This is a genomic window from Variovorax sp. H27-G14 (assembly GCF_046156345.1).
Taxonomy (GTDB): domain Bacteria; phylum Pseudomonadota; class Gammaproteobacteria; order Burkholderiales; family Burkholderiaceae_C; genus Variovorax.
This window is the reverse complement of sequence record NZ_JAYLVN010000003.1, coordinates 507424-621179: the sequence shown is the minus strand read 5'-3', so window position 1 is coordinate 621179 and position 113756 is coordinate 507424. Positions and strand designations below refer to the sequence as shown.

The 113756-nt window shown below is 65.9% G+C and carries 103 protein-coding genes, 2 tRNA genes and 1 pseudogene (2 of these 106 only partly in view); 46 read left to right on the top strand and 60 right to left on the bottom strand.

Going from position 1 to position 113756, the window contains the following annotated elements:
• The 3 genes from VLK31_RS11910 to VLK31_RS11900 all read left to right on the top strand — a co-directional run.
• Nucleotides 1-394: the final stretch of an anti-sigma factor family protein gene (locus VLK31_RS11910; protein WP_409168596.1), read on the top strand. The gene continues 434 nt to the left of window position 1, outside the view; the window shows 394 of its 828 coding nt (coding positions 435-828); its start codon lies off the left edge, out of view; the stop codon is at nt 392-394.
• Between the two features lie 90 nt (nt 395-484).
• On the top strand, nt 485-877 hold the full coding sequence (locus tag VLK31_RS11905) for an ATP-binding protein (protein ID WP_409168595.1): 393 nt from the start codon (nt 485-487) through the stop codon (nt 875-877).
• Between the two features lie 116 nt (nt 878-993).
• Complete coding sequence (locus tag VLK31_RS11900) at nt 994-2430, top strand: hypothetical protein (protein WP_409168594.1); 1437 nt, start codon at nt 994-996, stop codon at nt 2428-2430.
• A 136-nt stretch (nt 2431-2566) separates the two neighbouring features.
• Here VLK31_RS11900 and typA read toward each other — a convergent pair whose 3' ends face one another.
• From typA to VLK31_RS11845, 11 genes are all read right to left on the bottom strand, one after another.
• Nucleotides 2567-4405 carry a translational GTPase TypA gene (gene typA, locus VLK31_RS11895; RefSeq protein WP_409168593.1) on the bottom strand — a complete coding sequence of 613 codons (1839 nt, stop codon included), beginning with the start codon at nt 4403-4405 and terminating at the stop codon, nt 2567-2569.
• Entirely contained in the window at nt 4402-5370 is a 969-nt protein-coding gene (truB, locus tag VLK31_RS11890) for a tRNA pseudouridine(55) synthase TruB (protein ID WP_409168592.1), read from the bottom strand. The genes typA and truB overlap by 4 nt, the downstream gene beginning before the upstream one ends.
• A 2-nt stretch (nt 5371-5372) precedes the next feature.
• The gene (gene rbfA / locus VLK31_RS11885; RefSeq protein WP_409168591.1) at nt 5373-5744 is read right to left on the bottom strand and encodes a 30S ribosome-binding factor RbfA; all 372 of its coding nucleotides are present in this window, start codon (nt 5742-5744) and stop codon (nt 5373-5375) included.
• 21 nt (nt 5745-5765) lie between these two features.
• Nucleotides 5766-8756: a translation initiation factor IF-2 gene (gene infB, locus VLK31_RS11880; protein WP_409168590.1), complete on the bottom strand. Its 2991-nt coding sequence runs from the start codon at nt 8754-8756 to the stop codon at nt 5766-5768.
• Nucleotides 8757-8780: 24 nt separating this feature from the next.
• Nucleotides 8781-10274, bottom strand: coding sequence for a transcription termination factor NusA (gene nusA / locus VLK31_RS11875; protein WP_409168589.1), 1494 nt, complete (start codon nt 10272-10274; stop codon nt 8781-8783).
• 16 nt (nt 10275-10290) lie between these two features.
• The gene (rimP, locus tag VLK31_RS11870; RefSeq protein ID WP_409168588.1) at nt 10291-10938 is read right to left on the bottom strand and encodes a ribosome maturation factor RimP; all 648 of its coding nucleotides are present in this window, start codon (nt 10936-10938) and stop codon (nt 10291-10293) included.
• A gap of 176 nt (nt 10939-11114) precedes the next feature.
• Nucleotides 11115-12314 (bottom strand): YbfB/YjiJ family MFS transporter, encoded by a 1200-nt coding sequence (locus tag VLK31_RS11865; protein ID WP_409168587.1) that lies wholly within the window; start codon nt 12312-12314, stop codon nt 11115-11117.
• Nucleotides 12315-12330: 16 nt separating this feature from the next.
• Nucleotides 12331-13947 (bottom strand): ABC transporter ATP-binding protein, encoded by a 1617-nt coding sequence (locus VLK31_RS11860; RefSeq protein ID WP_409168586.1) that lies wholly within the window; start codon nt 13945-13947, stop codon nt 12331-12333.
• A 14-nt stretch (nt 13948-13961) separates the two neighbouring features.
• Nucleotides 13962-15032, bottom strand: a complete 1071-nt coding sequence (locus VLK31_RS11855; protein WP_409168585.1) for an ABC transporter permease — start codon at nt 15030-15032, stop codon at nt 13962-13964.
• The gene (locus tag VLK31_RS11850) at nt 14998-16032 is read right to left on the bottom strand and encodes a microcin C ABC transporter permease YejB (protein WP_409168584.1); all 1035 of its coding nucleotides are present in this window, start codon (nt 16030-16032) and stop codon (nt 14998-15000) included. The genes VLK31_RS11855 and VLK31_RS11850 overlap by 35 nt, the downstream gene beginning before the upstream one ends.
• Nucleotides 16033-16059: 27 nt before the next feature.
• Nucleotides 16060-17898: an extracellular solute-binding protein gene (locus tag VLK31_RS11845; protein WP_409168583.1), complete on the bottom strand. Its 1839-nt coding sequence runs from the start codon at nt 17896-17898 to the stop codon at nt 16060-16062.
• Between VLK31_RS11845 and fabI the strand changes: the two genes are divergently transcribed.
• Both fabI and VLK31_RS11835 read left to right on the top strand, forming a co-directional pair.
• Nucleotides 17897-18679, top strand: a complete 783-nt coding sequence (gene fabI / locus VLK31_RS11840) for an enoyl-ACP reductase FabI (RefSeq protein WP_409168582.1) — start codon at nt 17897-17899, stop codon at nt 18677-18679. The two genes, VLK31_RS11845 and fabI, sit on opposite strands and share 2 nt — an antisense overlap.
• A gap of 64 nt (nt 18680-18743) precedes the next feature.
• Nucleotides 18744-19586, top strand: coding sequence for a DNA ligase (locus tag VLK31_RS11835; RefSeq protein WP_409168581.1), 843 nt, complete (start codon nt 18744-18746; stop codon nt 19584-19586).
• 58 nt (nt 19587-19644) lie between these two features.
• On the opposite strand, the gene VLK31_RS11830 is transcribed toward VLK31_RS11835, so the two are convergent.
• Nucleotides 19645-21945, bottom strand: a complete 2301-nt coding sequence (locus tag VLK31_RS11830; protein ID WP_409168580.1) for an Orn/Lys/Arg decarboxylase N-terminal domain-containing protein — start codon at nt 21943-21945, stop codon at nt 19645-19647.
• A gap of 210 nt (nt 21946-22155) precedes the next feature.
• Here VLK31_RS11830 and VLK31_RS11825 point away from each other — a divergent pair, with 210 nt between their 5' ends.
• The 5 genes from VLK31_RS11825 (at nt 22156) to VLK31_RS11805 (ending at nt 24723) form a co-directional block, all read left to right on the top strand.
• The gene (locus VLK31_RS11825; RefSeq protein ID WP_409168579.1) at nt 22156-22581 is read left to right on the top strand and encodes an NfeD family protein; all 426 of its coding nucleotides are present in this window, start codon (nt 22156-22158) and stop codon (nt 22579-22581) included.
• A 51-nt stretch (nt 22582-22632) separates the two neighbouring features.
• Nucleotides 22633-23562: an SPFH domain-containing protein gene (locus VLK31_RS11820; protein ID WP_409168578.1), complete on the top strand. Its 930-nt coding sequence runs from the start codon at nt 22633-22635 to the stop codon at nt 23560-23562.
• Nucleotides 23563-23587: 25 nt separating this feature from the next.
• Nucleotides 23588-23678 (top strand) — tRNA-Ser (locus tag VLK31_RS11815).
• A gap of 198 nt (nt 23679-23876) precedes the next feature.
• Nucleotides 23877-24233 carry a hypothetical protein gene (locus VLK31_RS11810; RefSeq protein ID WP_409168577.1) on the top strand — a complete coding sequence of 119 codons (357 nt, stop codon included), beginning with the start codon at nt 23877-23879 and terminating at the stop codon, nt 24231-24233.
• Between the two features lie 100 nt (nt 24234-24333).
• The gene (locus VLK31_RS11805; protein ID WP_409168576.1) at nt 24334-24723 is read left to right on the top strand and encodes a response regulator; all 390 of its coding nucleotides are present in this window, start codon (nt 24334-24336) and stop codon (nt 24721-24723) included.
• Nucleotides 24724-24814: 91 nt separating this feature from the next.
• On the opposite strand, the gene VLK31_RS11800 is transcribed toward VLK31_RS11805, so the two are convergent.
• The 4 genes from VLK31_RS11800 to VLK31_RS11785 all read right to left on the bottom strand — a co-directional run bounded on the left by VLK31_RS11800 (nt 24815) and on the right by VLK31_RS11785 (nt 28506).
• Entirely contained in the window at nt 24815-26029 is a 1215-nt protein-coding gene (locus VLK31_RS11800) for a branched-chain amino acid ABC transporter substrate-binding protein (RefSeq protein ID WP_409168575.1), read from the bottom strand.
• Nucleotides 26030-26151: 122 nt separating this feature from the next.
• Complete coding sequence (locus VLK31_RS11795; protein WP_409168574.1) at nt 26152-26562, bottom strand: hypothetical protein; 411 nt, start codon at nt 26560-26562, stop codon at nt 26152-26154.
• Nucleotide 26563: 1 nt separating this feature from the next.
• Nucleotides 26564-27004 (bottom strand): DNA polymerase III subunit chi, encoded by a 441-nt coding sequence (locus tag VLK31_RS11790; protein WP_409168573.1) that lies wholly within the window; start codon nt 27002-27004, stop codon nt 26564-26566.
• Nucleotides 27001-28506, bottom strand: a complete 1506-nt coding sequence (locus tag VLK31_RS11785; protein ID WP_409168572.1) for a leucyl aminopeptidase — start codon at nt 28504-28506, stop codon at nt 27001-27003. Before VLK31_RS11785 ends, VLK31_RS11790 begins: the two co-directional genes overlap by 4 nt.
• Nucleotides 28507-28527: 21 nt before the next feature.
• Here VLK31_RS11785 and lptF point away from each other — a divergent pair, with 21 nt between their 5' ends.
• From lptF to VLK31_RS11755, 6 genes are all read left to right on the top strand, one after another.
• Nucleotides 28528-29649, top strand: a complete 1122-nt coding sequence (lptF, locus tag VLK31_RS11780; protein WP_409168571.1) for an LPS export ABC transporter permease LptF — start codon at nt 28528-28530, stop codon at nt 29647-29649.
• Nucleotides 29646-30758: an LPS export ABC transporter permease LptG gene (gene lptG / locus VLK31_RS11775; RefSeq protein WP_409168570.1), complete on the top strand. Its 1113-nt coding sequence runs from the start codon at nt 29646-29648 to the stop codon at nt 30756-30758. The genes lptF and lptG overlap by 4 nt, the downstream gene beginning before the upstream one ends.
• Nucleotides 30759-30760: 2 nt before the next feature.
• Complete coding sequence (locus tag VLK31_RS11770) at nt 30761-31138, top strand: sirohydrochlorin chelatase (protein ID WP_409168569.1); 378 nt, start codon at nt 30761-30763, stop codon at nt 31136-31138.
• Nucleotides 31139-31201: 63 nt separating this feature from the next.
• Nucleotides 31202-32143 carry a CysB family HTH-type transcriptional regulator gene (locus VLK31_RS11765; protein WP_409168568.1) on the top strand — a complete coding sequence of 314 codons (942 nt, stop codon included), beginning with the start codon at nt 31202-31204 and terminating at the stop codon, nt 32141-32143.
• On the top strand, nt 32140-33330 hold the full coding sequence (locus VLK31_RS11760) for a pyridoxal phosphate-dependent aminotransferase (RefSeq protein WP_409168567.1): 1191 nt from the start codon (nt 32140-32142) through the stop codon (nt 33328-33330). Before VLK31_RS11765 ends, VLK31_RS11760 begins: the two co-directional genes overlap by 4 nt.
• Nucleotides 33331-33497: 167 nt before the next feature.
• On the top strand, nt 33498-33656 hold the full coding sequence (locus VLK31_RS11755) for a DUF3309 family protein (RefSeq protein ID WP_409168566.1): 159 nt from the start codon (nt 33498-33500) through the stop codon (nt 33654-33656).
• Between the two features lie 93 nt (nt 33657-33749).
• On the opposite strand, the gene hrpA is transcribed toward VLK31_RS11755, so the two are convergent.
• The gene (hrpA, locus tag VLK31_RS11750; protein ID WP_409168565.1) at nt 33750-37613 is read right to left on the bottom strand and encodes an ATP-dependent RNA helicase HrpA; all 3864 of its coding nucleotides are present in this window, start codon (nt 37611-37613) and stop codon (nt 33750-33752) included.
• A 179-nt stretch (nt 37614-37792) separates the two neighbouring features.
• Between hrpA and argA the strand changes: the two genes are divergently transcribed.
• The 3 genes from argA (at nt 37793) to VLK31_RS11735 (ending at nt 40945) form a co-directional block, all read left to right on the top strand.
• Nucleotides 37793-39139 (top strand): amino-acid N-acetyltransferase, encoded by a 1347-nt coding sequence (argA, locus tag VLK31_RS11745; protein WP_409168564.1) that lies wholly within the window; start codon nt 37793-37795, stop codon nt 39137-39139.
• An 18-nt stretch (nt 39140-39157) separates the two neighbouring features.
• Nucleotides 39158-39796, top strand: coding sequence for a LysE family translocator (locus VLK31_RS11740; protein WP_409168563.1), 639 nt, complete (start codon nt 39158-39160; stop codon nt 39794-39796).
• A gap of 156 nt (nt 39797-39952) precedes the next feature.
• Nucleotides 39953-40945 carry a DUF3829 domain-containing protein gene (locus tag VLK31_RS11735; protein WP_409168562.1) on the top strand — a complete coding sequence of 331 codons (993 nt, stop codon included), beginning with the start codon at nt 39953-39955 and terminating at the stop codon, nt 40943-40945.
• A gap of 24 nt (nt 40946-40969) precedes the next feature.
• Here VLK31_RS11735 and VLK31_RS11730 read toward each other — a convergent pair whose 3' ends face one another.
• Nucleotides 40970-41977, bottom strand: coding sequence for a zinc-dependent alcohol dehydrogenase family protein (locus VLK31_RS11730; protein WP_409168561.1), 1008 nt, complete (start codon nt 41975-41977; stop codon nt 40970-40972).
• 94 nt (nt 41978-42071) lie between these two features.
• Between VLK31_RS11730 and VLK31_RS11725 the strand changes: the two genes are divergently transcribed.
• The 8 genes from VLK31_RS11725 to VLK31_RS11690 all read left to right on the top strand — a co-directional run bounded on the left by VLK31_RS11725 (nt 42072) and on the right by VLK31_RS11690 (nt 51075).
• Nucleotides 42072-42953, top strand: a complete 882-nt coding sequence (locus VLK31_RS11725) for a LysR family transcriptional regulator (RefSeq protein WP_409168560.1) — start codon at nt 42072-42074, stop codon at nt 42951-42953.
• A gap of 47 nt (nt 42954-43000) precedes the next feature.
• Nucleotides 43001-44209, top strand: coding sequence for a succinyldiaminopimelate transaminase (gene dapC, locus VLK31_RS11720; protein ID WP_409168559.1), 1209 nt, complete (start codon nt 43001-43003; stop codon nt 44207-44209).
• Nucleotides 44210-44269: 60 nt separating this feature from the next.
• Nucleotides 44270-45103, top strand: coding sequence for a 2,3,4,5-tetrahydropyridine-2,6-dicarboxylate N-succinyltransferase (gene dapD, locus VLK31_RS11715; protein ID WP_409168558.1), 834 nt, complete (start codon nt 44270-44272; stop codon nt 45101-45103).
• Between the two features lie 63 nt (nt 45104-45166).
• Nucleotides 45167-46315, top strand: coding sequence for a PilT/PilU family type 4a pilus ATPase (locus tag VLK31_RS11710; protein WP_409168557.1), 1149 nt, complete (start codon nt 45167-45169; stop codon nt 46313-46315).
• 26 nt (nt 46316-46341) lie between these two features.
• Nucleotides 46342-47517, top strand: coding sequence for a succinyl-diaminopimelate desuccinylase (gene dapE, locus VLK31_RS11705; RefSeq protein ID WP_409168556.1), 1176 nt, complete (start codon nt 46342-46344; stop codon nt 47515-47517).
• The gene (gene prmB, locus VLK31_RS11700; protein WP_409168555.1) at nt 47514-48419 is read left to right on the top strand and encodes a 50S ribosomal protein L3 N(5)-glutamine methyltransferase; all 906 of its coding nucleotides are present in this window, start codon (nt 47514-47516) and stop codon (nt 48417-48419) included. The genes dapE and prmB overlap by 4 nt, the downstream gene beginning before the upstream one ends.
• 153 nt (nt 48420-48572) lie before the next feature.
• Entirely contained in the window at nt 48573-50552 is a 1980-nt protein-coding gene (locus VLK31_RS11695) for an ABC-F family ATP-binding cassette domain-containing protein (RefSeq protein WP_409168554.1), read from the top strand.
• Nucleotides 50553-50571: 19 nt separating this feature from the next.
• Nucleotides 50572-51075 carry a hypothetical protein gene (locus VLK31_RS11690; RefSeq protein WP_409168553.1) on the top strand — a complete coding sequence of 168 codons (504 nt, stop codon included), beginning with the start codon at nt 50572-50574 and terminating at the stop codon, nt 51073-51075.
• Between the two features lie 187 nt (nt 51076-51262).
• On the opposite strand, the gene VLK31_RS11685 is transcribed toward VLK31_RS11690, so the two are convergent.
• The gene (locus VLK31_RS11685) at nt 51263-51493 is read right to left on the bottom strand and encodes a helix-turn-helix domain-containing protein (RefSeq protein WP_409168552.1); all 231 of its coding nucleotides are present in this window, start codon (nt 51491-51493) and stop codon (nt 51263-51265) included.
• Between the two features lie 70 nt (nt 51494-51563).
• On the opposite strand from VLK31_RS11685, the gene VLK31_RS11680 reads away from it, so the two are divergent.
• Complete coding sequence (locus VLK31_RS11680; RefSeq protein WP_409168551.1) at nt 51564-52280, top strand: LexA family protein; 717 nt, start codon at nt 51564-51566, stop codon at nt 52278-52280.
• A gap of 342 nt (nt 52281-52622) precedes the next feature.
• On the opposite strand, the pseudogene VLK31_RS11675 reads toward VLK31_RS11680, so the two are convergent.
• A pseudogene (locus VLK31_RS11675) lies at nt 52623-53182 on the bottom strand (fasciclin domain-containing protein).
• Nucleotides 53183-53557: 375 nt separating this feature from the next.
• On the opposite strand from VLK31_RS11675, the gene VLK31_RS11670 reads away from it, so the two are divergent.
• The 3 genes from VLK31_RS11670 (at nt 53558) to VLK31_RS11660 (ending at nt 59436) form a co-directional block, all read left to right on the top strand.
• Complete coding sequence (locus tag VLK31_RS11670) at nt 53558-55063, top strand: efflux transporter outer membrane subunit (protein WP_409168550.1); 1506 nt, start codon at nt 53558-53560, stop codon at nt 55061-55063.
• 88 nt (nt 55064-55151) lie between these two features.
• Nucleotides 55152-56327: an efflux RND transporter periplasmic adaptor subunit gene (locus tag VLK31_RS11665; RefSeq protein ID WP_409168729.1), complete on the top strand. Its 1176-nt coding sequence runs from the start codon at nt 55152-55154 to the stop codon at nt 56325-56327.
• 10 nt (nt 56328-56337) lie between these two features.
• Nucleotides 56338-59436 carry an efflux RND transporter permease subunit gene (locus VLK31_RS11660; RefSeq protein WP_409168549.1) on the top strand — a complete coding sequence of 1033 codons (3099 nt, stop codon included), beginning with the start codon at nt 56338-56340 and terminating at the stop codon, nt 59434-59436.
• Between the two features lie 48 nt (nt 59437-59484).
• Here VLK31_RS11660 and VLK31_RS11655 read toward each other — a convergent pair whose 3' ends face one another.
• The 6 genes from VLK31_RS11655 to tolB all read right to left on the bottom strand — a co-directional run bounded on the left by VLK31_RS11655 (nt 59485) and on the right by tolB (nt 65251).
• Nucleotides 59485-61641 carry a putative bifunctional diguanylate cyclase/phosphodiesterase gene (locus tag VLK31_RS11655; protein ID WP_409168548.1) on the bottom strand — a complete coding sequence of 719 codons (2157 nt, stop codon included), beginning with the start codon at nt 61639-61641 and terminating at the stop codon, nt 59485-59487.
• Nucleotides 61642-61747: 106 nt separating this feature from the next.
• Nucleotides 61748-61823 (bottom strand) — tRNA-Lys (locus VLK31_RS11650).
• 50 nt (nt 61824-61873) lie between these two features.
• A complete protein-coding gene (locus VLK31_RS11645; protein ID WP_409168547.1) occupies nt 61874-62716 on the bottom strand; it encodes a ThiF family adenylyltransferase in 843 nt (280 codons plus the stop codon).
• A 19-nt stretch (nt 62717-62735) separates the two neighbouring features.
• Nucleotides 62736-63485, bottom strand: coding sequence for a tol-pal system protein YbgF (gene ybgF, locus VLK31_RS11640; RefSeq protein WP_409168728.1), 750 nt, complete (start codon nt 63483-63485; stop codon nt 62736-62738).
• Entirely contained in the window at nt 63485-64000 is a 516-nt protein-coding gene (pal, locus tag VLK31_RS11635; protein ID WP_409168546.1) for a peptidoglycan-associated lipoprotein Pal, read from the bottom strand. Before pal ends, ybgF begins: the two co-directional genes overlap by 1 nt.
• Nucleotides 64001-64024: 24 nt before the next feature.
• Nucleotides 64025-65251, bottom strand: coding sequence for a Tol-Pal system beta propeller repeat protein TolB (tolB, locus tag VLK31_RS11630; RefSeq protein WP_409168545.1), 1227 nt, complete (start codon nt 65249-65251; stop codon nt 64025-64027).
• A gap of 265 nt (nt 65252-65516) precedes the next feature.
• Between tolB and msbA the strand changes: the two genes are divergently transcribed.
• Entirely contained in the window at nt 65517-67301 is a 1785-nt protein-coding gene (msbA, locus tag VLK31_RS11625) for a lipid A export permease/ATP-binding protein MsbA (RefSeq protein ID WP_409168544.1), read from the top strand.
• An 18-nt stretch (nt 67302-67319) separates the two neighbouring features.
• Here msbA and rng read toward each other — a convergent pair whose 3' ends face one another.
• The 9 genes from rng to VLK31_RS11580 are packed head-to-tail and all read right to left on the bottom strand — an operon-like array spanning nt 67320 to nt 75002.
• Complete coding sequence (gene rng / locus VLK31_RS11620) at nt 67320-68846, bottom strand: ribonuclease G (RefSeq protein ID WP_409168543.1); 1527 nt, start codon at nt 68844-68846, stop codon at nt 67320-67322.
• A 7-nt stretch (nt 68847-68853) separates the two neighbouring features.
• On the bottom strand, nt 68854-69456 hold the full coding sequence (locus VLK31_RS11615; protein WP_409168542.1) for a Maf family protein: 603 nt from the start codon (nt 69454-69456) through the stop codon (nt 68854-68856).
• A 3-nt stretch (nt 69457-69459) separates the two neighbouring features.
• Nucleotides 69460-70164 (bottom strand): phytanoyl-CoA dioxygenase family protein, encoded by a 705-nt coding sequence (locus VLK31_RS11610; protein ID WP_409168541.1) that lies wholly within the window; start codon nt 70162-70164, stop codon nt 69460-69462.
• Nucleotides 70161-70628, bottom strand: a complete 468-nt coding sequence (gene rlmH / locus VLK31_RS11605) for a 23S rRNA (pseudouridine(1915)-N(3))-methyltransferase RlmH (RefSeq protein ID WP_409168540.1) — start codon at nt 70626-70628, stop codon at nt 70161-70163. The genes VLK31_RS11610 and rlmH overlap by 4 nt, the downstream gene beginning before the upstream one ends.
• Complete coding sequence (gene rsfS / locus VLK31_RS11600; protein ID WP_409168539.1) at nt 70625-71389, bottom strand: ribosome silencing factor; 765 nt, start codon at nt 71387-71389, stop codon at nt 70625-70627. The genes rlmH and rsfS overlap by 4 nt, the downstream gene beginning before the upstream one ends.
• Nucleotides 71389-72018, bottom strand: coding sequence for a nicotinate (nicotinamide) nucleotide adenylyltransferase (nadD, locus tag VLK31_RS11595; RefSeq protein WP_409168538.1), 630 nt, complete (start codon nt 72016-72018; stop codon nt 71389-71391). Before nadD ends, rsfS begins: the two co-directional genes overlap by 1 nt.
• Entirely contained in the window at nt 72015-72932 is a 918-nt protein-coding gene (gene hemF / locus VLK31_RS11590) for an oxygen-dependent coproporphyrinogen oxidase (protein WP_409168537.1), read from the bottom strand. The genes nadD and hemF overlap by 4 nt, the downstream gene beginning before the upstream one ends.
• Entirely contained in the window at nt 72932-74230 is a 1299-nt protein-coding gene (gene purD, locus VLK31_RS11585) for a phosphoribosylamine--glycine ligase (RefSeq protein ID WP_409168536.1), read from the bottom strand. The genes hemF and purD overlap by 1 nt, the downstream gene beginning before the upstream one ends.
• A 46-nt stretch (nt 74231-74276) precedes the next feature.
• Nucleotides 74277-75002 carry a YebC/PmpR family DNA-binding transcriptional regulator gene (locus tag VLK31_RS11580; protein WP_409168535.1) on the bottom strand — a complete coding sequence of 242 codons (726 nt, stop codon included), beginning with the start codon at nt 75000-75002 and terminating at the stop codon, nt 74277-74279.
• Nucleotides 75003-75120: 118 nt separating this feature from the next.
• On the opposite strand from VLK31_RS11580, the gene VLK31_RS11575 reads away from it, so the two are divergent.
• From VLK31_RS11575 to VLK31_RS11560, 4 genes are all read left to right on the top strand, one after another.
• Complete coding sequence (locus VLK31_RS11575) at nt 75121-75909, top strand: class I SAM-dependent methyltransferase (RefSeq protein WP_409168534.1); 789 nt, start codon at nt 75121-75123, stop codon at nt 75907-75909.
• 65 nt (nt 75910-75974) lie between these two features.
• Nucleotides 75975-76955: a hypothetical protein gene (locus VLK31_RS11570; RefSeq protein ID WP_409168533.1), complete on the top strand. Its 981-nt coding sequence runs from the start codon at nt 75975-75977 to the stop codon at nt 76953-76955.
• 42 nt (nt 76956-76997) lie between these two features.
• The gene (locus VLK31_RS11565; RefSeq protein WP_409168532.1) at nt 76998-77795 is read left to right on the top strand and encodes a lysophospholipid acyltransferase family protein; all 798 of its coding nucleotides are present in this window, start codon (nt 76998-77000) and stop codon (nt 77793-77795) included.
• On the top strand, nt 77762-78538 hold the full coding sequence (locus tag VLK31_RS11560) for a glycosyltransferase family 2 protein (RefSeq protein ID WP_409168531.1): 777 nt from the start codon (nt 77762-77764) through the stop codon (nt 78536-78538). The genes VLK31_RS11565 and VLK31_RS11560 overlap by 34 nt, the downstream gene beginning before the upstream one ends.
• Before the next feature lie 37 nt (nt 78539-78575).
• Here VLK31_RS11560 and VLK31_RS11555 read toward each other — a convergent pair whose 3' ends face one another.
• The 3 genes from VLK31_RS11555 to macA all read right to left on the bottom strand — a co-directional run bounded on the left by VLK31_RS11555 (nt 78576) and on the right by macA (nt 83237).
• Entirely contained in the window at nt 78576-79994 is a 1419-nt protein-coding gene (locus VLK31_RS11555) for an efflux transporter outer membrane subunit (RefSeq protein ID WP_409168530.1), read from the bottom strand.
• Nucleotides 79987-81987, bottom strand: coding sequence for a macrolide ABC transporter ATP-binding protein/permease MacB (macB, locus tag VLK31_RS11550; RefSeq protein WP_409168529.1), 2001 nt, complete (start codon nt 81985-81987; stop codon nt 79987-79989). The genes VLK31_RS11555 and macB overlap by 8 nt, the downstream gene beginning before the upstream one ends.
• 86 nt (nt 81988-82073) lie before the next feature.
• Complete coding sequence (macA, locus tag VLK31_RS11545) at nt 82074-83237, bottom strand: macrolide transporter subunit MacA (protein ID WP_409168528.1); 1164 nt, start codon at nt 83235-83237, stop codon at nt 82074-82076.
• A gap of 253 nt (nt 83238-83490) precedes the next feature.
• On the opposite strand from macA, the gene VLK31_RS11540 reads away from it, so the two are divergent.
• The gene (locus tag VLK31_RS11540) at nt 83491-85152 is read left to right on the top strand and encodes an ATP-binding cassette domain-containing protein (protein ID WP_409168527.1); all 1662 of its coding nucleotides are present in this window, start codon (nt 83491-83493) and stop codon (nt 85150-85152) included.
• A gap of 46 nt (nt 85153-85198) precedes the next feature.
• Here the strand turns inward: VLK31_RS11540 and VLK31_RS11535 are convergent, their stop codons facing one another.
• From VLK31_RS11535 to VLK31_RS11500, 8 genes are all read right to left on the bottom strand, one after another.
• Nucleotides 85199-85702: a disulfide bond formation protein B gene (locus VLK31_RS11535; protein ID WP_409168526.1), complete on the bottom strand. Its 504-nt coding sequence runs from the start codon at nt 85700-85702 to the stop codon at nt 85199-85201.
• Complete coding sequence (locus VLK31_RS11530; protein ID WP_409168525.1) at nt 85699-86796, bottom strand: sulfate/molybdate ABC transporter ATP-binding protein; 1098 nt, start codon at nt 86794-86796, stop codon at nt 85699-85701. The genes VLK31_RS11535 and VLK31_RS11530 overlap by 4 nt, the downstream gene beginning before the upstream one ends.
• A gap of 88 nt (nt 86797-86884) precedes the next feature.
• Nucleotides 86885-87787, bottom strand: a complete 903-nt coding sequence (gene cysW / locus VLK31_RS11525; RefSeq protein WP_409168524.1) for a sulfate ABC transporter permease subunit CysW — start codon at nt 87785-87787, stop codon at nt 86885-86887.
• A gap of 360 nt (nt 87788-88147) precedes the next feature.
• The gene (cysT, locus tag VLK31_RS11520; RefSeq protein ID WP_409168523.1) at nt 88148-89035 is read right to left on the bottom strand and encodes a sulfate ABC transporter permease subunit CysT; all 888 of its coding nucleotides are present in this window, start codon (nt 89033-89035) and stop codon (nt 88148-88150) included.
• Nucleotides 89036-90052, bottom strand: a complete 1017-nt coding sequence (locus tag VLK31_RS11515; RefSeq protein ID WP_409168522.1) for a sulfate ABC transporter substrate-binding protein — start codon at nt 90050-90052, stop codon at nt 89036-89038.
• Nucleotides 90049-90624, bottom strand: coding sequence for an RBBP9/YdeN family alpha/beta hydrolase (locus VLK31_RS11510; RefSeq protein ID WP_409168521.1), 576 nt, complete (start codon nt 90622-90624; stop codon nt 90049-90051). Before VLK31_RS11510 ends, VLK31_RS11515 begins: the two co-directional genes overlap by 4 nt.
• Nucleotides 90625-90642: 18 nt before the next feature.
• Nucleotides 90643-91284 carry a peroxiredoxin gene (locus VLK31_RS11505; RefSeq protein WP_409168520.1) on the bottom strand — a complete coding sequence of 214 codons (642 nt, stop codon included), beginning with the start codon at nt 91282-91284 and terminating at the stop codon, nt 90643-90645.
• 106 nt (nt 91285-91390) lie between these two features.
• Nucleotides 91391-92296: a LysR family transcriptional regulator gene (locus VLK31_RS11500; RefSeq protein ID WP_409168519.1), complete on the bottom strand. Its 906-nt coding sequence runs from the start codon at nt 92294-92296 to the stop codon at nt 91391-91393.
• A gap of 104 nt (nt 92297-92400) precedes the next feature.
• Here VLK31_RS11500 and VLK31_RS11495 point away from each other — a divergent pair, with 104 nt between their 5' ends.
• Entirely contained in the window at nt 92401-93246 is an 846-nt protein-coding gene (locus VLK31_RS11495) for an SDR family oxidoreductase (RefSeq protein ID WP_409168518.1), read from the top strand.
• A 17-nt stretch (nt 93247-93263) separates the two neighbouring features.
• Here VLK31_RS11495 and VLK31_RS11490 read toward each other — a convergent pair whose 3' ends face one another.
• Nucleotides 93264-94178 carry a LysR family transcriptional regulator gene (locus VLK31_RS11490; protein ID WP_409168517.1) on the bottom strand — a complete coding sequence of 305 codons (915 nt, stop codon included), beginning with the start codon at nt 94176-94178 and terminating at the stop codon, nt 93264-93266.
• A gap of 134 nt (nt 94179-94312) precedes the next feature.
• Between VLK31_RS11490 and VLK31_RS11485 the strand changes: the two genes are divergently transcribed.
• A complete protein-coding gene (locus tag VLK31_RS11485) occupies nt 94313-94960 on the top strand; it encodes an FMN-dependent NADH-azoreductase (RefSeq protein ID WP_409168516.1) in 648 nt (215 codons plus the stop codon).
• Nucleotides 94961-95386: 426 nt separating this feature from the next.
• Here VLK31_RS11485 and VLK31_RS11480 read toward each other — a convergent pair whose 3' ends face one another.
• Entirely contained in the window at nt 95387-95941 is a 555-nt protein-coding gene (locus VLK31_RS11480) for an NADPH-dependent FMN reductase (protein WP_409168515.1), read from the bottom strand.
• Between the two features lie 199 nt (nt 95942-96140).
• On the opposite strand from VLK31_RS11480, the gene VLK31_RS11475 reads away from it, so the two are divergent.
• The 5 genes from VLK31_RS11475 (at nt 96141) to yjjJ (ending at nt 101448) form a co-directional block, all read left to right on the top strand.
• Complete coding sequence (locus VLK31_RS11475; protein ID WP_409168514.1) at nt 96141-97109, top strand: aliphatic sulfonate ABC transporter substrate-binding protein; 969 nt, start codon at nt 96141-96143, stop codon at nt 97107-97109.
• 13 nt (nt 97110-97122) lie between these two features.
• On the top strand, nt 97123-98337 hold the full coding sequence (gene solA, locus VLK31_RS11470; RefSeq protein ID WP_409168513.1) for an N-methyl-L-tryptophan oxidase: 1215 nt from the start codon (nt 97123-97125) through the stop codon (nt 98335-98337).
• 77 nt (nt 98338-98414) lie between these two features.
• A complete protein-coding gene (gene panE, locus VLK31_RS11465; RefSeq protein WP_409168727.1) occupies nt 98415-99347 on the top strand; it encodes a 2-dehydropantoate 2-reductase in 933 nt (310 codons plus the stop codon).
• Nucleotides 99348-99352: 5 nt separating this feature from the next.
• Nucleotides 99353-100042, top strand: coding sequence for an Asp/Glu/hydantoin racemase (locus tag VLK31_RS11460; protein ID WP_409168726.1), 690 nt, complete (start codon nt 99353-99355; stop codon nt 100040-100042).
• An 80-nt stretch (nt 100043-100122) separates the two neighbouring features.
• Entirely contained in the window at nt 100123-101448 is a 1326-nt protein-coding gene (gene yjjJ / locus VLK31_RS11455; RefSeq protein ID WP_409168512.1) for a type II toxin-antitoxin system HipA family toxin YjjJ, read from the top strand.
• Between the two features lie 16 nt (nt 101449-101464).
• Here the strand turns inward: yjjJ and VLK31_RS11450 are convergent, their stop codons facing one another.
• Nucleotides 101465-102796, bottom strand: a complete 1332-nt coding sequence (locus VLK31_RS11450) for an NAD(P)/FAD-dependent oxidoreductase (RefSeq protein ID WP_409168725.1) — start codon at nt 102794-102796, stop codon at nt 101465-101467.
• A gap of 143 nt (nt 102797-102939) precedes the next feature.
• Here VLK31_RS11450 and VLK31_RS11445 point away from each other — a divergent pair, with 143 nt between their 5' ends.
• Both VLK31_RS11445 and VLK31_RS11440 read left to right on the top strand, forming a co-directional pair.
• Entirely contained in the window at nt 102940-103818 is an 879-nt protein-coding gene (locus tag VLK31_RS11445; RefSeq protein ID WP_409168511.1) for a GyrI-like domain-containing protein, read from the top strand.
• Nucleotides 103815-104777 (top strand): alpha/beta hydrolase family protein, encoded by a 963-nt coding sequence (locus tag VLK31_RS11440; RefSeq protein ID WP_409168510.1) that lies wholly within the window; start codon nt 103815-103817, stop codon nt 104775-104777. The genes VLK31_RS11445 and VLK31_RS11440 overlap by 4 nt, the downstream gene beginning before the upstream one ends.
• A 93-nt stretch (nt 104778-104870) precedes the next feature.
• Here VLK31_RS11440 and epsC read toward each other — a convergent pair whose 3' ends face one another.
• From epsC to VLK31_RS11385, 11 genes are all read right to left on the bottom strand, one after another.
• Nucleotides 104871-105785 (bottom strand): serine O-acetyltransferase EpsC, encoded by a 915-nt coding sequence (gene epsC / locus VLK31_RS11435; protein ID WP_409168509.1) that lies wholly within the window; start codon nt 105783-105785, stop codon nt 104871-104873.
• 160 nt (nt 105786-105945) lie between these two features.
• On the bottom strand, nt 105946-106161 hold the full coding sequence (locus VLK31_RS11430; protein ID WP_354353221.1) for a molybdopterin-binding protein: 216 nt from the start codon (nt 106159-106161) through the stop codon (nt 105946-105948).
• A 61-nt stretch (nt 106162-106222) separates the two neighbouring features.
• On the bottom strand, nt 106223-107512 hold the full coding sequence (locus VLK31_RS11425; RefSeq protein ID WP_409168508.1) for an O-acetylhomoserine aminocarboxypropyltransferase/cysteine synthase family protein: 1290 nt from the start codon (nt 107510-107512) through the stop codon (nt 106223-106225).
• A 72-nt stretch (nt 107513-107584) separates the two neighbouring features.
• A complete protein-coding gene (locus VLK31_RS11420; RefSeq protein WP_409168507.1) occupies nt 107585-108457 on the bottom strand; it encodes an ATP-binding cassette domain-containing protein in 873 nt (290 codons plus the stop codon).
• 3 nt (nt 108458-108460) lie between these two features.
• Nucleotides 108461-109438 (bottom strand): aliphatic sulfonate ABC transporter substrate-binding protein, encoded by a 978-nt coding sequence (locus VLK31_RS11415; RefSeq protein WP_409168506.1) that lies wholly within the window; start codon nt 109436-109438, stop codon nt 108461-108463.
• 8 nt (nt 109439-109446) lie between these two features.
• On the bottom strand, nt 109447-110301 hold the full coding sequence (gene ssuC / locus VLK31_RS11410; protein ID WP_409168505.1) for an aliphatic sulfonate ABC transporter permease SsuC: 855 nt from the start codon (nt 110299-110301) through the stop codon (nt 109447-109449).
• A gap of 9 nt (nt 110302-110310) precedes the next feature.
• Nucleotides 110311-111480, bottom strand: coding sequence for an FMNH2-dependent alkanesulfonate monooxygenase (gene ssuD / locus VLK31_RS11405; RefSeq protein ID WP_409168504.1), 1170 nt, complete (start codon nt 111478-111480; stop codon nt 110311-110313).
• Nucleotides 111480-112439, bottom strand: a complete 960-nt coding sequence (locus tag VLK31_RS11400) for a sulfonate ABC transporter substrate-binding protein (protein WP_409168503.1) — start codon at nt 112437-112439, stop codon at nt 111480-111482. Before VLK31_RS11400 ends, ssuD begins: the two co-directional genes overlap by 1 nt.
• A gap of 29 nt (nt 112440-112468) precedes the next feature.
• Nucleotides 112469-112606: a hypothetical protein gene (locus tag VLK31_RS11395; RefSeq protein WP_409168502.1), complete on the bottom strand. Its 138-nt coding sequence runs from the start codon at nt 112604-112606 to the stop codon at nt 112469-112471.
• Between the two features lie 133 nt (nt 112607-112739).
• Entirely contained in the window at nt 112740-113324 is a 585-nt protein-coding gene (ssuE, locus tag VLK31_RS11390; RefSeq protein WP_409168501.1) for an NADPH-dependent FMN reductase, read from the bottom strand.
• 133 nt (nt 113325-113457) lie between these two features.
• Nucleotides 113458-113756 carry the 3' end of a sulfate ABC transporter substrate-binding protein gene (locus VLK31_RS11385; RefSeq protein WP_409168500.1) on the bottom strand. It continues 766 nt past the right edge of the window, so the window shows 299 of its 1065 coding nt (coding positions 767-1065); its start codon lies beyond the right edge, outside the window; its stop codon occupies nt 113458-113460.

Below are 113756 nucleotides of genomic sequence, written 5' to 3'. Positions count from 1 at the left end.
GAAGCGGCACCCGGTCGAAGTCGCGGCGTCCGAGCAGCAGCACCTGGTGCAGTGGCTCTCCAAGCGGCTGGATCGGCCGCTGAAGGTGCCCGATCTCTCCACCCAGGGGTACACCCTGGTCGGCGGCCGGTTGCTGCCTGGCGAGACTGGTGCGCGCGCGCAGTTCATGTTCGAGAACGCCACCGGCGAGCGCGTGACGCTCTACATCGGCACGCTCGACGCCAATGCCCCTGGCGCTGTCGCTGCGCGCGAAACCGCCTTCCGCTTCGCCCCCGAAGGCCCCGTGCCCAGCTTCTACTGGGTCGACCAGGGCTTCGGGTATGCCCTCGCGGGCAAGCTGCCGCGAGACGTTCTGCTCAAACTTGCGACGCTGGCCTACCGCGATCTGTCTTGATGACCGCATAAACTGCCGGCTCGCGCACTCATCCATCCCGGCCCGTCACCGGGCTTGTTTTCGCGATTTTTCAACTGAAGGAGAAACTGCATGAAATTGCTCAGCGCCTCGATCCTCGCGGCGGCCCTGCTTGCCGGCTGCGGCAGCATGTCCCCGACTGCCAGCGCGCCCGATGCGCCCACCCGCACCGCCGATGGCGTACTGGTCGGCCCCAACGGCATGACGCTGTACACCTTCGCCAAGGACACGGCCGGCGCCGGCACCTCCGCCTGCCTCGCGCAGTGCGCCGCCAACTGGCCCGCCCTTGGCGTGTCGGAAACGGCCAAGCCCATGGGCGGCTACACCATCATCATTCGCGAAGACGGCAAGCGCCAATGGGCCTACAAGGGCTGGCCGCTGTACTACTGGTCGAAGGACGCCAAGGCTGGCGACAAGACCGGTGACGGCGTGGCCAACGGCGCCTGGAAAGTCGCCCGCCCCTGAGGCACCCCCATGCCCTGACCGCCAGGGCATTGCGCAAGAAACGCCGGCAGCCGCCGGCGTTTTTTTGTCCGCTTCGGCCGACGCGAGGCCCGGCGGCCCCACGGCAGAATCCCGACATGACTTCCGACACCGCGCTCGACGCCCATCCCGACGCGTTTGTCGCGTTGCTGACCCAGGGCCTGATCACCAACGCGCAGCACCACGCGGCGCTGGCACACCCCGAAACACCCAGCCTTGCGCCCCTTCCCGGGCCGGCCCACGCCCTCGCATGGATGCGCGTGCGCGGGCTGATTACCGAAGCCGAGCAAAACGCCGCACTCGACAAGGTCGAGGCCGCGGTGCCCGAGCATCCCCACGCTGACGACGCGTCACTGAGCGCCATGCACGCCGACGACATGCTCGAGCTGGTCGAACGCGGCATCACGCACGAAGCGCTGCAAACGCTCCACGCCCAGGGCCTCATCGATACCGACACGCGCGACCTGGCGATGGAAGAAACGCCCGTCGTCGGCAGCGTGCCCGCTGCGGTGCCCGCTACGCTGGCCTGGCTGGTGACCGACGAACTGCTCGAAAAAGAACGCTTCGAAGCCACCCGCGCCCAGGTCGCCGCGGAGCCGCCCTTTGCAATGGCCGCCGAGCGCGCGCGCACCGTGCGCGACGCGCAGGCCCTGATCGATGCCGATGCCAAGGCCATGAAGGCCTGGCAGTCCCGCACCGTGCGCACGCGCCGCGTCGGCGCGCTGAAATTGATGCTGGGCGTGCTGGTGATCGGTGGTGGCCTCGGCTGGTACTTGTTCTCGCCCACCGGTGTGCCAGCCTGCGACGCGGCCTCCACCCGCAAGACGCTCGACAGCCTCATGTTTCGCGTGGCAATGGACGTGCGCATGCGCACCCTCAACCCCACCCAGCGCGCCGAACTGCGCACGCCGTCGGTCAGCAGCATGCGCGAGATCGGCTTTCGCAAGCCCGACCGCGTGCGCGGCTGCGCGGCCGTGATGACGCAAGGCGACAGCAAGGACGAGATGGCCTACACCATCGGCCCCGTCTCGCCGGACAGCAACGACATGGTGGTGCGCGGCGCTGACATCGCCATCGTGCAGGCGCGCTTCGGCAACCTCGACGCCAGCGGCAAGCCGCGCTACAACGCCGAGCCCATCGGCCGCGCGGCGCTGGAAAAAGCCTTCCGCGAAGGCGCCGCGCCGCTCGGTGCGTCTTTGGCGGCGTTTCCCCAGCGTGCGCGCAAAGACCTTCACTTGATAGAAAAAGACCCGGAGCGCTCGCGCGAAATCGCGGACATCGAAGTCACCGGGCCGTGCCGCGCGCTGGAGAACCAAGCCGCCCAGGCTTGCCCGCTGGTCGTCGAATACAACGACCGCCTGCTGAGCGCCATCGGCGGCGACAGCAGCACGCTCACGCTGGCGGGCGACTTTCAATTCGTGCAGGACGGCGGCGCCTGGCGCGTGAGCGACGATTTTGCGAAAACCTTCGCGCGCAAGGTGGCGCAGGCACGGCTGAAAAGCATGGGGCTGGCCGACTCTGCTTTGCCGCAGTAGCGCCGAGCACGCCGGGCTTCGGCGCGCCCTGCCCCCAAACGAAAAAATCACCTGCGAAGCCAGCTTCGAAAAGAAACCGCACCGGAGGTGATCTTGAAGTTGCACACCCCGCATTTAGCGGGGTGAAGCGTGGCTATCAGCCCATCGACATGTCGCGACCTGCGCGCTTGCGGTCGCTTTCCTTCAGGAAACGCTTGCGCAGGCGAACGCTCTTGGGCGTGATTTCGACCAGCTCGTCGTCCTCGATGAATTCCACGCCGTACTCGAGCGTGAGGTCGATCGGCGGCGTGACCTTGATCGCATCTTCCTTGCCGCTCACGCGGAAGTTGGTCAGCTGCTTGGTGCGCGTGGCGTTCACCACCAGGTCGTTGTCGCGGCTGTGGATGCCGACGATCATGCCTTCGTACACCGGGTCGTTCGCCTTCACGAACATGCGGCCGCGGTCGTCCAGCTTGCCCAGGGCGTAGGTGAAGATTTCACCGTCGTCCATGGAGATCAGCACGCCGTTCTTGCGCCCGCCGATGTCGCCCTTGTGGGCTTCGTAGCTGTCGAAGATGTTGCTGATGAGGCCCGAGCCGCGCGTCAGGTTCAGGAATTCGTTCGTGAAACCGATCAGGCCGCGGGCCGGAATGCGGTACTCGAGGCGAACGCGGCCACGGCCGTCCGGTTCCATGTTGACCAGCTCGCCCTTGCGCTCACCCAGCGCCTGCATCACGCCGCCCTGATGGCCTTCTTCGATGTCGGCCGTAACCAATTCAATGGGCTCGTGCTTCTCGCCGTTCACGGTGCGGAACACCACGCGCGGCTTGGACACGGCCATTTCGTAGCCCTCGCGGCGCATGTTTTCCAGCAGGATGGTCAGGTGGAGTTCGCCGCGACCCATGACTTCGAAGATGCCTTCTTCGTCCGTCTCGCTCACGCGCAGGGCCACGTTGTGCTGCAGCTCCTTTTGCAGGCGGTCCCAGATCTGGCGGCTGGTGATGTACTTGCCTTCGCGGCCAGCCAGCGGGCTGGTGTTCACGCAGAAGTTCATGGTCAGCGTCGGTTCGTCGACCTTGAGCATGGGCAGCGGCGCTGGGTTGTCCTTGTCGGTCACGGTAACGCCAATGCCGATGTCGGTGATGCCGTTGATCAGCACGATTTCACCCGGGCCGGCTTCGGTCGACTGCACGCGGTCCAGGCCCTGGAAAGTCAGCACCTGGTTGATGCGGCCCTTGATGGCCTTGCCGTCCGGGCCTTCCATGACCACCACGTCGGTCATGGGGCGCAGCGTGCCCTGGCTGATGCGGCCCACGCCGATGCGGCCGACGAAGGTCGAGAAGTCGAGCGCCGAGATCTGCAGCTGCAGCGGCGCGGCGGGGTCGCCCTTTTGCGATGGCACGTGGTTCAGGATGGTGTTGAACAGGGCCGACATGTCGGGGCCCCACTGTTCGCCCGCAGCGCCTTCTTCGAGCGAAGACCAGCCGTTGATGCCCGAGGCATACACCACGGGGAAGTCGAGCTGTTCGTCGGTCGCGCCGAGCTTGTCGAACAGGTCGAAAGCCTGGTTCACGACCTTGTCGGGGTTGGCACCCGGCTTGTCGACCTTGTTCACGACCAGAATCGGCTTCAGGCCCAGGGCCAGTGCCTTCTTGGTCACGAAGCGCGTCTGCGGCATCGGGCCTTCCTGCGCATCGATCAGCAGCACCACGCCGTCGACCATCGACAGCGCGCGTTCCACTTCACCACCAAAGTCCGCGTGGCCGGGGGTGTCGACGATGTTGATGTGCGTGCCTTCCCAGGTCACGGCGCAGTTCTTGGCCAGGATCGTGATGCCACGTTCTTTTTCGATGGCGTTGTTGTCCATCACCGTGTCGACGACCTTCTCGTGTTCGGCGAAGGTGCCCGACTGGCGCAGCAGCTGGTCGACCATGGTGGTCTTGCCATGGTCCACGTGGGCAATGATGGCGATATTGCGGATTTGCTTGATGCTCATGGTGTCGCTTCGGTCTGTTGTGCGTTCAAAAGAATTTGCTGAATTTCGATGGGGTTCAGCAAGCGCCCCGGGATCAGTTCGCCGGCCACTGCGTGGGCGGTGCCCAAAAAGGCCGCCGGCTCGGTGCCGAACACGGCCACCTCGCCTGCATCGGCCCAGTCGCCACGGCGGCGCAGGCCCGAGAGAAAACGTGCCGCATCTTCCGCGCCGAGCGTGACGCGGCTGTGGCCGTCCACCAGCACTTCGGCAGGCAAGAGCTGCGCCAGGCGCTCCTGTTCGTCCATGGCCTCGAGCGCTTCGAGCGTGATGCACTGCGCCTCGACGAACCCGCCGGTGGCGGTGCGCCGCAGCGAACTCAGGTGCGCGCCGCAACCCAGCGCTTCACCGATGTCTTCGCCGAGCGTGCGGATGTAGGTGCCCTTGCTGACTTTTGCTTCTATCTTGATAGCAAACTGCTCTCGCGGGGCAACGGCGTCCGTCACTTTCAACTCATAAATCATGACGTCGCGAGGTGCGCGTTCAATTTCGATGCCCTCGCGTGCGTACTCGTACAGCGCCTTGCCGTCCTTCTTGAGCGCGCTGTGCATCGGAGGCACCTGGCGGATCGGACCGGTGAACTGCGCCTCGACGCGTGCCAGGTCTTGTGGCGTCACATGCACGGGCCGCTCTGAAATGACATCGCCCTCGGCATCGCCGGTGGCCGTCTTCACGCCCAGGCGGGCCGTGGCCACATACGTCTTGTCCGCGTCCAGGTGCAACTGGCTGAATTTGGTGGCAGCGCCAAAGCACAGCGGCAAGACCCCTGTTGCGAGCGGATCCAGCGTGCCGGTATGGCCCGCTTTTTCCGCGCGCAGCAACCACTTGGCCCTTTGCAGGGCCTGGTTGCTGGAGAGTCCCAGCGGCTTGTCGAGCAACAACACCCCATGCACAGGGCGCCGCTGCACCCTTGTGCGTGGCGAGTTCATGGCTACTCGTCTTTCGAACGCGATGCGACGGCTTGCGCGATGAGCGCGTTCATGTCGGCCGCACGCTCGGTGGTGCGGTCGAACAGAAAGTGCAGCGTGGGCACGGTGTGGATGTGCAGGCGCTTGAACAGACCGTTGCGCAAAAAGCCTGCGGCCTGGTTGAGCGCGGCCGTGGTTTCTTCGACATCGCCCGTGAGCATGCTGAAGAAGATCTTCGCGTGCGCATAGTCGGGCGTGACCTCGACGGCCTGCACCGTGACCATGCCCACGCGCGGGTCCTTCAACTCGCGCGCGATCAGTTCCGTCAGATCGCGCTGGATCTGGTCGGCAACCTTGAACGCGCGGTTGGGGGTGGCAGCTTTTCTTTTCGGCATGGACTCTCTCGCTTCGAACGCTTACAGCGTCCGGGCGATTTCCTTGATTTCGAAGAATTCGAGCTGATCGCCTTCTTTGATGTCGTTGTAGTTCTTGAGCTTGATACCGCACTCAAAACCTTCGCGGACTTCGCGGACATCGTCCTTCATGCGCTTGATCGAGTCGACTTCGCCGGTGTAGATCACCACGTTGTCGCGCAGCAGGCGGAAATGCGCGCTGCGGTTGACCGAGCCCGAAGTGACGTACGAACCTGCAACCGTACCGATCTTCGAAGCCACGAACACCGTGCGGATCTCGGCCGAGCCGATGATCTCTTCGCGGCGCTCCGGTGCCAGCATGCCCGACATGGCGACCTTGATCTCGTCCACAGCGTCGTAAATGATGCTGTAGTAGTTCAGTTGCACGCCATTGCCTTCGGCCAGCTTGCGCGCACCGGAGTCGGCACGCACGTTGAAGCCGATCACAACCGCCTTGGAAGCGATGGCGAGGTTGATGTCGTTCTCGCTGATGCCGCCCACGCCTGCGTAGACGATCTGCACCTTGACTTCTTCGGTCGCCAGCTTGAGCAGCGACTGCGCCAGTGCTTCCTGCGAACCCTGCACATCGGCCTTGATGATCAGGCGCAGCGTTTGAACTTCGCCCGCCGACAGGTCGGTGAACATGTTCTGCAGGTTGGCGGCTTGCAGCTTGGCCAGCTTGGTGTTGCGGAACTTGCCGGCACGGTAGGTGGCAATTTCGCGCGCACGGCGCTCGTCGCTCATCACCATGAACTCGTCGCCCGCTTGCGGCACTTCGGTCAGGCCTTGAATTTCGACCGGAATCGAAGGACCCGCGCTCTTGATGGTCTTGCCGTCTTCGTCGAGCATGGCGCGCACGCGGCCAAAGGTCGAACCCGCCAGCACAACGTCGCCAGCCTTCAGCGTGCCCGACTGGATCAGCACCGTGGCCACGGGGCCGCGGCCCTTGTCCAGCTTGGCTTCGATGACCAGGCCCTTGGCAGCGGCATCGACCGGCGCCTTGAGTTCCAGCACTTCAGCTTGCAGCAGCACCTGTTCGAGCAGGTTGTCGATGCCCTGGCCGGTCTTGGCCGACACCTGCACGAACGGCACGTCGCCGCCGTACTCTTCGGGCACGACCTCTTCGGCCACCAGTTCCTGCTTCACGCGGTCCAGGTTGGCGTCGGGCTTGTCCACCTTGTTGATGGCAACCACGATCGGCACACCAGCCGCTTTCGCGTGCTTGATGGCTTCCTTGGTCTGGGGCATGACACCGTCGTCGGCCGCCACCACCAGGATCACGATGTCGGTAGCCTGCGCACCGCGGGCACGCATGGCCGTGAAGGCCTCGTGACCCGGGGTGTCAAGGAACGACACCATGCCGCGTTCGGTTTCCACGTGGTACGCACCGATGTGCTGCGTGATGCCGCCGGCTTCGCCCGCGGCAACCTTGGCGCGGCGGATGTAGTCCAGCAGCGAGGTCTTGCCGTGGTCGACGTGACCCATCACGGTCACGACAGGTGCGCGCGGCAGCGACTCGGCCGTTTGCGCCGACACGTCGTCGTCGGTGAAGGCTTCCGGATCGTCCAGCGCGGCAACCACTGCGTTGTGACCCATGTCCTCCACGATGATCATCGCGGTGTCCTGGTCGAGCGACTGGTTGATGGTGGCCATCATGCCGAGCTTCATGAGCTGCTTGATGACTTCCTGCGCCTTGACGGCCATCTTGTGGGCGAGTTCGGCCACGGTGATGGTTTCAGGCACGTGCACTTCGAGCACGCGTGCTTCCACCGGAGCGGCCTGCACATGCTCTTCGTGACCGCCACGGTCATTGCTGCCACGGCGACCGCGTGGGCCTCCGCGCCAGTTGCCGCGACCGACACCGCCGCTGGCATCGCCGCGGGTCTTGATTTCCTTCTTCTTGGCAGGGTCCCCCGCCCAGCTCGACGAGAGCTTGGCGGACTTGACTTCCTTGCCGGCACCGGCGGCGCCGGGTGCTGCTGCAGCGCCAGGCACGGCAGGCGCACCAGGGCGCGGCGTTGGCGTGGCTGGCTTGTGCAGCGTGCCCTTGACCGCGGCCTTTTCGGGCTGCGGCTTCTCGGGCGCCTTGTGCGGCACCAGCACGCGGGCCGGTGCATTCATCATGGCGCGGATAGCTTCGGCTTCGGCGAGGGCCTTGCGGCGACGCTCGTCGAGGTCCTTGGCGCGCGCGGCTTCTTCGTCGGCACGGGCCTTCGATTCGGCGGCGACCTTGGCTTTGGCGTCTTCCTTGGCTTGCGCGGCGGCATTCTGCGCGGCGAGCTTGGTGTCGGCAGCCTGTTGCTCGGCGGCAGCGGTTGCAGCAGCGGCAGCGGCCACAGCGGCGGCCGACGGCTTGTTGCTTGCGTCGCGGCTGGCGGCATTCACCGCGGCAGTTTCAGCGAAGGCGGCAGCCTTCTTCTCGGCGGTGATGCGCACAGCTTCCTGCTGGGCCATCTCGGCCTGCTCGGCGCGCTCGACCTTTTCAGCCTTTTCGCGTTCGCGGGCTTCGGCTTCTTCGCGCAAACGACGCTTCTCGACCAGTTCTTCTTCCTGGCGGCGAATCAGCTCGGCCTGGCGGCGCGCTTCTTCCTCGCGGCGAGCCAGTTCGGCCTCGTCGACCTGGGGCGCGGCGGGTGGTGCGGCTGGCGCTTCGGCCTCGTGCTGAGCCGATTCAGGCGTGGCCGGGTGACCGTCTTCGCGCTGAATGAAGGTGCGCTTCTTGCGCACCTCGACCTGGATCGTGCGCGCTCGACCGGTGGCATCGGCCTGCTTGATCTCGCTGGTCGACTTTTTCGTCAACGTGATCTTCTTGCGTTCGGGCTCCACGGTGCCGTGGCTGGCCTTGAGGTGGCCGAGCAGGCGCTGCTTGTCAGCCTCGGTGAGGGCGTCGGTGGCAGCCGCTTTGGGCACACCTGCACTCTTGAGCTGGTCAAGCAAGGTTTCGGGAGTCTTCTTGAGCTCGTTCGCGAACTCGGCGACAGTGGTACTGGACATATTGGTTTCGTGCCTCCATGACCGTCACTCTTGGCCGGCGAACCAATGTTCGCGGGCTTTCAAGATGAGGGCTTTGGCGTCATCGGCGCTGTGGCCGGTGATCTCGGTGAGTTCATCGACCGCGAGGTCGGCGAGGTCGTCACGGGTGTTCACACCCGCTTCGGCCAGCTTGGGAATCAGCTCGGGGTCGAGGCCCTCGAGGTCGTTCAGGTCTTGGGAGACCTGCGGCTGAACCTCGATACCTTCTTCCTTGGCGATTTCCATGGTCAACAGCGCATCCTTGGCGCGCGTACGCAGCTCACTGATGGTGTCTTCGTCAAACGCTTCGATCTCGAGCATTTCGGAGATCGGCACGTACGCGACTTCTTCGAGGCTGTTGAAGCCCTCGGCAATCAGGATGTCGGCGATTTCCTCGTCGACGTCGAGCTTTTCCATGAAAAGCTTGCGGCTGGCATCGGTCTCCACGGCCTGCTTCTGCGCAGACTCGTTGGCGTCCATGATGTTGATCTTCCAGCCGGTTAGGTCGGCGGCCAGGCGCACGTTCTGACCGCCGCGGCCGATGGCGATGGCGAGGTTTTCCTCGTCGACCACCACGTCCATGGCGTGCTTTTCTTCGTCCACCACGATGGACGACACATTGGCCGGCGCCAGGGCGCCAATCACGAACTGGGCCGGGTCTTCGCTCCACAGCACGATGTCCACGCGCTCGCCGGCGAGCTCGTTGGTCACGGCATTGACGCGGGTGCCACGCACGCCGACGCAGGTGCCGATCGGGTCGACACGCTTGTCGTGCGAAAGCACGGCGATCTTGGCGCGCGAACCGGGGTCACGGGCGCAACTCTTGATTTCGAGCAGGCCCTGTTCGATTTCGGGCACTTCCTGGCGGAACAGCTCGATCATGAATTCAGGAGCCGAGCGCGACAGAATGATTGGCGCGCCGCGCAGGGTCAGGTCGACCTCCATGATCATGGCGCGCACACGGTCGCCATTGCGCAGGTTTTCCTTGGCGATCATCTCGCTGCGGCGCAGGCGGCCTTCGACACGACCGGCCTCGACAATGATGTCGCCCTTGTCCAGTCGCTTGACGGTGCCCACGAAGATCTTGTCGCCGCGCGACATGAAGTCGTTGAGCAGCATCTCGCGCTCTGCGTCGCGGATCTTCTGCAGGATGACCTGCTTGGCGGCCATCGCGCCGATACGCCCGATAGGCACCGAGTCCACCGCTTCTTCGATGTACTCGCCGACTTCGATGTCCGACATTTCTTCCTTGGCTTCGAACAGGAGAATTTCCTGGTCGGGCAGCTGCAGGCCGGCTTCGTCGGGAACAACGTGCCAGCGGCGGAAAGTTTCGTAGTCACCGCTGTCGCGATCGACCGACACGCGGATGTCCACATCGCCCTGGTGGAGCTTCTTGGTGGCCTGCGCCAGTGCGGATTCGACCGCGCCGAAGACCACGTCGCGTTCGACGTTCTTCTCGCGCGAGATCGCATCCACCAACATCAACATTTCGCGATTCATGCCACCACTCCTCTGGTCAGTCCGGAACCTGCGTTCCGTCGTCAATATCCGAAAAACCCGGTTGGGTTTTGGCCTTGCGGCCCTTGAAATCCACAATTGGCGCGAGCCGCGCGTCGCGCAGCTCGTCCAAAACGAAGCCCAGCGCATGCAACGGTGCAGGCGCGCGCTTCTTGCTCACTTTTTGTCCTGGCTTGGCTTGCGGCGCATCGCTCCAGACGATTTGCCAACTCTGGGCGCCAGTTGCGCCCTCTGCCCGCTCGACACGCTCCAGCGTGCCGCGAAATTTCTTGCGGGTGGCAGACACTTGGCCGCCGGCCGCCGCACCCATTGGCGCCTTGAGCGTGAGGTCGATCACCGAACCCACGAAACGCCCGAAATCCTGCTCATTGCGCAGCGGACGGTCGATACCCGGCGAGGACACCTCGAGCCGCTTGTATTCGACACCATCCACCTCTAGCGCAAACTGCAACTGACGCGTCACCTTCTCGCAGTCTTCGACTGTCACGAAGGGTTCCGGCACACCGGCCGCTTCAGCCTCCGATGTGGGGGCCGTCCAGGGCAAATCAATCGTCACGCGCAGCGTTCCACCGACCGAGCGTTCGATCTCGACCAGGTCATAGCCGAGACCGGCCACGATTTGTTCAACTATTTGCTGCAATGCCACGTGTTCGAAAGTGCCTTTTAATTACCGGACCCGTATCACCCGCCCGCCACGGATGCCAGATCGCTGGAATGCTCAGAATGCATAGACCAAAAAAAACGGGCGGTTGGTACCCGCCCGTTTGGTCGTGAGCCTCGAATTATATGCTATTCGTGTAATAAATGAAGGGGCTTCGGTGTTCAAACAGCCATTGAAGGGCGAGATTTGAACCAAACCCATGCAAATAAGACCGCGCCAAGCGCCAATGCGGCCGCCGCAACGAGCAACGGCACCTGAAACGACCCCGTTCGCTGCGCCAGTGGCGCCGCAAACAGCGGGCCGATGATCTGCCCCACCCCGTAAGACGCCGTCGCATAGCCGATCAACCCGGCCGCCGCATTGCCGCGCAGCCGGCGCGCGTCACGCAGCGCAAACAGCGTGATGGCGGTGAACGGCATGCCCAGCAGCAGGCTGCCGAGCGCAAAGCCGGTGATGGTCGGCCACGCCACCGACAGCACCACACCCAGAGCCTGCAGCGCATACGCCCCAGCCAACAGCAGCCGGTTGTCCCAATGCGTGGGCGCCCTCGCCCCGATCAACGCACCCGGAATGATGGCCAGCCCGAACAGCGGCCAGAAAAAGTCGGGCCACGACGATCCAGGCAGCGCCTGGCGCGCGATCACGGGCAAAAAGGTTGCGGTGATGATGTAACCGAACCCCGCCAGCCCATAAAGCGCCACGAGCCAGATGGCGTCGCTGCGGTCGGCGGCCGACGTGGCCGGGCGCACGGCCGCTGCCGCCGTTGCGCCCGCGCCACCCACCGATGAACGCTCGCCGTCGTCAAACACGCGCCAGATCAGCGCGATCAGCACGATCGCCAATATGCCCAGGCCAATCCACCCCGCCTCCGACCCCCAGCGCCCGATGGCGCCGCCCAGCAGGCCGGTCATCGCGATACCGATGCCAGGCCCCGTGTAGATCACCCCCGCCAGCGCGGGCGAATTGGTTTCGGCCAGCCTGCGCAACCCCCAGCCCGATGCAAACACGAACACCCAGGCGCTCATCACGCCGGCCGCCGTGCGCAGCACGCCCCAGCTCGTGAAGCTGTGCAACAGCCCCATGCCGACCAGCAATGCCGCAGTTGCCAGCAACCCGCCGCGCACCATGCTCGACGCCTTGATGCCGATGGCTGCGCAGCTGACCGCGCCCAGAAAGTAGCCCAGGTAATTGAGCGACGCCAGCAAGCCGCCGGCCGCCAGCTCCAGCTTGCCCTCGTGCAGCATGATGGGCAGCATGGGCGTGAACGCGAAGCGCCCCAGCCCCATCGCCACCGAAAGGGTGACCATGCAAGCGAGCGCCGCGCGCCAGGCCCCGCGCCGGTCGCGTCCGATTTCCGACATTGCTTGAAAACTCCGTTTATTCCAGCAGCGCGGCGGCCACCAGCTTTTTTGTATAGGGATGCGCGGGGGCATCGAGCACGCGCTCGACCGGCCCGGTTTCGAGGATGGCGCCGTCCTTCATCACGATGACCTGGTGCGCCATGGCGCGGATCACCTCGACGTCGTGCGTGATCAGCAAATAACTCAGCCCGCGCTCACGCTGCAGGCGCTGCAACAGGCCCAGCACCTGTTTCTGAATGGTCACATCCAGCGCGCTGGTGGGCTCGTCAAGCACCAGCAGCTGCGGATCGACGATCAGCGCGCGGGCAATTGCCAGCCGCTGGCGCTGGCCGCCTGAAAACTCATGCGGGTAGCGGTCCAGCAGCGAAGGAAACTGCGCCTCGGTCAGCCCGACATCGGCCAGCGCGGTGAGCGAGCGGGCCCGCCGTGCGTCGGCGTCCAGCTTTGGCGCATGCACGCGCAAGCCCTCCCCCACGATCTGCTCGACCGTCATGCGCGGCGACAGCGAAGAGAACGGGTCCTGAAACACCACCTGCATCACCCGGCGCAGGCCCAGGTCGGACGCGCGGTCGACCGCCCAGTCCTTGCCCGTGACCTTCAGCGCGCCCTGGTAGCGCAGCAGCCCCAACGCGGCCAGCGCGAGCGTCGATTTGCCCGAGCCCGACTCGCCGACCACGCCCAGCGTCTCACCTGGCGCAATACAAAAGTCGGCGCCCTGCACCGCCACGAACTCGCCCTTGCGAAACCAGCCACCGATGCCGGGCTTGGGCACCGGATAGATCACGCGCAGGGCCTTGGCTTCGAGCACCGGCGCGGCGCCCACTGCCGTCACGGGCGCCACGTTGCGCTCTGGATGGCTGTCGATCAGCTTGCGCGTGTAGGGATGCTGCGGCGCCTCGAACACCGGCGCCACCGCGCCTTGCTCGACGATGTGGCCGTTCTCCATGACCGCCACGCGGTCGGCGAAGCGGCGCACCAGGTTCAGGTCGTGCGTGATCAGCAACACCGCCATGCCGTGCTTGCGCTGCAGGTCGGCCAGCAGGTCGAGGATCTGTGCGCGCACTGTCACGTCGAGCGCCGTGGTCGGCTCGTCGGCCAGCAACAGGCGCGGCTTGCAGGCCAGGGCCATGGCGATCATGGCGCGCTGTCGCTGCCCCCCCGACAGCTGGTGCGGAAACGCCTGCGCACGCCGTGCCGGCTCCGGAATGCCCGTGTCGGCCAGCAGTTGCACAGCCGCTGCCTGCGCGGCGCGGGCCGACAGCCCTTCGTGCAGCTCGAGCACCTCGGCGATCTGGTCGCCCACTGAATAGAGCGCGTTCAGCGCGGTCATGGGCTCCTGGAAGATCATCGCGATTTCCTTGCCGCGGATGCCACGCAGTTGGCGCTCGGGAATCGACAGCAGGTCACGCGCCTCCTGCGCGCGCTCCCCGCCGGCAAGGCGTGCAACACCCGTCACCTCGGCGTTCTGCACCAGCCGCAGCAAAGACAAGGCCGTGACCGTCTTGCCCGAGCCCGACTCTCCCACCAGCGCCAGCTTTTCGCCCGCGGCAATCTGGAAGTCGATGCCGTGCACCACCTCCTTGCCGCCGAACGCGACGCGCAGGCCCTTCACATCGATCAACGGAGTGCTCATGGGTGCGACGCTCATCATTTGTCCGCCTTGCGCGGGTCGAGCGCATCGCGCAGCGCGTCCCCCATGAAGGTGAGCAGCATCAGCGTGATGACCAGCACGCCGAAAGTGGAAATGGAAATCCACCAGGCGTCGATGTTGGCCTTGCCCTGGCTCAGCAATTCGCCGAGCGACGGCGTGCCCGGCGGCACCCCCAGGCCCAGGAAGTCGAGCGAGGTCAACGCCAGAATGGCCGCGCTCATTCGAAACGGCAGGAAGGTAACGACCGGCACCATGCTGTTGGGCAGGATGTGGCGCCACATGATCTGCAGGTTGCTCACGCCCAGGGCACGCGCGGCACGCACGTAGTCCATCTGGCGGTTGCGCAGGAACTCCGCGCGCACGTAGTCGGCCAGGCCCATCCAGCCGAACAGGCTCAGCAGAATGAGCAGCAGCGAGACGCTGGGCGCGAAGATGGCACTGAAGATGATCAGCAGATATAGCTCCGGCATGGAGCCCCAGATTTCGATGAAGCGCTGGAACGCGAGGTCGATCTTCCCCGCGAAGTAGCCCTGCACAGCGCCCGCCGCGATGCCGAGTACCGTGCCGATGGCGGTGAGCGCCAGGCCGAACAGCACGCTCACGCGAAAGCCGTAGATCAGCTGCGCGAGCAGGTCGCGGCCGCGGTCGTCGGTGCCGAAGAAGTTGTCGGCCGATGGCGCCGCCGGGTTGGGCTGCGATGCAAAGTAGTTCAGTGTGCGTGGACCGTAGCGGTTCGGCGCGTAAACCGCCCAGTTGGCGCCATCGGTGATGCGCTTGCGAATGAAGGGATCGAGGTAGTCGGCAGGCGTTTCGAAGTCACCGCCAAAGGTCTTCTCGGAATAGTCGCGCAGCACAGGGAAATAGGTCTGGCCCTCGTAGCGAACAACCAACGGCTTGTCGGTCGACAGAAATTCGGCGAACAGACTCAGCACGACCAAGATCGAGAAAACTATCAGGCTCCAGAACCCCAGCGGGTTGCGGCGAAAGCGGCGCCAGGCGCGGCGGCCCGGGCTCACGGAAACAACGGTGGCGCTAGTCAAACTTGACCCTCGGATCGACCCAGACATAGCAGAGATCGGAAATCAGCTTGGTGAACAGACCGATCAGCGTGAACAGATAAAGCGTGCCCAGCACAACCGGATAGTCGCGACGGATCACGCTCTCGTAGCTCAGCAGGCCCAACCCGTCGAGCGTGAACAGCGTCTCGATCAACAGGGAGCCCGTGAAGAATGCGCCGATGAAGGCCGACGGAAAGCCCGTGATGATCGGTAGCAGCGCATTGCGAAACACGTGCTTCCAGAGCACTTGGCGCTCAGACAGCCCCTTGGCGCGCGCTGTCAGCACATATTGCTTGCGAATTTCTTCGAGAAAGGAATTCTTCGTCAACATGGCTGTGACCGCGAAGCTGCCGAGCACCATCGAGGTCACGGGCAATGCGATGTGCCAGAGGTAGTCGACGATGCGTGCGCCCCAGTTCATGCTCTCCCAGTTGGGCGAAGTCAGCCCACGCAGGGGAAACCATTGCAGTTGCCCGCCGAAGATGACAAGCAACGCCACGCCGAGCACAAAACCCGGGATGGCGTAACCGATCAGCACAATCAGCGTGGTGACGAAGTCAAAGCGCGATCCGGCGCGCACCGCCTTGGCCACGCCCAGCGGCACCGCAATCAGGTAGCTGATGAAGAAGGTCCAGAGGCCGAGGCTGATCGACACCGGCATCTTCTCCTTCACGAGCTGCCACACGTCCTTGCGCTGATAGAAGCTGGTGCCCAGGTCGAAGCGTGCAAACGACTTCAGCATGGTCCACAGACGCTCGTGCGCGGGCTTGTCGAAGCCGTAGAGCTTCTTGATCTCTTCGATGCGCTGCGCATCGAGGCCCTGCCGGCCGCGGTATCCGGCACCGCCCGAAGCAGCGCGCTCACCGCCCGAGTCTCGCCCCTGCAACTGCGCCACCATCTGCTCGACCGGACCACCCGGCACGAACTGGATCACGCCGAAGGTGATGATGAGCACGCCCAGCAGCGTCGGAATCATCAGCAACAGGCGCTTGAGGATGTAGCTGAACATTCGTCTTTTGGCTTCTGTGTGGCGGGGCTACTTGTTGGCGGGCGATGCCCACCAAGTGGAGAGCGCCCAGTCGCCGACATCGTAGTACGGCGGAATGGTAGGTGGCAGCCCGAACGGTGCCGGTCGGTAGCCGACCAGGAAAGCGTTGCCGTAGTACTGGGGAATCGAGTAATAGCCGTTGGACAAAACACGGTCGAGCACGCGCATGGCCGTGGCCAGCTCGGGTCGCGTGGTAGCGGCCAGCACCCTGCCGATCACTGCGTCCACGGCAGGATCTGCAATGCCCCAGACATTGGATGAACCCGGCGTTTGCGCAGATTTCGCTCCGAACAGTTCGAGCAGCTCACCTCCCGGCGCAGTATTGCCGGGCAAGCGCGACGAAGTCATCTCGAAGTCGAAGGTTTGCATGCGCTGCTGCGCCAATGAAAAGTCGACCGTGCGAAACGTCATCTCGACGCCGAGCTTGCGCAGCGTGGCTTGCAGCGGCGTCACCACCCGGATCAGGCCCGGCTGGTCGTTGAGGAACTCGATGGTGAAGGCCTCGCCCTTCGCGTTGCGCAACGCGCCATCGCGATAGGTCCATCCGGCCTGCTCCAGCAGCGCGCGAGCCTGACGCAGGTTTTCGCGCAGGCTGCCCGGGGGCGCGGTACTCGGCGGGATCGGAGCCGCTCCAAACACTTCCGGCTTGAGCTTGTCGCGCAGCGGCTCCATCAACGCCAGTTCATCCGGCTTGGGCAGTCCTTCCGCGTGGAATTCACTGTTGGGGAAGTAGCCCTGCACGCGGGTGTAGATGCCGTAGAACAGCTGGTTGTTGAGCCATTCGAAGTCGAACGCGAGACCGATGGCCTGACGCACGCGCGGGTCCTTGAACTTGTCCTTGCGGATGTTGAAGACGTAGCCCTGGAAGTCGCCGGGATTATGGTTCTCGAAGGCGCGCTTGACGATCTCGCCGCGGTCGAACTGCTTGCCCTTGTACTGACGCGCCCAGTTGCGCGAAATGAATTCGCGCATGAAATCGAACTCGCCCGCCTTCAGGCCCTCGAAGCGCGCGGTCTCGTCGAGGTAGACCTTGTAGGTCACGCGATCGAAGTTGTAGAAGCCCTTGCGCACTGGCAGGTCGGCGCCCCAGTAGTCGGCGCGGCGCACGTAGGTGATATCGCGACCCATGCGATCACTGGCCGGTTTGTAGGGGCCCGAGCCAATGGGGATGTCGGTGATGATCTGGTCGAAGGGCTTCCCGCCGCCCCAATTGCGACTGAACACAGCCATGCCGCCGACGACCAGTGGCAATTCGCGGTTGGGGGTCGCGAAATCGAATCGCACCGTGCGATCGCCAATGGCCGTGGCCTTTTTTACCTCTGCGTAGATGGTTCGGTATTGCGGCGAGGCGAGCGGGCCATTCAACGTATTGAACGAATACACCACGTCGGCCGCCAGCACCGGGGAGCCGTCGTTGAAGCGTGCCTTGGGATTGATGCGGAATGTGGCCGAGAGACGGTCCGACGCCACATCGACGTCTTCTGCGAGAAGGCCGTACGCGGTGGTCGGCTCTTCGGAATTGCCAGTCAGCAGACTTTCCATCATCAGCGAGCCGACGCCCGAGGGCGAGGTGCCACGCAGCGTAAAGGGATTGAACTTGTCGAAGTTGGTAGGCCGCGTCGGCGGCACCAGCCGCATTTCGCCCCCCTTGGGAGCGCTGGGGTTCACGTAGTCGAAGTGAGTGAAACCCGGGGAATATTTGATGTCGCCAAACTGGGCATACGCATGCGCGGCCAACGAAGGAGCCGCCGAGAAAGCCAGCGCAACCGAAAGCAACATACCTCGCATGCGAGAATTCTGCCCAAGATTTTCACAAGGCAACTTCATGGGCTTTCTTTCCGGCAAAAAACTGTTGATCACCGGTGTGTTGAGCAATCGCTCCATTGCATATGGCATTGCCAAGGCCTGTCATGAACAGGGCGCGGAGCTCGCCTTCAGCTATGTCGGCGAGCGATTCAAGGACCGTATCACCGAATATGCCGCAGACTTCGGCTCCAAGCTGATTTTCGACTGCGACGTGGGCGACGACGCGCAGATCGACAAGCTCTTTGCCGACCTCGCTCAAACCTGGCCCAGCTTCGACGGCTTCGTGCACAGCATCGGCTTTGCAACGCGTGAGTCGATCGCAGGCGACTTTCTCGACGGGCTCTCGCGCGAAGGCTTCAAGATTGCGCACGACATCAGCGCCTACAGCTTCCCGGCCATGGCCAAGGCGGCCCTGCCCTACCTCAACAACAAGTCGGCCCTGCTCACGCTGACCTACCTGGGCGCTGAGCGCGCGCTGCCCAACTACAACACCATGGGCCTGGCCAAGGCCTCGCTCGAAGCGTCGGTGCGCTACACGGCGGCGTCGCTCGGCCCGAAGGGCATGCGCGTGAACGGCATCAGCGCCGGCCCCATCAAGACGCTGGCCGCCAGCGGCATCAAGGGCTTCGGCAAGATGCTGGCCGCCGTGGCCGACGCCTCGCCGATCCGCCGCAACGTGACCATCGAAGAAGTCGGCAACGTGGCCGCGTTCCTGCTGAGCGACCTGGCCAGCGGCGTCACCGCCGAGATCACCTACGTCGACGGCGGCTTCAGCAACGTCGTCGGCGGGATGGCCGAGTAACGCTGCCAAAAATGCCCCACACGGTCGTATGACGAGCGTGTGGGGCCAATCATTCAATCGCACCGTGCTGAGCCGACGTTCCCTCCTGCTTGCCGCTTTCGGCGCCATCGCGGTGCCCGCCGCGTTCGCACGCGAGCCGGCACCTTCGCTCATGCTGGCTGACGTCTACCGCCAGGGCATGTCGCTGAACGACTATTGGGTCAGCGAAAAATACGACGGCGTGCGCGGCTACTGGGACGGCAAGCAGCTCTGGACGCGCGGCGGTGAGCGCGTCATGGCGCCCGCCTGGTTCACCGCCCCGCTGCCGAAGCAACCGCTCGACGGCGAGCTGTGGGCCGGCCGCGGCAGGTTCCCGCATGCGATGTCTACCGTGCGCAGCCAGACGCCCAGCGACACCGCGTGGCACGAAATGCGCTTCATGGTGTTCGACCTGCCGGCCCAGGCCGGTGATTTCAGCACCCGCCTGGCCGCCTTGCGCAAGCTGCTGCCCATCACCGACGCACCCTGGGTGGTGCCGGTGCCGCAGGAGCGCGCCACCACGCACGAAGCGCTGCAGGCGCTGCTCGACAAAACCGTGAAGATGGGCGGCGAAGGCCTGATGCTCCACCGCGGCAGCGCCCCATACCGTGGCGAGCGCAACAGCGACCTGCTCAAGGTCAAGCCCTACGACGACGCCGAGGCCCGCGTCATCGAACACGTGCCCGGCAAGGGCAAGCACAGCGCCCGGCTCGGCGCGCTGGTGGTCGAGACGGCGGACGGCAAGCGCTTCAAGCTCGGCACCGGCCTGACTGATGCCGAACGCGAGCACCCGCCCGCCATCGGCAGCTGGGTGACCTACCGCTACAACGGCACCACCGCCAAGGGCCTGCCCCGCTTCGCGCGCTTCATGCGCATTCGCGAGGGCTAGAAAGCGCGGCCGGCCCGTCGGAGCCGCCCTCGCCCAGTTGCTTGCCTTGGTGCTTGCCTTACGCCGGCTGCCGCACGCAGTCCGCGTAGTAACGCTTCTTGCCCGTCTCGTCGATGCGCGCCACAAGGCCGTGGATGTCGGTTTCGAAGCCCGGGCACTGCGTGTTGAACTCGCGCGAGAACCGCAGGTAGTCGACGATCTTCTTGTTGAACACTTCGCCCGGAATGAGCAGCGGAATGCCCGGTGGGTACGGCGTGATCAGGCTGGTGGTGATGCGGCCTTCGAGCTCGTCGATCTCCACGCGCTCGGTCTTGCGGTGCGCGATGTGGGCGAAGGCGTCGCTGGGCTTCATGGCCGGCGTCAGGTCGCTCAGGTACATCTCGGTCGTGAGGCGTGCCACGTCGTAGCGCGCATACAGCTTGTGGATGTGCTGGCACAGGTCGCGCAGGCCGAGCTTCTCGTAGCCCGGGTGCTGCTGGCAGAACTCGGGAAGGATGCGCCACATCGGCTGGTTGCGCGCGTAGTCGTCCTTGAACTGCTGCAGCGCCGTGAGCAGCGTGTTCCAGCGGCCCTTGGTGATGCCGATGGTGAACATGATGAAGAAGCTGTACAGGCCCGTCTTCTCGACGATCACGCCGTGCTCGGCCAGGAACTTGGTCACCACGCTGGCCGGAATGCCGGTCTCGGAGAAGTTGCCTTCGAGGTCAAGGCCGGGCGTGACGATGGTCGACTTGATCGGGTCGAGCATGTTGAAGCCGTCGGCCAGGTCGCCAAAGCCGTGCCAGTTGCGCGGCGAGCTCTTGGTTTTGCGCTTGGTCGCTTCCTTCTCGCCCTTCATGATCCAGTCTTCGGCACGGCCGATGCCTTCGTCGACCAGCTTCTCGGGGCCCCACACCTTGAACCACCACTCGTCCTTGCCGAACTCTTCTTCCACCTTGCGCATGGCGCGGCGGAAGTCGAGCGCTTCAAGAATGCTTTCTTCCACCAGCGCGGTGCCGCCGGGCGGCTCCATCATGGCGGCAGCCACGTCGCAGCTGGCAATGATGGCGTACTGCGGGCTGGTTGACGAGTGCATCAGGTAGGCCTCGTTGAACAGGTCGCGGTCGAGCGCGCGGTTCTGCGAGTCCTGCACCAGCACATGGCTGGCCTGGCTGATACCGGCCAGCAGCTTGTGGGTGGACTGCGTGGCAAACACCAGCGAATCCTTCGGGCGCACGCGGCGCTTGCCCATCGCGTGGTAGGCGCCGTAGAACGGATGGAAGGCCGCGTGCGGCAACCAGGCCTCGTCGAAGTGCAGCGTGTCGACGTAGCCGTCGAGCATGCTCTTGATGGTCTCGGTGTTGTAGATCACGCCGTCGTAGGTCGACTGCGTGAGCGTCATCACGCGCGGCTTCACCGTCTCGGGATTCACATGCGAAAGCAAGGGGTTGGCCTTGATCTTGGCCTTGATCGCATCGATCTCGAACTCGCTCTTCGGAATCGGGCCGATGATGCCGAAGTGGTTGCGCGTAGGCTTCATGAACACCGGAATCGCGCCCGTCATGATGATCGCGTGCAGGATCGACTTGTGGCAGTTGCGGTCGACCACCACCACGTCGTCGGGCGCCACCGTGTGGTGCCACACCATCTTGTTGCTGGTGCTAGTGCCGTTGGTCACGAAGAAGCAATGGTCGGCATTGAAGATGCGCGCCGCGTTGCGCTCGCTGGCCGCCACCGGGCCGGTGTGGTCGAGCAGCTGGCCCAGTTCTTCCACCGCGTTGCAGACGTCGGCACGCAGCATGTTCTCGCCGAAGAACTGATGGAACATGCGGCCCACCGGGCTCTTGAGGAACGCCACGCCGCCCGAGTGGCCCGGGCAGTGCCAGGAATAGGAGCCGTCTTCGGCGTAGTCGATCAGCGCCTTGAAGAACGGCGGCTGCACGCCTTCCAGGTAGCTCTTGGCCTCGCGAATGATGTGGCGCGCCACAAATTCGGGGGTGTCCTCGAACATGTGGATGAAGCCATGCAGCTCGCGCAGGATGTCGTTCGGAATGTGGCGCGCGGTCTTGGTCTCGCCGTAGATGTAGATCGGCACGTCCGCGTTCTTGCGCCGCACTTCGCCGATGAAGGTGCGCAGGTTCAGCACGGCCGGGTCGAGGTCGGGGCCGACGGTGAACTCTTCGTCGTCGATCGACAGGATGAAGGCGCTGGCGCGGCTTTGTTGCTGCGCGAACTGGCTCAAGTCGCCGTAGCTCGTGACGCCCAGCACCTCGAAGCCCTCGCTCTCGAAGGCCTGCGCGAGCGCGCGAATGCCAAGGCCCGAAGTGTTTTCGGAGCGGAAGTCCTCGTCGATGATGACGATGGGAAAGCGAAATTTCATGAGCGGGGCTCCGGACGGGCAGGCAGACAGACAGGAATACGAGGCGCGAAGTGTACGGAATTCGAATGACGAATTCGGTCAGCTTCGCGCAAGACATTCGGGCCTGTCGGGCAAGGCCCCTTCCCTGGCGCCAGTACCCCTACGCAGGACAAGCGCTTGGGCTTCATGCAGCAGAATGACGCGCATCAAACAAGCAAAAGAGGAGTCGACATGGCGAATTCCACCTTATGGTGGCTGATTGCGGGAGCCGCCATCGTGATCGAGTTGCTCTCGGGCACGGTCTACCTGCTGTTGCTCGCCGCCGGCTTCGCGGCCGCCGCGATCTCGGCGCACCTGGGCTTTGGCACCGTCACGCAGTTGATCGTGGCGGCGGTGATCGGCGTGGGCGCGGTGCTGATCTGGTATTCGGTGCAGCGCAAGCGCCCGCCCGCGGCACGCACCGGCACCAACCGCGACGTGAACCTCGACATCGGCGAAAGCGTGCATGTGGATGCCTGGAACGCCGACGGCACTGGCACCGTGCGCTACCGTGGCGCGCAGTGGACAGTCGTTCACCGCGCGGGCCAAACGCCTGCCACCGGCGAGCACCGCGTGGTCGAGGTGATCGGCAGCCGCCTGGTCGTCGACAAGGTCTAGTCAGTCCATCGAATTCAAAGCAGTCAGAGCATTCAGAAAAGGAAGCGCACCATGGAATTTTCGGTCCCCATCATCATCCTGGTCATTGCGATCATCTTCATCAGCCAGTCGGTGAAGTTCGTGCCGCAGCAGAACGCCTGGGTGCGCGAGCGCCTGGGCAAGTACCACAGCACCATGACGCCCGGCCCCAACTTCCTGATTCCGTTCATCGACCGGGTGGCCTACAAGCACAGCCTGAAGGAAATTCCGCTCGACGTGCCGAGCCAGATCTGCATCACGCGCGACAACACCCAGCTGCAGGTAGACGGCATCCTGTACTTCCAGGTGACCGACCCGATGCGCGCGAGCTACGGCTCGTCGAACTACATCGTGGCAGTGACGCAGCTCGCACAGACCTCGCTGCGCAGCGTGATCGGCAAGCTCGAGCTGGACAAGACCTTTGAGGAGCGCGACGTGATCAACGCGCAGGTGGTGGCCGCCATCGACGAAGCGGCGCTGAACTGGGGCGTGAAGGTGCTGCGCTACGAAATCAAGGACCTGACGCCGCCGAAGGAAATCTTGCTGGCCATGCAGGCGCAGATCACCGCCGAGCGCGGCAAGCGCGCGCTGATTGCAGCATCTGAAGGCCGCCGCCAGGAGCAGATCAACATCGCCACCGGTGAGCGCGAGGCTTTCATCGCCCGCTCCGAAGGCGAGAAGCAGGCGCAGATCAATAACGCGCAAGGTGAAGCCGCCGCAATCACCGCGGTGGCCACCGCCACGGCGGACGCCATCGAGCGCGTGGCTGCGGCCATTCGCCAGCCCGGTGGCGAGCAGGCCGTGCAACTGAAGGTGGCCGAGCGCGCCGTCGATGCTTATGGCAAGGTCGCGGCCGATTCCAAGACCACGTTGATCGTGCCAAGCAACATGAGCGAGACCGCCGCGCTCATCGCATCGGCAATGCGCATGATCCAGGTCGGCAAGCCGACGAATCCGAGCTGATCTCACTGCTATAATCTGAGGCTCAGGAGCGGTGGATGAGCGGTTTAAGTCGCACGCCTGGAAAGCGTGTGAGGGTTAATAGCCCTCCGCGGGTTCGAATCCCGCCTGCTCCGCCAGAGATTGATTGTTCGTAACCGTTCGCGAACATGCAGACAGCACAAGAAGCCCAAGTTGCCACAAGCACCTTGGGCTTTTTTGTCATCTGATCGGCAGCGCCATGCGTTGCTTTGCAACAACTTGGCCGTGCATGCCGGACCCTTTGGTCCGGCGGTACCATCCAAAGGTTTTAGTTTCAAGCCCGCAAAGGAGCCTCGATGGCTGGACAACCCCAAATCTCGCCGCGTGGCACGACATCGCTGGACCGCACCCTCGCAAAGAGCGAGCAGGTCGCCGCAGACGTGAAGCGGGCCTCTGACAATCTGGCCGTCGTGAGCACGGTGCTCGAGCAAGAATTGCCCGAGGAAGTGCAGGTGGGCGAGGTGGCACAGGCCATCGAGCACACCAGCCAGATCGAGGAGAAACTGGCCAAGTCCGCCGAAAAGCTCGCCGAGGTCAACGCCGCATTGAGCGAGGAAATCGAGAAACGCCTCGAGGTCACCGCAGAGCGCGACGAGAGCCTCGCGCTTACCGAAAAGCTCAAGGCAAAGATCCTCGCCCAGGGCTCGGACTGAACGGGTTGGCGTCGGCGACTCGCTGCGTCCGTATCCTTTCTCCTACGCTGCAACAGCATCAGGCACGCTACGCTATTGGTTCTCAAAGCGAAACCACGGCATGGCCCTCATCACGTTCCTCGTCGAGGACAACAAGACCATCAGGGACAACCTGGTCCCGGCACTCGAGGACCTCGTCAACGGCCGCGTGGTCGGCTTCGCTGAAACCGAAACCGATGCACTTGCATGGCTCGACGCCCATCCCGACGACTGGGAGCTGCTCATCGTCGACCTGTTCCTGAAGGAAGGCTCGGGCTTGGGCGTTCTCGCGGGCTGCAAGACCCGCAAGGCAGTGCAACGCGTGGCTGTGCTCAGCAACTACGTGACCGCGGACATCCGGGCTCGCTGCGCCGCATTGGGCGCTGACGCCGTGTTCGACAAGTCCCGCGACCTCGATGCTTTCATCGAGTATTGCAACACCGACCGTCCTTCGGGCCTCGCACCGCTCTGAATCGCCGCGCAAACCAAAGCACTGAACTGCCTGCAACGCAGACATGAAAAAAGGGCCCGAAGGCCCTTTTCTCTTTTGGCGAATGCCAGTCTCAGCGAACAACCGCGATCTGCGTACGCACGCCACCCTTGTAGGTGTACAGCGTGAGCGCGCCGTTCTTGATGTCGCCCTTTTCGTCAAAGGCGATCGGGCCGGTCACGCCCTTGTATTGCACCTTGCCGACTTCAGGCAGGTACTTTTCAGGGTCGGACGAACCGGCCTTGACCATGGCTTCGGCCAGCACGTTGACCGCGTCATACACGTACGGTGCGTAGATCTGCACTTCGACGCCGTTCTTGGCCTTGAACTTGGCCTTGAAGTCTTCCAGCGGTTGCTTGAAGTCGCCGTCCACGCCGCCGGCTTCAGCGCACACCACCATGTCTTCACCGATGGCGTCGCCAGCCAGCTTGGGCAGCTCGCCGGTGCACAGGCCGTCGCCGCCCATGAACTTGACGTTCAGGCCGAGTTGCTTGACCTGCTTGAGCATCGGGCCGCCCACGGCGTCCATGCCGCCAAAGAACAGCACGTCGGGCTTGGTGGCCTTCAGCTTGGTCAGGATGGCGTTGAAGTCGGTCGACTTGTCGGTGGTGAACTCGTGGCCCACGATGGTGGCGCCAGCAGCCTTGGCCGCCTTTTCGAACTCTTCGGCAACGCCTTGGCCGTAAGCGGTACGGTCGTCGATCACGGCAATGTTCTTGCCCTTGAGCGTGTCGACAGCGTACTTGCCCAGCGTGCCGCCGAGTTGCGTGTCGTCAGCCACCACGCGGAACGTGGTCTTGAAGCCTTGACGCGTGTACTTCGGGTTGGTGGCCGACGGCGAGATCTGCGGAATGCCAGCGTCGCTGTACAGCTTGGAAGCGGGAATGGTGGTGCCCGAGTTCAGGTGACCGACCACGCCGTTGACCTTTTCGTCCACGAGCTTCTGGGCCACTGCCGTGCCTTGCTTCGGATCGCCAGCGTCGTCTTCTGCAATCAGTTCGAACTTGGCGGTCTTGTCGCCAATCTTGAGGCCCTTGGCGTTCAGGTCCTCGATGGCCATCTTCGCGCCCATTTCGTTGTCCTTGCCCAGGTGGGCAATGGGACCGCTGGTAGGTGCAACGTGACCGATCTTGACGACCAGTGTTTCGCCGGCAGGTGCCGGTGCAGGTGCAGCGGGGGCCGCAGCCGTCGGCGCTGGTGCCATGGCGGGCGCAGCAGCTTCTTCCTTCTTGCCGCAAGCCACGAGCGTGAGCGCAGCCAGTGCGACCGCAGTCCATTTCAATTGCATGAGAACCTCCAGAACTTGGATAAAGAATAAAAAACCGGTCGTGTGATCCGGGCGCGCAAACCTCGCAAGTTTCGCGCCGCAGACCAGCGGCACCCTCACGCCTTTGCGACCTGCGGCGCAGTTTAGCTGAGGATGTGCGCGCCGGAAGCTGGCGTAGACCCTGGGTTTTCAGAGAGTTCGGCGGCCATTGCCTCGATGACCAGCGCACGCAAAACAGCCTCTATTTCATTGCGCAAACGCGGCACCATGGCATCGAGTTGATGCTGAATTGCAGCTGACACGGTGTCGCTCAAGCGCTCTTCCAAAGACAGGTCGACACGCTGCAGCACGCGGTGCAAAAGCTGCTCTTCGAGACTGACGATTTCGGCTTGCGACAACTGCGCCGCAGGCGGCAATGCCATGGCGCTCTCGGGCTGTGCCGGGGGCACCGGCTCCACGACCGCAGGCTCCGGCGGCGCGGGCTCCGCGGGCATCTCCAGCACCGTGGTCAGCGTGGGAACGAACCGGGGCGGTGTACGCAGCGTGCTGGCCATGTCAGGAACTCTTTGCGAAGTCGTGCGGCTGGATGGTGTAGCCGCGGTCGGCGTAGTGGCGCCAGCGCGAACGGCCGACCTGGCGGTCCTGCGTCTCGTCGCTCACGATGTCGATCATGCGTTCGTAGCGCTCGAAGCCCGCGGGCACTTCGAGCCCGAGGTTCACGAGCATCTCGCGGTGCGGCAGCGACGCCGCGTCGGCGCCTTCCACCGACAGCACGACCGGCGAGCGCGCAACCACATGGGCCGGCGCATCGCTGCGGCAATGCGCGACGAAGTCCACCGGCGACAGCTGCCAGAGCGCGGCATCCACCACGTCGAGCATGTGCGCGTCGCCCACCACCACCACGCGCAGGCCGCGCGCATTCACAGCCTTGCGAACCAGCCGACAGGCGTAGTTCAGCTTGTCGGGCGCGTTGTAGTAAAAGCCGATTTCCGTCACTTCGCGGACCGGGCCTTTCGCGCCGGGGTCTTCACCGCCTTGGCCTGCGGCACCGCTTCGGCGCTGGCCGCGCGGGTCGTCAGGTACGACACCAGCAGGCCCACCGGACGTCCTGTCGAGCCCTTGGCCGCCCCGCTCTTCCAGGCCGTGCCCGCAATGTCCAGGTGCGCCCAGGCAAAGTCGCCGGCAAAGCGCTGCAGAAACTTGGCCGCGGTGATGGCGCCGCCGGCACGCCCAGCAATGTTTGCCACGTCGGCAAAGTTGGTCTTCAGGCCTTCGGCGTACTCGTCGTCCAGCGGCAGGCGCCAGCAACGGTCTTGCGACGCCTCGCCGGCCTTTTCCAGCGCGGCGGCCAGCGGCTCGTCGCTCGAGAACAGGCCGCTGCGCACGCCACCCAGCGCAACCACACAGGCACCGGTCAGCGTGGCGATGTCGATCACCGCCGCAGGGTCGAAGCGCTTGGCGTAAGTCAGTGCGTCGCACAGAACCAGGCGGCCTTCGGCGTCGGTGTTGAGCACCTCGATGGTCTGCCCGCTCATGCTGGTGACCACGTCGCCCGGCTTCAGCGCGCGGCCGTCGTTCATGTTCTCGCAGGCCGGAATGAGGCCTACGACATTGATGGCGGGCTGGATGTCGCCCAGCGCGCGGAACGTGCCCAGCACGCTGGCCGCGCCGCACATGTCGAACTTCATCTCGTCCATTTCGGCGGCCGGCTTCAGCGAGACGCCACCGGTGTCGAAGGTGATGCCCTTGCCGACCAGCACCACGGGCGCCTGGTCCTTGGGGGCGCCGTGGTAGCGCAGCACGATGAAGCGCAGCGGCTCGGCCGAGCCCTGGGCAACGGCGGCGAACGAGCCCATGCCGAGCTTTTCGACTTCCTTCGGCCCCAGCACTTCGCACTTGATGTTCGGCAGCTTCGCCAGTCCCTTGGCGGCTTCACCCAGCAAAGTGGGCGTGGCGTGGTTGGCGGGCCGGTTGCCCCATTCCTTGGCCAGTTCGATGCCCTGGACCGTGGCGCAGGCCTCCTTGAAGGCAGCGGTCAGGGCCGCGGCATCGGCCACGCCCAGCGTCACGTTGCGGATGCTGCGCGGCTCGGCCTTCGACTTGGTGGTGGTGTAGACATAGCTGGCGTCGGCGGTGGCCGCCACGGCGCAGGCCACGGCAGCGGCATCGGCGGGCTGGGCGAACACCACGACCACGCGCTTGGGCGCCTGTGCCTTGGCGGCGGTGATCGCGGCAATCACGCCGCTGCGCACGGCCGCGGGCTTGCCGTCGCCGATGGCGGCGAGCACCACGCGCGACGCCACGACGTCTTCGGGGTGGTACAGGGGGAGCAGCTTGCCGGCCTTGTCGGGCAGGTCGCCGGCCTTGCGGGCACTGGCGGCAAGCACGGAAAGCGGGTCTTTTCCGGTGAGGGCAGCGCTGCCGACGAGCACGATCAGGACATCGGATTTCTCGGCTGCAGCCTGGGCGACGGTGAGGGTCTTGAGTTGAAAGTCCATAATCCTTTTTTTCCTCGAACGATGTTATTCCATTCTTCCCTACGCAAGGAGCTGTCCCGCAGCTTCGGAGCAACCCTCGTGGTACTGGTCACCATCGTGATGACCATGATGCTCATCCGTACCCTGGGGCTTGCCTCCAAGGGCAGTGTGAACCCGCAGGAAGTGTTCCTGGTGATGGCCTACACGGTGCTCGGCTACATGCCGACCATTCTGAGCCTGAGCCTGTTCATCGCCATCGTGGGCACCCTCTCGCGCATGTACCGCGACAGCGAAATGGTGATCTGGTTTTCCAGCGGCCGCGGCCTCATGGATTTCGTGAAGCCGATGTTTCGCTTCGCTTGGCCGGTGCTGATCCTCATCGCGGTGATGGCGCTGGTGGGCTGGCCGTGGGCCAATTCGCAGACCATCGGCATGCGCCAGCAGTACGAGCAGCGCAGCGACATCGAGCGTGTGTCGCCGGGTGAGTTCCGCGAATCCGCCGGGCGCGTGCGGGTGTTCTTCATCGACAAGGACACGCCGGACAACTCCAAGGCCACCAACGTGTTCATCTGGTCGATCGAGCGCAACCTGCAGATCACCACCTCGGCGCGCAGCGGCAGCATCGAGAACATCGGCAACTCGCGCTACCTGCTGCTCAACAGCGGCCAGCGACTGGAGCAGCCGATGGCCAACACAGGCCTGAAAATCAGCGAATTCAAGACCTACGGCACGCGTGCCGGTGGCAACAACGGTTTGGTGAACAACGCGACGCCGCCGCGCGCGCTCAGCACGGTGGCGCTGCTCGCCGACGCCAGCCCGCCCAGCCGCGGTGAGCTGGCCTGGCGCATCGGCATGCTGCTGACCGCCATCAATTTCGTGCTGCTGGCGCTCAACGTGTCCAGCGCAAACCCGCGCGTGGGCCGCAGCGGCAACCTGCTGCTGGCGCTGTTTGCCTTCGTCGTCTACTACAACATGCTCAACCTGGGCCAGAGCTGGATCAGCTCCGGGCGCTACAGCATGGTCGGCTTCATGGTCGTGCTGCACGGCGGCGTGCTGCTGCTCAACCTGGCCTGGCTGGGTGCCCGCCAGAACAACTGGGGCAACCGCGTCCGGCGAAACCGCGCCAGCCCGGTGGCCCTGCCCAAGATCGAACCCACCACGTGAAAACAATAAGACGCCTGATCTACGTGGAGGTGCTGAAGTCCGTTGCGTTTGTCACGCTCGGCTTTCTGAGCCTCTTCTTCTTCTTCGACTTCGTCGATGAACTGCAGTCCATCGGCAAGCCGGACAGCCTCAACTACGGGCCCATGCAGGCGCTCGTCTACGTGATGCTGCTGATTCCTAGCCACCTGTACGAGCTGCTCCCCATCACCGTGCTGATCGGCTCCATCTTCGTGATGGCGCGGCTGGCGCAAAGCTCGGAATACACCATTCTTCGCACCAGCGGACTGGGCCCGTGGCGCGCGCTGCGCACCCTGCTGCTGCTGGGCATCGGCTTCGTGGTGCTGACATTCGCCATTGGCGACTACGTGGCCCCGGCCTCCGAGCGCACCGGCCAGTTGCTCAAGGCCAAGTACCAGGGCGTGTATTCGCTGGCCGGCAACACCGGTGCCTGGCTCAAGGAAAAGCGCGGCAACACGTCGTTTGCCGTGAACGTGCTGGCCATCGACCGCAAGGGTGCGCTGAAGAACCCGCGCATCTTCGAGTTCGACAACAACGGCTACATCAGCAACCAGATCACCGCCGGCTCGGCCACCATCGGCAACGACGGCCACTGGATGCTTACCGACGTCGAACAGCAGCAGTACGACACGCGCAGTTCCGCCGAGCAGGCCCACATCGTCACCACCAAGATGCCTCAGCTGAACTGGCCTACCTCGCTGACCGGGGAGATGGTGTCGGTGGCGCTGCTGCGACCGGACCGCATGAGCACGTTCGACCTGTTCGACTACATCCGCCACCTGGACGCCAACGGCCAGACCGCGCAGCGCTACGAAATCGAGTTCTGGCGCAAGGTGTTCTACCCGCTCTCTTGCCTGGTGATGGTGGTGCTCGCCCTGCCCTTCGCCTACCTGCACTTTCGCCAATCGGGCATTACCACGTACGTATTCGGCGGCGTGATGATCGGCATCAGCTTCTTTTTGCTGAACAACGTGTTCGGCTATTTGGGCAACCTGAGCAACTGGTCACCCTGGCTCACTGCGGCGGCGCCGGGGCTGATCTATTCGGTGATGTCGCTCACCGCCTTCAGTTGGCTCGTATTGCGAAGATGACGATGACATTCGGAAAAAACGCACAGGGCATCGTGCTGCTGGCGCACGGTTCGCGCGACACGCGCTGGCGTGAACCCATCGAAGCGGTGGCCGCACGCGTGACGGCGCGCGCGCCCGACGCGCTTGTGGCATGTGCCTACATGGAAATGGCGGCGCCCGACCTGGCCACTGCCACCGCGGCTTTGATCAACGCCGGCGCCCGCGCCATTCGCGTCGTGCCGCTGTTTCTGGGCGTGGGCAAGCATGCGCGGGAAGACCTGCCGCACCAGCTTGAAGCATTGCAGCAAGCCTGGCCGAACATCGACATTTCAATGACCCGCATCGTGGGTGAAGAGCCGGAACTGGTCGACCTGCTGGCCAAAATCGCCATCAAATCCTGAACATTCGGCAATTTCGATAGATTCCGAAGGCATAATGAATTCCGTAATAAGACGGAATTTGATATGAATCTGCATCAGTTCAAGTTTGTTCAGGAAGCCGTTCGGCGCAACCTGAACCTCACCGAGGCTGCCAAGGCGCTCCATACCTCGCAGCCCGGTGTTTCCAAGGCGATCATCGAGCTCGAGGAAGAACTGGGCGTTGAAATCTTCGCGCGCCACGGCAAGCGCCTGAAGCGCGTCACCGAGCCGGGCCAGCACGTCATTGCAAGCATCGAGCTGATCATGCGCGAGGTGGGCAACCTGAAGCGCATCGGCGAGCAGTTCAGCGCGCAAGACAGCGGCACCCTTTCCATTGCCACCACCCACACCCAGGCGCGCTACGTGCTGCCGGTGCCCGTGGCCAACCTGCGCGAGGCTTACCCCAAGGTCAATGTGAGCCTGCACCAGGGCTCGCCCGACCAGGTGGCGCGCATGGTGATCGACGAAATTGCCGAGATCGGCATCGCTACCGAATCGCTCGACGGCTACGCCGAGCTGGTGACGCTGCCCTGCTACGAATGGCAGCACGTGCTGGTGCTGCCCAAGGACCATCCGCTGACCGCCAAGGAGCGCATTTCGCTCGAAGACCTGGCGCTGGAACCGATCATCACGTACCACCCGTCGTTCACCGGCCGCACGCGCATCGACCATGCGTTCGCCCAGAAGAAGCTTTCGCCGCGCATTGCGCTCGAAGCGATCGACTCCGACGTGATCAAGACCTATGTGCGCCTGGGGCTGGGCGTGGGCATCGTGGCCGAGATGGCGGTGCGCGACGAGTCGAATGCCGACCTCGTGGTACGCCCCATGGGCCATGTGTTCGGCCAGAACATTGCGCGGGTCGCGTTCAAGCGCAGCGCCTACCTGCGCAACTTCGTCTTCAAGTTCGCCGAGCTGCTGAGCGACCGCCTGGACCGCAACCTGATCGCCAAGGCCCTGAGCGGCCACCAACAAGACTACGAGCTATGAGCACAGTTCACGCCCAACTCACGCCCCTCACGCCCCGCACGCCCGAAGTCGGCACCAAGCTGCCCTCCGTGGGCACCACCATCTTCACGGTCATGTCGACCTTGGCCGCCGAGAAGAACGCGGTCAACCTGGGTCAGGGCTTTCCGGATTTCAACTGCGACCCGAAGCTGCTGGAAGACGTCACGGCTGCCATGGCCGCCGGCCACAACCAGTACCCGCCAATGCCCGGCATTCCGGCGCTGCGCGAAGCCATTGCCGCCAAGATCTCCGCGCTGTACGGCCACGGCTACAGCCCGGCGACCGAAATCACCGTCACGGCCGGCGCCACCCAGGCCATCATCACGGCCATCCTGGCGGTGGTGCGCCCGGGCGACGAAGTGATCGTGCTGGAGCCGTGCTACGACAGCTACGTGCCCAACATCGAGCTGGCCGGCGGCAGCGTGGTGCGCGTGCCGCTGGTGCCCGGCACCTTCCGCCCCGACTTCGACAAGATCGCCGCCGCGCTCACGCCGCGCACGCGCGCCATCATTGTCAACTCGCCGCACAACCCGAGCGCCACGGTCTGGACCGAGGCAGAAATGCGCCAGCTCGAAGACCTGCTCGCGCCTACCGACGTGTTCGTCATCAGCGACGAGGTCTACGAGCACATGGTGTTCGACAGCGCCCGCCATGAAAGCGTGGCGCGCTTCCCCGGCCTGGCTGCGCGCAGCTTCATCGTGAGCAGCTTCGGCAAGACCTACCACGTCACCGGCTGGAAGGTCGGCTTCGTGGCCGCGCCGGCCCCGCTGATGGCCGAGTTCCGCAAGGTGCATCAGTTCAACGTGTTCACCGTGAACACGCCCATGCAGCACGCGCTCGCGCAGTACATGGCCGAGCCCAAGCCCTACCTGGAGCTGCCGGCCTTCTATCAGCGCAAGCGCGACCTGTTCGCCGCGGGCCTGGCCGAAAAAACGCGCTTCAAGCTGCTGCGCAGCGAAGGCAGCTACTTTCAGTGCGTGGACATTTCGGCGGTAAGCGACCTGTCGGAAGCCGACTTCTGCCTGTGGCTCACCCGCGAAATTGGCGTGGCCGCCATTCCGCTGTCGGCCTTCTACGGCAATGGGTTCGACCAGCGCGTGGTGCGCTTCTGCTTCGCCAAGAAAGACGAGACCCTGAACGCGGCGCTGGAGCGGCTGGCACGGCTCTGAAGCGCTTCTGAAACGCCTCTGAAGGCGGTCGCTGACGGCGCATTGCCCGGCCATTGATGTCTTCGGTAGGACGTTCACTGACCACCAAAGGGGCGACTCTCCGGCGATCCAAACGCCGGCAAACAACGAGCATCAGGGCTCATCACAACAACTGCCCTGGAGAAACCATGTCGCTCTCGTTCATTCTGCTGATCATTCTGATCCTGATACTGGTCGGCGCACTGCCGAGCTGGGGCTACAGCCGCTCCTGGGGCTACGGGCCCAGCGGCGGCGTTGGCCTGATCGTCGTCATCGTCCTGATCCTTGTGCTGATGGGACGGATATAGGCCCTTACCGGCCGATACGGCACCGCCGATCTACGGTGCCGATAAAAAAACCCGCATGCGCGGGTTTTTTTTCGCCTGTAGCGCCCGAGCCACTCAGGTCTGCAGCTGCGCCCAGGCCTTGTCGAGCCGCTTCACGCTCACCGGCTGCGGCGTGCGCAGCTCCTGCGCAAAGAAGCTCACCCGCAGCTCTTCGAGCAGCCAGCGGAATTCGAGCATGCGGTCATCCACCACGCCCTTGCGCTCGGCCACCAGGCGCCAGTAGCGCTGGTCCTGCGGCTTCAGCTCGGCCAGCTTGGCGGCGTCGCGTGCCGGGTCGCTGCGCAGCTTGTCCAGCCGCAGCACGATCGCCTTCAGGTAGCGCGCAAAGTGCTGCAGCTGCGTCCAAGGCGCGTCGGCGATGAAGCGTTTGCCGACCAGGCGCTGCAACTGCTGCGCGGCATCCTGCACCGCCTCGGGCTGGATTCTGGTGTCCTTGATCTTGCGCGCCGCACCCGCGTACTCCACGAGGATGGTCGACGCGAGCCGCGCCACCTCGTTGGCAATCAGCGTGAGGCGGCCACGGCCTTCTTCCAGCCGCTTCTTGAACGCGAACTCGTCGGTCGGCAGCGGCTCCTGCAGAAAAGCGCGGTCGATCGCCACGTCGATGACCTGCGTGCGCAACTCTTCGGACGTGCCCAGCGGCATGTAGGCGACAGACATCTTCTGCAGGTCGGGAATGTTCTTCTCGAGGTACTTGAGCGCGTCCTTCAGCTGCAGCGCGAACAGGCGCCGCAGCCCGGCGCGGTGCTTGGCGGTCGCCACGGCGGGCTCGTCGAACACCTCGATGGTCACCGCGTCGCCCTCGTCGCGTAGCGCCGGAAAGCCGATGAGCGACTGCGCGCCGCGGCGCACTTCCATCAGCTCGGGCAGCTCGCCGAAGGTCCAGGCGGTGTAGCGCTGGCCGGCTGGCAAGGCGGGCGTGGCCTTCTCGGGCGCGGCATTCTTCGCGGGCCGTTGCCCTTCGTCGGCGGCCGGCGCCTGGGACGCGGGCGACGCCTTCACGTTGAGCCCCGCCAATGCCTGGAACGCTCCGCGCGCCTGCGCGCCCAGCTCGGCTTTCAGCGCCCCCAGGTTGCGCCCCATGCCCAGCTGGCGGCCGTGCTCGTCGACCACGCGCAGGTTCATGAACAGGTGCGGCGCCAGCATGTCGAGCTTGAAGTCGGCGCGCTTCACGTCGATGCTGGTCATGTCGCGCACGCGCTTGAGCAGCACGTCGGTCAGCGAGCCGCTGCCGAACAGCTCGGGCACCGACAGCGCCTCGGCCAGCTTGCTCGCCGACTCGGGCAGCGGCACCAGCCGCGAGCGCGGGCGCTGCGGCAGGCTCTTGAGCAGCGCCTGGATCTTGTCCTTCAGCATGCCCGTCACCAGCCACTCGCAGCGCTCTTCGCTCACCTGGTTGAGCACGAACAGCGGCACGCTGACCGTGAGGCCGTCCTTCGCGTCGCCGGGCTCGTGCAGGTAGGTGGCCACGCAATCGACGCCGCCCAGCCGCAGCGTGGCCGGAAACGACTGCGTCGTGATGCCGGCGGCTTGGTGGCGCATCAGCTCGTCGCGCGTCAGGAACAGCAGGCGCGGCTGGTCGCGCGAGGTCTGGCGATACCAGTTCTCGAAGGTGATGCCGCTGGCCACGTCGGCGGGCAATTGCGCGTCGTAGAAGGCGAAGATCAGCTCGTCGTCGACCAGCACGTCCTGCCGGCGCGACTTGTGCTCCAGCCCTTCAACTTCGCGCACCAGCTTGCGGTTGGCCTGCAGGAACGCGAATTTGGTTTCCCACTGGCCGGCCACCAGCGCCTCGCGAATGAAGATCTCGCGCGCCGCCACCGGGTCCACCTTGGTGAAATCGACCCGCCTGCCGCTGTACACCACCAGCCCGTAGAGCGTGGCGCGCTCCAGCGCCGAGACCTGCGCGCCCTTCTTCTCCCAGTGCGGGTCGAGCAGTTGCTTCTTCAGCAGATGCCCCGCCACCTGTTCGAGCCACTGCGGCTCGATGTTGGCCACGCCGCGCCCGAAGAGCCGCGTGGTCTCGACCAGTTCGGCCGCCACGATCCAGCGGCCGGGCTTTTTCTTCAGATGCGCGCCGGGGTGCTTGTAGAACTTGATGCCGCGCGCGCCCAGGTAGGCCTCATCGTCTTCCAGCTTCCAGCCGACGTTGCCCAGCAGGCCGGCCAGCATCGACAGGTGCAGCGGCTCATAGCCCGCGGGCTCGGTGTTGATGCGCCACTTGTGCTCGGCAACGACCGTGAGCAGCTGCGAGTGAATGTCGCGCCATTCGCGCACCCGGCGAATGTTGATGAAGTTCTGCCGCAGCAGCTGTTCGTACTGCCGGTTGCTGAGCTTGTGCGCGTCGCCGTGGCCGCCGCGCGCGTCGGCAATCCACTTCCACAGCCGCAGGTAGCCGCTGAACTCGCTCTTGTCGTCGTCGAATTTCGAATGCGCCTGGTCGGCCTGCTGCTGCGCTTCCATCGGGCGGTCGCGCACGTCCTGCACGCTGAGCGCCGAGGCAATGACCAGCACCTCCTCCAGCGCGCCACGCGTGCGCGCCTCCAGAATCATGCGGCCCACGCGCGGGTCGAGCGGCAGGCGCGACAGCTCCGCGCCGGTGTGCGTGAGCTCGTTGGCGTCGTCGACCGCGCCCAGCTCGTTGAGCAGCTGGTAGCCGTCGGCAATCGCGCGCGGCGACGGCGCCTCCAGGAACGGGAATTGCGCCACGTCGCCCAGGCGCAGCGACTTCATCCGCAAGATCACGCCGGCCAGCGACGACCGCAGGATTTCCGGATCGGTAAAGCGCGGACGGCCGTCGAAATCTTTCTCGTCGTACAGCCGGATGCAGATGCCGTTCGCCACCCGACCGCACCGGCCGGCGCGCTGGTTGGCCGCGGCCTGGCTGATCGGCTCGACCAGCAGTTGCTCGACCTTGCTGCGAAAGCTGTAGCGCTTGACGCGTGCAGTGCCGGTGTCGATCACATAGCGGATGCCCGGCACGGTGAGCGAGGTTTCGGCCACGTTGGTGGCCAGCACGATGCGCCGGCCGTTGTGGCTTTCGAAGATGCGGTCCTGCTCGGGGCCCGACAGCCGCGCGAACAGCGGCAGCACCTCGGCGCTGCGAAACAGCGGCTGGTGGCTGACGTGACGGCGCAGGTGGTCGGCAGCTTCGCGGATCTCGCGCTCGCCGGGCAGAAAGATCAGGATGTCGCCCGCGTTGTGCGGGTCGCGCCAGAGCTCGTCGACCGCGTCGGCAATGGCGTCGTTCAGGTCGTACTCGCGCGACTCCTCGAACGGCCGGTAGCGCTGCTCCACCGGAAAGGTGCGCCCCGACACCATGATGGTGGGCGCGGGCCCCTTGGCCGATGCAAAGTGCTGAGCGAAGCGGTCGGCGTCGATGGTGGCCGAGGTGACGATCACCTTCAGGTCGGGCCGGCGCGGCAAGATTTCGCGCAGGTAGCCCAGCAGGAAGTCGATGTTCAGCGAACGCTCGTGCGCCTCGTCGATGATGATCGTGTCGTAGGCCTTCAGCAGCGGGTCGGTCTGCGTTTCCGCCAGCAGAATGCCGTCGGTCATCAGCTTGACCGAGGCGTCGCGGCTCAGCCGGTCCTGAAAGCGCACCTTGAAGCCGACCACGTCGCCCAGCGGCGTCTTCAGCTCCTCGGCAATGCGCTTGGCCACCGAACTCGCGGCAATGCGGCGCGGCTGCGTGTGGCCGATGAGGCGGCCCTTGCCAGGCTCGGCATTGAGCTTGCCGCGGCCGAGCGCCAGGGCGATCTTCGGCAACTGCGTGGTCTTGCCCGAGCCGGTTTCGCCGCAGACGATCACCACCTGGTTCGCCTGGATGGCGGCCATGATTTCGTCGCGCCGGCCCGAGACGGGAAGCGATTCGGGGAATTCGATGCGCAAGGGAGCGGAGGGGGTCGTGGTCGTCAAGGGAAGGCAGTCGTCGGGCTGGCGCGGCGGGCAAACCGTCGATTATCGGTGCCTGCGGCCAAAGCCTGCACCGCCACGGCCAGAGCCCCGCCGCCCCCCTGCGGTGCGCGCTGACCTCACGCGGCGCGTGCTTGGCCAAGTCAGACAAATGACGCTTCATGAATGCACAATCACGCCCCATGTCCACCGTCTTCAATTTCACCTTCGTGCCGTGGTTCCGCTCGGTCGCGCCCTACATTCACACGCACCGCGGCAAGACTTTCGTGGTCGGCCTTGCGGGCGAGGCGATCGCTGCGGGCAAGCTGCAGAACATTGCGCAAGACCTGGCGCTGATCCAGAGCATGGGCGTGAAGATCGTGCTGGTGCACGGCTTTCGCCCGCAGGTCAACGAGCAGCTCGCGGCCAAGGGCCATGAGGCGCGCTACTCGCACGGCATTCGCATCACCGACGAAGTGGCGCTCGACTCCGCGCAAGAAGCCGCCGGCCAGCTGCGCTACGAAATTGAGGCCGCCTTCAGCCAGGGCCTGCCCAACACGCCCATGGCGGGTTCCACGGTGCGCGTGATCTCCGGCAACTTCATCACCGCGCGCCCCGTGGGCGTGGTCGACGGGGTCGACTTCAAACATTCGGGCCTGGTGCGCAAGGTCGACTCGTCGGGCATTCGTCGCACGCTGGACTTTGGCGCGATGGTGCTGATGTCGCCGTTCGGCTTTTCGCCCACCGGAGAGGCCTTCAACCTGACGATGGAAGAAGTGGCGACCAGCGTGGCCATTTCCATCCAGGCCGACAAGCTCATCTTTCTGACGGAAGTGCCAGGCATCCGCATGGACAGCGAGCTGCCCGAAAGCGAAGACAACCCCATCGACACCGAGCTGCCGCTGGACGCCGCCGAAAAGCTGCTCGCCTCGCTGCCGCCCGCGCAAAAACCGACCGACACGGCCTTCTACCTGCAGCACTGCGTGAAGGCCTGCAAAGGCGGCGTGGAGCGCAACCACATCCTGCCGTTTGCGCTGGACGGCTCGCTGCTGCTGGAGGTGTACGTGCACGACGGCGTGGGCACCATGGTGATCGACGAGAAGCTCGAAAGCCTGCGCGAAGCCTCGGTGGACGACATCGGCGGCATCCTGCAGCTCATCGAGCCGTTCGAGCGCGACGGCACGCTGGTCAAGCGCGACCGCACCGAGATCGAGCGAGACGTGGGCCACTACACGGTGATAGAGCACGACGGCGTGATCTTCGGCTGCGCGGCGCTGTACCCCTACCCCGAGGAAAAAACCGCCGAGATGGCCGCGCTGACGGTGTCCCCGCTGTCGCAGTCGCAGGGCGACGGCGAGCGAATATTGAAGCGCATCGAGCACCGCGCCAAGTCGATGGGGCTGGACAGCATCTTCGTGCTCACCACGCGCACGATGCACTGGTTTCTCAAGCGCGGCTTCCAGCAGGTCAACCCCGACTGGCTGCCCGAAGCGCGCAAGCGCAAGTACAACTGGGACCGCAAGAGCCAGGTGCTGGTCAAGAAGATCTGACAAACCGGGGAACCCACGATGACGCTAGCGACCGCCCTGCTCTTCACCATCGTGGCCCTTGCGGCCATCGCCACGCCCGGTCCCACGGTGCTGCTGGCGCTCAGCAACGGCTCGCGCCATGGCGTGCGCCGGGCGCTGCCGGGCATGCTTGGCGCGGTGCTGTCGGACTTTGTGCTGGTCGGCGCCGTGGCGCTCGGGCTGGGCGCGCTGCTGGCGGCCTCGGAGTTCTGGTTCTCGATGCTGAAGTGGGTGGGCGCGGTCTACCTGGCCTGGCTGGGGCTGCGCATGCTGCGCTCCAAGGGCGGGTTCCAGCTGCCCACGGCCGAGTCGGCGCTGACGGAGACGGCGGGCGAAAGCCGGCGCATCTTCTTCAAGTCGTTCCTGGTGGCGGTGACCAACCCCAAGGGCTACATCTTCTGCTCGGCGCTGCTGCCGCAGTTCATTGACCCGACGGCCGCCCAAGCGCCGCAGTACCTGATCATTGCGTTGATCTTCGCGGGCCTGGACACGTTGGTGATGCTGGCCTACGCCTTCGTCGGTGCCCGTGCGATCCGCCTGCTGACGGTGTCGGCCACGCGCTGGATCGACCGGGCCTGCGGCGGCATGCTGCTGGCGCTGGCGGGCTCGCTCGCCTTCTACCGGCGCAGCGCTGCCTGACGCTTGCGGCTGTCCTCGGGCAGCGCAGGCAGCGCAGGCAACGGCGACAAACCCCACGACGTTCCCCCGAAGCCCCAGCGGGCTCCGATGATTTTTTTTCGCAAGCCGCAGGACCACGGCTTGCCCGCGCCATTTTTCAACGGAGGAAGAGAAAGAATGAAGTACCGGACCCTTTTGGCAACCACCCTCATCGCCGCTTCGGCGTTCTTGGCCGGCTGCGGCGACAAGGCGGACAAGGTGAATGCGGCCTCGCAAGGCCAGGCACCTGCCAAGGCCGAGCAGGCCGACAACGAGCAGAAGCAGGTAGAGAAATACAACATCTACGTCGACGTGTCGAACAACCTGCGCACCTCGTTCCAGCAGGCACGCGCGGAGTACGTGGCCCAGCAGGTGCCGCTGCTCCAGGCCAAGGCGCCGCTGACGAGCATGCGCATTCAGAACGACATTTTCGTGGACCGCTCGGCCAACAAGCTGGACAGCGCCGTGGCCATCAGCGCGCCGCTGCCCGAAATCGACGAGTCGGCCAAGGCGTTTTCCGCCGCGCTCAAGGTGCTGTCGCCGCTGAGCCGCGAGCTGAACAACTATGCCAATTCCAAGGGCTACCTGGCCGACAACGGTGAAAAGGCGCGCCAGTTGAACAAGGACTACCTGGCCGCGCTCACCGCCGTCGCGCAGGCTGAGGCCGCGTTCGACAACGGCCTGAGCGCGCGCGACCGGGCCCTGACCAAAGAGGCCTTCGAGAAGGCCCCGAAGGACACGGCCGCCTACTACCGCGCCGGGCTCATCTACCACGGCAAGCTCAACCACAACGACGCCAACGCGCTGTTCGAGTCGCCCAACGACCCGAAGGCGCTGGCCGCCTTCGAGGCCTCGCTGGCGCTGGTGGCCGACTCGGCCGCCGGCTGGAGCAAGAAGGTCAGCGAGCAGCCGCCCAGGAACGGCCGCAGCTGCGACGGCGGCATGCTGCACATTAACGCGTTCATCGGCCAGTCGCGCTCGATCGTCAAGGACGTGAAGGACGGCGTGTTCAAGCGCAAGGAAACCGGGCTGGTGGCACGCATGGGCAACGCCGGCATCGTCAACGCGGCCAACCGCTACAACCAGAACTTCGCGAACATGATCGGCCAGTTCAACCACCCGATGTGCTGAAGCGGGGCGGCGCCTGCCGCAGGCTCAGGCCGTCACGTCGACCACGATGCGGCCTTTCGCCTTGCCCGCCTCGACTGCCTCATGGGCCGACGTGGCCTCGTCGAGCGTGAAGCGGCGTGCGTCCATCAGCGGCAGGAGCCGCCCGGCTTCCACCAGCCGGGTGGCCGCTTCAAGGATCTCGCCGTGGTGCGCACGCCCACGGCCGGTGATCATCGGCAGCAGCGTGAACACGCCCGAGTAGGTCGCCGCGCGAAACGACAGCGGCGCCAGCGCGTGGGTGCCCCAGCCCAGGCAACTGACCACATGGCCGCCGTAGCGGCGCGCGGCCGTGAACGAGGCGTCGAGCACCGCGCCGCCGACCGTGTCGTACACCACGTCGAAGCCCTCGCCGCCCGTGTGCTGCGCCACATAGGCGTCGACCGAACTGGCCGCGTGGTCGATGGGCGTCGCGCCCAAGCGCCGGATGGTTTCCGCCTGCGACAGGGAGCCGGTCGCAAAAACCTTCGCGCCCAGCGAATGCGCCAGTTGCACCGCCATGTGTCCGACCCCGCCCGCACCGCCGTGCACCAGCACCGTCTGGCCGGCCTGCGTGTTCGCGCGGTCCACCAGCCCCTCCCACGCGGTGATGAACACCAGCGGCAGGCCCGCGGCCTCGCGCATGCCCAGGTTGTGCGGTTTCAGCGCGAGCAGGTCGGCGTCCACGGCGGTGTACTCGGCCAATGTGCCCTGCAGCCCGCCGATGCCGCCGGCCAGGCCGTAGACCTCGTCGCCGCGCTTGAACTTCGTCACGCCCGGGCCCACCGCCTCGACCACGCCGGCCAGGTCCATGCCAAGCACCGAAGGCAGCGGCTGCCGCGCATGGGCCGCCTGGCCGGCGCGGATCTTGGTGTCCAGCGGGTTCACGCCGCTGGCGTGGATGCGCACCAGCACCTGACCTTGGGCCGGCACGGGGCGGTCGAGACGGGCGATGCGAAAGGGCTGGCCGGCCGCGTCGAGCACGGCAGCACGCATGGTGGGAGAAGACGTCGTCATGGCGGAATTCCTTGAAGTGGTGGATCGGTGAAGCGATTGTTCGATCAACACAACTGCAAGTAAATTGACAGAACTGCAGTCTTATCATTCACAAATGAATGAACCTGCCACGCCCCCGATGGAATGGAGCGACATCCGCGTATTCCTAGCGATCGCCCGCAGCGGCACGCTGATGGGCGCCGCCCGCCAGACCGGCCTCTCGCAGCCGACCATGGGCCGCCGGCTGAAGGCGCTGGAGGCCAGCCTGTCGCTCACGTTGTTCCAGCGCACAAGCGACGGGTTCGTGCTCACGGCCGAGGGCGAGTCGGTGCTGGGCCATGCACAACGCATGGAGGAACAAGCGCTGGCCTTCCAGCGCGAACTTGCCGGCAACCAGCAGCAGCTGGAGGGCGCGCTGCGCGTGTCTTCTTCAGACTGGTTCGGCGTGCATGTTTTGTCGCCGGTGCTCGCGGGCTTCCTGCGCGCGCATCCGGGCGTCAGCATCGAGCTGCTGACCGACGCGCGGCTGCTGAACCTGGCGCGGCGCGAGGCCGACCTGGTCTTTCGCATCCAGCCCTTCGAGGAGCCGTACATCCTGCAGCGCAAGCTCATGCACATGCGCTATGCGCTCTACACGGCAGCCGGCCAGTCGCACCCCGCTGCCGGCGATGGTGAGGGCAGCGCGCTGGTCACGCTAGACCACGCCTACCGCGACTTCCCCGATGCCGTGTGGCTGCGGCGCATGCTGCCCAAGGCCCGCACCGCCTTCGGCAGCAACAACCGCGAGGCCCAGGCACTGCTGTGCGCGGCCGGCGTGGGCCTGGCCGTGCTGCCAGTGGCGCTGGGCGACGCCACGCCCGGCGTCGAGCGCGTGGACCTGGGTGAACCGCCACCAGGGCGCGACGTGTGGCTCGGCTACCACCGCGACCTGCGGCGACTGGCGCGGCTGCGGGCGCTGGTTGAACGCACGATCGAGGCGCTCACGCCGGTGCCATGAGCCCCTGTCGTCATGAAGCCGCCACCCCGTCGCCGATAATCCCGCGCATGAATCCCTTGCTTTCCAGGTTGCAGCCCTATCCCTTCGAGCGGCTGAAGCAACTGTTTGCGGGCGTCACGCCCAACCACGAATTCCGCGCCATCAGCCTGGGCATCGGCGAGCCCAAACATGCGACGCCAGCGTTCATCAAGGACGCGCTGAGTGCCGGCCTTGGCGCACTGGCGGCGTACCCGGCCACCGCCGGCGACTTGAAATTGCGCACCGCCTTCACCGATTGGCTGAAGACCCGCTACAGCCTCGCGCTGGACCCGGCCACGCAGGTGCTGCCCGTCAACGGCTCGCGCGAGGCGCTGTTCTCGCTGGCGCAAACGGTGGTCGACCCGACCGCCTCGCCCCCGCCGGTGGTGATTTCGCCCAACCCGTTCTATCAAATCTACGAGGGCGCGGCCCTGCTCTCTGGCGCCGAGCCGTACTACGTGCCGAGCGTGCCCGCGCGCAATTTCGCGGTCGACTGGGACAGCGTGCCCGAAGCCGTCTGGGCACGCACGCAGCTGGTGTTCGTGTGCTCGCCGGGCAACCCCACGGGCGCGGTGATGTCGCTGGCTGAGTGGCGCAAGCTCTTCGCGCTGTCCGATCTGCACGGCTTCGTGATTGCGGCCGACGAGTGCTACAGCGAAATCTATTTCCGTGAGGAGCCGCCACTCAGCGGCATGGAAGCCTCGGAGAAGCTCGGGCGGCCCGACTTCAAAAACCTGATCGCGCTGACCTCGCTCTCCAAGCGCAGCAACGTGCCCGGCCTGCGCAGCGGCTTCGTGGCGGGCGATGCGGCCCTCATCAAGAAGTTCTTGCTGTACCGCACCTACCACGGCAGCGCCATGAGCGGCACCGTGGGCGCAGCGAGCATCGCGGCCTGGGGCGACGAGACCCACGTGGTGGAGAACCGCGCCATGTACCGCGCCAAGTTCGCGGCCGTCACGCCGCTGCTGGAGCAGGTGCTCGACGTGCGCCTGCCCGACGCCGCCTTCTACCTGTGGGCCGGCGTGCCAGAAGTGTGGGCCGGCGACGACGAAGCCTTCGCCCGCGCGCTCTACGCTCAATACAATGTCACGGTTTTGCCGGGGAGCTACCTGGCGCGCGACACCGACCACAGCGCCAACCCAGGCCGGGGCCGCATCCGCATGGCGCTGGTGGCCGAAACGGCCGAATGCGTCGAGGCCGCCGAACGCATCGTCCGGTTCGTCAAGGGCGGCCGCTGATCTTTGGCCGATTGGCCAACACGCTTTCCCCGCACCCATTTTTCACCCGAGACTTTCTCCATGACCCAGCAACTGCAACAAATCATCGACGCCGCGTGGGAAGACCGCGCCAACATCTCGCCCACCGCCGCGTCCGCCGAAGTGCGCGATGCCGTGGACCACGTCATCACCGAGCTGAACAACGGCAAGCTGCGCGTGGCCACCCGTGAAAGCGTGGGCAAGTGGACGGTGCACCAGTGGATCAAGAAGGCCGTGCTGCTGTCGTTCCGCCTGAAGGACAACGAGCAGATTCAAGCCGGCTCGCTGGGCTTCTACGACAAGGTGCCGACCAAGTTCTCGCACCTGTCGGCCGCCGAGCTGAAGGAATCGGGCGTGCGCATCGTGCCGCCGGCCGTGGCCCGCCGCGGCAGCTTCATCGCCAAGGGCGCGATCCTGATGCCCTCTTACGTGAACATCGGCGCCTATGTGGGCGAAGGCACCATGGTCGACACCTGGGCCACCGTGGGTTCTTGCGCGCAGATCGGTGCCCATGTGCATCTGTCGGGCGGCGTGGGCATTGGCGGCGTGCTGGAGCCGCTGCAAGCCGGCCCCACCATCATCGAAGACAACTGCTTCATCGGCGCGCGCTCCGAAGTGGTCGAAGGCGTGGTGGTCGAAGAAAACTCCGTGCTCGGCATGGGCGTGTACCTCGGCCAGAGCACCCCCATCTTCAACCGCGACACCGGCGAAACCTTCTACGGCCGCGTGCCGGCCGGCAGCGTGGTCATCAGCGGCAACCTGCCCAAGAAGACCAAGTCGGGCCAGGACTACAGCACCTACGCCGCAATCATCGTGAAGACGGTCGACGCGCAAACCCGCTCCAAGACCAGCCTGAACGACCTGCTGCGCGACTGATCGTCTCCTGCCAGAGCGACAGCGTTTCCCTTAGAGAACAACAGCACCCGAGGAGAGAGACCGATGAACATGATGGAGCGAATTCTTCGTCTGATGGCCGAGCGCAAGGCCTCCGACATCTATCTGTCGGCCCACTCCCCGGTGCTGATCCGCATCAACGGCAACTGCGTGCCCATCAACGCGCAGGTGCTGCCGCCCTCCGCGCCGCTGGCGCTGCTTGCCGAAGTGGTGCCGGCGGAGCGCATTCAGGAGCTGGAGCACACGGGCGAACTGAACATGGCCGTCGCCCTGGAAGGCGCCGGCAACTACCGCGTGAGCGCCATGCGCCAGCGCGGCAGCTACGCGGTGGTGGTGCGCCACATCAGCGCCACCATTCCGAGCTTTGCAGAGCTGAACCTGCCCGACATTCTGAAGACGCTCATCATGGAAAAGCGCGGGCTGATCCTGATGGTGGGCGCCACCGGCGCCGGCAAGACGACCACGCTGGCCTCGATGCTGGACTACCGCAACGAGCACGCCAGCGGCCACATCCTCACGGTGGAAGAGCCGATCGAGTTCACCTTCACCAACAAGAAGTCGGTGGTGAACCAGCGCGACGTGGGCAGCGACACAGAGTCGCTGCAAACGGCGCTGAAGAACGCGCTGCGCCAGGCGCCCGACGTGATTCAGATCGGCGAAATTCGCGACCGCGACACCATGACCGCCGCCATCGCGTATGCGCAGTCGGGCCACCTGTGCGTGGCCACGCTGCACGCCAACAACAGCTACCGCGCGCTGAACCGCATCCTGAGCTTCTACCCGGTCGAGGTGCGCGCCACGCTGCTGGGCGACCTGGGCGGCGCGCTGCGCGCCATCGTGTCGCAGCGCCTGCTGCGCACGCCCGCCAGCGGCCGCGTGCCGGCGCTGGAGGTCATGCTCAACACCGCGCTGGTGGCCGAGCTGATTGAAAAAGGCGACTTCTCCGGCGTCAAGGAGGCCATGGAAAAGTCGATGGCCGAAGGCTCGCAGACCTTCGAGGAAGACATCGCCCGCCTTGTCACCGAAGAGCGCGTGAGCCGCGAAGAGGGCCTGGCCCAGGCCGATTCGCCCACCAACCTGATGTGGCGCCTGCAGAACCGCGCCGCGCCCAAGCAGCAGATAGACGACCGCGCCCTCACCGACCAGGTCGACGAACCCACCTTCACAGACATCACGCTGGACGTGAAGTTCTGAACCAGCCCTCCCCGGCCTTTTTTCCGATGTCCCGTACGCTCCAGCTCGCCGAACAACTCATCTCGCGCCCCTCCGTCACCCCTGACGACGCGGGCTGCCAACAGATCCTCGGCGAGCGGCTGGCGGCACTGGGCTTCACGCTGGAAACCATCGAGAGCGGCCCGGCCGACTTTCGCGTGACCAACCTGTGGGCGGTGCGCCGCCCCGTGAACGCAAAGGCCACCAAGACGCTGGTGTTCGCCGGCCACACCGACGTGGTGCCCACCGGCCCGGTCGAGCAATGGACCAGCCACCCATTCACCCCCACGCACCGCGACGGCAAGCTGTACGGCCGCGGGGCCTGCGACATGAAGACCTCGGTGGCCGCCTTCGTGGTGTCGATCGAGGAGTTTCTGCAGGCCGTGCCCGAGCCCCGGCTCACGCTGGCGCTGCTGCTCACCAGCGATGAAGAGGGCCCCGGCGTCGACGGCACCGTGGTCGTGTGCAACACACTGGCCGCGCGCGGCGAGGTGCTCGACTACTGCATCGTCGGCGAGCCCACTGCCGTGGAGCGCTGCGGCGACATGATCAAGAACGGCCGCCGCGGCACCATGAGCGGCAAGCTCACGGTGAAGGGCGTGCAAGGCCACATCGCCTACCCGCACCTGGCGAAGAACCCAGTGCATTCGGTGGCGCCCGCGCTGGCCGAACTGGTGGCACTGAACACGGCCGGCGGCTGGGACGCCGGCAACGCGTACTTCCAGCCGACCAGTTGGCAGATCAGCAATTTCCATTCGGGCACGGGCGCAAGCAATGTGATTGCCGGCAGCGCGGTGATCGACTTCAACTTTCGCTTTTCGACCGAATCGACACCCGAGTCGCTGCAGCAACGCGTGCACGCCGTGCTCGACGCGCACCAGGTCGACTACACGCTGGCCTGGACCATCGGCGGCCTGCCCTTTCTGACCACGCCGGGCGAGCTGGTCGCGGCCGTGCAGGGCGCCATCCGCGAAGAGACGGGCATCGAGACCGAACTGTCGACCAGCGGCGGCACCAGCGACGCGCGCTTCATTGCCAAGGTGTGCAAGCAGGTGGTGGAGCTGGGCCCGGTGAACGCGAGCATCCACAAGATCGACGAGCACATCGACGTGGCCGAGATCGAGACGCTGAAGAACATCTACGTGCGCACCTTGAAGCAGCTGGACGCTGCGCTCGAGGCATGAGCACCGTCATTGAACTGATCGAAGCCGGCGCCAAGCGCCTGCAGGACGCTGGCGTGGCCTTCGGCCATGGCACGGCCACCGCCTTCGACGAAGCGGCCTGGCTGGTGCTGTGGCGCCTGAAGCTGCCGCTGGACGACATCGACGCCGCCGCAGACACCCCCGTGTCGAGCGCCGACGCCGCCAAGGTGGCCGCGCTCATCGACGAACGCATTGCCACGCGCAAGCCCGCCGCCTACCTCACCAAGGAGGCCTGGCTGCAGGGCGTGCCGTTCTACGTGGACGAGCGCGCCATCGTGCCGCGCAGCTTCATTGCCGAGCTGATTGCCGACGGCAGCATCGACTACTGGCTGGGCCCGCACACGCAGCGCGTGCTCGACCTGTGCACCGGCAATGGCAGCCTGGCCGTGCTGGCGGCGCTGACTTACCCCGACGTGACCGTGGACGCCGCTGACCTGTCGGTCGAGGCGCTGGAGGTGGCGGCCATCAACGTCACCCGCCACCAGCTCGACGGGCGCGTCACGCTGATTGCCTCGGACGGCCTGGCGAACGCGCCCGGCCCCTACGACCTGGTGTTGTGCAACCCGCCCTACGTCAACAGCGAGAGCATGGCCGCCCTGCCCGCCGAATACCTGGCCGAGCCCGAACTGGCGCTGGCCGGCGGCACCGACGGCATGGACTTCGTGCGCCGCATGTTCGCCGACGCGCCCTCGCGCATGAGCGAGCAGGCCGTGCTGGTGCTGGAAATCGGCAACGAGCGCGACCACTTCGAAGCTGCCTTCCCGCGGCTGGAGGTGGTGTGGCTCGAAACCTCGGCGGGCGAGGACCAGGTCTTGCTTGTGAGCCGCACCGCCCTGGCTGGCCTGCCGGGCGCGAACCCGGTGGCCGGCGCCGGCACGCGTTAGCGCCGCCCACCTCCACTTCCCCGGCACCTTCAGCCGCTTTCTCGCAGTCATTGGCTGCGATTCCCAGTTTCCAGGCGATATCCCCGCGCCTTTGTCCCTTTTCGCCGAGCCGAAAGGGCCGCGCGGGATAATCGCTCCTACGGTTCCTCTTTCATGATTACTCTCAAAAACGTCATTCTTCGCCGCAGCGCCAAGAAACTCCTCGACGGCGCCACCGTCAACCTCAACCCCGGTGAAAAAGTCGGCCTCGTGGGGCGAAACGGCGCAGGCAAGTCCTCGCTGTTTGCGCTCTTCAACGGCTCGCTGCACGAAGACGGCGGCGACTTCTATGTGCCCAAGCAGTGGCGCATGGCCCAGGTGGCGCAGGACATGCCTGAAACCGACGAGTCGGCCACCGAGTTCGTGGTGGGCGGCGACACCCGCCTGACCGAGCTGCGCGCCACGCTGGCCGCCATCGAGGCCGCCTACACCGAGAACCCCGACGACGCCGACATCGGCATGGAACTGGCCCACGCCTACACCGACCTGGCCGATGCCGGCGAGCACGACGCCGTGCCGCGCGCGCAGGCGCTGATTCTGGGGCTGGGCTTCAAGTCGAGCGAGCTCGACGGCGCCGTCAACAGCTTCTCGGGCGGCTGGCGCATGCGGCTGCAACTGGCCCGCGCGCTGATGTGCCCGAGCGACCTGCTGCTGCTCGACGAACCCACCAATCACTTGGACCTGGACGCCCTGGTGTGGCTCGAAGCCTGGCTGCAGAAGTACGCCGGCACCATGATCGTCATCAGCCACGACCGCGAGTTTCTCGACGCCGTGACCGACGTCACCCTGCACATCGCCAACGCGCAGCTCACGCGCTACGGCGGCAACTACAGCGCCTTCGAAACCCTGCGCGCCGAGCAGATGGCGCTGCAGCAAACCGCCTTCAGCAAGCAGCAGGACAAGATCGCTCACCTGCAGAAGTTCATCGACCGCTTCAAGGCCAAGGCCAGCAAGGCCAAGCAGGCGCAAAGCCGCGTGAAGGCGCTGGAGCGCATGGAAAAGGTGGCGCCGCTGCTGGCCGAAGCCGACTTCACCTTCGAGTTCAAGGAGCCGGGCAACATTCCCAACCCGATGCTGTCGATCAGCAACGCGAGCTTTGGCTATGAGATCGAAGACGCCGCGCCCAAGACCATCCTGCGCGGCGTGAGCCGCTCGGTGCTGGCGGGCCAGCGCATCGGCATCCTGGGCGCCAACGGCCAGGGCAAGTCGACGCTGGTGAAGACCATTGCGCGCGAAATGGGCGCGCTGGCCGGTGAAGTGACCGAGGGCAAGGGCCTGAACATCGGCTACTTCGCGCAGCAGGAACTCGACGTGCTGCGCCCGCAGGACAACCCGCTCGAGCACATGGTGCGCATGGCCCGCGAAATGGGCAGCAACGCGAAGGAAGCCACCGGCGAGCAAGCGCTGCGCGGCTACCTGGGCAGCTTCAACTTCAGTGGCGACATGGTCAAGCAGGCCGTGGGCACCATGAGCGGCGGCGAAAAGGCCCGCCTTGTACTGGCAATGATGGTGTGGCAGCGCCCCAACCTGCTGCTGCTTGACGAGCCCACCAACCACCTGGACCTGGCCACGCGCGAAGCACTGGCCGTGGCGCTCAACGAATTCGAAGGCACGCTGATGCTGGTGAGCCACGACCGTGCGCTGCTGCGCTCGGTGTGCGACGAGTTCTGGCTGGTGGGCCGCGGCGTGGTCGCCGACTTCGACGGCGACCTGGACGACTACCAGCGCTACCTGCTGGACGAAGCCAAGCGCATGCGCGAAGAAGCCAAGGTGGCGGTGCGTGAAGCGGCCAATGTGGCTGCCACCGCGGCCGCCGCGCCGGCCGCGGCGCCAGCACGCAAGCAGGACGCCCAGGAGCGCCAGCAGCGCAGCGAGCAGGCCAAGCCGCTCAAGCGCGAAATTGCCCAGATCGACGAACGCATGGCCGCCGCCAGCACCGAGCGCACCGCGCTCGAGGCGCGCATGAGCCAACCGCTGCCCGCAGCCGAGATTGCCGATGCCGGCAAGCGGCTGAAGGCTTTGAACGACGAAATCGGCCGCCTCGAAGAGCGCTGGCTGGCCCTGTCGGACCAGCTGGAAGCGCTCGCGGCCTGAACCTGAAAAAGGGCATTGCATGCCGTCTGCCATCGAACTCGCCGGGAGCGATGAAAAGCTCATCGCCGCCATCCACCGCAGCCGCAGGCTGATCGGCCGCAAGGCCCTGATGGCGGCGGCGGCCAGCGCCGTGCCGCTGCCCGGCATCGACTGGGCGGCCGACGCGGCCCTGCTCTCGCGGCTGGTGCCGCAGATCAGCGCCGAGTTCGGCCTGTCGGTCACGCAGATCGAAAAGCTCGCGCCGCAGCAGCGCGAGCGCATCCAGAAGGCGGCCACCACGGTGGGCGCCCTGCTGGTGGGACGGCTGGTGACGCGCGACCTGCTGATCCGCCTGGCCAAGCACGCGGGCATGCGCCTGACCGCCAAGCAGGCGACCAAGTACGTGCCCATTGCGGGGCAGCTGGTGTCGGCGGCGCTTGGCTATGCGGCCTTGCGTGCGCTGGGCGAGCAGCACATCAAGGACTGCGTGCGCGTCAGCGCCACGCTCGCACTCTCGCCGCCCGAACCGCACGCGAGCGCCTGAGCGCCTCGCGGTCGAACAGCACCTGCGCCGCCCACGCGGCGCAGACCAACCCGAAGCACCCCACACCGGCGAGTGCCGGGCGCGCCGCCATCAGTCCATAGACAAGCCCCACGGCGGACAGCAAGGCCAGCAGCGCGCACAGCGCGCGGTCGAGCCTCAGGCCCGACGGCAACGGGCCATGCACGCCTCAGTCATGCGGCAAGGAGGCGCGCAGCATGGGCGCGGGCTGCAGCGCCTGCTCCTTGAGCTGCTGCTCGTAGGCGCCCAACAGCGCTACGTAGTGGCGCGACATCACATCGCTGACCCGCCCCAGGCCGATCTTGCTGATCGTGGGCTGCGGTATGCCGGTCTTTCGTTCGATCTGCTTTTGCGTGAGCCCCATGGCCCTCAGCGCCAGCACCAACTCGCGTGGCTTCATGGCGATTCCTCCCTTTTTTTCATATTCTAGAGTCCAATTAGAATATTCATCTGGGCTTAAATCCCTACGAATGGAGACCATAGCCAAACGCGCATTGGCAGCGCGCAAATACGCCAAGATGACTCAGAAGCAGGCCGAGGCTGTTTCGGGTGTCAAACAATCAAGCATTTCGAAGATCGAGCGGGGGGGAACCACCCGCTCGATGAGCGTGCTGCCGCTCGCACGCGCCTACGGGGTCGATCCGAACTGGCTCCACACCGGCGACGGCGCCGCGCCCGGAGAACATCGCCAGATTCCGCTGGGCGGCTACCGCGTGAACGAGCCCCCTGGCGCGTACCGCGTGCTGCACATGGCGCCGGACAGCCCGTCGTTCATGCCGCGCACGCCGGGCACGGTGCCGGTCATCACCTGGGAGGACGCGGCCCACTGGGAAGACCGAAACACCGCCCAGCAGAGCCAGCCCGAGCGCTGGATACCCTGCATCGCGCATCACAGCCTGGACACCTACGTGCTGCGCATGCGCGGCAACAGCATGACCGCGAGCAGCGGCCAGTTGAAGAGCTACCCGGCCGGCTCGCTCGTGTTCGTCGACACGCAACTGAAGACACCCGACGACGGCGAGCGCGTCATCGCGCGCATCGACGAAACGGGTGAGGTGACATGCAAGGTGTTCAAGAGCGAGGACGGCAAGCGTTGGCTGCTGCCGCTGAACCCGAAGCACGAGGCCATTCGCATGGCGTTCACCGTGCTGGGCACGGTGGTGGGCAAGTGGGAAGACGAGGACTGAGCCTGAGTGCAGGAGAAGTCTTAGCGAAGACTTAGCAGCCGACTGTTCATCGTCTTTCGGCAGCAGATTGCGAAGAGGTCAGGTTGTATGCAGGTTCACAAGAGATATTCAAGTCTCTCCCTGTGGCCTGCAATCCTCTGATCCTCCCTCCTCCAGCAGGTCACCTTCCAGCCCGCCTTCGTGCGGGCTGTTTTTTTTAGAGGCTTGTTGCTCGCCCCCAGGCTTCGCGCACTTCGTGTCGCTTCTCCTTCCCCCTACCGGGGGCAACACCTGAGGCCCGGCAAAGCCGGTTCCTCGGTGTTTCTGGAACAAGGCGGGAGCCCTGAGCTTCCCGCTCTTTTTTTACTTGGGCAACAGCACCTTGTTGACCACGTGGATCACGCCGTTCGACTGGTAGACGTTGGGAATGGTCACCGTGGCGGTGCCGCCCTTTTCGTCGGTGATCATGATCTTGCCGCCCTTTTCCTTGGCCACCAGCACGCCGCCGGCCACGGTCTTCAGTTCGGCCGAGCCCTTGCCGGCCTTGATTTCCTTCTTCAGTTCGGCCGCGTCGAGCTTGCCCGGCACCACGTGGTAGGTCAGCACGCGGTCAGGGCGTCCTTGCTCTCGGGCTTGAGCAGCGTGTCGACGGTGCCGGCCGGCAGTGCGGCAAAAGCGGCGTTGGTGGGTGCGAACACGGTGAACGGACCCGGGCCCTTGAGCGTGTCGACCAGGCCCGCAGCCTTCACGGCGGCAACCAGCGTGGTGTGGTCCTTGGAGTTGACGGCGTTGTCGATGATGTCCTTGGTCGGCAGCATCGCTGCACCGCCCACCATGACAGATGCCGCCATGGCCGAGAAGGCCCCTGCGGACAGCGCGACGGCGAGAGAGACGGCGGCGATGCGATGAAGTTTGTTCTGCATGGAAATTGCTCCTGATGAATGAATGAACCACCGCGAAATGGCAGCGGCTGACATCAATACGGGAGCCCGCGCGGAACAGATTCGGCCACGGCCAAAAGAAAAACACCGCCACGCTTCGCGCCGCCCGAACGCATTTCACGCCATGTAGTACCAATTTCGTCGCATCCCTATGGCGACGCGGCCTCCGGGCGGCGACATTCGGCAACAAGTCAGGTACCCGGGCCGTTCCGGGTGTACAACCGCTGCCCCATGCCACATCGACAAAATCACGCGTTGGAGGATTCACCCTTTTCGCCGCGCGCGGCCCCCGCGCGCCGACGAACAGGGTGGTCGGTTCCCGGCATTGCCGGGTTCCCCGGGGCCATGCAGGGTGCCGTGCTCGGCGCCACTTTGCTGCTGAGCGCCTGCGCTGTCGGGCCCGATTTCAAGACGCCCGACCTGCCCGCCGCGGCCCAGGCACCCGACTACACCCCGTCGCCCATGCCCCCGCGCACCGCCGAGGCCGACGTGCCGGGCGGCCAGGCGCAGACGCTGCTGCCGGGCCGCGACATTCCCGCCCAGTGGTGGGACGTGTTCCATTCCGAGCCGCTCGACCAGCTGATTCGCGCCTCGCTCGCACAAAGCCCCACGCTGGCCTCCGCACAGGCCGCGCTGCGCCAGGTCGAGGCCACCTACGACGCCAAGTCCGGCAACCTGCTGTGGCCGCAGGTGTCGGCGCAGCTTGGCGCGCAGCGCGAACGGGCCTCGGAAATCAGCACGCAGGTGCCGGGCGGCCAGCTGCTCACGCTGTACAACGCCTCGGTCAACGTGAGCTACAACCTCGACGTGTTCGGTGGCTCGCGCCGCCAGCTCGAAGGCGCGCAGGCGGCCATCGAGGCGCAGCGCTACCAGGTCGAGGCCGTGTACCTCACGCTCACCTCCAACCTTGTCACCACGGCCATCCGCGAAGCCTCGCTGCGGGCGCAGTTGCAGGCCGCGCTCGAAGTGCTGCAGGCGCAGCGCGAGCAGCTCAACGTGATCGAAAGGCAGTTCGACACCGGCGCCATTGCCAAGTCGATCGTGCTGCAGCAGCGCACGCAGCTGGCGCAGACCACGGCCACGCTGCCGCCCATTCAGAAGGCGCTGGCGCAAACCCGCCACCAGCTCGCGGTGTTCGCGGGCCGCCTGCCGTCGGAGGCCGGCCTGCCCGAGTTCGACCTGGCCAGCCTCTCGCTGCCCGACACCCTGCCGCTGTCGCTGCCTTCCGAGCTGGCCCGCCAGCGGCCCGACGTTCGCGCCAGCGAGGCCCAGCTGCACCAGGCCAGCGCGGCGGTCGGCGTGGCCACGGCCAACCTGTATCCGCAGATTCAGCTGAGCGGTAGCTACGGCAACACCGCCCTGCGTGCGCGCGACCTGTTCAGCGGCCCGACCACGCTATGGAACATCGGCGCCGGGCTCACGCAGCCGATCTTCAATGGCGGTGCCCTGCGCGCCCAGCAGCGCGCGGCGGTGGCGGCCTACGACTCGGCGGTGGCGCAGTACCGCAACACGGTGCTCGGCGCCTTCCAGAACGTGGCGGATGCCCTGCGCGCGCTGGAGCTGGACGCCACAGCACTGCAGACGCAGGCCACGGCCGAGGCGCTGGCCAAGCAGTCGCTGGACCTGTCCACCGTGCAGTTCCGCGCGGGTGCCGTGAGCTACGTGACGCTGCTGACCGCGCAGCAGGCCTGGCTGCAGACCCACACCGCGCTGGTGCAGGCGCAGGCCGCGCGCTACGCCGACACCGCAGCACTGTTCCAGGCGCTGGGCGGTGGCTGGTGGAACCGCGGCGATTTGGCCAACGCAGCCATCGCGCCGGGACTGCCCGCGTCGCCCGAGCAGGCTGCGCGCGCGACGCCATGACAAGCCGTGGCCGCAACGCCCCAACAGGCCGCAGCCAAGAACTGCCCCCTCCAAAAACTCCAAGAAAAGCCTACCTATGACCCGGAGAATGATCATCATGATCGGCTGCGTTCTGCTGCTGGTCGCCGTGCTCGCGCTCGGCAAGTTCCTGCAGATTCGCGCGCTCATTGCGGCCGTGCCCAAGCCGGGCGCGCAGACCGTCTCCACGGTGGCGGTGCAGAAGCTGCAATGGCAGTCGCAGTTTGCCGCCGTGGGCACGCTGAACCCGGTGCGCGGCGCCGACCTCAGCACCGAGGTGGCGGGCCTTGTGCGCACCGTGCACTTCAAGTCGGGGCAGGACGTGAAGGCCGGCGCGCTGCTGGTCGAACTCAATGCCGACTCCGACATCGCCCTGCTGCATTCCGCCGAAGCCGCCGCCGCGCAGGCCGCCACCGTGCTCAAGCGCGATCAGGCGCAGCTGGCGGTGCAGGCCGTGAGCCAGGCGCAGATCGACGCCGACACCAACGACCTGAAGGCCAAGCGCGCGCAGGTCGAGCAGCAGGCCGCGGTGGTCGCGAAGAAGTCGATCCGCGCGCCCTTCTCGGGCCGCCTGGGCATCTCGGGCCTGAACCCGGGGCAGTACGTGAATGCGGGCGACAAGCTGGTCACGCTGCAGACGCTGGACCCGATCTACGCCGACTTCTCGCTGCCGCAGCAGCAGCTCGCAGGTCTGGCCGTGGGCCAGGTGGTGAACCTGTCGGTCGACACCTTTCCGGACCAGGTCTTCAGCGGCAAGATCAACGCCATCAGCCCGAAGGTGGACGCCGCCACGCGCAACGTGCAGGTCGAAGCCACCGTGGCCAACCCCAAGCAGGCGCTGCTGCCCGGCATGTTCGCCAACGTGAAGATCGACATCGGCGGAGCGCAGGAGCAGCTCACGCTGCCCTCCACTGCCGTCACCTACAACCCGTACGGCTCGACGGTGTACGTGGTGAAGCAGGCCGAGCCGCCCAAGGCGGGTGCTGCCGGTGCCCCCGGCGCCCCCGGCACGCCAGCCCCCACCCCAGCTACCGACGCCTCCGGCAAACCGCAGCTCATCGCCCAGCAGGTCTTCGTCGAAACAGGCGCTACGCGCGGCGACCAGATTGCCATCGTCAAGGGGCTGGAGGCCGGCCAGGTGGTGGTCAGCAGCGGCCAGAACAAGCTGAAGAACGGCACGCCGGTGACGGTGGACAACAGCGTCCAGCCCACCAACGACGCCAACCCGAAGCCGCAGGAAAAGTGAGGCTGCCCGCATGAACTTCACCGACATCTTCATTCGCCGGCCAGTGCTGGCGATGGTGGTGAGCCTGCTGATCGTGGTGCTGGGGCTGCGCGCGTTGTCCGGCCTGCCGGTCAACCAGTACCCCAAGACCGAGAACGGCGTGGTCACCATCAGCATCACCTACTTTGGCGCGGACGCGGCCACGGTCGCGGGCTTCATCACCCAGCCGCTGGAGGCGGCCGTGTCGCAGGCGCAGGGCATCGACTACCTGTCTTCTTCCAGCAGCCTGGGCGTGTCGACCATCACGGCCACGCTGCGGCTGAACTACGACTCCAACCGCGCGCTGACCGAGATCAACACGCAGGTGAACTCGGTGCGCAACCAGTTGCCGCCGCAGGCGCAGCAGCCGGTGCTCACCGTGGCCACGGGCCAGACCACCGATGCCATGTACATCGGCTTCTACAGCGACACGCTGCCCAACAACAACGTGACCGACTTTCTGGTGCGCGTGGTGCAGCCCAAGCTCAACGCCATTCCCGGCGTGCAGACCGCCGAGATACTGGGCGCGCGCACCTTCGCGCTGCGCGCCTGGCTCGACGCCCAGAAAATGGCCGCCTACGGCGTGACCGCCACCGACGTCAGCACCGCGCTGGCCGCCAACAACTACCTGGCGGCCATCGGCACCAGCAAGGGCCAGATGGTGAGCGTGCCGCTCACGGCGGGCACCTCGCTGCACAGCGTGGACGAGTTCAAGCAGCTGTCGGTCAAAAGCAGCAACGGCGCCATCGTGCGGCTGCAGGACGTGGCCAACGTCACGCTGGGTTCGGAGAACTACAACTTCAACGTGGCCTTCAACGGCGTGCGCTCGGTGTTCATCGGCATCAAGGTGGCACCCGAGGCCAACATCCTGGATGTGGCCAAGCAGGTGCGCACCGTGTTCCCCGACCTGCAGTCGCAGTTGCCCACGGGCCTGACGGGCAAGATCGTCTACGACTCGACCGACTTCATCAACACCTCCATCACCGAAGTGATCAAGACGCTGGTGGAGGCGCTGATCATCGTGACGGTGGTGATCTACCTGTTCCTGGGCAGCTTCAGGGCAGTGGTGGTGCCTTTGATTGCCATGCCGCTGTCGCTCATCGGCACCTTCTTCGTGATGCTGGTGCTGGGCTACTCCATCAACCTGCTCACGCTGCTGGCGCTGGTGCTGGCGATCGGGCTGGTGGTGGACGACGCCATCATCGTGGTGGAGAACGTCGACCGGCACATGCGCGAGGGCAAGTCGCCCATGCAGGCTTCGCTGCTTGCCGCGCGCGAGCTGGGCGGGCCCATTCTGGCGATGACCGTGGTGCTGGTGGCGGTGTATGTGCCCATCGGTTTTCAGGGCGGGCTCACGGGCTCGCTGTTCACCGAATTCGCCTTCACCCTGGCGGGCTCGGTGGTGGTGTCGGGCGTGGTGGCGCTCACGCTGTCGCCCATGATGTGCTCGCGCTTCTTCAAGCCCGAGCAGGACAGCGGCAAGTTCGCCGCCGCCATCGAGCGCACCTTCGAGCGCGTGCACCACCGCTACCAGCTGATCTTGCGCGGGGTGCTGAAGACCTGGCCCGTGATGATCGTCATGGGCGTGATCCTGGTGGCGCTGCTGTTCGTGATGTTCAAGATGTCGAAGTCGGAGCTGGCGCCCGAGGAGGACCAGGGCATCGTGCTGTCGCAGGTGGTGGGCGCGCCCACGGCCACCATCGACCAGATGCAGACCTATGCGGACCAGATCTTCAAGGTGGCGCACGACACGCCCGAGTACGAGCAGCTGTTTCAGCTGACCGGCGTGCCCAGCACCAACGCGGGCATTGCCGGCGTGCTGCTCAAGCCCTGGGACCAGCGCACGCGCAATGCGCACGACATTCAGACCGACCTGCAAAAGCGCTGGAACGGCATTGCCGGCGCCAAGGTGGTGGCCTTCCAGTTTCCGGCGCTGCCGGGCGCCTCGGGCCTGCCGGTGCAGTTCGTCATCAAGACCACCGAGCCCTTCGAGAACCTGAACACGCTGGCGCAACAGGTGATGGACAAGGCCCGTGCGGAAGGCAAGTTCTACTACATCGATGCCGACCTGAAGATCGATCTGCCCCAAGCCACCGTGGTGGTCGACCGCGACAAGATAGCCACGCTGGGCATCACCCAGCAGGACGTGGGCAATGCGATGGGCGCGGCGCTGGGCGGCGGCTACGTCAACTACTTCTCCATTGCGGGTCGCTCTTACAAGGTGATTCCGCAGGTGCAGCAGGTCGACCGGCTCAACCCGTCGGACGTGCTGAACTTCTACATCAAGACTCCGAACGGCGTGGTGCCCGCCAGCACCGTGGCCAGCCTGAAATACACCGTGCAGCCCGAGACGGTGAACCACTTTCAGCAGCTGAACTCCGTGACCATTCAGGGCGTGCCCAGCGGCACGCAGGGCGAAACGCTGGAGTACCTGCGCGGCGTGGTGCAGCAGCTGGCGCCCAGCGGGTACACGGTCGACTACTCGGGCCAGTCGCGCCAGTTCGTGCAGGAGTCGGGCAACTTCGCCATCACCTTCCTGTTCGCGCTGATCATCGTGTTCCTGGCGCTGGCCGCGCAGTTCGAGAGCTTTCGCGACCCGGTGGTCATTCTGGTGTCGGTGCCGCTGGCGCTGTTCGGCGCCATGATCTTCATCTTCTGGGGCTTCGCCTCGATGAACATCTACACCCAGGTGGGGCTGGTGACGCTGATGGGCCTCATCAGCAAGCACGGCATTCTGATCGTCGAGGTGGCCAACCGGCTGCAGAAGCAGGGGCTGAGCAAGCTGGACGCCATCGTCGAGGCAGCAGGCACACGGCTGCGGCCCATCTTGATGACCACGGCGGCCATGGTGTTCGGCGTGCTGCCGCTGGTCATTGCATCGGGCGCCGGTGCGGCCGGGCGCAAGGCAATGGGCATCGTGATCTTCAGTGGCCTGTCGATCGGCACGCTGTTCACGCTGTTCGTGGTGCCGGCGATGTACCTGGCGATTGCGGCGCGGCACAAGAAGGAAGAAGGGGCCGATGCATCGCATGCCGCGGGCTCGCATGAGACACCGCCCGCGCTGCCGGGCCAGGTGGCGCCGGAGGCCTGAACCAGGTGCTGAACCGGGTGCAGCCTGGCCCGTTCAGCATCGCGGCGCTCAGCCTGTTCGCTTGGCCCTGGCCTCGCCTTCCTGGCCTTCCTCGCGTTTGGCGAACCACGCCATCAGGTCGAGCGCGGGCAGCGGATGCGAAAAGAGAAAACCCTGCAGCTCGTCGCAGCCCATGGCCAGCAGGATGTCGCGCTGCGCCTCGTTCTCCACCCCCTCGGCCACCACGCTCAGCCCCAGCGCATGGGCCAGGCGAATGACCGCATCCACCACGGCGCGGGCGTCGTCCTTGAACTGAAGGTCCTGCACGAAGCTGCGGTCGATCTTCACCTGCCGCGCGGGCAGCTTGCGCAAATGGCTCAGGCTGGAATAGCCGGTGCCGAAGTCGTCGATCGACAGAAACACGCCCACCCGCGCCAGGCCCTCGAAGGTGCGCTGCGTTGCCTTGATGTCTTCCATGGCCACCGACTCGGTGATCTCGCACAGCAGCAAAGAAGCCGGCACCCCGTGCCTGGCCAGCGCCTGCTCCACGCGCGCAACAAAGTCGATCTCGCGCAGTTGCATGACCGACAGGTTCACTGCCACGCACATCCATGTGCCCTGTGCCTTCCACTGCGCAATCTGGCGGCAGGCTTCGTCCAGGATCCAGTCGCCCAGGCGCACGATGAGGCCGAAGCGCTCGGCCAGCCCGATGAACTCGTTGGGGCCGATCAGCCCGTGCTTCGGGTGGTTCCAGCGCACCAGCGCCTCCACCCCGCTGAGGCTGTTGCCCACGCCGTTGATCTTGGGCTGGTAGTACAGCTCGAACTGCTTCAGCTCGACCGCCTGGCGCAGGTCGCTTTGCAGCTGCAGTTGCTTGGCGACGTCGGCGCCCATGTGCGACTCGAACATCACGTAGTTGCCACCGCCCGCGCGCTTGGCCTCGTACATGGCAGCGTCGGCGTTGGCCACCAGCTTGCCGGGCTCGCCCTGCTCCGGGTGCAGCACGATGCCGATGGAGCACGCAATCTGCAGTTGCTTGCCCATCACGTTGAACGGCTCGCTCAAGGTGCGCAGCACGCGGTTGGCGGCCTGCGCGCATTCGGCGCGGTCGCGCACGCCTTCCAGCAACAGCAGGAACTCGTCGCCGCCGATGCGCGCCACCGTGTCGCTGTTGCGCGCGGTCTGGCTCAAACGGTGCGCGGCGGCCCGCAGTATCTGGTCGCCCGCCGCATGGCCGAAGGAATCGTTCACGGGCTTGAAGCCGTCGAGGTCGACAAACAGCACCGCGATGCGCTCTTCCACCTGCAGCTGGTTGGCCCGCTCCATGCGCAGCAACGCGTGCCGCAGCCGGTCTTCGAACAGCACCCGGTTGGGCAGGCCGGTCAGCGCATCGGTGAACGCGCGCTTTTGCAGCTCGCGGTTGGCCTGCATGAGTTCGGCGTTGGCCTGCTCCAGCGAACTCGACAGCCGCTTGGCCACCATTTGCAGCCGCGACTCCAGAATCGATGTGAACAGCGTGCCGAACAGCAGCAGGCCCGAGGCCAGCGAGACGATGGCCGTGAGCTCCGTGCCGTAGAGCGCGTCGGCGCTGCGGCAGACCGAGTCGGCCGGAAAGTTGGCCGCCGCCATGCCGGTGTAGTGCATGCCGCAGATCGCAATGCCCATCACCACCGCGGCCAGCAACTGAAAAGCCACGCGGTGGGCGTTGTGCACGTCACCCAGAAACTTGAAGATCACCAGCGCCGCCGCAGACGCCCCCAGCCCGATCAGCAGCGACAGCACCACGGTCGGCAGGTGCCACACGATGGGCGGCGACATGTCGAGCGCCGCCATGCCGATGTAGTGCATGCCGCAGATGCCCACCGCCATGGCCAGGGAGGCGACGGCAATGCGCCGCAGGCTGTAGTCGGCCTCGCTGGCCACCCACAGCGCAATGCCCGACGCGGTGACGCCGGCCACCCAGGAGGTGAACGTCATCGACCCCGAAAAGCCCAGCGCAATCGGTAGCGAGAAGCCCAGCATGCCCACGAAGTGCATCGACCAGATGCCGGTGCCCATGGCAAACGAGCCAATGGCCCACCACAGCAGATGCGGCCGCCCGCTGGCATGCCGAACGCGGCGCGACAGGTCCAGCGCCACATAGGAGGCGAGCGTTGCCAGCAGCAGCGACGCGGCGACCACCCACAGGTTGTAGTGCGAAGGAAGGAAGGCGGGAGCTGTATTCACTGTGCAGATGACACTCGAGTTCGTCCGGCAGGTAGCGTGCCACAGCGGACAAGAAAAAAGCCAGCTGTCTTGTCGAGAGCTGGCTATGATGTCCGGCAAAAGGTTCTGGTAGGACGTACTGGATTCGAACCAGTGACCAACGGATTAAAAGTCCGCTGCTCTACCAACTGAGCTAACGTCCCGGAACCATTTTTTTGCTTCTTGCCGACGTTGAATCCGGCAAAGCCTAAGATTATAGCGCGAGGTTCGAGGCTATTTTGTCGAGAACCCAACCTGCCGCACATTGACCGAAAGTTGCGGTCACGCTCACCACCGATCCGTACCCGTGGCAATTGAGCGAACCGTAGCCTTCAATGGCACACGACGCATCGGGCGGCGCCACGCTTTCGCGGCTGAAGACACAAGTCACGCCGATCTTGCGGCCTTCGCGCGGCGCACCGTGCTCCTTGCGCAGGCGTTGACGCAGTTGCGCCAGCAGCGGGTCGTGCGTGACCAGCGACAGGTCTTCGATGTCGACCTTGTGCGCCTGCCGCTTGCCACCCGCCGCGCCCACCGTGATGAACGCCGCGCTCGCAGCCCGTGCCCACGCCGCCATGGCGACCTTGGCCTTCACCTGATCGCAGGCGTCGATGACCGCGGTGACAGCACCGTTGGCCGCCTGCGCTGCATCGAGCAACGCCGTCCAATTGCCGGGCTCGACGAAATCGTCGATCGCGTGCACCTGACACTCCGGGTTGATCTGCGCAATGCGATCGCGCATGGCCTCGACCTTGGCTTGCCCGACCGTGGATTCCAGCGCGTGGATCTGGCGGTTGATGTTCGACTCCGACACATGGTCGAGGTCGATCATCGTCAAGTGCCCTACCCCGCTGCGCGCCAGCGCCTCCACCGCCCACGAACCCACGCCGCCGATGCCCACGACCAGCACGTGCGCATGGCGAATGCGCGCGGCACCCGCCACGCCATACAGGCGCTCGAGCCCGCCGAAGCGACGCGCAAAGTCAGGCGCCGCGGCGTCGGTGAAGACATCCGAGGCGGCAGGAGGAATGACAGCAGCAGTGATGACGTCGCTCAAGCGGAAAACGCCACCCGCATCAACGCAGGCGCGAGAGACGCTCGCGGCCGGCCTGTGCGGCTTCCGACTGCGGATAGGCCTTGCTCAGGTCTTCCAGCGTGCGGCGCGCGGCGCGCGTGTCCTTCAGCTCGATCTGGCAGTTCGCGATCGACAGCACGGCCTCGGGGGCCTTGGCATGGTCGGGCGCAAGCGAGAGCATGGAGCGGAAATTCGCGATGGCTTCGTTGTAGTTGCGCGTGGCGTACTGCGCATTGCCCAGCCAGAACAGCGCCGAGGCGTTGTAGCCGCTTTGCGGATAGCGCTTCACGAATTCGGCGAACGCGGTTTGCGCCTGCGCGAACTGGCCCGCGCGGAACACACCGAGGGCGGCGTCGAAGTCGGCCTTTTCCTTGGGGTCGGCATTGAACTCGCGGCCGTCCACCGACACCTTCGAGGGCTCGCTCTGCTTGAGCTTGTCATCAAGGGAGGTCTGGCGCGACTGCATGTCGCTCAACGTTCGCGTGAGCTGCTCGTTCTGGCCCGTCATGCGCGCCAGGTCACCACGCATCTGCTCGATCTGATTCTGCAGGTCGAGCAGGCTGCGCCGCAACTGGCCGTTGTCATCGGTCAGGCGCTGGTCGGTCTGCTGGCGCATGGCCTCCACGCGCTGGCGCAGATCGAGAATGGCCTTGCGGGCTTCGTCATCCTCGAACAGCGCCGCTTGCGAGCCTACCGAAGCGCACAGCAAGGCCGCAGCCAGCGCCGCGCCTCGCAACACAGCGCGCTGCATCACCGGCGGTACGTGATTTCGGCGCGGCGGTTTTGCGCCCACACTTCTTCACCCGAGCCGGTGGCGGCGGGCTTTTCCTTGCCGAAGCTCACGGCTTCGATCTGGTTGTCGCTCACGCCCAGCAGGGTCAGAGCGCGACGCACAGCTTCGGAGCGCTTCTGGCCCAGTGCCAGGTTGTACTCGCGGCCGCCACGTTCGTCGGTGTGACCTTCGATGGAGATGCGGCGTTGCGGGTTGGACTTCAGGAAACGCGCATGACCGTCGATGGCCGACTGGAACTCGGGCCTGACCGTGTAGCTGTCGTAATCGAAGTAGATGACGCGCGCCACATTCACAGGGCCTTGCGCGGTGCCGCCGAACTCGTCGGTGGTAACCGGCGCTACGGAGCTCTGGCCTTGCTGACCACCAGCCGTGCCGGAGCGGTCGGTCACCGGCGTGTCGTTGAGCTTGGTGCCCGACGAGCAACCGGCAATAAGGGCCACGATGGCCAGCGAATAAATCGTACGTTTCAACATTTCAAACTCCTCAAATAAACCTGGTCATTGCTTTTGAAACGGACCCCAGTCCGGTTCTCTTATGTCTCCCGCCTGTCCTGCAAGTCGGGCTTTTATTTTTCCATCCAGCGTGGTCGTCATCAGGGCCTCGCGTCCTTGCAGATGCGTGGCATAGACGATCAATTTGCTGTTGGGTGCAAAACTCGGGCTTTCGTCGGCGGTCGTATCGGTAATGGCATTCACCGTGCCGGTGGCCAACTCCATCACATGGAGTTTGAAGGCACCACCCACACGGGAGATGTAGGCCAACCACCGGCCATCGCCGCTGACGGACGGAGAGATGTTGTAGGTGCCGCTGAAGGTCACGCGCGTCGGGTTGCCGCCGCTCGCGCCCATCTTGTAGATCTGCGGCGCGCCGCCGCGGTCACTCACGAAGTAGATGGTGCTGCCATCGGCCGAGTAGACCGGCTCGGTGTCGATGCTGGAGCTCTGGGTCAGGCGGCGCGGTTCACCGCCGCTGGCGGGAATGGTGAACAGCTGCGAGCCACCGTCGCGGCTGAGCGTGACGGCCAGCGAATTGCCGTCCGGTGCCCAGGCCGGCGCGCTGTTGGAGCCCTTGAAGTTGGCAAGCAGCCGGCGCTGGCCGCTGGCCACGTTGTGCACGTACACCACCGGCTTGCGCGACTCGAAAGACACGTACGCCAGCTGCTGGCCATTGGACGACCAGCAAGGCGAAATGATGGGCTCGGGGCTGGCCAGCGCGGCCTGGGCGTTCTCGCCATCGGCGTCGGCCACCCACAGCGAATAGCGGCTGCCGCCCTTGGTCACGTAGGCAATGCGGGTCGAGAAGATGCCCTTTTCACCGGTCAACTTTTCGTAGACGTAGTCGGCAATGCGGTGCGAGGCCAGGCGAAGGTCGCCCTGCGGGACGGTGTAGCTCTGACCACCGAGGTCTTGACCCTTCACCACGTCCCACAGGCGAAAGCGCACGTCGAAGCGGCCATCGGCCAGCTTGCTGACGCTGCCCACCACGAGCGAGTCGGCGGTGCGCTGGCGCCACAGCGACAGGTCGGGGCGCGAGGCCTCGTCCAGCGCCTGGCCCGAGGCGTCGACGCCGCGGAACTGGCCGCTGCGTTCCAGGTCGGCCTGGACGATGTCCGAGATCTTCTGCGGCGAGCTTTCCTGTCCCTTGAAGGGAACGAGCGCAATTGGCAACTGCGTGAGCCCCACGCCCGACACCTCGACCCGGAATTGGGCCAGTGCGGGGAGCATGGGGGTGGCAGCAAGGGCCGCAATGAGCGTGCGGCGTGCAAATAGCGATGAAGAAGGAGTTGGAATTGGAGTTGGCAACGGCTTGTTCATGCGGTTCGGAGAGGTTTCCGGTGAAAAAGTTTCTTCCCGGGCTAGACGGGCCACATGTTACACACTGCCCCGGACACGCCGTCACAAAACGTTTATCCGGCGAAGCGGTCCTACAGAGGGCCTGCAATGCACCTGCGGCAGGCCGCTGAAAGGGGCCCCCGTAGAATCCGCCGCCATGCAAGCATCCCCCGGCAGCGAGAACGCGCGCCCTCCCCTGATGCGCCGTCTGGCGCGACTCATGACCTGGTTTGGCGGCTCCCGCCAATGGTGGGCCACCGGCCTGATCGGCGCCCTGATGGCCGCCATCACCGAACCCCTGATGGCCGCTTTGCTCAAGCCGTTGCTCGACCGCGGCTTCAACCGCGGCCAGCTCGCGCTGTGGATCGTGCCCACCGCAGTGCTGCTGCTGTTCGCGGTGCGCGGCATTGCGCAGTTCATCTCCCAATACGCTCTCTCGCGCATCGCCAACGAAGGCATGCAGCGCTTGCGCCGCGTGCTCTTTGAGCGCCTGATGGGCGCCGAGCTGGCGCTGTTCACCCGGCAGTCGGCCAGTGCGCTGTCGAACACCGTGGTGTACGAAGTGCAGACCGGCGCCATGCTGCTGGTGCAGGCGCTGCTCGGGCTCACGCGCGACGGCTTCACGCTGCTCGCGCTGCTCGGCTACCTGGTTTATTTGAACTGGAAGCTCACGCTCATCGTGGCGTTCCTGGTGCCCAGCATCTCCTGGATCATGAAGGTGTTCTCCAAGCGCCTGTACCGCCTTACGCAGCAGGGCCAGCAGGCGACCGACGAGCTGGCCTATGTGGTCGAGGAAAACGTGCTCGCGCACCGCGTGGTGCGCCTGCACGGCGCCGAAGCGGCACAGGGCGAGCGCTTCGAGCAGCTGAGCCAGCGGCTGAACCGGCTGGCCGTGAAGTCGACCATTGCACAAGCCGCGACCACGCCCCTCACGCAGATGATGGCGTCGCTGGCGCTGTCGGTGGTGGTGATGATCGCCCTCTGGCAAAGCGGCGAACAGGGCCTGACCGTGGGCGGCTTCGTGGCCTACATCACGGCCATGCTGATGCTCATCGCGCCAATCCGCCGCCTGGCCGACATGGCCGCGCCCATCACGCGCGGCCTGGCCGCCCTCGAACGCGGCCTGGTGCTCATCGACGAGGTGGCGCCGGAGTCGCAAGGCAGCTTCGCCCTGGCGCATGCCCAGGGCCGTATCGAGCTGCGCAACGTGCAGGTCAGCTACCGCGGCGCCGACGAACAGCGCGCGCTAGACGGCGTGACCCTGACCATCGAGCCTGGCCAGGTGGTGGCTTTCGTCGGGCCCTCGGGGTCGGGCAAGACCACGCTGGTCAACCTTCTGCCGCGCTTCGTGCAGCCCAGCGGCGGTCAGGTGCTGCTCGACGGGCACGACACCAGCGAATGGCAACTGAAGAGCCTGCGCTCGCAGTTCGCGATGGTGAGCCAGGACGTGGTGATGCTCAACGAGACGCTGGCCGCCAACGTGGCGCTGGGCGCCGAGGTCGACCGCGAGCGCGTGCTCGAATGCATTGCCGCGGCCAACCTGAGCGCGCACGTTGCCAGCCTGCCGCAAGGCATCGACACCGTGCTGGGCCACAACGCCACGCAACTTTCTGGCGGCCAGCGCCAGCGCCTGGCCATTGCCCGCGCGCTCTACAAGAACGCGCCGGTGCTGCTGCTCGACGAGGCCACGTCCGCGCTGGACACCGAATCCGAAAGGCTGGTGCAGGACGCCCTGCAGCGCCTGATGCGCAACCGCACCACGCTGATCGTGGCCCACCGCTTGTCGACCATCCAGCACGCCGACCGCATCATCGTGATGGAGCAAGGCCGCATCGCCGAACAGGGCAGCCATGACCAGTTAATGGCGCTGGACGGCCTGTACGCCCGGCTGCAGACGCTGGCGGTGCGCAGCGCCACCCCAGGGCAGGAGCCGACGCTTTGAGGCTCTGACGCCTGCGCGTCAGAGCAGCACGATGTCGTACTGCCCCTGCCCGATCGCCGGCTCCGACTGCAGCGAAATCGGCTTGCCGATGAAGTCGCTCAAGCCCGCCAGGTGCTGGCTCTCTTCATCGAGAAACAGCTCGATCACCTGCGGTGATGACACGATGCGGAACTCGCGCGGCGTGAACTGCCGGGCCTCGCGCAATATCTCGCGCATCACGTCGTAGGCCACGCTGCGCGCGGTCTTCACGATGCCCTGCCCGCTGCAGGCCACGCAGGGCTCGCACAGCATGTGGGCCAGCGATTCGCGCGTGCGCTTGCGCGTCATCTCGACCAGGCCAAGTTGCGAGAAGCCGCCCGCCGTGGTCTTCACGCGGTCGCGCGCCAGTTGCTTGCGGAACTCGCCCAGCACCTGCTCGCGGTGGTCGTCGCGGGCCATGTCGATGAAGTCGACGATGATGATTCCGCCCAGGTTGCGCAGCCGCAGTTGCCGCGCAATGGCCTGCGCGGCCTCCAGGTTGGTCTTGAAGATGGTGTCGTCGAAATTGCGCGCACCCACAAAGCCGCCGGTGTTCACGTCGACCGTGGTGAGCGCCTCGGTCTGGTCGACCACGAGGTAGCCGCCCGACTTGAGCTCCACGCGCCGGCCCAGTGCCTTGGCAATTTCCTCGTCGACCGAATACAGGTCGAAGATCGGCCGCTCGCCCTTGTAGTGCTGCAGCTTGCCGGCCGCCTTGGGCATGAACTCGAGCCCGAACTTCAGCAGCACCTCGAACTGTTCGCGCGAGTCGATGCGAATGGTCTGCGTGTCTTCCACGGTCATGTCGCGCAGCACGCGCTGCAGCAGGCTCAGGTCCTGGTGCAGCAGCGACATGGCGGGCATGCGCATGGAAGCATCGCGAATGCGCGACCAGGTCTTGCGCAGGTAGCCGATGTCTTCGGCCAGCTCGGCGTCGCTCGATTCCTCGCCGTTGGTGCGCAGGATGAAGCCGCCGGTGTTGACCGGCACCACGCCGCCGCTCTCGGCCGCCGCGGCCGCCTCGATCAGCGCCAGCATGCGTTTGCGCAGCGACTCTCGCTGGTCCGACGGAATCTTCTGCGACACGCCGATGTGGTTGTCCTGCGGCAAGAACACCAGCAGCCGCCCGGCAATGCTGATCTGCGTGGACAGCCGCGCGCCCTTGGTGCCGATGGGGTCCTTGATGACCTGCACCAGCAGCGACTGGCCTTCGAACACCTGCTTCTCGATCGGCACCATCGGGCCGCCGTTGCGGTGGTCGCGCTCGGGAGCGGGCGCGCTGGGCCGCGAGCCCGGCGTGAACGGCGAAACGATGTCGGCCACGTGCAAAAAGGCGGTGCGCTCCAGGCCGATGTCGATGAAGGCCGACTGCATGCCCGGCAGCACGCGCGACACCTTGCCCAGGTACACGTTGCCGACCAGCCCGCGTTCCAGCGTGCGTTCTACATGCAGCTCTTGCACCGCGCCGTGCTCGACCAGCGCCACACGGGTCTCCTGCGGGGACCAGTTGATCAGGATGTCTTGCATGGAATTCTTAGGTATTGAACCCGGCGCTTCGGAGCAGCCCCGCGGTCTCGAACATGGGAAGGCCCATGATGCCCGAATAGGACCCGCTGATGTGCTCGATGAAAGCGGCCGCGGCCCCCTGCACCGCATAGGCACCGGCCTTGCCCAGCGGCTCGCCGCTCTCGGCATAGCGCGTGATCTGCGCCTCGGTCATTTCGGCGAAGCGCACGCGCGACACGCTGAGCGCCGCGTGGCGCCGCGCGCCGTGCTGCAGCACCACCGCGGTCAGCACGCGGTGCGTGGCGCCCGAGAGCAGCCGCAGCATGCGCGCGGCGTCTTGCGCGTCGTCGGGCTTGCCGAGGATGGTGCGCCCGAGCGCCACGGTGGTGTCGGCGCACAGCACCGGCGCGTCGGCCAAGCCGCGGTGCTGCAGCCGCGCCACTGCGGCATCGAGCTTGAGCGCAGTGACGCGCTGCACGTAGGTCGCCGGGGCTTCGTTGGGCAGCACCTCTTCGAGCGATTCGGCGTCTTCGCTGGCGTCGGCCACCAGCAGCGTGTGGCGAATGCCGAGCTGGCCGAGCAACTGGGCGCGCCGCGGGCTCTGCGAGGCGAGGTAGATGAAGTCCGACAAGGTTCAGTTCTCCTGGAGGGCCGGCGCGGTGCCGGCCACTGTGCGGTTCCAGACCATGCCACGCGGCAGGCGCTCGGGTCCGAAAAGAAAGTGAAGCACGCGGCGGCGCGCCGGCGACCGGGCGCGCGAAGAGGCATGCAGCAGCAGCGGTCGCATCAGCAATGCGTCGCCGAGCGCGGCGGTGCAGCTCAGCTCACCGCGTTCGATGCGCAGGGCCCGTGCCTCAGCATCGGTCAGACGACCGGCAAGGTGGCTCCCCGGCACCACGCGCAAGGGGCCGGCATCAGGGCCGCAGTCGTCAAGGTGCACGCGAACGGCGAGCAGTGCTTGCAGAACGTCGGCGGGCGGCTGCACATACGGCTCGCCTTCCTTGATGACGGTCGGCATGCCTGCGCAAGATGCGGGAATCGAGGTGTCCTGGTGCAGCGCGACCAGCCAGTTTCTGTCGGGTGTCTTGTCGAACAGTGTGCATTGCACAGCGACGGCTGACGCCTCGAGCAAACCCATGGGGACCAATTGCGCTTTGATCTGCACGGCCATGTCACGGCAGTGCGGCTGGGCCAGCAGGTTGCGGCTGCCGGCGGCCTGCCCCAGCCAGTGATCGAGCGCGTGCGCAGTGGCGCGCATCAGATCGGGCGACAGCAGCGCCGGCAGCAGCGCATGCCCGTTTTCATGGAGCAACGCGGCCTGCCCCTCGGCGCTCGTCATTCGCGGTGGTAAGGGTGACCTGCGTTGACCGACCAGGCCCGGTACAGCTGCTCGACCAGCAGCACCCGCGCCATCGCGTGCGGCAGCGTCAGGTCGGACAGCCGAATGCGCTCATGCGCCGCGGCCTTGAATGCGGGGTCGAGGCCATCGGGCCCGCCGATCACCAAGGCGACGTCATCGCCCTCGCCTTGCCAGGTCTGCAGCCGCGTGGCCAGCGCCTTGGTGGTCAGCGATGTGCCGCGCTCGTCGAGTGCCACGATGCGCATGCCGCGCGCAATGGCGCCTTCGATGCGCTCGCGCTCTGCGGCGTACAGCGTTTCCAGGGTCTTGGAGCCGCGCGGCTCAGTCTTGACGGCGCGCAGCTCGAGCTTGAGCTCGGGCGGGAAGCGCTTGGCGTAGTCGTCCCAGGCGGTCTGCGCCCAATCGGGCATGCGCTGCCCGACGGCGACCACCAGGAGCTTCATGCGCGGCGGGCGGGTGCCTTCTTGGCAGGCGCCTTCTTGACGGCTGCGGTCTTTGCGGCCGGGCGTGCAGCGGTCTTCTTGACAGCGGGCTTGCCCACCACCTTGACCGGCACGCGCGCGGTGGTACCGGTCTTCTTGGCAGGGGCCTTCTTTGCGACGGTCTTGCCTGCAGTCTTGGCCGCGGGCCTTGCCGTGGTCTTGCCGGCGGTCTTGAATGCCGGCTTGCGGGCGGGCGCCTTCGCGGCCTTGGCTTCCTTGGCTTCCAGTTCGGCCGCGCGAATGGCGGTCTTGGAAGCGCTGGAACGGCGCAGCGTGGGCTCCTTGACGGCCGGCTTCTTCTTGCCGGTCGGTTCCTCCGCAACCTGTGCACTGGCCGCTGCGGCAGGCTTGGCGCCGCCGAGCTTGGCGCGCACCGGCTTGTCGCCCCAGATCTCTTCGAGGTGGTAGTACTGGCGAATGGCGGGCTGCATGATGTGCGCCACGGCGGCGCCGCAGTCCACGATGATCCATTCGCCGTTTTCTTCGCCCTCGATGCGCGGCTTGCCGAAACCGGCTTCGCGCACGGCATCGCGCACGCTGGCGGCCAAGGCCTTGGTCTGGCGGTTGGAGGTGCCCGACGCCACGATCACGCGCTCGAACAGCGGCGACAGATGTTCCGTGTCGAATACCTGAATGTCCTGCGCCTTGACGTCTTCGAGACCATCGATGATGGCTCGCTGGAGTTTTTGGGTGTCTTTCTTGGCGGCGGCTTCAGTGGTCATCAGGCAGAGCGGTAGAGGTGGTGTTGGTCAATATAGCGTGCAACGGTGGGCGGAACCAGCGAGGAAATGTCCACGCCCAGTGCCACGCGCCGCCGAATTTCGGTGGCGCTGGTGTCCATGAGTGGCAATTCGAGCGCCTCGAAACGCGCGCCAGCCGGGAGGCCAGGAAGCATTTTCGGATCAAAACGAGCAGTGTCGCCCGTCGATAGTGCGCGATACGCTACAGAAACGATAGCAATGCCGAGTATATCCTGCCAGCCGTGCCAGGTCGGCAAGGCGCTGGCCTGGTCGGCGCCCATGATCAAAACCAGCTGTGCGCCGGGCTGTTCCTGTTGCAGTTCATGCAGGGTGTCGAGCGTGTAGGTGGGGCCATCGCGCAACACTTCGCGGCTGTCGATGACCACGGTGCCCTTCAGGCCCGAGAACGCCAGCCGCGCCATCGCGAGCCGGTCTTCCTTGGGCGTGAGCGGCCGGCGCTTGTGCCAGGCCTGCCCGGTGGGAATCACGTGCAGTTCGTCGAGCGCAAGTTGCGCCAGCGCGGCTTGGGCCAGCGCCACATGGGCGTTGTGCGGCGGGTCGAACGCGCCGCCGAACACGCCGATGCGCGGGGCCGTGCCGGGAGGGCTCACAACCAGTCGCGCCGCACGATGAAGTCGCTGTACAGCGCGGCTTCGGGGCTGCCCGGCGCGGGTTGCTGCTGATAGGCCCAGCTGGCCAGCGGCGGCATCGACAGCAGAATCGATTCGGTGCGCCCGCCCGACTGCAGACCGAAGTGCGTGCCGCGGTCCCACACCAGGTTGAACTCGACATACCGACCGCGCCTGTAGAGCTGAAAGTCGCGCTCGCGCTCGGTGTAAGGCATATGGCGGCGGCGCTCGACCACGGGCATGTAAGCCGGCAGGAAACCGTTGCCCACCGCGCGAATCATCTCGAAGCCGTTCTCGAAACCGCCGTCGGAAAAATCGTCGAAGAAGATGCCGCCCACGCCGCGTTGCTCGTTGCGATGCTTCAAGAAGAAATACTCGTCGCACCATGTCTTGAAGCGCGGGTACTTGTCGGCGCCGAAGGGCGCGAGCGCGTCGCGGCAGGCGGTGTGAAAGTGCACCGCGTCTTCGGCAAAGCCGTAGCACGGCGTGAGGTCCATGCCGCCGCCGAACCAGCACACCGGCTCCCCGCCTTCAGGCAAGGCCGCCAGCATGCGCACGTTCATGTGAACGATCGGCACATAGGGGTTGCGCGGATGGAACACCAGCGACACGCCCATGGCCTCGAAGGGCGCGCCCGACAACTCGGGCCGGTTCTGCGTGGCCGAGGGCGGCAGCCTGGGGCCGCGCACCTGCGAGAAGCCGCAGCCCGCGCGCTCGAAAAGCTCTCCGCCTTCGAGGATGCAGGTGAGCCCGTGGCCCTGCAGCGGCTCGTCGGGCGCCTTGTGCCAGACGTCGCGCACGCAGGTGCCACCGTCGGCCTGCTCGACCGCGGCGATGATCGACTGCTGCAGCCCTCGCAGGTACTCGCCGACCGCCGCCGGGTTGGTGTGCTGCATCAGGCGCTGGGCGTGTTGCGCGCGTGCACTGCGCGGAATCCGATGTCCTTGCGGTACTGGGCACCGTCGAAGTTGACGCGCGCAGCCACCTCGTAGGCGCGCTGCTGCGCCTGCTTCACGCTGTCGGCCAGCACGGTCACGCACAGCACGCGCCCACCGCTGGTCTTGAGTTCGCCGTTCTCCAGCGTGGTACCCGCATGGAACACCACCGCGTCGGCCGTTTCGGCCGGAATGCCAGTGATGCGGTCGCCCTTGCGCGGCGACAGTGGGTAGCCGTGCGCGGCCATCACCACACCCAGCGCCACGCGGCGGTCCCACTGCAGTTCGACCTGGTCGAGCGTGCCGTCGGTGGCATGCCAGAACACCTCGAACAGGTCGGACTTCAGCCGCATCATGATCGGCTGCGTTTCAGGGTCGCCCATGCGGCAGTTGAATTCGAGCGTCTTTGGATGGCCGGCCGCATCGATCATCAGTCCGGCGTACAGGAAACCGGTGTACGGAATGCCGTCTTTTTCCATGCCGCGGATGGTCGGCAGAATGATCTCGCGCATGGCACGCGCATGCACCTCGGCCGTGACCACCGGCGCGGGCGAATACGCGCCCATGCCGCCGGTGTTGGGGCCTTCGTCGTTGTCGAGCAGGCGCTTGTGGTCTTGGCTGGTGGCCAGTGCGGTCACGTTCTTGCCGTCGCACAGCACGATGAAACTGGCCTCTTCGCCCTGCAGAAATTCCTCGATGACAACGCGCGCGCCGCCGTCGTTGTGCGACACGCCGAACTTGTTGTCGACCAGCATGAAGTCGACCGCCTCGTGCGCTTCCTGCGCGGTCATTGCCACCACCACGCCCTTGCCGGCGGCCAGGCCGTCGGCCTTGACCACGATGGGCGCGCCCTTGGCGTCGATGTAGGCATGCGCCAAGGCGGCGTCGGTGAAGGCTTCATACTCGGCCGTCGGAATCTTGTGGCGCTTCATGAACGCCTTGCTGAACGCCTTGGAGCTTTCCAGCTGAGCGGCCGCTTGCGTGGGGCCGAAGATGCGCAGGCCGTGCGCACGAAACTCGTCCACCACGCCGGCGGCCAGCGGGGCCTCGGGGCCGACCACGGTCAGCGCGATCTTTTCCTTCAGGGCCCACTCGCGCAGCGCGGCGGGCTCGGTGATGTCGATGCAGTCGAAGCGCGCGTCGCTTGCGGTGCCGCCATTGCCAGGGGCCACGTACACGCGGCTCACCCGCGTCGCCTGCAACAGACGCCACGCCAGAGCGTGTTCACGGCCCCCTCCTCCAATTACCAGTACCTTCATTCGCGGGCCTTCATTTCTCTCTGAGATTCAAAAAAATCACTGGCGCTTACTCGGACAGCGAGGCGTTGTGAAAGACGTCCTGCACGTCGTCCAGGTCCTCGAGCACGTCGAGCAGCTTCTGCATTCTTGTGGCGTCTTCGCCGGTCACGTCGACCACGTTCTCGGCGCGCATGGTGACTTCGGCCGCGTCGGGCTTCAGGCCGGCGGCCTCCAGCGCGTTTTTCACGGCTTCGAAGTCGGCCACGGCGGTGATCACTTCGATGGCGCCGTCCTCGTCGGTAACGACGTCTTCCGCGCCCGCCTCCAGCGCCACTTCCATCACCTTGTCTTCACTGGTGCCGGGGGCGAAGATGATCTGCCCGCAGTGCTTGAACTGGAAGGCCACCGAGCCTTCGGTGCCCATGTTGCCGCCGTACTTGGAGAAAGCGTGGCGCACTTCGGCCACGGTACGCACGCGGTTGTCGGTCATGGTGTCGACGATGATGGCCGCGCCGCCAATGCCGTACCCCTCGTAACGAATTTCTTCGTAAGTGACGCCTTCGAGGTTGCCCGTGGCCTTGTCGATGTTGCGCTTGACGGTGTCGATGGGCAGGTTCACCGCCTTGGCTTTTTCCACCGCCAGCCGCAGCCGGGGGTTGGCGCTCAGGTCAGCGCCGCCAGCGCGTGCCGCCACCGTGATTTCGCGAATGGCGCGGGTCCAGAGCTTGCCGCGCTTCTCGTCCTGACGGCCCTTGCGGTGCTGAATGTTTGCCCATTTGCTGTGTCCGGCCATGGCTTTCTCTCTCGCTGTCTTGTGTTTTCAAAGCAAGCGCCGAGTTTACTGTCCGGCGCGCACAACGCCCGGCCGGGGAGCTGGAATTCGGCCGGGGCCTTTTGGTGATAATCGTTCGATGACGCCACCGCATTCCGTAGGACCAGGGAATTCCGAGACCCTGCCACCTCATGCTCCCCTGCCGCTTTACTACAAGACCGAGGCGGAGCACCAGGCGTTCCTGCTTCGCATCTTCGACAGCACCGCTGCGGACTACGACCGCATCGAAAGCGTGCTGGCCTTCGGCACCGGCCCTTCCTACCGCCGCGACGCGCTGCGCCAGGCCGGGCTAGCCGCTGGTGCGCAGGTGCTGGACGTGGGCATCGGCACCGGGCTGGTGGCCCGCGAGGCGCTCAAGCTCATCGGTTCCACCGGCCAGTTGGTGGGCGTCGACCCCAGCCCCGGCATGATGGGCCAGGTCAAGCTGCCCGGCGTCGAGCTGATTCGCGGCGTGGCCGAAAACCTGCCCCGCCCCGACGCCAGCTGCGACTTCGTCAGCATGGGCTACGCCATGCGTCACATCAGCGACGTGGCCGCCGCCTTCAGCGAATTCCACCGCGTGCTGCGCCCCGGCGGGCGGGTGGCGGTGCTGGAAATCACCAAGCCCGAGGGCCGCGTGGCCACCGCGCTGCTCAAGGGCTACATGCGCGCCGTGGTGCCGCTGATCGCCCGCGTGGTCGGTCGCCAGCGCAACACATCGGAACTGTGGCGCTATTACTGGGACACCATCGAGGCCTGCATTGCCCCGGAGCGCGTGATGCAGGCGCTGACCGCCGCGGGCTTTCGCGACGTGCAGCGCCATGCCAGCCTGGGCGTCTTTTCCTGCTACACCGCCGTCAAACCCGAACAACCCGTCGAGGTCAGGTGACAGTGCGAGTTCAGGACCCCACCTCCTCCCGCCTCTCTTCCCACCTGCGCGTAGAGCGCCTTTCATTGCCCGACAGCCTCGCGCTGGCCACCCACGGCAAGGCGCCCTTTGCGGCGCTGGGCTACGGCACGCCGCATGGCGTGGCATGGATGCCGACCGTCAACGCCCGCGTGCTGTCGCCGCAGGGCGCCATGGCCGATGTGTGGCACGTGAGCGCGCCGCACATCGAGTCCGGCACCACCGGCATCGCGCGCTGGCGCACCGACGGCCACTGGCTGCTCGGCGCCATCGACCTAGACGAAGCCGCTGAAAACCAAGGCCTGGCCGAGCTCGCGCACCGCGCCTACCGCGACCTGTTCAAGACGCTCGACCAGGCCGGCGCGCCGCACCTGCAGCGCATCTGGAACTACCTGCCCCAGATCAACGCCGACGGCGGCGGGCTGGAGCGCTACCGCCAGTTCAACAAGGGCCGCCAGGAGGCATTTCTGGAAGCCGGCCGTGCCGCCTTCGAGGGCGCGCCCGCGGCCTGTGCGCTGGGCATCCATCAGGGTGCGCTGTCGATCCGGTTCCTGGCCGGCCAGCAGGCGCCGTTGCCGGTGGAAAACCCGCGCCAGGTGTCGGCCTACCGCTACCCCGAAACCTACGGCCCGCGCTCGCCCACCTTCTCGCGCGCCGCGCTGGCCGACATCGGCGACGGCAACATCGCGCTGTTCATCTCGGGCACTGCCAGCATCGTGGGCCACGAAACCGTGCACCCCGGCGACGTGCTGGAGCAAACGCGCGAAACGCTGCGCAACCTGCAGGCGGTGGTCGATGCCGCCAATGCGCGCGGCACGGCGAAGTTTTCTTTGGCCGAGCTCGACTGCGTGGTCTATGTGCGCAACCCCTCGGACACCGACGCCGTGCGCGGCATTCTCGAAGGCGCGCTGGGCGCCGACGCGCCCCTGACGCGCCACGCCGTGTACCTGGAGGCCGACATCTGCCGCAGCGACCTGCTGGTGGAGATCGAGGCCCACACGGTCGCGGCCGGCCAGCTTCGGCCCTGACCGGTCATCGTCCGACCGTTCCCTGCCAGATTGACCGATTCAATGATTCGCGTGCTGCGATTTTTCACATCGATTCCGCTCGCGTTGCTGCTCTACGCGCTGCTGCTGTGCCTGGGCCTGATCTCGCTGGTCTGGAACCTGGTGGCCATGCTGCTCTACCCGGTGATGCCGGCCAGGCCCGGGCGCGCGCTCGGCCGCATGACCATCGCTTTTGCCTACCGCCTGTTCTGGTGGCTGGCCTCGGCCACCGGCATGATGCGCATCGACGCCGCCTGCCTCGACCCGATGCGCAAGGAGCCCGGCGTGATCTTCGTGGCCAACCACCCCACCATGCTCGACGCGCTGCTGCTGGTGGCACGGCTGCCGCGCAGCGCCTGCATCATGAAGGCCGACCTGATGGGCAACATCTTCCTGGGCGCGGGCGCGCGGCTGGCGCGCTACATCAGCAACAAGTCAGCCCGCACCATGGTGCGGCTCGCGGTGAACGACCTGCGCAACGGCGGGCAACTGGTGATCTTTCCTGAAGGCACGCGCACCGTGACGCCGCCGCTCAACCCGTTTCGCGCCGGCACCACCCTCATTGCCAAGCTGGCGCAGGCGCCCATTCAAACCGTGTTCATCGACACCGACTCGCCCTACCTGGGCAAGGGCTGGCCGCTGTGGCGCGTGCCGCCGCTGCCCGTCGTCTTCACCCTGCGCCTGGGCAAGCGCTTTGCGCCGACGCAGGACAGCGACGTGCTGCAAGCCGACCTCGAACATTACTTTCGCCAAAACCTGGAACAGCGCGCCACCGACGCGTCCCCCGAATGCCAGACGCCTCGCGCACCCACCTTGTCCTGATTCCCAGCTACAACACGGGCGAACGCCTGTTCTCGACCGTCCAGGCTGCGCGCGCGCAGTGGAGCCCCGTGTGGGTGGTGGTCGACGGCAGCGACGACGGCACCGGCGAGCGGCTGCAGCAGCTGGCAGCCAACGACCCGGGCCTGCGCGTGTGGCTGCTGCCGCAGAACCAGGGCAAGGGCTCCGCCGTGCTGCACGGGCTGCGCGCTGCCAAGGACGCCGGCTTCACGCATGCGCTGACGATGGATTCCGATGGCCAGCATCCGGCGGACCTGATTCCTGAATTCATGAAGGCCTCGCTGGCCCGGCCAGAGACCATGGTGCTCGGCCGGCCGGTGTTCGACGCCAGCGCGCCGCTGCTGCGCGTGCGCGGGCGGCGCGTGTCCAACGGCTGGACCCAGCTGGAAACCCTGTTCGCCGGGGTGGGCGATTCGCTCTACGGCTTTCGCGTGTACCCGGTGGCCGACCTCATTGCGGTGATGGCGCGCCAGCCCTGGATGCGGCGCTTCGACTTCGACACCGAAGCCGTCGTGCGGCTGGCCTGGCGCGGCGTGAAGCCGGTGAACATCGACGCGCCGGTGAAATATCTGACGGCGGAAGAAGGCGGGGTGTCGCACTTTCGCTATGGGCGCGACAACGTGCTGCTGACCTGGATGCACACGCGGTTGATGGTCGAGTTCGTGCTGCGGCTGCCGGGGCTGGTGTTTCGCAAGCTGGCGAAGAAGGCACCGTTTCAGGACTGATGTCTTGTTCCCTCTCCCAGAGGGAGAGGGAGCGGAGTCAGACAGCAGGCGCAGCAAGAGCCGCCCCGCCCAGCGCCTTGTACAGCGTCATCGTCGCATTGAGCTGATTCAACCGGTTCAACGCCAGCGACACCTCCGCCGTGCGCCGGCGGTCCTTCGCGTCGAGCACCGGCTGCAACGCCGTCGCCCCCGCGCGATAGCGCACCTCCGACAACCGCTCCGCGCGCTGCGCCTGCTGCAGCGCCAACACCAGCTTGTCGCTCTCGCTGCGCAACTGCGTGCGTGAAGACAAGGCGTTCTCCACCTCCGACAGCGCGGTGTACAGCGACTGCCGAAAACCCACCACCGCCTCTTCGTACTGCGTCTGCGACACGCCCACGCTCAGCCGCGCCGTGTTCCATTGCAGAAAGGGCAGCACCAGCCCGGCGCCGAGCGTGGCCACCGGGTTCTTCAGCAGCTCGCCCAGCGCGGTGCTCGACGTGCCCAGCGAGCCCGTGAGGCTCAGCGCGGGATAGAAGCTGGTGCGCGTGGCGTCGACATTGGCCAGCGCACCGCGCAAGCGCTGCTCGGCCGCGCGCAGGTCCGGGCGCCGGCCCAGCAGGTCGGCCGGCACGCCGGCATCGATGGCGGGCAAGGCGATGTCCGGCAGCCGCGGCGGCTCGACCGGTATCGGTTCAACCGCCATCGCCTGCGGCGGCCGGTCGAACAGAACGGCCAGCGCATTGCGCGCCTCGACACGCTGCTGCAGCAACTGCGTGTGCGCCGCCTCCTGCGTCGCCAGGTTCTGCCCGGCCTGCGCCACGTCCAGCCCCGACACCGCGCCGGCCGCGTACTTCACGTGCACCAGCGCGAGAATGCGCCGGCCGTCTTCGATGCCGGCCTCGCTCAACGCAATGCGCTGGTTGAGGTAGCCGGTCTGCCAATAGAGCCCGGCCGTGGTGCCGACCAGCGCAAGCGCGGTGGCCTGCCGGTCGGACTCGGTCGCCTTCAGCGTCCAGTCGGCGGCGCTGCGTTGCGCGGCCAGGCGGCCCCACAGGTCGAGCTCGTAGCTCAGGGTGACAAGCGACGTCGATGCCGACCCGGCCACGCCGCCGCGCTTCAGGTCGTAAGACCGGCTCGTACTCGCCTGCCCCACCACGTCCGGCGTGAGGTTGGTGTTGGCCAGGCCCGCCTGCAGTTGCGCGCGCTGCACGCGAATGCCGGCCGCGGCCAGGTCGTTGTTGCTGCGCAGCGCGTCGTCGACCAGGCGGTCGAGTTGCGGGTCGTTGAACGACGCCCACCAGTTCGCCGACAGCACGGTGGCCACGCTCCCGGCAGCGGTGCCGGCCGGCTGTTGCTGCCAGGCCCGAGGCATTTCCAGCGGCCGCTGTTCGCGCCGCTCCGGCTGAAACAGCGTGCAGCCGGCGAGCACGCACACGGCAGCCACCGCCACGGGAAGAAGGCGCGCCCTACTCACGCGCCAGCGCCTCGATAGGGTCCAGCCGCGCCGCGTTGCGCGCCGGCAGGTAGCCGAACAGCACGCCAATCAAGGTCGCGCACAGAAACGCCGACACCACCGCACCCAAAGAAAAAATCATTTGCCATTGCTTCACGAAAAGCGAAAACAGAAAACTGATGCCATAGGAGAGCGTCACGCCGATCAACCCACCCACCAGGCACACCAGCACCGCCTCGGTCAGGAACTGCTGCAGCACGTCGCTCTGGCGCGCGCCCACGGCCATGCGAATGCCGATTTCGCGCGTGCGCTCGGTCACCGACACCAGCATGATGTTCATCACGCCGATGCCGCCCACCACCAGCGAAATGACCGCAATGAGCGACAGCAGCAGCGTGAGCGACTGGCTCGTGCGCTCGGCCGTCTTCACGATGCTGTCCATGTTGAAGGTGAAAAAGTCCTTGCTGCCGTGGCGCATGGTGAGCAGCTTGACGATGCTGTCTTCGGCCGCCTTGGTCGGCTGGTCGTCGCGAATGCGCACCGTGATGCTGTCGAAGTGCTGCTGCCCAAAGAGCCGGCTCGCGCCCGTGCTGTACGGCAGCCAGATGTTGAGCGACTTGTTCTCGCCGAACATGCTCTTCTTTTCCTGCGACACGCCAATCACCGTGCACGGCAGATTGCCCACCAGGATGATCTTGCCGACCGGGTCGGTGCCATCGGGAAACAGCATGCGCTGGGTGTTCTGGTCGATCACCACCACCTGCGACTGGTGGCGCACGTCGCTGGCGGTGAACGCCGCGCCGCGCGCCATCTGGATGTCGCGCACCTTGAAGAAACTGTCGCTCACGCCGTTCACCGTGCCGTTGATGTCCACGCTGCGGTAGCGCAGGCGCAGGCTGCGCTGGGTGGAGGGCGTCACGCTGTGCACGTAGGGCTGGGCGGCAATGGCATTCAGGTCGGGCGGTGCCAGCGTGCGGATGCTCGAGGCCTTGTCGTCGCCGAAGTCGCGGCCCGGGTACACGTCCAGCGTGTTGGTGCCGATGGCCCGAATGTCCGACAGCACGAAGCGCTTGGCCCCCTCCCCGATGGCCACGATCGACACCACCGACGTGATGCCGATCACGATGCCCAGCATGGTGAGCGCGGTGCGCATGCGGTGCGCCATCATCGAGCGCCAGGCCATGCGAAAGGCCTCGGCAAAGCGCGCCCAGCCGGTGCTGAAGCGCGCAATGCCCAGCTTGGGGCGGGTCATGGGCATGGCGGGCTGCGCATCGGCTTGCACGTTCTGAACCTGCTGCGACACCGTGGCCATGGCAGCCACGGTCGGCACGTTCGCCCGGTCGCGCACGATCACGCCGTCGGCAATTTCGATGATGCGTTCGGTGCAGCTCGCCACCTGCATGTCGTGCGTCACGATGATCACCGTGTGCCCCTGCGCATGCAGCTCGCGCAGGATGCCGATCACCTCCTGCCCGCTCTTGCTGTCGAGCGCGCCGGTCGGCTCGTCGGCCAGGATCACCTGCCCGCCGTTCATGAGCGCGCGCGCAATGCTCACGCGCTGCTGCTGGCCGCCCGAGAGCTGGCTGGGCCGGTGCTCGGTGCGGTCGCCCAGCCCCAGCCGCGCAAGCAGCTGGCGCGCGCGCGTGTCGCGCGCCTCGCCGTCGGTGCCGGCGTACACGGCGGGCACCTCGACGTTGCCGGCGGCCGTCAGGTGCTGCATCAGGTGGTAGCGCTGAAAGATGAAGCCGAAGTGCTCGCGCCGCAGCTCGGCCAGCGCGTCGCTGTTCAGCGTGCCCACGTCGTGGCCCGACACCGTGTAGCTGCCGGTGCTCGGCCGGTCGAGGCAGCCCAGAATGTTCATCAGCGTCGACTTGCCCGAGCCCGACGCGCCCACAATGGCCAGCATTTCGCCGCTGCCGATGTCGAGATCGACGTCCTTCAGCACCTGCACTTGCTGCTCGCCCGAGGGAAAGCTGCGGCCGATGCCGCGCAGGGCCAGCAGCGGCTTTTTCAAACTTGCGCCATCGGAAGCACCGGCAGCACCGGCAGCTCCGGCAGCACCTGTTGCACCTGTTGCACCCGTCGCAGCGGCTGCATCGCTCATTGGCGCTTGCCTCGCGCGCCGCCTTCGCTGCCGTCGCCGCGCTCCGCCAGCGCCGACGGGTCGCCCGTGATCACGGTGTCGCCCTCGGCAAGACCGTTGAGCACCTGCGCCTGAAAGTTGTTGCTGATGCCCACGCGCACCTGGCGCTTTTCCACGCTGTGGTCGGCCTTGAGCACGCGCACTTGCTGGCGGCCTTCCTTGTCGCGCGCGCCCAGCGCGGTGAGCGGCACGGCCAGAGCCTGCTTCGCCTCGCCCAGAAGAATGGCGACCTGCGCCGTCATGTCGACACGCAGCGTGCGCTCCGGGTTGGGCACGTCGAACAGTGCGTTGAAGAACACCGCGTTGTTGATCTTCTCGGGCGAAGGCTGCACCGCGCGCAGCGTGCCGTGGTAGCGCGTGTCGGGGTCGCCCAGAATGGTGAAGTACACCGGCTGGCCGGGCTTCACGCGCACCACGTCGGCCTCCGACACCTGCGCCTTCACCGTCATGGTCGACAGGTCGGCCAGCTTCATGAGCGTGGGCACCTGAAAGGCGGCCACCACGGTCTGGCCTTCGAGCGTGCTGATGGAGACCACGTCGCCGTCGATGGGCGCCACGATGCGCGTGTAAGACAGGTTGGTCTGCGCCGAGGCCACGGCCAGCTTCTGCTGGCGGATCTGCGCCTCCAGCGACACCGCATCGGCCCGCAGCGCGCGCAGCTCGGCATCGGCGCTTTCCATGTCCTGCCTGGGGGCGGCGTCCTGCGCGAGCATTTCCTGCTGGCGCGTCCAGGTGAGCTGCGCCTGCTTCACGCGCACCTCCTTGGCCAGGCGCTGCGCCTGCAGGTTCTCCAGCTTGGCCTGCTCCTGCGCCAGCGTGTTCTGCGAGATGACGGGATCGATCTCGGCCAGCCAGTCGCCCTTCTTCACGCGCTGGCCCAGCTCCACCTTCAGCGACTTGAGCTGGCCGCTCACCTGCGCGCCCACCTCCACCTGCTTGAGCGCCTGCAGCACGCCGGTGGCGAGCACCGCGTTTTCAACGTCGGTGCGCTGCACGGTGTCGGTGAGGTAGTCGGTTTTTTGTTCGGGCCTGGTCCAGAAGAAAGCGACAAGGCCAATGAAAACAATGGCCAGTGCGGCCACGAGCAACTTGCGTGAACGCCGAATTGGGGGAGTTGGCATGCAGATGAGGATGAGGTGAGAGACGCTTCAAAAGCCGGCGCAGCGGATGGAGGGCTGGCGTTCTCTGAAAAATCAAAAACGGAAACAGCGTCGATGCTAGCGCAACATTGACCCCACTTTCTAAAGGCGAACTTAATTTCCAGAGGTTAATGCCGGGGCTTTTGAAAAATCTCCTTGGAATTCTCGGCAAACAATTATCAATTTTTATTAAATCAGGGAAAACAATCATCAAATCGACCTGCTGCTTCGTCTTTTGACGTGGACAACGACAGGCGCGCGATTCACCCTTCATTTTGCGGCGATTTCAATCGCTTTTTTGCTTGTCGCGGCCATCTCGTCATGCACACCATTTTTGTTGCGGCAAGCTGCAAATGAGATAGCGAACCCTCAACTCTCAGGGTTTTATGCCTACGCACTGGCATACGCTGCCTGCTGGACGCTGGCCAACGTCTTGCAGAATATCAAAGGAATTTTTTCTGCCGGCGTCCTTGCCAAAGCTAATGCAGCACTGAACAAGCTTCTTCTGAAAAACGTCATTCATAGCCGATATTCATCGCAAAGAAAAATAGACGCCGGCGTCGTTGCTCAAGACATTGTCAGGGCCACCCAGAGTCTCAGTTCGATCACCACATCGCTGTTCTGGACCGTTCTTCCCATCGTTTTCGAATTCTTCATTTCCATCGGAATCATTCGTTCATCGATCGGAAATGCTTTTGCAATTCTTTTTGCGCTCTGCATTCTCGCCCTGTCTTTCGTTTCTTATGTCATTGCGGCAAAAAGCGGAGACCTTCACTCATCGATCTACTCTTCGCAGAACAAGCTGCAAGGCTTCATGGTGGAAAGGCTGGGCGCGCTGCTTGAGGTTCGCCTGAACAATGCAGCGGCACGAGAAGAAGTTTTGGCCGATACCCATCTGGCACACACGGTTCAAACCATTTGGCGCGCCAATCTGCGCATGGGTCTTTATCTTGGCGCACAGGCACTTGCAATTGGCGTGGTGCTTGGCGTGTTCACCTCCTACTCTGTCAAGCTGAACAGCGCCGCCAATTTCACGAGCGGTGATTTTGTGATGATTGCCGGCTATACAGGAATGCTGACGATGCAATTGAGGTTTTTATCTGCCGCCCTGATCGAATTGAAAAGGCAACAGGTTGCATTGAAATTCGGCTCTGAATATCTTCAGCCCGCATCAAAAACAACAGCAGCGATGGCAACTGGTGCAGCCATTGATTTTTCAGACGACGAACATCCGCTGTTCAGGCTGGAGAACGTGCTGCTGGCCGTCGAAAAAAAGGTTCTGGTGTTCAACCTGTCGCACGATTTCAAAACGAACCGATTCACCGTTATTTCGGCGCCTTCCGGCACGGGAAAAAGCACTCTGGTTCAATCGATGCTGGGGCTGCTTCCCGTTAATGCGGGCACCATCAAACACTGCGGACGGCTGGTCGACCAGAATTCGACGGACGACATCTTGAAAAACGTCGCCGTGGCCTCTCAGTTCCCTTGCATCTTCAACGCTTCTCTGCGGTTCAATCTGAATTACGGCTGCAATGTGCCGCCGCCGGATGCTGTGTTGCACGAAATGCTCCACGCACTCGATTATTTAACCAAGAAAAATGGAATTGAAGTTTCAATTGATCTAGACGACCAATTGGGCGCCGGCGGACGCTCGCTGAGCGGCGGTGAAAAGCAGAGAATTTCAATTGCCAGGGCATTGCTTCGAAACAAGAATGCGCTTGTTCTTGACGAACCAACAGCGCACCTAGATCAAGAATTGGCAAGAAAGCTAATTCTTTATATCGCGAGCCGCACGAAAACTTTGATCGTGATTACGCACGACCCGGAAATCACGAAGATCGCTCACGATGTTCTGGTGCTGGCACCGCCGGCGCCACCACAGGCGCAAACCACATGACCCGACGCGGGTGGCCATCATGGCAATTCACGGCCACCGCGCGAATTCAGCGCACCCTGCGCGAGCGCACCAGCAGCGTGACCAGCATCAGCGACAACACCGCAAACGCAATGAACGACCAGTTCGCCAGGCTCAGGCCGAACAGCGTCCAGTCGATCTTGGAGCAGTCGCCGCCGCCGCGAAAGATCATGGGCAGCGCGCGCTTCAGCGGAAAAGTCTCGATCATTCCGTACAGGTCGCGCCCGCAGGACACCACCTCCGGCGGATACCACTGCAGCCAGCTCTGCGAGGCCGCCGTGTAGGCACCGCCCACAGCCGACACCAGCGCCAGCACGCCGCCGGTCAGTTGCAGGCCCCGCTGGCGGAACACGCCGGCCAGCCCGGTGAACAGCGCCACCAGCACCAGCGCATACCGCTGCACGATGCACATGGGACACGGCTCCAAGCCGACCACGTGCTGCAGGTAGAGCCCGAAGGCCAGCATGAGAACGCAGGCCAGGCAGATGAGCCCATACGCGCGGCGCGGCGCGCCGAAGTACCAATCGATCAAGGAGACACCCAATCTTCTTCTACGAACACCCTGGCCTTGCGCGGGTTGGCAACGACGGTGTCGCCTTCCTTCAAGCCAAGTTCACGGAACTGTTGCGCAGGGAGTTGCGCTTCGATGATGGTTCCGGAGCCCGGATTATCTGGATTCGTTTCGGTGGGCTCAAGTTCCAGCCGCGCGATGGGTCCGACCACGATGGCACGCGACAGCGTGGCAACGATGCCCGCGGCCCCCGCCACATAGCGTGTCACCTCGATGTCATGCGGGCGCACATAGGCACGCGCCTTGGCGTCGCGCGCACCGCTGTGCTCGGGCGAGTCCAGCCGCATGCCGTCGAGCTGCACCGCGCCGTTGTCGGCCCGGCCGTGGAACAGGTTCACGTCGCCCAGAAAGCCGTAGACGAACGGGCTCGCGGGCTGGTCCCACACCTCTTGTGGCGAGCCGACCTGTTCGATCTGCCCCTTGTTGATGACCACCACGCGGTCGGCCACTTCGAGCGCCTCTTCCTGGTCGTGCGTGACAAAGATGGAGGTGACGTGCAGCTCGTCGTGCAGCCGGCGCAGCCAGCGGCGCAGTTCCTTGCGCACCTTGGCGTCGAGCGCGCCAAAGGGTTCGTCCAGCAGCAGCACCTTGGGCTCCACGGCCAGCGCGCGGGCCAGCGCAATGCGCTGGCGTTGCCCGCCCGAAAGCTGCGACGGGTAGCGGTCGGCCAGCCAGTCGAGCTGCACCAGCTTGAGCAGCTCGGTCACCTTGGCCTTGATCTGCGTGTCGCTCGGGCGCTCCTTGCGCGGCTTCACGCGCAGGCCGAAGGCCACGTTCTCGAACACGGTCATGTGGCGAAACAGCGCGTAGTGCTGAAACACAAAGCCCACCTGGCGCTCGCGCACATGCACGTCGGTGGTGTCTTCGCCCGAGAACAAAATGCTGCCGGTGTCGGCGGTTTCCAGCCCCGCGATGATGCGCAGCAGCGTGGTCTTGCCGCAGCCCGAAGGGCCGAGCAGCGCGACGAGCTCGCCCGACTGCACGTCGAGGTTCACGTTGCGCAGCGCGCGGAAGTCGCCGAACTGCTTGCTGATGTTGCGGATTTCGATGCTCATGGATCTCTGCCTGTGTCTTCGTCTGATTACTCCCTCGCCCCTTGGGGAGAGGGCCGGGGCGAGGGTTCTGGCCTCACCCGAAACTGCGTCAAGCCGCCGACGTTTCTGGTGGCCGCTCCGGCGGCAGCTCGGCAATGGCTTTCATCTCGCGCTCATGCCGCCACTCGATCACCGACTTGATCACCAGCGTGACCAGCGCCAGGATGGCCAGCAGCGAGGCCACGGCAAACGCGGCCACCGACTGGTATTCGTTGTAGAGCACTTCCACATGCAGCGGCATGGTGTTGGTCTGCCCGCGAATGTGGCCCGACACCACCGACACCGCGCCAAACTCGCCCATGGCGCGCGCGTTGCAAAGGATCACGCCGTACAGCAGGCCCCACTTGATGTTGGGCAGCGTCACGCGCCAGAAGGTCTGCCAGCCGGTCGCGCCCAGCACGATGGCGGCCTGCTCTTCGTCGGTGCCCTGGGCCTGCATCAGCGGAATGAGTTCGCGCGCAATGAAGGGGAAGGTGACGAACACGGTGGCCAGCACGATGCCGGGCACGGCGAAGATGATCTTGATGTCGTGCTCCGCGAGCCATGGGCCGATCCAGCCCTGCGCCCCGAACACCAGCACGTAGATGAGGCCGGCCACCACGGGCGACACCGCGAACGGCAGGTCGATCAGCGTGGTGAGAAAGGCCTTGCCCCGAAACTCGAACTTGGCCACGGCCCAGGCCGCGGCCACGCCGAACACGAGGTTCATCGGCACGGTGATGGCGGCGGTGATCAGCGTGAGGCGAATGGCGCTCCAGGCGTCGGGTTCCTTCAGTGCCTCCAGGTACGCGCCCACGCCTTTGCGCAGTGCCTCGGTGGCCACTGCGGCCAGGGGCAGCACGAGGAACAGGAACATGAAAACCAGCGCGATGCCGATCAGCAGCCAGCGCACCCAGGGTGCTTCCGTGGTGCCGGCCTGGGCGCGGCGAATGACTTTGGACGGAGCGCTCATCTCTGGGGCTTTGCCGCGCGTTGTGTCGCGGATTGTTTGTTGTGCAGGGAGCTCGCGTTCGGGGGGCGTGCGAAGGACATCGGGTGGTCCCCTCCGCGAATGTCCCCCGCCTTCGGCTCCTCCTTTATTTCGCTGCGGGGACCACCCGATGCCCTTCGCACCAGCGCACGCCGCAGGTGCTCGCCGATCAAAGACCGCACCGAACAACGCTCACGTCGATGGGGTGCTCTGCGCAGCGAAACAAAGGAGGAGGGGCGGTAGCGCGCAGGCCGGAGGACATTCGCGGAGCAGAGCACCCCGTCGGCGTGAGCGCGCCCCGAATGACGCAAAGCGAGACGAACAAAAGAACAGGCGCTCATCTCAAGCCCCCGCCCGACGACGCTGCCATGCCTGCAACCCGTTGATGACCAGCAACAGCAGGAACGAAATGACCAGCATCACCAGCGCCACAGCCGTGGCCCCCGCATAGTCGTACTGCTCCAGCTTGCCGATGATGATCAGCGGCGTGATCTCCGAAATCATCGGCATGTTGCCGGCAATGAAGATCACCGATCCGTACTCGCCAATGGCCCGTGCAAAAGCCATCGCAAAGCCCGTGAGCAAAGCCGGCGCAATGGCCGGAAAAATTACCCTGGTGAACGTCTGCAGCCGCGTGGCACCCAGCGACGTTGCGGCCTCTTCAAGCTCTTTTTCGGTGTCTTCCAGCACTGGCTGCACGGTGCGCACCACGAAAGGCAACCCGATGAAGATCAGCGCAATCACGATGCCCGCCGGCGTGAACGCCAGCTTGATGCCGTGCGGCTCCAGCAACTGCCCGATCCAGCCGTTGCCCGCGAGCAGCGCCGTCAGCGAAATACCGGCAACAGCCGTCGGCAGCGCGAACGGCAGGTCGACCAGCGCGTCCACGATGCGCTTGCCCGGAAACTTGTAGCGCACCAGCACCCAGGCCACCAGCAGGCCGAACACCGCGTTCACCAGCGCCGCAATGAGCGAGGCGCCAAAGGTCAGCCGGTAGGAGGCCATCACGCGCGGCGCGGTCACTGCCACCCAGAACTGGTCCCATGTCAGCGTGAAGGTTCTGAAGACCAGCGCCGACAACGGAATCAGCACGATCAGGCTGAGGTAAAGAATGGAGAAGCCGAGCGTGATGTGAAAACCCGGCAGCACGCGCTTGGCGCCACCTGCCCGGTTGGCACGCGAAAAAGGCGCTCCCGCGGACGGGAGCGCCGAAGAAACAGCGCCGCTCATTTACTTGCCGCCGGGGGTGTACAGCTTGTCGAACTGGCCGCCGTCGTTGAAGTGCACCTTTTGCGCTTCGCCCAGGCTGCCGAACAGTTCCTGCACCGTGAAGAGCTGCAGCGGCTTGAAGGTGGCGGCGTACTTCTTCAGCACGGCCTGCGAACGCGGACGCAACGCATGCTTGGCGGCAATTTCCTGCGCTTCGTCGGAGTACAGCCAGTCCAGATAAGCCTTGGCCAGCTCGCCGGTGCCCTTCTTGTTGACGGTGCGTTCCACCACGGCCACCGGGTTCTCGGCCACGATGCTGATCGACGGGTACACCGAGTCGACCTTGCCGGTGCCGAATTCACGGTCGATGGACACCACTTCCGACTCGAAGGTGATCAGCGCATCGCCGATGTTGCGTTGCAGGAAGGCGGTGGTTGCGTCGCGCCCGCCGCGTGCCAGCACGGGCACGTTCTTGAAGAGCTTGCCGACGAACTCGGCAGCCTGGGCGTCGGTGCCGCCCTTCTTCTTGATGTAGCCCCAGGCGGCCAGGTAGGCGTAGCGGCCGTTGCCGCCGGTCTTGGGGTTGACGATCACCACCTGCACGCCGGGCTTGATCAGGTCGTCCCAGTCCTTGATGCCCTTGGGGTTGCCGTTGCGCACCAGGAACAGCATGGTCGAGGTGGTGGGCGATGCGTTGTCGGGGAATTTCTTGGGCCAGTCCTTGGCGACCACGCCGGTGCTGGCCAGAAAGTCGATGTCGGTCGAGGTGTTCATCGTGACCACGTCGGCGTCCAGGCCGTCGGCCACCGAGCGCGCCTGGGCGCTGGAGCCGCCGTGCGACTGGTCGATCTTCACGTCCTTGCCCGTGGCCTTCTTGTAGTGCGCCACGAAGGCCGCGTTGTAGTCCTTGTAGAACTCGCGGGCCACGTCGTAGGAGGCGTTCAGCAGCGTCGTGCCCTGGGCAAAGGCGGCGTTGCCGGCAAGTGCGGAGGACGCCAGCGCGAGCACGGCGACGAAGGTCTTGATTCTGGAAGTCATGTGATTGCCAAGGTTTCTGAAAATTCACGGCCCGCCGACCAGGCGGCGGGCTCGTCGGTCAGCGATTGCAGCAGGGCCAGGCCAAGCGGCCAGTCTCCATGCCCGGAATCGATGTTGATGTGGCCCGCATTCTGCATGCGCACGAACTCGCTGCCCCAGGCGCGCGAATAGGCACCCGCCAGCCGAATGGGGCAATAGGGGTCGTTGCTGCTGGCCACCACGATGCTGCGGTACGGCAGCGCGGCGTAAGGCACGGGCGCGAAGTCGGACAGCACCGCGCGGCGCTCCGGGTCGGCCGGCGCCACCAGCAAGGCGCCCTGAATGCGCGCGGCCGCGGCGGGCGGCAGATGCGCCGTGGCAATGCAGCCCAGGCTGTGCGCGGCAATCACCACCGGGCCTTCGCTCTCCATCACCAGCTTGGCCAGCGCGGGCACCCAGGCGTCGCGCCGGGGCGAGGCCCAGTCGTCCTGCACCACACGCGCCGCGCCCGGAATGCGCGACTCCCACAGGCTCTGCCAATGGCCGGGCCCCGAGTCGCGCCAGCCGGGCACGATGATGATGCGGGTCTGCATGACGGCGCCGCCCTGCCCTTACTTGTTGGGCTGCGGCGTGATGCGCAGATAAGGCTTGATGGCCTTGAAGCCCTTGGGAAAGCGCTCGGCCAGCTCGGCCGGGTCCTGGATGCTCGGCACGATGACCACGTCGTCGCCGTCCTTCCAGTTCACGGGCGTGGCCACCTTGTGGCTGTCGGTGAGCTGCAGCGAGTCGATCACGCGAATGATCTCGTCGAAGTTGCGGCCAGTCGATGCCGGGTACGTGATGGTCGTGCGGATCACCTTCTTCGGGTCGATGATGAACACGCTGCGAACGGTGGCCGTGGCCGAGGCGTTCGGGTGAATCAGGTCGTACAGGTCGGCCACCTTGCGGTCGGCGTCCGCAATGATGGGGAAGTTGACCGTGGTGTTCTGCGTTTCGTTGATGTCCGCGATCCATTCCTTGTGCTTGGTGGCCGGGTCCACGCTCAGCGCAATGGGCTTCACGCCGCGCTTGGCAAACTCGCCCGACAGCGCCGCGGTCTTGCCCAGCTCGGTGGTGCAAACAGGCGTGAAGTCGGCGGGATGCGAGAAGAACACGACCCACGAGTCACCGGCCCATTGATAGAAGTCGAGGGGGCCTTCGCTGGAATCCTGAGTGAAATTGGGGGCGGTGTCGCCGAGACGCAAAGTTGCCATGGTCGCTCCTGAATGGATGGGAGCCTCGGATTGTGCGAACCATCGCTTCAATGCCAAACGAATATCTGCTTGTTTGGTTATGACGTTTTTTGCATAAGGGACCCTCTCAGGCCGGTAAAGCGGCCAGCTTCAGCGCCATGTCGATGAACACCCGCAGCTTCAATTGCGACTGCGAACGTTCCGGAAAGTACAGGTACAGGCCCGAATCGACCGGAATCCAGGGCTGCAGAAAGGCCTCCAGCTGCCCTTGCGCCAATGGCTGGCGCGCCTCGCGCTCGGAAACGAAGGCCAGGCCCAGCCCCTGAACGGCGCAGTGGACCAGCATCTGCCGGTCGTTCAGCACCAGCCCGCTTTTGGTTTCCACCAGAAAGTCGCGCTTGCCGCGCCTGAAGCGCCAGCGGTGCAGCGCGCCGGAGCCGGCAAAGCGGTAGTGCAGGGCCTCGTGGCGCACCAGGTCTTCCGGCGCTCTGGGCCGATCTCGGCCTTTGAAATAGTCGGGTGCGCCCACCACGCACCAGGCAATTTCGGGCGTGAGCCGCACGGCCACCATGTCTTTTTCGACCGCCTCGCCCAGCCGAATGCCTGCGTCGAAACCCGCATCGACCAGGTCGACGATGGCCTCGTCGAGCGAAATTTCCAGCGTGACCTCCGGATAGGCGCGGCGAAACGCCGGCACCAGCGCTCCGAGGATCGGCTCGACCGCGCCGTGCGGCGCGGTGATTCGCAGCGTGCCCATGGGCCGGTCCCGAAAGCCGCCGAGCGCGGCAAAGGCATCTGCAATGTCGCTCACCGCGGGCCGCAGCCGCAGAAAGACGGCCTGGCCGGCCTCGGTCAGCGCCACGCGCCGGGTCGTGCGCTGGAACAGCATCACGCCCTGGCGGGCTTCCAGCGCGCGCACCGCCTTGCTCACCGCCGTGGGCGTGACGCCCAGGCTCAGCGCGGCGCCGGTGAAGCTGCGGTGTTCGGCCACGGCCAGAAAGACGGCGACACCGTCGAGAGGGTCGATGATCATGGGGCGGATTGTCAACCCAGGGTGCAAGACAGGTGCACCACGACGGTATTTATGTTCTCAATGCGGCGTCCTACGATGACTTTTGTTCATTCGAAAGGAACCCGATGACAACGAAAAACTGGCTCATCACAGGCACCTCCAGCGGCATTGGCCGTGCGCTGACCGAGACCTTGCTGGCACGCGGCGACAGCGTGACCGCCACCGTGCGCCAGGCCGACGCGCTGCGCGAACTCCAGGCGATCTACAGCCAAGGTGAACGCCCTCGCCTGCGCGTGGCCGTGCTGGACGTGACCGACACCGCCGCCGTGCGCCGCACCGTCGACGCGGCCTTTGCCGTCATGGGCCGCATCGACGTGGTCGTCAGCAACGCCGGCTACGGCCTGTTCGGCGCGGCCGAGGAAGTGAGCGACGCGCAGATTCGCCACCAGCTCGACACCAACCTTGTCGGCGCCATTCAGGTGATTCGCGCCGCCCTGCCCCACCTGCGCGCCCAGGGCGGCGGGCGCGTGCTGCAGGTGTCGTCCGAAGGCGGGCAACTGGCGTACCCGAACTTCAGCCTGTACCACGCGAGCAAGTGGGGCATCGAAGGCTTTGTGGAGTCGGTCGCGCAGGAAGTGGCGCCCTTCGGCATCTCTTTCACGCTGGTGGAGCCCGGCCCCACGAAGACGAACTTTGGCGGCGGGCTGGTCAGCCCCGCGCCCATGCCGGTCTATGAAGACACGCCGGCCGGCGCCATTCGCCGTGCGCTGGCCAGCGGCGCCTTTCCCGTGACGGGCGACGCGGCCAAGATGGCCCGCGCCATGGCCGACTCGGTGGACCAGCACCCCGCCCCCCGGCGGCTCGCGCTCGGCAGCGGCACGTATGCGTCGATCGGCAATGCGCTGCGCGAGCGGCTCGCGGTGCTGGAAGCGCACAAGGCGACGACCTTCGCCACCGACGTCGACGAATAAAGGGCAACGTGCAGCGGCTAGAACATCCGCATTTCGTCGTTCTTCAGGTGCTCCACCAAAAAGTCGATCAGCCGCCGCACCGCCGGCACCAGCGCGCGCCGGGCCGGGAACACCATGTGCGCAATCACCGGGGAAGGCCCCCAGCCCGGCAGCACGCGCACCAGCCGGCCGGCCTCCACGTCGGCCCGGCACATGTAGTCGGGCAGCAGGGTCGCGCCCACGCCGCCCAGGGTGCCGAACTGCAGCGTGGCCAGGTCGTCCGCCACGTAGCGCGGCGAGTGCGTGTGCACGTGAGTCTCGCCGTGCGGCCCTTCCAGCCGCCAGTCGGCGCGGCCGTCGCCGTTGACCGACATCGAGGCCGTTGGCAGCTTGGCCAGGTCGGCGGGCGAATCGATCGGCCCGCAGCGCGCCAGCAGCTCCGGGCTGGCCACCAGCACGCCGCGGCTGCTGCCGAAGGTCTTGGCGACCAGCAGCGCGCTGTCTTCGATGACCGGGCGCACGCGCAGTGCGATGTCGATGCCCTCCTCGATCAGGTCGACCGGCCGGTTGAGCAGCCGCATGTCGATGCGCACCGCCGGGTAGCGCGCCATGAACACCGGCATCAGCTGCGCCAGGCCGCTGTGCGAGATGGTCACCGGGCAACTGATGCGCACCAGCCCGCTGGGCTCCGTCTGCACCTGCGCCACCGCCTCGGCCGCCGCCTGCGCGGCGTCGCGCATGGCGGAGGCATGGCGCAAATAGATTTCGCCGGCCGGTGTGAGCGACAGGCGCCGGGTGCTGCGCTGCATCAACTGCACGCCCAGGCGCTCTTCCAGATCGGCCACGCGGCGCGACAGCCGCGACTTGGGAATGCCCAGCGCCCGGCTGGCCGCCGCGAAGCCGCCGCGCTCCGCCACTTCGGCAAAGAAAACCATGTCGTTGAGGTCTTGCATGGCGTCATTGTCCTGCAAACAGAACGATGAGTGCGATTTTTGGCTACTTATCAGCCACTCGATCCAAAAATAGAATTCTCACATCCGCCGGCCAATTGAGCGCCGACTGCCAACACAGAAAGTGATTGATTGATATGAAGCTGCTCCACATCGACTCCAGCATCCTGGGCACCAACTCGACCTCGCGCCTGCTCTCGGCCGAAGCCGTGACCGCCTGGCGTGCCGCCCACCCTGACACCGACGTCGAGTACCTCGACCTGGCGGTGGACACCCCTTCGCACTTCAGCGCCGACGCGCTGGGCATCAAGACCGGCGTGCAAGCGCAGCCGACCGAAGCGCAGTTGCGTGAAAACGCGCTGTCCGAGAAGCTGGTGAGCCAGTTCCTGGCCGCGGACGTGATCGTGATTGGCACGCCGTTCTACAACTTCTCGATTCCCACGCAGCTGAAGGCCTGGATCGACCGCCTGGCGCAAATCGGCCGCACCTTCAAGTACACCGAAAAGGGCCCTGTCGGTCTGGCCGGTGGCAAGACGGTGATCGTGGCATCGACCCGCGGTGGCGCTTATTCGACGAGCGAAGGCGGTCAGGCGATGGAACATCAGGAGAGCTACCTGAAGGTGATCTTCGGTTTCTTCGGCATCACCGATGTGCGTTTTGTGCGCGCTGAAGGTCTGGCAATGGGCGACGAAGCCAAGGCCAAGGCGCTGGCGGCGGCCCGTTCCGACATTCTGGTGGCGACGGGTGAAGCTGCTAACCAGCGCGACGCTGCTATTGCAGCCTGAGTTTTCTGCCCCTCAAAACTTTTCGCGGACTGCTTGAACGGTCTGCGCAGGGTTTGTAAAAAGCCCTCTGGACTTGCGTTCGGAGGGCTTTTTCGTTGGCGTCTATTTTGCGTTCGACGGTGGTCAGTTCAGTTCAGGGCGACGCTCACGCCGACGGGGTGCCTTGCTCCGCGAATGTCCCCCGGCCTGCGGCCTCCTCCTTTATTTCGCTGCGCAAGGCACCCCATCGGCGTGAGCGTTGGACAGAGCCGGAGTTGATCGTGCGCTCACAACGAGCGTGCCCTGGTGCACAGGGCGTCGGGTACTCCCCGCAGCGAAATAAAGGAGGAGCGAAGCGGGGGACATTCGCGGAGGGGAGTACCCGGCGGCCTGTGCACGCGCCCTGAATCCCCGGAGCCCGAACCCCGGACCCCCGAACCCGAAGACTCAGGCCGAGTGCGTCTTGACCCAGGCGACGTATTTGTCCATCCACCCTTGGAGGAATTTTTTCGAGCCTTCGTTGCCGATGTGACCCTTGTCGTCGAACAGGTCGTCCTTCGCCTGCAGAAACACCTCGGGCGCTCCCATGGTGGGCACGTCGAGGTACGCCAGGATGTTGCGCAAATGCTGCTGCGCCAACGCAGTGCCGATTGCGCCCACCGACACGCCCAACACCCCAGCCGGCTTGCCGCCCCACGCGCTCTGACCATACGGACGCGAAGCGTGATCGATCGCGTTCTTCAGTACGCCCGGAATCGAACGGTTGTATTCGGGCGTGACGAACAACAGGCCCTGCGCAGCCGCAATCTCCGTCTTCAAACGCTTCACCGGCGCAGCCTGGTTGCCGTCGTCGTCCTGGTTGTACAGCGGCAGGTCGTCGATGCGCAGCGTCTCGAAAGTGAAGTCCGACGGGGCCAGGTGCGCCAGCGCAAGCGCCAGCTTGTGGTTGTACGAATCCTTGCGCAGGCTGCCGACGATGACGGCAATACGGGTCTGGGCCATGGGTGAAGCTCCTTGAGTGGGAAAGCCAATGGGGGTCGAAATGACGAAGATCATTATGCGAACCGGCCAAGTCCTTTTCTTGAAAGGTTCATGCAGCGCTTTGTAGATTTGTGCGCCAGTTTGCGCATGAGCAAATGACGAAAGCTTCGTGGCGCGGCATGGCGCCCGCTCCTAGAGTCGCGGATTTTTCTCCTTCGCCATGCACACCCCTTCGCTCTCCCGCCGCCAGCTTCTTCGCGCTGGTACCGCCGCTGCGGTCACCGCTGCCGCCACCCCGCTCTTCGCCCAGACCCGCACCAAGACGCTGCGCATCGGCTACCAGAAGTTCAACACGCTCAACATCCTCAAGGGCACCGGCCAGCTGGAGAAGGCGCTTGCGCCGGCAGGGGTGAAGCTCGAGTGGGCGGAGTTTCTTGGTGGCAGCCAGCTGTCGGAGGCACTGGCCACCGGCGCCATCGACTTCGGCCATGCCTCGGACGGCATCGGCATCTTTCAGCAGGCCAGCGGCAAGGGCCTGGTGTACCTGGCGGCCGAAAGCCCCTACCCCGGCGGCGTTGGCTTTCTGGTGCCGCGCGACTCGCCCCTTCGCAGCGTGCGCGACCTGAAGGGCAAGCGGGTCGTCACCGGGCGCGGCTACAACACGCAGTACGTGCTGATCCGCGCGCTGGAGGCCGCCGGCCTGCGCTACGAAGACATCGAGCCGGTGTACATCGTCACCGCGTCGGACACCATCGCGGCCTACCAGTCGGGCAGCGTGGCGGCCATCGGCCTGTGGGACCCGTTCTTGGCCGCCGCGCAGCTCGCGACCGATTCGCGCGTGCTGTTCGACGGCACCGGCCTGAGCGACAACCGCACTTACCACTTTGCGCAGCCCGAGTTCGCGCGCGCCAACGCCGACGTGCTGCGCACCGTGTTCAGCGAACTGCGCAAGGCCAACGAATGGGCGCAGGCGCACCCGGCCGACGTGGTCGCCACGCTGGCGCCGCAGCTCAAGGTCGACCCCAAGGTGCTGGCGCTGGCCACCGAACGGCGGCACTATGGCGTGGTTGCGCTCACGCCCGCCATTGCAAAGGAACAGCAGGGCCTGGCCGACGTGTTCGCGCAGCTCAAGCTCATTCCCAAGCCCATCGAGGTGAAGGACGCCTTCTTCGACCTGAACCTCGTCTGACACCCACTCCCAAGTGACATCCTCCAATCACTTCGACGTCATCGTCGTCGGCCTGGGCGCCCTTGGCGCCGCCACGCTCTACCAGCTCTCGCAACGCGGCGCGCGGGTGCTGGGCATCGACCAGTTCGCGCCGCCGCACGACCTGGGCTCCTCGCACGGCGACTCGCGCATCACGCGGCTGGCCATTGGCGAGGGCAATGAATACGCGCCCTTCGTGCAGCGCTCGCACGCCATCTGGCGCGAGCTGGAGGCGCGCACCGGCAAGCCGCTGATGACCACCACCGGCGGCCTGGTGCTGGGCCCGCGCGACGGCGCCGCGGCGCACCACGGCAAGACCGACTTTGTGCGCGGCACCATCGCCTGCGCCGAGCGCTTCGGCATTGCGCATGAAGTGCTCGACGCCGCCGGCATTCACCAGCGCTTTCCGCAGTTCCGTTTGCAGGGCGACGAAATCGGCTACCACGAGCGCGACGCCGGCTTCGTGCGGCCCGAAGACGCCATTGGCGCGCAGCTGGCCGTGGCCCGCGCCACGGGCGCGCAAACGCGCACCGGCGAGCGTGTGCGTGCGGTCGAGCCGGTGGGCAACGGCGACACCGTGCGCGTGCACACCGACACCGCCAGCTTCACCGCCGACCAGGTGGTGGTGGCGGCCGGCGCGTGGCTGCCCGAGTTTCTGGGGCAGCAGGCGCGCAGCGACTGGCAGGCCCATTTCTCGGTGCACCGCCAGGTGATGCACTGGTTCGACACCGGCAGCGCCGCCGCCGACTTCGCGCCTGAGCGCTTCCCCATCTTCATCTGGCTGTACGGCGACGGCGAAGAAGACTACATGTACGGCTTTCCGTCGTCCGACCCCACACAGCCCGCGCTCAAGGTGGCGACCGAGCAGTACACGCACGCCACCACGCCCGACACGCTGGAGCGCACCGTGAGCCCCGAGGAAAGCGCCGCCATGTACCGCGAGCGCGTGGCCGGGCGCTTTCCGCAGATCGGCGGGCGTGTTCTGAAAGCGCGTGCCTGCATGTACACCGTGACGCCCGACAACCGCTTTGTGATCGACTCGCTCGACGGCCTGCCCAACGTGCTGATCGCCTCTGCCTGCTCGGGCCACGGCTTCAAGCACTCGGCCGGGCTGGGGGACGCCATTGCAGACCATGTGCTGGGCCGCAAAAGCGCGCTCGACCTGTCGCCCTTTGCCCGGCGGCGGCTGCTGGAGAAAGCGCCGGGCTGAAGCAGCGTCGCGCGATCGGGCGCATCATCGCGACCGATCTTTTTTCCGACTCAGGAGCAGCGAAGGCGATGAAAGCGATGAAATTTCTGGTGGTGGGTGCCGGCGCACTCGGTGGTTACTTCGGCGGGCGTCTGCTGGAGGCGGGGCGCGACGTCACCTTTCTGCTGCGCCCGCGCCGCGCGGCACAGCTCGCCAAGACCGGCCTGGTGGTGCAAAGCCCGTTCGGCAACCTGCAGCTGCCCGCCCCCAGGCAAGTGCTGGCCGACGGCATCGACGGGCCGTACGACGTGGTCGTGGTCGGCAGCAAGGCCTACGACCTCGACGCGACCATGGACTCGTTCGCACCCGCCGTCGGGCCCAACACCGTGATCCTGCCGCTGCTCAACGGCATGGGCCACATCGACCGGCTGGCAGAGCGCTTCGGCGCGCAGCGCGTGCTGGGCGGCCTTTGCATGATTTCCGCCACGCTCGACGACGACGGCCGCGTGCTGCACCTGAACGACATGCACGGCCTGAGCTACGGCGAACGCGCCGGCGGCCGATCGGCACGGGTGGACGACATCGCGGCTCAGTTCGCGGGAGCGAAGTTCGACGCCACGGCCAGCGAGAACATCACGCAGGACATGTGGGAAAAGTGGGTCTTCATCGCCTCGGCGGCGGGCCTCACGAGCCTGATGCGCGCGTCCATCGGCGACATCGTGGCAGCAGGCGGGCAGGACGTGGCGCTGTCGATCTTCGACGAGTGCTGCGCCATTGCCACGCACAACGGCTTTGCGCCGCGCCCGGCGGCCGTGCAGCGCGGCCGGGCCATCATGACGGCGGCCGGCTCGCCGATGACCGCGTCGATGTACAAGGACATCGTGCGCGGCGCGGCGGTCGAGGCCGACCACATCGTGGGCGACCTGCTGGGCCGCGCGGCACCTGCCGCATCGACGGTGCCCACGGTGCTACGTACCGCCTACGTGCACCTGAAGGCCTACGAAGCCCAACGCGCCCGCACGGCGGCTTGAACGCCATGCCCGACGCGCTGGCGTTCGTTCACACGGCGCAGGTGCATGTGCCGACTTTCGAGCGGCTGGTGCAAGAGATGGCGCCCGGCCTGCGCGTGCGGCATGTGGTGCACGAAGCACTGCTGGCCGATGCGCGCGTGCTCGGGCTCGACGACGCCGCACTGGTCGCACGCGTGCACCAGGCCATGCACGACGCGGCCTCCAGCGGTGCCCGCGTGGTGGTGTGCACCTGCTCCACCATCGGCGCCATCGCTGAACGCACTGCCACGGGCGACGCCTTCGAGGCCCTGCGCATCGACCGCGCCATGGCCGACCGCGCGGTGCGCACCGGGCCGCGCGTGCTGATCGTGGCGGCGGTGGAAAGCACGCTGGCACCGACCACAGCTCTGATTCTTTCGGCGGCGCAGAACGCGGGCGTGGAGGTGCAGCCGCGCCAGTTGCTGATCGAACAAGCATGGCCCCACTTTCAGCGCGGCGACACCGCGGGCTACATCGAGACCCTGGCCCAAGGCATTCGCGCTAAAGCTAGTGTGGCCGGTGTGGCCAGTGCAACCGGTGCGGCCGATGTCATCGTGCTGGCACAGGCCTCGATGGCGCCCGTTGCAGATGCGCTGACAGACCTGGGCATCGAGGTGCTCAGCAGCCCCGCGCCAGGCGTACGGTTTGCGGTTCGAATGCTCGAGCACTCACATTGAGTATCTATTCACCAATTCATTCATTTTTGCCAATTCTCCAATGAGGAATAGAATAATTTATCTATTCACTTTGGTATTCAATGGCGACCTCTTCCGCCTCGCTCACGCAGACCGCCCTGGCCTTGATCCGGTCGCAGGGCGCCGCCTCCAGCGCTGACATTCAGGCAAGGCTGGGCGTGAGCCAGCCGACCGTGTCGCGCACGCTGGCGCCGCTGCTGCGCAATGCGGACATCCTGAAGGTCGGCGCTGCGCGCTCGCAGATGTATGTCGCGCCCCGGCATGTGGAGCGGGTCGGGGCCGATGTGCCTGTCATCAAGGTCGATGAAAGCGGCACCGTCTCCCCGTTCGGCCGCATCGTGCCGCTGCAGGACGGCCGCTGCTGGATGGACGAACAGCAAGGCCCCAGCGCGCTGCACGACGGGCTGCCCTGGTTCCTGTCGGACATGCGCCCCCAGGGGTTCATCGGCCGCGCCTTCGCGCACGGCCACCCTGAGCTCGGCCTGCCCGCCAACCCCGAGCACTGGACCGACGACGACGTGCTTCAGGCGCTGACGCGCTGCGGTGAAGACCTGCCGGGCAATCTGGTCGTCGGCGGGGAGTCGTTTCGCCGCTTTCAAGCCATTGCCGAACGGCCCGCACCGCCCGTGACCGCCGACGACTACCCCGCCATGGCGGACAGCGCCATGCAGGGCACCTTGCCAGGCTCCTCGGCCGGGGGTGAACAGCCCAAGTTCTGCACCGTGCGAAACGCGCGGCAAGTGATCGTCAAGTTCTCATCGGCCGGCACGTCGCCGGCGGACAAGCGCTCGCGCGACCTGCTCGTGTGCGAGCACCTGGCGCTGCGCACGCTGCAGGAGGCCGGCGTTGCCGCGGCCACCACGCGCGTGTTCGTCGAAGCGGGCCGCGTGTTCCTGGAGGTCGAGCGCTTCGACCGCACGGCGCGGGGCCGTATCGGCATGGTGTCCTTGATGGCCTACGACGCACAGCACATCGGCAAGATCGACAACTGGGCCGCCACCGCCAACCGCATGGCCTCGCGCGGGCTGCTGCGCGCGGACGACGCCGGGCGGCTGCGCTTTCTCGAAGCCTTTGGCCGGCTCATCGGCAACACCGACCGGCACTACGGCAACATTTCGCTGCTCATCGACAACGGCGCCTGGCGGCTGTCGCCCGCCTACGACGTGCTGCCGACGCTCTATGCCGCCACCAACGGTGAATTGCCGCCGCGCGACCTGGCCGCCGGCGGCATGGCACCGACCGTGGAGACACTGGAGGAATGGCCGGCCGCGCGCCAGTTGGCCACCGTGTTCTGGCGCGCCGTGGCGGCGGACACGCGCATCACTGCGGCGTTTCGGGCCATTGCGCGTGCGAACGCGCAGTTCACCGGCGAGGCCGGGGCCGGCTGAGCGGCCCCTGCTTCTTTCAGTCCGACTTCAGCACCGTCTCCCCCTTCAACACCCCCATGTCGCGGACGTTGAAGCGGTGCTTCTTCCAGCCTTCCCAGCTGCGGCGCACGTGCGTGACCGAGATCACGTAGTACAGAAACTTGAACATCCCCAGCGCCCGCCACATCGGCTTGCCGCTGTAGATGTCGCCGGCCAGCAGCGACATCAGACCTTCCTTCACGCGAAACGGGTTGCCCGGGTGCATGAACATGTCGCGGATGGTCGGGTTGGTCGCGCGGTAGATGAACCACGAGTACTCGCGCGGGCCCTTGCGCGTCATCACTTCGAAGCCCTTGCGCGCCGCGGGCAGCGCAGCCGGCTGGTCGAGCGCCGTGGCCACCAGCTTGGCGCCGTCAAAGGCGCTGGTCATGGCCAGGTACACGCCCGAGGAAAACATCGGGTCGATGAAGGTGAAGGCGTCGCCCAGCATCAGGTAGCGCTCGCCGGTGGCGTGCGTGCTGGAGTACGAGAAGTTGCCCGTGGCATGCACCGCGTCGTCGACCAGCGTGGCGTTTTTCAGGCGCTCCACCAGCACCGGGCACAGCGCGATGGTGTCGTAGAAGAACTCTTTCAGCGGCTTGTCGCGCGTCTTCAGGTAGTACGGCCAGCAGACCGCGCCGATGCTGGTGGTGCCGTCGGCCAGCGGAATGAACCAGAACCAGCCGTGCGGGAACCAGCAGATGCTGATGTTCCCTTCCTTCTTGCCCTCCAGCCGCTCGGCGTTCGTGAAGTGGCCGAACAGCGCGGTGCTGTTGTGGTCGGGGTTCTTTTCCTTGCAACGGAATTTGTTGGCCAGCAGGGTGTCGCGGCCGGTGGCGTCGATCACGAAGCGGGCGCGCCAGCTGCGCTTGGCGCCATCGTCCATCTCGGCCTGCACCGTGGCGCCGGTGGCATCGAAGGCCACGTCGCGCACCTTGCAGCCTTCGATGGTCTGCGCGCCGCGGGTGGCCGCGTTGCGAAACAAAATCTCGTCGAGGTCGGAGCGGCGCACCTGCCAGGCGGAGTCGAGCGACTTGTTCAGGCCCTCGGAAAATTCCACATAGCTGCGGTGCTCATGCTGGGGCGAGACGAACTCGATGCCGAACTTGGGCATGCCGATCTTCTCGACCTGGTCGCGCACGCCAAGCTTCTCGAACAGCTCGACATTGCCCGGCAGCAGCGATTCGCCGATGTGAAAGCGCGGGTGGTGCGCCTTTTCGAGCAGCACCACCTTGCGGCCTTGCTCGGCCAGCAGCGCGGCAATGGTAGAACCGGCGGGGCCGCCGCCAACGACCAGCACGTCGCAGGATTCGTCAGTCACCGGGGGCATGGCGGTAGTAGCAGCGGAAGACAGGGACATGCGATGGCAAGCCTCGTGGTTAACAGTTGATAAGCATAGCCTGCCACGTGGTGGCAAGGCAAAACAGCAAGAGCGGCTAAGCGTGGCGCACGGCCCGGCGGCACACTGCGCCCATGACACCGAACCCGCACCGCGCCGAACAGAGCTACAGGGAGCGCGTGGCCCGCGTGGTGGCCGCCATTGTGGCCGACCCGATGGCCGAGCACCGGCTGGAAGACCTGGCGCGCGTGGCGCACTTCTCGCCGTTTCACTTTCACCGCGTCTACAGCAGCATTGCGGGCGAAACCGTGGCAGCCACGGTGCGGCGCGTGCGCCTGGCGCTGGCCACCCGTCTGCTGGAGGCCGGCGGCCAGAGCGTCACGCAGGTGGCCATGGCCGTGGGCTACGACAGCCCGCAGGCCTTCACGCGCGCCTTCGGGCAGTTCACGGGCCAGTCGCCGCGCGCGTTCCAGCAGCAGATGCACCTGACGGCAAATGCATCGGCGAATGAATCGGCAGATGCACCGACCGTGCGGATCGTCGAGCGCCCGGCGCAACGGGTGCACGCGCTGCGCCACCACGGGCCGCTGTCGACCATTCCCCACACCCAGCGCCGCCTGCACCTGCACCCGGGCGCCGACAGCGTGACGCAGTGGCTGGGCGCCTCCTTCGGCGACCCGGACGATGCGCAGCACTTCAGGTACTACGCCGCGGCCGCCTCGCCGCACCCCTGGCCAGCCCACGCCGACGGCCACCGCGGCATCGACATCGACAGCGACATCGAAACGCTGGAGCTCCCCGCGGGCCGCTACGCCCTGCACTGCCTGGCGGGCCCGTACAGCCGCATCAACGCTGCCGTCAACGCCCTGTATGCCCGCTGGCTGCCCGCCAGCGGCTGGGAGCCGGACGACCGGCCCACGCTGGAGCACTACCTCAACTCGCCGCGCACCGCCACCCAGGCCGAGCTGCGCACCGAGCTGCTCATTCCCATCCGTACCGCCACCCCGCCATGACCCTTGCCCGCCTTCTCTGCACTGCCCTGCTGTGTCTTTCAACCGCCGTTGCCCAGGCCGCAGGCTTCAGCTTCATCGAAGTGCCGGCAAGTGCCGATGGCCCCGCGCTGCGTGGCGCGGTGTGGACGCCTTGCGCGTCGCCCGCCGGCCAGATCGCGCTCGATCCGCTGGTCATCGCCGGCACGCGCGACTGCCCGGTGGCCGGCAACGCCTTGCCGCTGGTCGTGATCTCGCACGGCACCGGCGGCTCATCGCTCGGGCACCACGACACGGCCGCCGCGCTGGCCGACGCGGGCTTCGTGGTCGCGGCCATCAGCCACCCGGGCGACAACTTTCAGGACCTGAGCCGGCAAGGCCACCTGTCGGCTTTTGCGACGCGGCCCGTGGACATGAAGCGGCTGGTCGACTACATGTTGGGCACGTGGCGCGCGCACGCGAAGCTCGATGCCGCGCGCGTCGGCCTGTTCGGTTTCTCGCGCGGCGGCTACACCGGGCTGGTGGCCGTTGGCGCGGTCCCCGACTTCACGCTGCGCAAGGACCTGTGCCTGCCGGCGTCGCGGATACCGCTGTGCGGCGAGATGCGACGCGGCGAACTGCCTGCGCCGCCGGCACGCGACCCGCGCATCAAGGCCGCCGTCATCGTCGATGCCTTGAGCCTCTTCGACGCCAGCGGATTGCGCCAGGTAACGGTGCCGCTGCAGCTCTGGGCTTCGGAGTTAGGCGGCGACGGCGTGACGCCAGGCAGCGTCGCCGCCCTGCGCCGCGACCTGCCCGTGCCACCGGACTGGCATGAGGCCGCCGGGGCCGCGCACTTCGCCTTTCTGGCGCCCTGCCCGCCCGCCATGGCCAGCGCGCTCCCCGACATCTGCCGCGACGGCCCGGGCTTCGACCGCGTGGCCTTTCACGCCGGCTTCAACGCCGAGGTGGTTGCCTTCTTCCAGCGGCAGCTATCGAAGTAGAGGCGCGACAGGCGACGGCCTGCGACCAGCCTTTGCCCTCGAGCAGCTGCCGCAGCGGGCGCACCACCGCACCGAAAGCTTCGACGAATTCCTTCAAGCGCCGCCGCCCTTCGGTGCGTTCTGCAGGCTGGCCTGCGTGACGCTCGCGCCCGCGGGCACGTCGTCGGTGATCCACACGTTGCCCCCGATGACCGCGCCCTTGCCCAGCGTCACACGGCCGAGGATCGTGGCACCGGCGTAGATCACCACATCGTCTTTCACCACCGGATGGCGCGGCAGGCCCTTCTGCAGGTTGCCCTCGGTGTCGGTCGGGAAGCGCTTGGCGCCAAGCGTCACGGCCTGGTACAGCCGCACCCGCTTGCCGATGACCGCCGTCTCGCCGATCACGACCCCCGTGCCATGGTCGATAAAGAAGCCCGCGTCGATGCGCGCGCCGGGGTGAATGTCGATGCCGGTCTGCGCGTGCGCCAGTTCGGCCACGATGCGCGCCAGCAGCGGCAGGCCGAGCTTGTAGAGCTCGTGCGCCAGGCGGTGATGAATCATCGCGAGCACGCCCGGGTAGCACAGCAGCACCTCGTCCACGCTGCGCGCGGCGGGGTCGCCCTGGTAGGCCGCGAGCACGTCGCTGTCCAGCAGCCTGCGCAGGTCGGGCAGCGTGTTCGCAAACGCGCGCACGGCCCCGTCGGCCACGCCGTCGATCTCGCTGTCCGGTCGCGGCTCGTGGCGGGCGTTGTAGTGGAGCTCGAGCCGCGCCTGCGCCAGCAGCGCCTGCAGGGCGGCATCCAGCGTGTAGCCGACGTAGAAGTCCTCGCTCTCGTGTCGCAAGTCGGGCGGGCCGAGCCGCATCGGAAAGAGCGCGCCCTTCAACGACTCGATGACCTGTGCAAGCGCATCGCGCGACGGAAACTCGCGCGTGCCGGGCTCCCGCGAGCGGCGCTGGGCGTCGCGCCACTCGTTGCGCACGCCGTGCAGCGCCCGCACGATGTCGCCTACCTCAAAGTGGGCCATGGATGTGTACTCCCCTGAATGTGATGGGATCGTTGCTGCAAGGCGGCAAAACGCCGCCGACGCCATGGGAGCGTAGCGGAAGGACCCGTAACTGCAAGGACGGCCCATGAAAAACCCGGCGCCGATACGGCGCCGGGTTTTTCGCCAGCCAAAAGCCCCGTCAGAGCTTGGCGATCGACACCTCGGTGGACTTCACCAGCGCAACCACGTCGGAGCCGACCTTCAGTTGCAGGTCGTCGATCGAACGCGTGGTGATGACCGACGTGACGATGCCCCAGGCCGTTTCGACATCGACTTCGGAGACGACATCGCCGCGAATGATCTCGCGGACTTTGCCCTTGAACTGGTTGCGCACGTTGATGGCTTGAATGGACATGGTGGTTTCTCTTTCAAAGGGAGGGAGGGAATTCAAAAAAAGCACGGATCACGAGGGGGGGTCAGTTGGAGGCCGCTGCCAGCGCCTGGTCGAGGTCGGCGATCAGGTCGTCGATGTGCTCGATGCCCACCGACAGGCGCACCGTGTCTTCGGTCACGCCGGCCTTGGCCAGCTCTTCGGGCGACAGCTGGCGGTGCGTGGTCGAGGCCGGGTGCGTGGCCAGCGAGCGCACGTCGCCGATGTTCACCAGGCGCGTGAAGAGCTTCAGCGCGTCGAGAAACTGCGCGCCGCCCGCGCGCCCTGCGCCAATGCCGAAGGTCAGCACGCCGCTCGAACGCCCGCCGAAATACTTCTGCGCCAGCGCGTGGTCGGGGTGGTCTTCGAGCGCGGCGTAGTTCACCCAGTTCACGGCCTTGCTCTTCTTCAGGTGCCGCGCCACGGCCAGCGCGTTGCTGCTGATGCGGTCCATGCGCAGCGCCAGCGTCTCGATGCCCTGCAGAATCAAAAAGGCGTTGAACGGCGAAATGGCTGCGCCCATGTTGCGCAGCGGCACCACGCGCGCACGGCCGATGTAGGCGGCCGGGCCCAGTGCCTCGGTGTAGACCACGCCGTGGTAGCTCACGTCGGGCTCGTTCAGGCGCTTGAAACGCTCCTTGTGCTCGGCCCACGGAAACTTGCCCGAGTCGACGATGGCGCCGCCAATGCTGGTGCCATGCCCGCCCAGGTACTTGGTGAGCGAATGCACCACGATGTCGGCGCCGTGTTCGATGGGCCGGCTCAGGTACGGCGACGGCACCGTGTTGTCGACGATCAGCGGCACGCCGTGGCGGTGGGCAATGTCGGCAATGGCCGCAATGTCGGTCACGTTGCCGGCCGGATTGCCCAGCGACTCCACGAACACCGCCTTGGTCTTGTCGTCGAACAGCTTCTCGAAGCTGCTTGGGTCGCGGTGGTCCGCAAAGCGCGTGGTGATACCGAACTGCGGCAGCGTGTGGGCGAACAGGTTGTAGGTGCCGCCATACAGCGCGGTGCTGCTGATGATGTTGTCACCGGCTTCCGCGATGGTCTGGATCGCATAGGTCACGGCCGCCTGGCCCGAGGCCAGCGCCAGCGCGGCAATGCCGCCTTCGAGCGCGGCCACGCGCTGCTCCAGCACGTCCTGCGTCGGGTTGTTGATGCGGGTGTAGATGTTGCCCGGCACCTTCAGGTCGAACAGGTCGGCGGCGTGCTGGGCGCTGTCGAAGGCATAGGCCACCGTCTGGTAGATGGGCGGCGCCACGGCGCGCGTGGTGGGCTCGGGGGAATAGCCGGCGTGCACCGACAGGGTTTCGAATTTCCAGTTCTGCGACATAGAGGCTGCCTTTGTTGGGAAGAGGAAGAGGAAGAGGAAGAGAAAGAGGAAGAAAAAGGAACGAAGAAAAGATCAGATGGCCCAGCGCAATTCGTGCGCGGGGGTACGCAGCCAGTTGGCGTCGGCACTGGTTTCCGCGTCTTCTGGCTTTTGCAGCACCCGGTCCAGGATGCGTTTCTCGATGGCCGCAAAGGCCGGGTCGCCCTGCGAGCGCGGCCGGGCCAGCGCGATGTTTTCGTCCAGCGCGATGCGCCCGTCTTCGATCAGGATCACGCGGTCCGCCAGCGCCACGGCCTCTTGCACGTCGTGCGTCACCAGCAGCGCGGTGAAGCGGTGGCGCTGCCACAGGTTCTCGATGAGCCGGTGCATCTCGATGCGGGTGAGCGCATCCAGCGCGCCCAGCGGCTCGTCGAGCAGCAGCAGACGCGGGTGGTGCACCAGCGCGCGCGCCAGGGCCACGCGCTGGCGCTGCCCGCCCGACAGGCGCGCCGGCCATTCGTTCTCGCGGTCGGCCAGGCCGACCTGCGCAAGCACTTCCTTGCCGCGCGCCTTGGCGTCGTTGGGCAGGCCCAGCGTCACGTTGTCGAGCACGCGGCGCCAGGGCAGAAGGCGCGCCTCCTGAAACATGATGCGGGTGTCTTCGTGCAGGCCGTGCACGGCGCGGCCGTCGGTGTACAGGCCGCCGTCGCTGGCCTCTTCCAGCCCCGCGATGAGCCGCAGCAGCGTGCTCTTGCCGCAGCCGCTGCGCCCCACGATGGCGATGAACTGGCCCGGCTCGATGGTCAGGCGCGTGTTGCGCAGCACCTCGCGTGCGCCGTAGCGCTTGTGCAGGCCGCGGGCCTCCAGGCGCACGCCACCGGCGATGGCCTGGGAAGCCTCTGAGGCCTTTGAGGCCTGTGAGGCCTGTGAGGCCCCGTGTTGGATGTCTTTCAGAACAGCACTCATGACTCAGGCTCCAGGCTTGAACAGCGCCACATTCAGCGCATCGATTTTTCGGGGCAGCAGCCGCTCGGCGAAGAAGGCATCGGCAATGCGCTGCTGCTCGACGAGCAACTCGGGCACCACCGGGCGCACCGCGTAGCTGCGGCGGGCGTTGGCCTGCTCGATGGTGGCGGCGTCCAGGCCCCACACGGGCGAGAGCAGCGCGGCCGCGTCCTTCGGGTTCTGCTTGACCCACTTGCCGGTCTTTTCAAGCTCGGCGTAGAACACGCGCAGCACGTCGGGCCGCGCGTTGGCGAATGGGGTGCTCGCCAGGTAGTAGCGCTGGTAAGACGCAATGCCCGCGCCGTCGGCCAGCACGCGCACCTTCGACTGGCCCGGTTGACGCTGGGCGGCGGCCAGGAACGGGTCCCACACCACCCATGCATCGATGGCGCCCTTCTCGAAGGCGGCGCGGCCGTCTGCGGGCGTGAGGTACGCGGGCGTGATGTCCTTGAACGACAGGCCGGCCTTCGCCAGCGCGGCAATCAGCAGGTAGTGCGCGCCGGCCGCCTTGGCAAAACCGACCTTCTTGCCCTTGAGGTCGGCCACGGTCTTCAGCGGCGAGTCTTCGCGCACCACGATGGCCTGCGCGGCGGGCGAGGGCGCTTCCTGCGCAATGAAGGTCAGGTCGGCACCGGCAGCCTGCGCGAACACCGGAACGGTGTCGGCCACGTCGGCGCTGATGTCGAGGTTGTCCAGGTTCAGCGCCTCCAGCAGCGGCAGGCCGCTGGTGAACTCGTGCCAGCTCACGCTCACGTGGAGCGGCGCAAGCTGCTTCTCGAGCGTGCCCTGCACCTTCAACAGCGCCACCAGCGTGGACGACTTCTGGTACCCGAGCCGCACGGTCGCGGGCCGCGTGGGGGTGCCTTGCGCAAAGGCTGCCGTGGCGCCGAGCGCGCCCAGCGTGGCAATGACCGTGCGACGGGAAACTTTGGAATGCGTCATGTCGGACCTCAGTTCGCCTTCTTCTGGTAGCCCGGGTGCCAGCGCAGCCACCATTGCTCCAGGCCGCGTGCAAACAGGTCGGCCAGCTTGCCGAGCAGCGCGTACAGCAGGATGCCCACCAGCACGATGTCGGTCTGCAGAAATTCGCGGGCGTTCATCGTCAGGTAGCCGATGCCGGCCTGCGCCGAGATGGTCTCGGCCACGATCAGGATCACCCACATCAGCCCCAGCGAGAAGCGCAGGCCCACCAGAATGGAAGACAGCGCGCCCGGCAGGATGACTTCGCGGTACAGCTGCCAGCGCGACAGCCCGTAGGTGCGGCCCATTTCGATGAGCTGCGGATCGACGTTGCGAATGCCGTGAAAGGTGTTCAGGTAAATCGGAAAGAACACCGACACCGAAATCAAGAAGAGCTTGGCCGACTCGTCGATGCCGAACCACAGAATGACCAGCGGAATGAGCGCCAGCGCCGGAATGTTGCGCACCATCTGAATGGTGGAGTCGAGCAGCGTCTCGGCAAACTTGACCGAGCCCGTGAGCAGGCCCAGCAACAGCCCTGCCCCACCGCCGATGGCCAGCCCCGCCAATGCGCGGCCCGCGCTCACCTTCACGTGCGTCCACAGCTCGCCGGAGGCGGTGAGCGTCCATGCGGCCTTGACCACGTCGACCGGCGCCGGCAGCACGCGCGTGCTGAGCCAACCCAGCGACGAGGCGATCTGCCAGAACACGATGAGCCCGACCGGCACCAGCCACGGCACCAGCCGCTTGGCAACGTTGATGCCGAAGCTCTTGAGCACCTTGCCAGCGCTCTCGGTGGGTGTCAGCGGCGTCACGGCCTGCAGTTCCTGAACCTGTTCAGTCATGGGGGTCCTTTAGCTTTGGGACACGAGGCGCGAGGGCGCATCGAGGTTGGCGACGACCTCGCCGAACGGACCGCTCAGCGAGCCGCCCGCCAGTCGGGCCCTGGCCTTGCGCGAGAGCAGCGGAAACACCAGCTCCGCAAAGCGGTAGGCCTCTTCCAGGTGCGGGTAGCCCGACAAGATGAACTTGTCCAGGCCCAGCGCGGCGTATTCCTCGATGCGCGCGGCCACGGTCTTGGCGTCGCCCACCAGCGCGGTGCCCGCACCGCCACGCACCAGGCCCACGCCGGCCCACAGGTTCGGCGAAATCTCCAGGTCGGCACGCGAACGCTTGGCCCCGCCCGCATGCAGCGCGGCCATGCGGCGCTGGCCTTCGGAGTCCATGCGCGCAAAGGCGGTCTGGGCACGAATGACGGTGTCGTCGTCCACGCGGCTGATGAGTTCTTCGGCAGCCTTCCAGGCCGCGTCTTCGGTCTCGCGCACGATCACATGCAGGCGAATGCCGAACTCGACCTTGCGGCCCTTGCGGTCAGCCCGTGCGCGCACGTCGGCAATTTTCTTGGCCACTTCAGCGGGCGGCTCGCCCCAGGTGAGGTACGCGTCGACCTGCTCGGCGGCCAGCTCGTGCGCCGGCGCCGACGAGCCGCCGAACCACACGGGCGGATACGGCTTTTGCACCGACGGGTACAAAAGCTTGGCGCCCTTCACGCTCAGGTGCTTGCCGTCGTAGTCGAAGGCCTGGCCGTCATGGCTGCGCGCGATGATCTCGCGCCAGATGCGGATGAACTCGGCCGACTGCTCGTAGCGCGAGGCATGGTCGAGGTACACGCCGTCGCCTTCCAGCTCCGACTGGTCACCGCCGGTCACCAGGTTCACCAGCAGGCGCCCGCCGGAGAGCCGGTCGAAGGTGGCGGCCATGCGCGCGGCCAGGCTGGGCTGGTGCAGACCGGGGCGCACCGCCACCAAAAATTTGAGGTTCTTCGTCGAGCCGATGAGGCTGGACGCAATCACCCATGGGTCTTCGCACGAGCGGCCCGTGGGAATGAGCACGCCTTCGTAGCCCAGGTTGTCGGCCGCGCCGGCAATCTGCTGCAGGTAGGCCAGGTCGACGGGGCGCGCGCCTTCGCTCGTGCCCAGGTAGCGGCTGTCGCCGTGCGTGGGAAGAAACCAGAAGATCTGCATCACGCCACCCCTGCGCCGGCGGCTTCGAGCACGTTGATCTTCTTGGGGATCAGCTTCAGCGCGAAGAAGGTGTCGGCAATTTGCTGTTGCTCGGCCAATATGGCCTTGGTGATGGGCGCGGTACCATAGGCGCCGCGGTTGACCGACAGCTCCGCCACCGGCTTGGGCAGGCCCCAGAGCGTGGCCAGCTCGCCCGCCAGCGCGTCCTTGTTGGCCTCGCCCCAGACGTCGATCTTTGCGAGCTCGTCGATGGCGATGGCCAGCACATCGGCGTTCTTTGCCACGTAGTCGAGCGACGAGAAGTAATAGGCGCGGTTGCCCACCACGCCGGTGGCGTCGGCCAGCACGCGTGCGCCCAGCGTGTTCTCGGCCGCGGCCAAAAACGGGTCCCAGATGACCCAGGCATCGACCGAGCCCTTCTCGAAGGCGGCGCGTGCATCGGCCGGCGGCAGGTACACCAGGTTCAGCTCGCTGTACGGCAGGCCGTGCTTTTCGAACAGCTTGACGATGAAGTAGTGAACGTTGGAGCCCTTGTTGAGCGCAATCTTCTTGCCCCTGAGGTCGGCCACGGTCTTGATGGCCGAGCCCTTGGGCACCAGCACCGCCTCCGAGCGCGGGCGCTGCACGGTCGCGCCCACGTAGGCCAGCGGCGCACCGGCGGCCTGCGCAAAGATGGGCGGTGCCTCGCCCACGTCGCCGAAGTCGATGGAGCCGACGTTCAGTGCTTCCAGCTGCACCGGGCCGGCCGTGAATTCGGTCCACTTCACGCTGGCGCCGAGCGGGGCCAGGCGCTTTTCAAGCGTGCCGCGGCCCTTGAGCAGCGTGAGGTAGCCCTTCTGATTGCCGATGCGCAACTGGCGCGCGGGTGCCTGTGCCAGCGCTGCGAACGAAGGCAGCGCCACGGCGGCGGCCACGCCCTGAATCAGGCGGCGGCGAGGAGTGGAAATGGGTGAGGTCATGGCAAAGGCTCGCTAGGTGTGCGCCGCGCTCAGGCGGCGGCAATGAAGCTGACGATCAGCGCAATGGCGCTGACCACGATGGCGCTCACGGCCAGGTCGCCGAGCGCGTGCAACATGGAGCGCGGCACGGTGTCGAGCACGGAGTCTTCGGTGGCGACGGGGTTCATGCGGGAATTCCTTGGTCTGCGGAAACTTCAGGCAAAAGCGCTCCCCGCACCGCGCGACAGGCGGTTTTCAAAAGAAGGCGGGAAGGAGAAAAAGAGGCGTTGAAACGCCGGCCCCGTGACGGGCCCGCGCGCTCTACACGCTACATCGCACGCGAGAGAACGGCACCGACTCGAAGCCGTGCGACGCGGGCAGCTTCAGCCCTTCGGTGGCCAGCACCTCGGCCGCCTCGTTCAGCCGCTCGGCCAGGTCGGGGTGCACCAGGTAGGCCTTCTCGGGCGTCAGCGTGATCTGCGAATCGCTGGCGTACACGCCCGGCAGGATGTGCCGCGCCGACAGCGACTGCAGCACGGGCCGCAGCGCGTAGTCGAGCGCCAGCATGTGGTGCGGGCTGCCGCCGGTGGCCAATGGCAGCACCGTCTTGCCCTTGAGCGCATCCTGCGCGAGCAGGTCCAGAAACACCTTGAGCACGCCGCTGTAGGCCGCCTTGTAGACGGGAGTGGCCACCACGATCGCGCGGGCCTCGGCCACCTTGGCAATGGCGCTCACGATGGCCGGATGGTTCCAGTCGGCCAGCAGCAGCGCCTGCGCGGGCAGCTCACGAATGAAAAGCCGTTCGATGCGCGCATCGCGCCGCGCCAGCCGCTCGCCGACGGCTTCGAGCAAGGCGGTGGAACGCGACGGTGCGGAGGGGCTGCCGGCAATCAGGAGAACGGACACAGAAAACCTCAGTTCAAAAAAAGCACGAATTGGCGAGGGGGCCGCCGCGCACGGCCGCCCGAAGCGGCCGGCCCGCCCCCGGCAGGGGGTTGGAGCAGCGACATGCAGTGCGCGCAGCCTGGGGGCGAGCCAGTTACTTTTGCTTGTTGGTGTAGATCTGGTCGAAGGAGCCGCCATCGGCGAAATGCTCCTTGTCGGCCTTGGCCCAGCCGCCGAACGCCTGGTCGATGGTGACAAGCGTCAGCTTGGGAAACTGCTTGTCATACTTGGCCTTGGCCTTGTCGGACGTGGGGCGGTAGAAGTTGCGCCCGGCAATGTCCTGGCCTTCGTCGGAATACAGGTACTTCAGGTATTCCTCGGCCACGGCGCGCGTGCCCTTCTTGTCGACCACCTTGTCGACCACCGCCACGCTGGGCTCGGCCAGGATGGAGA

Excerpts from the sequence above, each read along its gene's own strand:
- VLK31_RS11905 (WP_409168595.1), top strand. The coding sequence starts at position 485 with ATGAAATTGCTCAGCGCCTCGATCCTCGCGGCGGCCCTGCTTGCCGGC.
- VLK31_RS11900 (WP_409168594.1), top strand. The coding sequence starts at position 994 with ATGACTTCCGACACCGCGCTCGACGCCCATCCCGACGCGTTTGTCGCG.
- typA (WP_409168593.1), bottom strand. The coding sequence starts at position 4,405 with ATGAGCATCAAGCAAATCCGCAATATCGCCATCATTGCCCACGTGGAC.
- truB (WP_409168592.1), bottom strand. The coding sequence starts at position 5,370 with ATGAACTCGCCACGCACAAGGGTGCAGCGGCGCCCTGTGCATGGGGTG.
- rbfA (WP_409168591.1), bottom strand. The coding sequence starts at position 5,744 with ATGCCGAAAAGAAAAGCTGCCACCCCCAACCGCGCGTTCAAGGTTGCC.
- infB (WP_409168590.1), bottom strand. The coding sequence starts at position 8,756 with ATGTCCAGTACCACTGTCGCCGAGTTCGCGAACGAGCTCAAGAAGACT.
- nusA (WP_409168589.1), bottom strand. The coding sequence starts at position 10,274 with ATGAATCGCGAAATGTTGATGTTGGTGGATGCGATCTCGCGCGAGAAG.
- VLK31_RS11865 (WP_409168587.1), bottom strand. The coding sequence starts at position 12,314 with ATGTCGGAAATCGGACGCGACCGGCGCGGGGCCTGGCGCGCGGCGCTC.
- VLK31_RS11860 (WP_409168586.1), bottom strand. The coding sequence starts at position 13,947 with ATGAGCACTCCGTTGATCGATGTGAAGGGCCTGCGCGTCGCGTTCGGC.
- VLK31_RS11855 (WP_409168585.1), bottom strand. The coding sequence starts at position 15,032 with ATGTCTGGGTCGATCCGAGGGTCAAGTTTGACTAGCGCCACCGTTGTT.
- VLK31_RS11850 (WP_409168584.1), bottom strand. The coding sequence starts at position 16,032 with ATGTTCAGCTACATCCTCAAGCGCCTGTTGCTGATGATTCCGACGCTG.
- fabI (WP_409168582.1), top strand. The coding sequence starts at position 17,897 with ATGGGCTTTCTTTCCGGCAAAAAACTGTTGATCACCGGTGTGTTGAGC.
- VLK31_RS11845 (WP_409168583.1), bottom strand. The coding sequence starts at position 17,898 with ATGAAGTTGCCTTGTGAAAATCTTGGGCAGAATTCTCGCATGCGAGGT.
- VLK31_RS11830 (WP_409168580.1), bottom strand. The coding sequence starts at position 21,945 with ATGAAATTTCGCTTTCCCATCGTCATCATCGACGAGGACTTCCGCTCC.
- VLK31_RS11825 (WP_409168579.1), top strand. The coding sequence starts at position 22,156 with ATGGCGAATTCCACCTTATGGTGGCTGATTGCGGGAGCCGCCATCGTG.
- VLK31_RS11820 (WP_409168578.1), top strand. The coding sequence starts at position 22,633 with ATGGAATTTTCGGTCCCCATCATCATCCTGGTCATTGCGATCATCTTC.
- VLK31_RS11810 (WP_409168577.1), top strand. The coding sequence starts at position 23,877 with ATGGCTGGACAACCCCAAATCTCGCCGCGTGGCACGACATCGCTGGAC.
- VLK31_RS11805 (WP_409168576.1), top strand. The coding sequence starts at position 24,334 with ATGGCCCTCATCACGTTCCTCGTCGAGGACAACAAGACCATCAGGGAC.
- VLK31_RS11800 (WP_409168575.1), bottom strand. The coding sequence starts at position 26,029 with ATGCAATTGAAATGGACTGCGGTCGCACTGGCTGCGCTCACGCTCGTG.
- VLK31_RS11795 (WP_409168574.1), bottom strand. The coding sequence starts at position 26,562 with ATGGCCAGCACGCTGCGTACACCGCCCCGGTTCGTTCCCACGCTGACC.
- VLK31_RS11785 (WP_409168572.1), bottom strand. The coding sequence starts at position 28,506 with ATGGACTTTCAACTCAAGACCCTCACCGTCGCCCAGGCTGCAGCCGAG.
- lptF (WP_409168571.1), top strand. The coding sequence starts at position 28,528 with ATGTTATTCCATTCTTCCCTACGCAAGGAGCTGTCCCGCAGCTTCGGA.
- VLK31_RS11770 (WP_409168569.1), top strand. The coding sequence starts at position 30,761 with ATGACATTCGGAAAAAACGCACAGGGCATCGTGCTGCTGGCGCACGGT.
- VLK31_RS11765 (WP_409168568.1), top strand. The coding sequence starts at position 31,202 with ATGAATCTGCATCAGTTCAAGTTTGTTCAGGAAGCCGTTCGGCGCAAC.
- VLK31_RS11760 (WP_409168567.1), top strand. The coding sequence starts at position 32,140 with ATGAGCACAGTTCACGCCCAACTCACGCCCCTCACGCCCCGCACGCCC.
- VLK31_RS11755 (WP_409168566.1), top strand. The coding sequence starts at position 33,498 with ATGTCGCTCTCGTTCATTCTGCTGATCATTCTGATCCTGATACTGGTC.
- argA (WP_409168564.1), top strand. The coding sequence starts at position 37,793 with ATGTCCACCGTCTTCAATTTCACCTTCGTGCCGTGGTTCCGCTCGGTC.
- VLK31_RS11740 (WP_409168563.1), top strand. The coding sequence starts at position 39,158 with ATGACGCTAGCGACCGCCCTGCTCTTCACCATCGTGGCCCTTGCGGCC.
- VLK31_RS11735 (WP_409168562.1), top strand. The coding sequence starts at position 39,953 with ATGAAGTACCGGACCCTTTTGGCAACCACCCTCATCGCCGCTTCGGCG.
- VLK31_RS11730 (WP_409168561.1), bottom strand. The coding sequence starts at position 41,977 with ATGACGACGTCTTCTCCCACCATGCGTGCTGCCGTGCTCGACGCGGCC.
- VLK31_RS11725 (WP_409168560.1), top strand. The coding sequence starts at position 42,072 with ATGAATGAACCTGCCACGCCCCCGATGGAATGGAGCGACATCCGCGTA.
- dapC (WP_409168559.1), top strand. The coding sequence starts at position 43,001 with ATGAATCCCTTGCTTTCCAGGTTGCAGCCCTATCCCTTCGAGCGGCTG.
- dapD (WP_409168558.1), top strand. The coding sequence starts at position 44,270 with ATGACCCAGCAACTGCAACAAATCATCGACGCCGCGTGGGAAGACCGC.
- VLK31_RS11710 (WP_409168557.1), top strand. The coding sequence starts at position 45,167 with ATGAACATGATGGAGCGAATTCTTCGTCTGATGGCCGAGCGCAAGGCC.
- dapE (WP_409168556.1), top strand. The coding sequence starts at position 46,342 with ATGTCCCGTACGCTCCAGCTCGCCGAACAACTCATCTCGCGCCCCTCC.
- prmB (WP_409168555.1), top strand. The coding sequence starts at position 47,514 with ATGAGCACCGTCATTGAACTGATCGAAGCCGGCGCCAAGCGCCTGCAG.
- VLK31_RS11695 (WP_409168554.1), top strand. The coding sequence starts at position 48,573 with ATGATTACTCTCAAAAACGTCATTCTTCGCCGCAGCGCCAAGAAACTC.
- VLK31_RS11690 (WP_409168553.1), top strand. The coding sequence starts at position 50,572 with ATGCCGTCTGCCATCGAACTCGCCGGGAGCGATGAAAAGCTCATCGCC.
- VLK31_RS11685 (WP_409168552.1), bottom strand. The coding sequence starts at position 51,493 with ATGAAGCCACGCGAGTTGGTGCTGGCGCTGAGGGCCATGGGGCTCACG.
- VLK31_RS11680 (WP_409168551.1), top strand. The coding sequence starts at position 51,564 with ATGGAGACCATAGCCAAACGCGCATTGGCAGCGCGCAAATACGCCAAG.
- VLK31_RS11665 (WP_409168729.1), top strand. The coding sequence starts at position 55,152 with ATGATCATCATGATCGGCTGCGTTCTGCTGCTGGTCGCCGTGCTCGCG.
- VLK31_RS11660 (WP_409168549.1), top strand. The coding sequence starts at position 56,338 with ATGAACTTCACCGACATCTTCATTCGCCGGCCAGTGCTGGCGATGGTG.
- ybgF (WP_409168728.1), bottom strand. The coding sequence starts at position 63,485 with ATGCAGCGCGCTGTGTTGCGAGGCGCGGCGCTGGCTGCGGCCTTGCTG.
- pal (WP_409168546.1), bottom strand. The coding sequence starts at position 64,000 with ATGTTGAAACGTACGATTTATTCGCTGGCCATCGTGGCCCTTATTGCC.
- tolB (WP_409168545.1), bottom strand. The coding sequence starts at position 65,251 with ATGCTCCCCGCACTGGCCCAATTCCGGGTCGAGGTGTCGGGCGTGGGG.
- msbA (WP_409168544.1), top strand. The coding sequence starts at position 65,517 with ATGCAAGCATCCCCCGGCAGCGAGAACGCGCGCCCTCCCCTGATGCGC.
- rng (WP_409168543.1), bottom strand. The coding sequence starts at position 68,846 with ATGCAAGACATCCTGATCAACTGGTCCCCGCAGGAGACCCGTGTGGCG.
- VLK31_RS11610 (WP_409168541.1), bottom strand. The coding sequence starts at position 70,164 with ATGACGAGCGCCGAGGGGCAGGCCGCGTTGCTCCATGAAAACGGGCAT.
- rlmH (WP_409168540.1), bottom strand. The coding sequence starts at position 70,628 with ATGAAGCTCCTGGTGGTCGCCGTCGGGCAGCGCATGCCCGATTGGGCG.
- rsfS (WP_409168539.1), bottom strand. The coding sequence starts at position 71,389 with ATGACCACTGAAGCCGCCGCCAAGAAAGACACCCAAAAACTCCAGCGA.
- hemF (WP_409168537.1), bottom strand. The coding sequence starts at position 72,932 with ATGCAGCACACCAACCCGGCGGCGGTCGGCGAGTACCTGCGAGGGCTG.
- purD (WP_409168536.1), bottom strand. The coding sequence starts at position 74,230 with ATGAAGGTACTGGTAATTGGAGGAGGGGGCCGTGAACACGCTCTGGCG.
- VLK31_RS11580 (WP_409168535.1), bottom strand. The coding sequence starts at position 75,002 with ATGGCCGGACACAGCAAATGGGCAAACATTCAGCACCGCAAGGGCCGT.
- VLK31_RS11575 (WP_409168534.1), top strand. The coding sequence starts at position 75,121 with ATGACGCCACCGCATTCCGTAGGACCAGGGAATTCCGAGACCCTGCCA.
- VLK31_RS11565 (WP_409168532.1), top strand. The coding sequence starts at position 76,998 with ATGATTCGCGTGCTGCGATTTTTCACATCGATTCCGCTCGCGTTGCTG.
- VLK31_RS11560 (WP_409168531.1), top strand. The coding sequence starts at position 77,762 with ATGCCAGACGCCTCGCGCACCCACCTTGTCCTGATTCCCAGCTACAAC.
- macA (WP_409168528.1), bottom strand. The coding sequence starts at position 83,237 with ATGCCAACTCCCCCAATTCGGCGTTCACGCAAGTTGCTCGTGGCCGCA.
- VLK31_RS11530 (WP_409168525.1), bottom strand. The coding sequence starts at position 86,796 with ATGAGCATCGAAATCCGCAACATCAGCAAGCAGTTCGGCGACTTCCGC.
- cysW (WP_409168524.1), bottom strand. The coding sequence starts at position 87,787 with ATGAGCGCTCCGTCCAAAGTCATTCGCCGCGCCCAGGCCGGCACCACG.
- cysT (WP_409168523.1), bottom strand. The coding sequence starts at position 89,035 with ATGAGCGGCGCTGTTTCTTCGGCGCTCCCGTCCGCGGGAGCGCCTTTT.
- VLK31_RS11515 (WP_409168522.1), bottom strand. The coding sequence starts at position 90,052 with ATGACTTCCAGAATCAAGACCTTCGTCGCCGTGCTCGCGCTGGCGTCC.
- VLK31_RS11510 (WP_409168521.1), bottom strand. The coding sequence starts at position 90,624 with ATGCAGACCCGCATCATCATCGTGCCCGGCTGGCGCGACTCGGGGCCC.
- VLK31_RS11505 (WP_409168520.1), bottom strand. The coding sequence starts at position 91,284 with ATGGCAACTTTGCGTCTCGGCGACACCGCCCCCAATTTCACTCAGGAT.
- VLK31_RS11500 (WP_409168519.1), bottom strand. The coding sequence starts at position 92,296 with ATGATCATCGACCCTCTCGACGGTGTCGCCGTCTTTCTGGCCGTGGCC.
- VLK31_RS11495 (WP_409168518.1), top strand. The coding sequence starts at position 92,401 with ATGACAACGAAAAACTGGCTCATCACAGGCACCTCCAGCGGCATTGGC.
- VLK31_RS11490 (WP_409168517.1), bottom strand. The coding sequence starts at position 94,178 with ATGCAAGACCTCAACGACATGGTTTTCTTTGCCGAAGTGGCGGAGCGC.
- VLK31_RS11485 (WP_409168516.1), top strand. The coding sequence starts at position 94,313 with ATGAAGCTGCTCCACATCGACTCCAGCATCCTGGGCACCAACTCGACC.
- VLK31_RS11480 (WP_409168515.1), bottom strand. The coding sequence starts at position 95,941 with ATGGCCCAGACCCGTATTGCCGTCATCGTCGGCAGCCTGCGCAAGGAT.
- VLK31_RS11475 (WP_409168514.1), top strand. The coding sequence starts at position 96,141 with ATGCACACCCCTTCGCTCTCCCGCCGCCAGCTTCTTCGCGCTGGTACC.
- panE (WP_409168727.1), top strand. The coding sequence starts at position 98,415 with ATGAAATTTCTGGTGGTGGGTGCCGGCGCACTCGGTGGTTACTTCGGC.
- VLK31_RS11460 (WP_409168726.1), top strand. The coding sequence starts at position 99,353 with ATGCCCGACGCGCTGGCGTTCGTTCACACGGCGCAGGTGCATGTGCCG.
- yjjJ (WP_409168512.1), top strand. The coding sequence starts at position 100,123 with ATGGCGACCTCTTCCGCCTCGCTCACGCAGACCGCCCTGGCCTTGATC.
- VLK31_RS11450 (WP_409168725.1), bottom strand. The coding sequence starts at position 102,796 with ATGCCCCCGGTGACTGACGAATCCTGCGACGTGCTGGTCGTTGGCGGC.
- VLK31_RS11445 (WP_409168511.1), top strand. The coding sequence starts at position 102,940 with ATGACACCGAACCCGCACCGCGCCGAACAGAGCTACAGGGAGCGCGTG.
- VLK31_RS11440 (WP_409168510.1), top strand. The coding sequence starts at position 103,815 with ATGACCCTTGCCCGCCTTCTCTGCACTGCCCTGCTGTGTCTTTCAACC.
- epsC (WP_409168509.1), bottom strand. The coding sequence starts at position 105,785 with ATGGCCCACTTTGAGGTAGGCGACATCGTGCGGGCGCTGCACGGCGTG.
- VLK31_RS11430 (WP_354353221.1), bottom strand. The coding sequence starts at position 106,161 with ATGTCCATTCAAGCCATCAACGTGCGCAACCAGTTCAAGGGCAAAGTC.
- VLK31_RS11425 (WP_409168508.1), bottom strand. The coding sequence starts at position 107,512 with ATGTCGCAGAACTGGAAATTCGAAACCCTGTCGGTGCACGCCGGCTAT.
- VLK31_RS11420 (WP_409168507.1), bottom strand. The coding sequence starts at position 108,457 with ATGAGTGCTGTTCTGAAAGACATCCAACACGGGGCCTCACAGGCCTCA.
- VLK31_RS11415 (WP_409168506.1), bottom strand. The coding sequence starts at position 109,438 with ATGACGCATTCCAAAGTTTCCCGTCGCACGGTCATTGCCACGCTGGGC.
- ssuC (WP_409168505.1), bottom strand. The coding sequence starts at position 110,301 with ATGACTGAACAGGTTCAGGAACTGCAGGCCGTGACGCCGCTGACACCC.
- ssuD (WP_409168504.1), bottom strand. The coding sequence starts at position 111,480 with ATGCAGATCTTCTGGTTTCTTCCCACGCACGGCGACAGCCGCTACCTG.
- VLK31_RS11400 (WP_409168503.1), bottom strand. The coding sequence starts at position 112,439 with ATGACCTCACCCATTTCCACTCCTCGCCGCCGCCTGATTCAGGGCGTG.
- VLK31_RS11395 (WP_409168502.1), bottom strand. The coding sequence starts at position 112,606 with ATGAACCCCGTCGCCACCGAAGACTCCGTGCTCGACACCGTGCCGCGC.